Origin of the sequence: Streptomyces sp. NPDC002088 (assembly GCF_040296605.1) — a bacterium.
Lineage (GTDB): Bacteria > Actinomycetota > Actinomycetes > Streptomycetales > Streptomycetaceae > Streptomyces.
This window is the reverse complement of record NZ_JBEOXO010000001.1, coordinates 1-114,805: the sequence shown is the minus strand read 5'-3', so window position 1 is coordinate 114,805 and position 114,805 is coordinate 1. Positions and strand designations below refer to the sequence as shown.

Below are 114,805 nucleotides of genomic sequence, written 5' to 3'. Positions count from 1 at the left end.
GGGTGGAAGCCGCCGGACTCTGCCACTCCGATCTGCATGTCGTGGACGCGGCCGCGGGTGAACTCCCCTACCGGCCGCCGTTCACCCTCGGCCACGAGGTCGCCGGGCACGTCGCGGCCCTCGGCCCCGACGCGGACGGACCGGCGGTGGGTGAGCGCGTCGCGCTCTACGGCCCCTGGGGGTGCGGGGGTTGCTCCCGCTGCGCCGCCGGCCGGGACAACTACTGCGACCGACGCGGCGACCTCGAATGGCACGGGGTCGGACTCGGCCGGGACGGCGGGATGGCCGAGTACGTGCTGGTTCCGTCCGCCCGCCAGCTGGTGCCGATCGGCGACCTGTCGGCCGCCCAGGCGGCACCGCTCTGCGACGCGGGTCTGACCTCGTACCACACCGTCGCCGGAATGCGGCACGCACTGGGCGAGGGCAGCACCGCCGTGGTCATCGGCGTCGGAGGGCTCGGACATCTGGCGGTCCAGATCCTGCGCGCCACCACCCCGAGCCGCGTTTTCGCGGTGGACGTCCGCGAGGAGGCCCTGGCACTCGCACAACAGTCCGGCGCGCATGTCGGCACCCTGATGCGGTCGGACACCGCCCGTGTGCTGAGCGCACGGACCGGCGGCGTGGGAGTGGACGCGGTACTCGACTTCGTCGGCACCACGGCGACCCTCGAACTCGCCACCGGCGTCCTGCGCTCCGGTGGCGAACTCGCGGTGGTCGGCAGCGGCGGCGGTCAGCTGACGGTACGCAAGCCTGGCTTCCTCCCCCCGGGCTTGCGACTCTCGCTGCCGTTCTGGGGCACCCGGCCCGAGCTCGCCGAGGTCATCGCCCTGGCACGCACAGGGGCGCTCCACGTCGAGACGGAGCAGTTCCCGCTGTCCGCGGCATCGGAGGCCTTCGGTCGACTACGGCGGGGCCAGGTGCGGGGGCGGCCTGTGCTGGTACCTGCCTGAGGGGTGTCGGCCTCGACCGTGCACGAGCCCGGGTGCGTTGCCGCCCGCAGTGCGGTCGGTGAGCGGCCGAAGCCGGCCGTCCCCTTGCCGGAAAATCGTTCGGTCGGCGGCAAGGTGGACCTTGCTGGTCTGTCCGCCTCTTGAGCGTCCGAGCGGGGCGGCCTTCAGGCGGAGCTTGCGCCGGCGCCGGATGCCTCGCCGCTCTTCCCGTCCCGGGCCGTCCGAGACTTCCTGCCCGACTTGTTCTGCCGGGCCGCCCCTCTCTGCCGGGCCTTCTCCTCCTCAGCAGCCTTCTCCAAGGCGGTCAAAGTATCGGGGTCGAGATGCATCCCGGCGGCGTCCTCGCGGCTTTTCGTGGGTCGGCCGCCGTATGGAGCCCAGCGTGAAGTGTCACGGGGCTGCCGCCTGCGGGTGCGGATCCAGAAGGCGAGGAGAGCGATGAGGGTGAGGGCGCCGGTCCACGTGAGGCTTGCGGTGACGGGTCGGAGCGGGGTCGTGGGGGCGAGGCCGGCCGCGAGGCAGGTCTGCATGGAGCCGTACATCGGGAGCAAGGGGCCCAGGAACCCGTGCGGATCGGGGTTGACCAGGGGGCTTTGTGGCAGCAGGTCGAGGTTGCTGCTGACGAAGATGACGACCATGCCCTCGAGTTCACCGGGCAGGAAGAGGGCGAGGACGAGGCCTAGCGCTCCGTAGACCAGGCACGCGGTGAAAAGCCCGAGCCACAGGAACTCCAGGTGGCGGGGCGACCATACGGCCAGCGTCCATACGGTGGTGTACAGGGCGACGAGTGCGGCGGCCGCGAGCAGCGAGGTGGCCTTGGCCAGCAGGAGCGGAGTGCGCGGGTAGCCGGCCGCGGTGAGCCGGCGGTCGAAGGGGCCGGCTTGGCGGGCGGCGCTGAAGGTGAGGAAGGCCATCAGGAGCATGACCACGCCGAGGCAACCGTGGATCATGCCCACGTGGTCCGTTGAGGCGGTGAGTGTCCGGCCGGTCGCGCGTAGCCGGAAGGTCAGCGAGGCGGGTGCGAAGATCTGTGGCGCGGCGAGGATCCACAAGGGGATGAGGACGGCCAGCAGGACAGCGGCGAGTGTGTTCTTCGCGAGTTCGGCCAGGTTGTAGCGGGCCGCGATGCGATAGGCCCTCACCGACTGGCTCCCTCGGTCACGACGGCCACTTTGCGGGTGAGTTGGATGACGGTGTCCAGACGGTCGATGTCGTAGGCGAGGTGGGAGATGACGACGGTGGTGCGCCCCGCCGCGCGGCGGGCGGCGGCGAGGTCCCAGAAGGCCAGGTAGGTCTGCCAGTCGAAGCCTTGGTAGGGCTCGTCGAGCAGCACCACGTCGGGATCGTGCATGAGGGCGAGGACGAGGTTGAGCTTTTGCCGTGTGCCGCCGCTGAGGACTTTGACGGGAACGTGCAGGTGGTCGGCGAAGGCGAGCCGGTCGATCAGTTCGTGGGCATGGTCCAGGTTGTGCAGGCGGAAGGCCTCCTGGAACAGACACAGGTGCTGGAACGGCGTAAGGGCGTTGTTGAGAACGGGGTGTTGGGGGCAGTGGCTGAGGGTGCCGTCGATCGTGACGGTGCCCTTGTCCGGGCGCAGGTCCCCGCACAGGATGCGCAGGAGGGTGGTTTTGCCGGCGCCGTTCTCTCCGACGATGCCGACGATGTCGCCGGACGGGATGGTGAGGTCGACGCCGGCCAGGACGACGTGTTTGCCGAATGCCTTGTGAACGTTCCGCGCGCTGAGGGCGATGCCGGTGGCCGTGGGGGGAGAGGCGGTCATGAGTTCCCCTCTTCGCTGTACGTCCGTGTGCCCTCGCCGCCGGGCGAGTGGGTCTGTGCGGGCCTGTTCACCCGCTTGCCGCCGTCATGCGGGAGGTGCGCGGCTGCGGCGTCATCACCAGGGGCGGAGCCTCCAGCAGCGCGTTGACGCGGGGAACCACGGGGCGCGAGGAGGCGGCTTGCCCGTGCAGGGTCCAGCCCTGGAGAACCCGGGCGAGGACGACGACGATCTCGGTGAGCGCGAAAGCTTCTCCGAGGCACTTGCGGGAGCCGTTGCCGAACGGGATGTACGCCTCGCGGGGGCCGGGGGCTTCGGTTGCCCACCGGTCGGGGTCGAACCGCTCGGGGTCGGGGAAGAGACGCGGTTGGCGGTGCAGCTGGTACGGGCTGACGAGCAGGCTGGTACCGGGTGGCAGGATCTGCCCGGCCAGTTCGACGGGTGTGGCGACGCTGCGGAGGATGAGCCAGCCGTGCGGATACAGCCGCAGTGTCTCCAGGACGACGTGCCGGGTGAGTTCCAGGCGTCGGAGCGCCGCATCGTCCGGTGGATCGCCCCCCAGGACGGAGTCGATCTCGTGCTGGACACGACGGGCGATGGCCGGGTGGCGGTCGAGCAGGTGCAGGGCCCACACCATGGCGCTGGCACGGCCCGCTGCTGTCGCCGCGGTGAACATGTTGATGACGTTGTCGCGCACCTCGCGGTCGCTCATCGGCTCCCCGGCGTCGTCACGTGCCGCCATGAGCATGGAGAGGATGTCCGCGTGCTCCCCGCCGGAGCGGCGGTAGGCGAGGATCACTTCGTCGATGACCTGCTCGTACCTGGTCAGCGCCCGATGGAAGCGGCGCGTGCGGTGGGGGAACAGCCACCGCACTCCGAGCGCGGAGGTGAGCACCTCGTGGTGGATCCCGCCGATGATCTCCTCAATGCAGGCATGGGTCTCGTCGCGATAGTGCTCCGTGATCTCCGCGGCGAACATCGTGCGTACGCCGATCATCGCGGCCACGGCCGTCATCTCGCGCATCACGTCGCACGGAACGCCGGATCGCCAGGCCCCGGTCACCGCGTCGGCCGTCTCGACCATGGTGGGGATGTAATCGGCGACGCGTGTGCGCTGGAACGGTGGCTGGAGCAGCCGCCGTGTCCGCTTGTGCTTGGCGTTCGGGCACGTGACGATGCCGTCGCCGAGGAGCGTGCGCATCTGTGCGTAGCCCGGGCCCCCTTTGGGGTACGTGTGGGAGTCCCGCAGTACCTGGTCGGCCAGCTCCGGATGGCAGACCACATAGAGGGGCTGCCGTCCGAGTCGGAGGCGGACGAGATCCCCCTGGGACGGCAGGGAGCAGAGGAAGGACAGCGGCGTTCTCCAGATGCGCAGTGCGTGCCCCAGTCCCGGCAACGCGCCCGGAGCGTGCGCGAATTGGAAGTCGGATCGTGTCCTGCTCATGGGGAATGGGCTCCTTGCGCACAGGCTCGAGGCGGCAGCGGCCGCTGTCCGGGCACGTGTCTAACCAATGCGGTGCCCCGACCGGCTCTGTTTGATGGGATGCCTCACCGTTCGGGTGGGCCCTTTGAGTCGTTCGACTGAAGCGTGCCCGGCACCGTTGACGTGCGAAGACCTCGACGGAGTGAACCGGGGCGGCCGGCGTTGTGGTGACCGCCGACAGTGCCCGACCATCATGGCGCGGGCACCGACCATGTCGGCCTCGGCGGTGACCGAGGCGCCGGCCCGCGGCCTCTACAGGGAGATCATCTTGCCCGACGCCACCGTGGTGGAGGAACGTCCGCTCGCGGCCAGCGAGGTGGCCTTCGCCTCGTTCGGTACGCCGATCTATTTCAGCCAGCGGCTGCAGGGCCGGCTCGACCTCGACGCTCTGGCGGCCGCCGTCGGGGACCTGCTCGTCCTGCACCCCGTGCTGTCCGCGCGGATCGTGGCCGTGGATCAGGGCCATGTCCTGCGGCTGGACCCGTCGGTGCCCGGCCCGCGTCTCGGTGTGGCCGACGGCATCGAACAGGTCGGGGCGCCCTACGCGCCGGACACGCCGCTGCTCAGGGCCGTCGTGACCGAGGAGGCGGAGGACCGCTACCGGTTGGCCCTGTCGGTTCACCACGCCATCAGCGACGGCGTCAGTGCGCTGACGCTGCTGCACACCCTGTGGCGCAGCTACAGCGCACGTGTCACCGGCCGTACGCCTGTGCTACCGCCCCGTACCGCCGGGTTGCCCCGCCCCGTCGAGGAACACTTCCGCGCCCGCTTCTCCGCCGAGGAGCTGAACGACTTCCTCAGGGACCGCTCGGCGAAGATGCGGGACATCGTCCCCGCGTGCGTCCCCGCCCTCGCGGCCGGCCACGGCACGGCCGCGCAAGCCGGCGTCCACAGGCGGCAGGTGCGGCTGTCCGCCGAGTTGGTCGATCAACTGACGCGCCAGGCCAAGGCGGCACGCATGAGTCTGCACGCGCTGGTCTGCGGCATCGCACTGCGCGCGGTTCACTCGCAGTCGCCTCACCCGGACGAAACCGTCCCCATGACGTGCTTGTCCACTCTGGATCTCCGGCGGCGGCTCAGGCCGCCCATGTCCCCGCACGAGATGGTGCTGGCTGCCACCGCCTCGCAGGCCGTGGTCGAGGTGGGGCCTGACTTCCATCCGGTCGACCTCGGACGCCGCGTACTGGAGCAACTGCGCGAAGCGGTCCTGAACAACACGGTGCAGAAGGCCATCGCCGCGACCGCCGAGCTGATGGACGAAGTGGCGCACGCTCCGATCAGCGTCCTGGTCAGCAACCTGATGACGAAAACCCCGCCGCTGCTGCTTCCCCCGGACCTGAGGTCCGACCCCATCGACGGGTGCGCCCTTCCCCCTGGTCCCCTGCCCTCGGTCTTTCTCACCGGCGGCCAGGACGACACGGTGGGCCTCGACATCACTTTGGTCATGGCGGCGGACTGGTTCACCGTGCGGCAGACCGACGACCTGGCCGACGCCATCGAGCGGGCTGTCCACCGCGCGCTGCCCGAGTAGGCGCGGCGGACAGCGGCGCAGTCCCCGCTAGGACACCTGGCGGCGGTGCAGGCGCAGGTCGAGGTTGCGGGGTTCGATGATGCTGCGCCCGATGAGGGTGACCGGGCGGGACGTGGCGGGGGTGAGCTTCCAGTCGGCCAGGATGGACGCCAGGGACAGCATGACGTTCATGACGGTGAAGTCGTGTCCGATGCACTTACGGATCCCGGTCCCGAAGGGCACCATCGCCATCGCCCGCTCGGCCTTGGCCCAGCTGCGTCCGTCGCCGCTCCAGCGCCCCGGGTCGAACCGGTCGGGCTCGGGGAAGAGATCGGGCCGGTGGTGAATGATGTACGGACTGATCAGGATGTCGGCACCGTCGGGCACGCGGTAGTTACCCAAGGACGTGTCCGTGACGGTGGTCCTGCTGAACAGCCACGCGGAGGGCCTGATCCGGAAGGCCTCGGTCACCACGGCCATCAGGGTCGGTAGCTGCGGAAGGTGCTCGTGCCGGGCGAGGCCCCCACCGCAGACCTTCTGTGCCTCGGCCGCGACGGCCGCGTCGAGGTCGTCGTCCAACGAGAGGTAGTACAAGGTCCAGGCAAGCATGGCGGCGGTCGTACTGATACCGGCGATGAACATGGTCATCACCTGCTCGCGTACTTCCGTGTCCGACAGCGCGTTTCCGTCGCCGTCCTCGGCGAGGAACATGGACAGCAGGTCGCCCTGGTCGGTACCGGCCCGGCGGTAGGCGGCGACAGTCGCGTCGATATGCGCGTACAAGGACTCCCGGGCCTGTACGTAGCGCCGGTTGGTCGGCAGCGGGAGGCGGGCGATGCCGGGCGCGACCATGCGCAGGAACGCGCCGCTGACCAGGACGTCCACGTCACCCAGCGTGCGGCGGATCGTGTCGGCGTCCGTACCTGTGTCGGCGAACCATGACGCCAGCATCGTCGAGACGGTGATCCGCATCGCGAGTTCCTGCATCAGCCGGCGCACGTCCAGGACCTGTCCCTCGCGCCATTGCTGAGTGACAGCCGTGATCTCGCGCCCGGCCAGCTCCGCGTACCCGGGCAGTTTGCTGGGGTGGAAGGCCGGCTGGGTCAGGCGGCGCAGCCGGGTGTGCTTGGCATTGGGGCAGGTCGCCAGGCCGTCTCCGAAGAACTCGGAGATGTTGTCGAAGAAGGGACCGCCCTTGTCGAAGTCGCGGTGGCGGCTCACCAGGAGCTCGGAGACCAGCTCGGGACTGCAGACCACATAGGTGGGGCGGGGACCGAGCCGGATCTCCACCAAGTCGCCGTAGGACGGCAGCCGGGCCAGAAACCGGGTGGGATCGACGAGCAACTGCCGCAGATGGCCCACGCCGGGCAGAGCACCGGGTGCGCGCGGGACGGGAACGAGGGACGCCGGGAGGCTTGTGGTCGCCATCGCTCAGCTCCCCGCGCTCACGAGCAGACCGGACGCCCAGTCAGGCATGACGCGGTGCTCGTCATGCCGTGTGGTGATCCGCTCCCATTCGTAGTCGCCGCAGATCCAGTCATGAATGATGTCCGAGTAACCCCGCAGCGCCACGCGCTGACTCTCGTCGACGGCCCGTAGCAGTCGTGACAAGGCCCTCTCCTCCAACTCCACGAGTTCGTCGACCTTTTCCTGAGCGTGGCAGGACGCCTCGACCAGCGCTTCCTGCCGCGTGCAGCCGCGGCTGCGCTGAATGAGGTGGATCGCGTTGTGCCCGCCGGTGACGTCCTCGTGCCTGAGCGACATGGAGTCGTTTCTCAACGCGACCACATCGGCGCCCAGTTGCCGCATGCGCTGCAGCACCGGGTGGTGCCACAGCTCCGGCGGCACCTCGGTGCCGCCCCACTTCTCGCCCAGGTCGTTCTGACCGAAGGCGCACGTCGTGGCCGCCCGCAGCGAGAAGTAGTCCGCCAGGTCGCGGTAGGCGAATCCCGTCGTGCGGTCGATCGCCTCCGTCACCTGGGAGGAGAAGTACGACGTCCAGTTGGACGCCAAGCGCGTGCGCAGCGGCAGGGACATCCCCCGCACCATCCGGCTCCACAGATCGGCGAAGGCCCGCACCGTCGGCGTATCGTGCGGCTGTGGGCCGGTCGCGCCGTGCACGATGCCGATCAGGGCGTTGCAGACAGCCGCCACCGTGCTGGGATTCCGGCCGATCTCACCGTCCAACTGGTCGTCGAACGGCAGGAAGTACCAGCCCATCATCTGTGCCGCCGTACAGCAGTCCTCGGCACTGGCGTTGGGGTAGAAGAAGGCGGCCACTTCGGCCAGTCGCCAGTCGACGAAGTCCTCCGCGGCCTGCTCGCCGTCCAGCAGGCCGAATCTCCGCATCCAGGCGAGCGCGCTTTCGCGTGCCTGATCCAGATGCGGGTTGACCCGCAGGGGCCACGGGATGGTGAACACCGCTTCGGTTCGCGTCACGCTCGCCTGCTCCTTCGCTCGACTCCCCAGGATGGTGCGTTAGCAAGATTGCGTACAGCAATGCCTCATCGGAGGGTCCACTCCAACGGGCGAGCGTGTGCGGAAGGCGCCGTGCGCCCCACGGTGATCTTGTGTCCGAATACGCCTAAGATCCTTTATTGAACAGGTAGTTCGTGACCTGGCAGGACGTCCGGCGTTGCGTGGGGCGTGACTTCGCAACCGGACCGGACAACCCGGGCGCGCGATGTCACAGTCATTGCTACTGCGAAGATCACGTGATTCGACGGAATGGGAGATCACGGCATGACACAGACAGCGGAACCGGATAGGGAGCGGGCATTGCCCGAGCGGCTCGTCGCCCTGCTGACCGGTCATCTCGATGTCGAGGTGGCGCCGGAGCAGTTGACCGCCACGACGACGTTCGAGAGCCTCGGGATGGACTCGCTGTCGTTGATGGAACTGGTCGTGGCGGCGGAGCAGGAGTTCGGGATCGTCCTGGCCGAGGGCGAGTTGGACCTGTTCCCGGCCTCCACGCTCGGTGAGGCGGCGCGGGCGTTCGAGCATGCGGCCTGAGATCGCGGTCACCGGGCTGGGCCTGGTGACTCCGGCGGGGCATACGGCGGACGCGAACTGGGCGGCCCTGTGCCAGGGCCGCTCACTGGCCGCCCCGGACCCCGAACTCGCCGGGCTGCCCGTCGACTTCTCCTGCCAGGTGACCGGATTCGACGCTGCGGCCGAACTCGGCCGGTCGCTCGCCCGGCGCGTGGACCCGTTCATCCAGTTCGCCTTGGCCGCCGCCCGACGGGCCGTCGCCGACGCCGCGCTGGACACCGGCACATGGCCGGCGGAGCGGGTCGGGATCGTGCTGGGCGTCGGGGCCAACAGCCTTGGTACGTACGTCACCGAGTTCTGCCGTCTCGGCGAGGACCGGCCCGAGCGGGTCTCGCCACTCGCGCTGCCGCGCAGTGTGCCGAGCATGGCCGCGGGAGAGGTCGCGATCGACCTGGGCGCCCAAGGGCCGAACTTCACCACGTCCAGCGCCTGTGCCTCGGGCGCGACCGCGATCGGTGTCGCGCGGGACCTGCTGCGGTCCGGAACGTGTGACATCGTGCTGGCCGGTGGAAGCGAGTCCGCGCGCTCCCGTATGACGGCCACCTGCTTCACCCGGATGCGAGCGCTGTCCCGGCGGCGCGAACACCCGCAGCTGGCCAGTCGGCCGTTCGACGCGGCACGGGACGGCTTCGTGCTCGGGGAGGGCGCCGCCGTCCTCGTACTGGAACGCCTCTCCCACGCCCGCGCCCGCGGGGCACCGGTCCAGGCCGTGCTGCGCGGCTACGGCGCCGGCGCGGACGCACACCATCCGGTGGCCCCGCACCCGCACGGGCACGGAGCGGTCCGGGCCATCCGCGTCGCACTGGAGGACGCGGCGTGCGATCCGGGAGACGTGGGCCTCGTCAACGCGCACGGCACCTCCACGCCGCTCAACGACGCGGCCGAGGCTGCGGCTCTCACCCGGGTCTTCGGAAAGGACATGCCGCCCGTGACGGCCGCCAAGGGCGTGATCGGCCATGCTCTCGGGGCGGCGGGTGCGATCCAGGCGGCGTACACGGTCCTCGCCCTGCGCCGTCGGACAGTGCCGCCCGTGGCGAACTTCGAGAGCCAGGACGGCGATCACAAGCTGGACATCGTCGCCGGCCGACCGCGCCCAACAGCCGGGAAAGCGGGCCTCAGTTGCTCGTTCGGCTTCGGCGGCCAGAACGCCGTCCTGTTGTTCACAACCGACTGCCGAGAACCGGGTGCGGGGGAAACCACATGAGAGCCCAACAGTGAGAGGTAATCTCCGGGCCTGGAGATCGTCGCACCGGGGGGTGCCCTTGTCTCTGTGGCGCCCCGAGCAGTCCGTGGCACAGCCGCTGACCGTCACACAGCGGCTGACGGCCGGGGGCATCGGCCACAAGCCGTGACCCCGGCGCACTCGGCAACACAGTCGCTCCGAAGAGGAGGTGCCGCTGGTGGGCGGCGAGGAAACGGTGTACGGAGGACGCAGGATCGAGCGGGGTCCGACCGAGAGCGGCTGTCCGCTGCGGCGAGGGCCCGACGGGGTCTGGCAGGTGCGCGGATACGAGGAAGCCCGCGCCGTGCTGCGCAGCACCGAGACCGTGCAGGCCGGTCTCGGTATCGAGACCGTCGAGAAACTCCCGTCGAAAATCCGGCGGCCGGTCCTCTACCGGGACGGCCCGGAGCACCGTGAACACCGGCGGCAGACCGCCCGGTTCTTCACTCCTCGCCGCGTCGACGAGCGGTACCGCGAGGTCATGGTCCGGGTCGCGGAGGCCCAGATCGGGAAGGTCCGGGAGGCGGGCCATGCCCAGCTCTCCGATCTGAGCTTCCATCTCGCGATCGAGGTGGCCTCGGCCGTGATTGGCCTGACGGAGAGCCGGCCCGGCATCCGAGAGCGGCTGGAGCGCTTCTTTCCCGAGAAGTTCGGAAAGCCAGGGCTGACCAGCTTCCATGGGATCTACTGGTTGGTGCGGCAGAACGCGAACTGGGTGCGGGTCTATCTGGGCGACGTACGCCCGGCCGTGCGGGTCCGCCGCCGACAGCGTCGTGACGACCTCATCTCACACCTGCTCGACGAGGGGTGCTCGGCCGGCGAGATACTCGGCGAGTGCCTCACCTTCGCCGCGGCGGGGATGATCACCACGCGGGAGTTCGTCAACGCCGCGGCCTGGCACCTGTTCACCGATCAGGCGCTGCTCACGCGCTATCAGACGGCGGACGAGGCCGACAGGATCGCGATCCTGCACGAAATCCTCCGGCTCGAACCGGTCGTCGGCCGCCTCCGGCGTCGTACCACCGCTCCGCTCACTCTGCCAGGCGGCGACGACGAGACCGTGACGGTGCCGGCCGGGGAACTGGTCGACATACTGCTCGACAGCACCAATCTCGACGCACGTGCGGTGGGCGCACGGCCGGAGCAGATCTGTCCCGGCCGTGCCATGACCGAGGGCGCAGGCCCCCCGGGGCTGTCCTTCGGCGACGGGCCGCACAAGTGCCCCGGCGCCCATGTCGCGATCCTGGAGACGGATGTCTTCCTCAGCCGGTTGTTCGCCCTGCCCGGACTTCGGATGGCGACCCCGCCCAGGGTCGGTTTCAACGACGAGATCGGCAGCTACGAGCTCCGCGACCTCACTGTCACGCTCACCGGCCGGGAGTGAGCGTCGAGCCCGAACTCCCGTGCTGGTGACCGCCACGCCGGCGATGCCACACGTGTGCCCCGCCGAGACACGCTTGAGTTCTCGTGACCGGCGGGGCACACATGTCGGTGCACGACCTGAACGAGCGGCCTGGAGCGGTTGGTTACCGCGAACCCTGCGCCAATACGACGGTGACGACCGAGCGGGCGGGCACCTTCGCCGTCAGGTGCCCGTCCGAGACGTGCGCGAGGCCGTCCACCGCGGCCACGTCGTGGTCGCCGTTGGTCAGGTAGGCGGTGGCCTGGTGCCCCTTGGCGGCCTTCAGGGCCAGATCCGCGGTGGTGGGCTCCGTACTGGTGTTGATCAGGACGGCGACGTCGCTTCCGTCCTTGTTGCGGTAGGCCGAGGCGAGCACCGCGTCGTCGCCGGAGGCGGCGTCCACCCGTACCGCGCCGGGCCGGATGAACCTGCTGTACGCGGCCATCGCCCGCAGCCGCGTGGAGGCCGCGTAGCTGTCGCCGTCCATGCGGATGAGGGCGCCGGTGTTGCCGATGGACGCGCCGAGCCAGAACAGGAAGGCGGAGGCGTCGGCGTCGGCGAGCGTGGTGTGGATGTTCTCGGCCCAGGCGAGCCCGGCGGAGTTCGTGCCGTCGTCCCACTGGCTCGGCCACACCCCGCTGCCCGCCCACTCCGACATCCACACCGGCTTCGGGCTGTCGATCAGCGGGCTGGTGGGCGCGGACGCGTAGCCGTGGGCGCTGTACGCGCTGACCTCCTTCTCGGCGGCCGGGTCGGCGGCGATGGCCTGCGCGTAGGCCTTGCCCTGGTCCCAGCCGAAGCTGTCGCAGCAGTACAGCTTGGTACCGGGAGCCTCGGCGCGCAGCACCGGGCCGATCACCTTCACCGCGTCTACAGCCTGCTCGGGGGTGGAGAGCATGGAGGCGTAAGTCGCCTTCCAGTCGGGCTCGTTGGTGAAGTTCAGGTCGGTGATGCGGATGCCTTCCTGCTGGTAGAACTTCACGTACTGGGCCAGGTACTTGCCGTACGCGGTGCGCCAGTCGCCGCTGGCGCAGTCGGTGCCGACGACGCCGCACAGCGAGCCGCCGTTCGCGTCGGAGCCGGTGGTCTTCATGTAGCCGGGGGCGCTCCACGCGTCCGCGATGAAGCGCTTCACCCCGTATTTCTGGGCCTGTTGGGCGAGCCAGACCTGGCCGCCGTCGTTGCCGTCCCATTCGTACGTCAGCGGATCGTCGGGGCTCGCGGGGGCGGTGGGGGCGATGGTCTTCATGTGGTCGTACACCTCGTCCGTGGACGAGCCGATGCCGAGCCGCAGCATGCTCAGGCCCGCGCCGTCCTTGGTCGAGAAGAGCAGCTTGACGATCTCGTCGCCCTTCTCGGCGGACAGACCATTGAGGCCGTGGATGACGGCGGCGCGCTGGAACGCCTCCGAGACGCCGAACCCGTCGATGCGCTGGTGGCGCGCGGAGAAGTCGATACTCCCCCCAGCGGTGTCGGCACTGGCCGATGCGCCCGGCAGGGCGAGCGCGGCAGAGGTCAGGGCCATGACAGAGGCGAGCAGGCCAAGACGGCGTTGTCCGAGCTTTGACGGCATCCGTGTACTCCCGTGATTCCAGGCGTGGGTGAAGACACCACCCCCAAAGGGGCGTTGGGGCAGGGGAACGACCCTCGAGGTGGTCGTGCCTCAAGTACGGTCGTCATCGCCGACTAATGTGTCAAGGCACTTAACAAATTCAGGGATTGCTGAACAGGGCGGCCTGACCGAGGACTTCGAAGTCCCGGGTGGGGCATTGCGTGCCCGTGGCGAGGCACTACGCGACGCGACCCTGACCAGCGAGGTGTCGTACGACGCGGGTGATACGAGACCGCCGGACGAGCTCAGCCGCCGCGGCGCACCTGAGCCGCTCTGCGGGCCTCGGCGAGTTTGCGGGCCTCACCGGACTTACGGGACTTGCCGCCGGTGCCGCGGGAGGCGTCCTTACTGGTGCCGAGGCCGCGGAAGGGGGCGTTGGTGTTCTTGGGGCGGGGGGTGGCGGGGCCGCCGTCGAGCGGGTTGCCGGAGGGGGCCTTGGCCCCGGTGATCCGACTCAGCTCCGCCTCGCCCGAGCGCACCTTCGTGGTGTTCGCCTCGACGCCGGCCTCGGCCAGCACCCGGCTCGTCTCGCGGCGCTGGCCCGACAGCACCAGCGTGACGACGCTGCCGGACTCACCGGCCCGTGCGGTGCGGCCCGCACGGTGCAGATAGTCCTTGGGGTCGGTGGGCGGGTCGACGTTCACCACGAGATCGAGGTCGTCGACGTGCAGGCCACGGGCCGCCACATTGGTCGCCACCAGGACGGTGACCTGGCCGTTCTTGAACTGCGCGAGAGTCCGTGTCCGCTGCGGCTGGGACTTGCCGCTGTGCAGGGCCTCGGCGTGTACTCCGCTGGCCCGCAGATGCCGGGTGAGCTGGTCGACGGCGTGCTTGGTGTCCAGGAACAGCAGTACGCGGCCGTCGCGGGCGGCGATCTCCGTGGTGACGGCGTACCGGTCGGGGCCGTGGACGACCAGCACATGGTGGTCCATCGTCGTGACCGCGCCCGCGGAAGGGTCGACCGAGTGGACGACGGGGTCGTGGAGGTAGCGGCTGACCAGGTCGTCGACGTCACGGTCCAGGGTGGCGGAGAACAGCATCCGCTGGCCGTCCGAGTGCACCTGGTCGAGCGCCTCGGTGACCTGGGGCAGGAAGCCCATGTCGCACATCTGGTCGGCCTCGTCGAGCACGGTGACGCGTACCCGGCCCAGGCGGCAGGCCTTGCGGTCGATGAGGTCGTGCAGGCGACCGGGAGTGGCGACGACGACCTCGGCCCCTTCGCGCAGCGCAGCGGCCTGCCGGCCGATCGACACGCCTCCGACGACCGTGGCCATCCGCAGCCGAAGAGCGTCGGCGTACGGCCCGAGCGCCTCGGTGACCTGTTGGGCCAGCTCCCGGGTAGGCACCAGGATCAGAGCCAGCGGCTGCTTCGGCTCCGCGCGCCGCCCTGCCGTCCGTGCGAGCAGTGGCAGACCGAAGGCGAGCGTCTTGCCCGATCCGGTGCGCCCGCGGCCCAGGACATCCCGACCCGCCAGAGCACTGGGCAGCGTGGCGGCCTGGATCGGGAAGGGCTCGCGCACACCGCGCTCGGCGAGCGTGCGCAGCACCTCGGCCGGCAGCTCCAGGTCGGCGAAGGAGGCGACCGGGGGCAGCACCGGGGTGGGGTCGCCATGCAGGCCGTGGGCGTGGTCCGGGTGGTTCATCAAGAGCCTTCCGCAGGCGGAACGTACCGAGGAAGGCCCGGCAGGAACGGACGGCCGACGAACAACGGGAGCCGAACCAGCGGAACCCGGCCGTCCCGGCCGTGCAAACGAGTGAGACTAACACAGGCCTGCGTCCCCGCCGCGTTCGGCCCCCTTGGGAGATGCCGTTCAGACTGCAGTGACGTCCGTCATTGTTGGGGATGTCCGTGCTGTGCGGGGTCAGTTGCCTCAGCGTCCAGCGTCTCCAGCAGGACGTCGACGACTTCGTCCACCTCCGCCTCGGCCAGGTCCTCGAACGCCCCGGAATGACGGGCGAGCAGCACTCCGGCGACTGCCGCCACCAGGATGTCGGCCCGCAGTCCGGGCCGGTCCCGGCCCTCGCGTGCGAAGCGAGTGCGCAGCGGCTCCACCAGGCGGGCCTGCAGGGCCGCGCGGGTGGCGTCCTGCGCTGCTTCATCGCTCAGCGGCTGGACGGCGACCCTCAGCAGCGGAACCGGCCCTCGCCGCTCCGCGCGCTCGGCGACCTCGCGCAGGCGGGGTTCGGTCAGCAGGTCGTCCGGTGCGCTGTCACCGTGTTCGGCGCGCAGCACCGCCACGTACAGCAGCGGCTTGCTTCCGAAGTAGCGGGCGATCAGCGCGGGGTCGACACCGGCCCGCTCGCCGATCTCGCGGATGGTGGTGCGGTCGTAGCCACGCTCGGAGAACAGTTCGGTCGCCGCCCGCAGCAGCGCCTCGCGGCTGCGGGCGGAGCTCCGGCGCGGGCCCGGGCCTGCCCCGGTCACCGGCGGCTCGGCTCGGGGCGCACCTGGTCGCTCGCCGCGGCGGGCGTGCCCTGCCCCGCGGCGACGACGGACGATCGCGCGCCCGCCCGGGTGAGCGCCACGGCGAGAATGCCGGTGATGACGAAGGCGGCACAGCCGGCGAGGCCCGCGTCGCGGTATCCGCCGTTGGTCGGCAGCGCCGCGCCGGGGGCGGTAGAGGCCTGCAGGATCACCGCGCTCAGCGCACTGCCGGTCGAGTATCCGATGTACTTCACGACCTGATTGAAACTCATCGCGCTGCCCGTCTCCTCCGCGGGTACGCCGCCGACGATCAGGCCGGGCGTGACGGCGAAGGTCACTCCCACGCCGAGTCCGGCGAGCGCCATCATCGCGCCGATGCCCCACAGGCTGGAGCGGGCCAGCAGGAAGCAGACCAGAGCGCCGAGCGAGAGTACGCAGCCCAGCGGCAGCATGCGGGCGGGCGTCGCCGCTCGGCCCATCATCCGCACCAGCCGGCCGGTGACCAGGCTGGCCGCGGAGAACGGTACGAGCAACAGGCCGGTGACGACGATGGACGCGCCAAAGCCGTAACCCGCGGACTCGGGCGTCTGAACGTAGCGGGTGACCAGGGAGATCAGCAGGTACGTGCCGACTCCGCCGACCATCGTGGTCAGGTTGGCGACGAGGACGCCACGGTCCTTGACGAGCCGAATCCGCACCAGCGGGTGCGTGGCGCGCAGCGAGTGCAGCACCCATCCGGCGAGCAGGACCACCGCCGCGGCGGCGACCGCCAGCAGCCGCGCCGAACCCCAGCCCCACCGCTCCCCCTCGGCCAGTGCCACCAGGAGGGCCGCCATGCCGCCGGCCAGCAGCAGCGCGCCGGGGACATCCATCGCGGTGGTGGGGCGGCTCGGCGGTGCGGGCACGACGATCACGGTGGCGGTGAGCGCGGCGGCGGCCGTGGCGGCCGCGAACCAGAATCCCGCGTACATGCCGAGGTACTGGGCGAACAGGCCGGTGATCGGATACCCCAGACCGATGCCGGCCGCGGTGGTCAGGGAGAGGGTGGCTACCGCCGACCGTGCCTTCTGCGAGGGCAGCGCGTCGCGCGCGGTGGCGATGGCGAGCGGCACGAGCCCCATGCCGACGCCCTGCAGCGCCCGCCCCACCAGGAGGCAGACGAACCCGAGCGGAAGGGCCGCCAGAAGACTGCCCGCCAGGACGACCGTAAGTCCGGCGAGGATCACTCGCTTGCGGTGCGGACCGTCGCCGAGGCGCCCCATGACAGGTGTGGCGATGGCCCCGACCAGCATCGTCACCGTCAGCGCCCACTGCGCGGTGGAGAGGGAGACATGGTCCTCGGCGGCGATGGTCGGGATGAGCGGTGCGCCAAGGCTACTGACGACGGCGACGAGCATGCCGAGCGATACGAGAACGGGCACGAGGGCCCGTGGGTGGCGGAGCGTGGGCGCCGATGCGGCGGAGTCGTTGGGCACGTGCGTCGGTATGGAAGGCGGCAAGAGAGTTCCCGTTCACGTCATCAAGCGATGTCATTCAATGATGACATGCGACGAGCTGCTCCAGACGCATGCCGGGCGCCCCTGCTTTCCGCCCGGGCTACGGCGTCGGCCGCCACAGATCGCTCGGACGCAGGCCGCGTACTCGCGCGGGCGTGTACGTCTTCTGAGTACGTCTTCTGAGTACGTCTTCTGATTCGGCGGCCGAGCCGACCCGACCCGGCGATCCACACAACCCGCCGGACGCCCCGGAATCGCGCATACCTACACCACTTGGATCATGCTCGAAGCCCCAACAACTCCCAGAAAAAAACACGCGCCCCGCGTCAGAGCTCCCGCCGTATAATTTGATTCCAAATGACCAGGCGGCCGACTCGGGCCGTCCGGACTCGGCGAGGAGACCCAGGGAGCGCCCGTGACCGGCCAACCATCCATCACCGAGGCGGAGAGGCTTGCCGAGGCGAAGCTCGGCGGCATTCCCATTCGCCGGGAGCAGATGGCGGCGGTGGCCAACATCTACCGGGCGGCGTCGGCCGTCAGGCAGCACCTGGAGAACTCGGTGCTGCGCGGCTCCGACCTGACCTGGACCGCCTTCGTCGTCCTGTGGGTGGTGTGGGTGTGGGGCGAGTCGGAGACCCGGCACGTCGCCGAGGAGGCGGGCATCTCCAAGGGAACATTGACCGGTGTGTCCCGCACGCTGGAGTCACGCGGACTGCTGCGGCGCACCGGTCATCCCACCGACGGCAGGCTGGTCCTTCTCAGCCTCACCGACAAGGGCGAGGACTTCATGCAGCGGGTGTTTCCCGCATTCAACGAAGAAGAGGCCTTCGTGACCGCGCAGTTGAGCAGCGCGGAGTGCCGCACCCTCGCCGAAGGGCTGCGAGCCGTGGTACTCCAGGTCGAAGAGCACGGTGAGGAGCGTCGTCAGGCCCTGCTGGACGGCGCGGAGCCGGCGCCGAGGCGCAGCGGGCGCCGCCCCAAGGCCTGACCCGTTCTCGTAGTGGGGCCGCAACGAGCCGCGGCCCCACGCCTTCGTCGGGTCCGGGTGGTGCAGGCCACGCCGATCGGTCCCCTCAACAGGTTCTGCGCGCGGCTTGCACCAGCGCGTCGAACAGGCGCTGCTGGGCGGGATCCTCGTGGGCGGTGTCCTCCGGGTGCCACTGCACGGCGACGAACCAGCCGGCCGTATCCGTCCGTTCGACGGCTTCGATCGTTGCGTCGGCGGCGCGGGCGGTGACGGTCAGCCCGCTGCCCAACCGGTCGACGTGCTGGTGGTGGTAGCAGGACGCCTCGACCTTGTCGGCACGCGTGATCCGGGCGAGGGCCGAGCCGCTCGTGAGGGTGACGGGGTGCCCGATGTGCCGGTGCTCGCGCTCGGGGCCGCCCATGTCCTGGTGCAGCGTTCCGCCCAGAGCGGTGTTGACCACCTGCAGGCCGCGGCAGATCGCCAGCAGCGGAAGCCCCGCCGCCATGGCCTGGCGCGCGACTTCGAGGTCGAAGGCGTCTTGTTCGTCGTCCACGTCGTAGACGGTCTCGTGCGCGTCCGCGGCTCCGTAACGGCGCGGCGCGATGTCCCCGCCGCCCGGGAGCAGGACGCCGTCGAACCGGTCGAGGCGGGCGGCGACCTCGGCCGGATCGCTCGTGCCGCCAGGAGCGTGCGGGTGGATGGTGGCAGGCTCGCCGCCCGCCCGCCAGACCGCCTCGATCAGGGCGCGGGCATTGACCTCGGCGGCGTAGCGCAGGGCTGAGGTGGTGGCGGAGAAGCGGGCCGGGACGGCGATCAGGGGCCGGGGGGCGGGCTTCACAGCTGGATCCAGGTGGTCTTCAGTTCGGTGTACTTCTCCAGGGCGTGGGCGGACTTGTCCCGTCCGTTGCCCGACTGCTTCATGCCGCCGAACGGCACGGTGAGATCGCCCTCCTCGTAGCAGTTGACCCACACCGTGCCGGCCTTCAGTGCGCGGGAGACGCGGTGGGCGGTGGACAGATCGGAGGTCCACAGTCCTGCGGCGAGCCCGTACTCGGTGGCGTTGGCGAGTGCCACGGCCTCGTCGAGGTCGTCGAAGGTGAGGACGGACAGGACGGGACCGAAGATCTCCTCGCGGGCCAGGCGGCTGCCGGGGTCGACTCGGTCGAAGACGGTGGGTTCCAGGTAGACACCGCCGGTCTCGGTGTGAGTGCGGCCGCCTCCGGTGCGCAGGCGGGCGCCGTCGTCGGCTCCGTGCCGGATGTGGTCGAGTACGCGGGTCAGGTGGCTCTCACCGACCAGGGCGCCCATCTCGGTGGCCGGATCGAGGGGGTCGCCGACACGCAGGGCGCGGGCCCGCTCGACGACGGCCTCGGTGACACGTTCCGCGACGGAGGTGTGCACCAGCAGCCGCGAGGGCGCGGTGCACATCTCGCCCTGGTTGAAGAAGATCCCCCAGGCTGCGGTGGCGGCGGCCTTCTCCAGGTCCGGGGCGTCGGGGAGGACGATGTTCGGTGACTTGCCGCCCAGTTCCAGCCAGACGCGCTTGAGGTTGGAGTCGGCGGCGTAGCGCAGGAAGTGGCGGCCGACGGCGGTGGAGCCGGTGAACGCCAGGACGTCGACGTCCGGGTGGAGTCCGATGGCCCGCCCGGTGGTGGGGCCGAGACCGTTGACCACGTTGAGCACACCCGGCGGCAGGCCGGCCTCGCTCGCGACGGCGGCAAGGAGCAGTGCGGACAGCGGTGAGTTCTCCGACGGCTTGAGCACGACTGTGCATCCGGCCGCGAGGGCGGGGGCGACCTTCCAGCCCGCGAGCGTCAGCGGGAAGTTCCAGGGCACCACCGCGCCGACCACGCCGGCCGGCTCCCGGGTCACCAGGGCGAGGGCGTCCGGTGCGGTGTGCGGCGACTCGTCGGTGAGCTTGTCGGCCAGCTGTCCGTACCAGCGGAAGGTGTTGATGACGGCACGCAGTTCGATGTCGTGGGCGTCCGTGATCGGCTTGCCCATCTCCAGGCTCACCGTCAGGGCGAGTTCCTCGCGCCGCTCCTCCAGCCGTTCGGCGATGCGCACGAGGACGCGGCCGCGGTCGGCGGGTGTCAGACGCGGCCACGGCCCGGTGTCGAAGGCACGGCGCGCCGCGGCCACGGCCGCGTCGACCTCGGCGGAGCCGCCGTCGGCGACCTCGGCGAGCACCTGGCCGTCCCGTGGCGAGACCACGGTGAAGCTGTTGCCGCCACCGGCTTCCTCGACGCCGTCGATGTGATGCGCACCGGACAGCTTGAGTGCCTTGGCTCGGCGGAGCCATTCGTCGCGGGTGACAGCGGGCATGCAGTCCTCCAGACCACGTTGATTATTTGATATCAAACGATTTGGATACGGCTACGGCTTTGGCCGCCTCCGGCGCGCATACCGGATCCCGAGCGCGCGCCTGACAGCGGGCGCGCGCCGGAGGCGGGAGAGGATCAGCCGCCCTGCGCCGCCCGGCCCCGGGCATGCCTGATGCGTTCGTTCACCACACCGAGCGCCATCACCACCGGTACCGACAGCACGAGCCACACGGCCGTACTCGCCTCACCGCCGATGAGGGTGGTGAAGTTGGCCAGGATCAGCCAGATGGCGCCCGCGAGGCCGAGCGCGCCCAGCGTCGGCGCGATCCGGGTGTTCCACAGGCGGGCGTCAAGGCGCCGGCGCCGGAAGAAGACGACCACCGACACCGAGGTCAGCAGGTACAGCAGCATCATCGCCAGGACGGCGAGTCCGCTGAACCAGGAGAAGAGGGTCAGTACCGGATCCTTGCCGGCCAGCGCGAAGGGCAGGACGAGGACCAGGGCGACGACGGTCTGCACGCAGCCGGCGATCCAGGGCGATTGGCGGGCGTTGAGCGTACCCAGACGGTGCGGCAGCAGCCCCTCCCGGCCGAGCGAGAACAGGTAGCGGTTGGCCGAGTTGTGGAAGGCGAGGATGCCCGCGAACAGGGACGTGGCCAGCAGGAACGGCAGCACGTCGTTCACCCAGCCGCCGAACTGCGCGGCGATCGGGGCGAAGACGAAACCGGAGGAGTCGCCGCTCTCCAGCGCCTTGCCCGCCGCCCCCGCGGCCTTGGAGGGGCCATAGGCGGAGATCAGCATCCAGGACGTCAGGGCGAAGAAGCCGGTGACCACGACCACCGACAGATAGGTGGCCCGCGGAACGGTTTTCTTCGGTTCCCGGGCCTCCTCGCCGTAGATGGCGGTCGCCTCGAAGCCGAACATGGAGGCGAGGGCGAACGTCACGGCAACGCCCGGGGCCCCCTGCAGGGCGGACGAAGGGGAGAAGCTGTCGGCCACACCCAGGCCCTCGGGACCACCGCCCTTGAACAGGGTGACCAGCCCGAACAGCAGCAGGATGCTGAACTCCGCCAGGACGAACACGGCCAGGACCTTGGCGCCCATCTCGATGCCCGCGGCTCCCAGAACCTGCACCACGACCATGGTGACGAGCACCCACGCCCACCACGGCACGTCGAGACCGGTGTGGTCGGCGACCAGGCCGCTCATGGTCGCTCCGTACAGGCCGTACATGGCGGCCTGGATGGTGCAGTACGCGAACAAGGCGATACCGGCACTGCCGGCGCCGACGGTCCCGCCGAGACCCTTGCCGATGTACGTGTAGAAGGCGCCCGCGTCGACGACGTGTCGGCCCATCGCGACGTAGCCGACCGAGAACAGCAGGATCACCGCTCCCGCCAGCACGTAGGCGGCGGGCGTACCGGACCCGTTGCCGATGGCGACGGATATCGGGGCCGCCCCGGCGATACCGGTCAGTGGGGCCTGAGCGGACAGGACGAAGAAGACGATGCCCAGGACACCCAGGGCATTGGGTTTGAGCGTGGCTGCGGTGGATGCGTCCCGCACGGTCCGCTCTGCGGAGACCGTCTGACTGTCCACTCGGATCACCTGCCAAAACAAAGATAGGGGGGATCGTTTCAGGCCAAACGAGTTGCCCCATCGTGTGGCGTAACTATCCGTTTGGCAAGGGGTTCGGGGCCAGGAATCCGTCGGCGCCGCGGATTCTTACTGCGCCGTGACCTGCTGCCGGCCCGGTGTACGTTCGATCCCCCGTACGCGTCAGGCGTCGTCCGACCCCTCGGCCAGCCCCTGCAGCAGGGTCCGCAGCTCCGCGAGGGCCTCTTCGGTGACCTCCCGCTCGCCGAACACGAGCTGGTGCAGCACGAGGCCCTCCAGCGCGGCGAAGACCAGCCGGGACAGACCCCGGTCGACCGGCCGGGGCAGCATCCGGGTCAGCTGCCGCCGCGTGGCCTCGAAGTACTCCTCGTACAGGGCACGCAGGTGCGGCAGCAGCTCCGGCCTGCGACGGGCCTCGAGGAGCAGCTCGTACTGGAAGGCCTGGAGGTCGGGACCGGACTCGACCATGTCCGCCAGCCCCGTGGAGAAGTCCGAGACCTTGCCCGTTCCGGTGTCGAGCGTGCTGCTGATGAGGGAGGACCGGATGGCGTGCGTGACGGCCTCCTCGATCAGTGCGTCCCGCGAGCCGAAGTGATGCACCACGAGGCCGTGGGTGACCCCGGCCTCCTCCGCCACGGCCCGGTAGGTGAGCTTGCGCAGCCCGCCCTGGGCCACCACGCGCACGGCGGCGTCGAGCAGGGCCACGCGCCCGGCCCCGTAGTTCTTCACGCGCTTGCGGGGGCGGCTCTCACCGGCGGGCTCGACGGGCTCAGTCATGCCGCCGACCCTACCGACGCCGCTGAGCTCAGCGCTTCGGCGGCCTGATACCACGGAACTCCCAATCGCCGCCGAGGGCGGTGGACAGCACCTCCTCGGACTCGGTCGGCTGGGCGCCGACGTCGGTGCGGATCGCGGTCGGTCCGGTGACGATGTGGTTGGTGAGCCGTCCGAGGCCCTCGACCTCCACCTCCACGACGTCGCCCGGCTGTACGGGCCGGGAGTTCGCCGGGGTGCCGGACAGGAGCACGTCACCGGGGTAAAGGGTGATGGTGCGGGCGATGTCGGCGACGAGGTAGTGCATGTCCCACTTCATCTCGTCCGTCGAACCGTCCTGGACGACCTCGCCGTTGACGTACGTCCGCAGGCGCTTGCCGTGGAAGTCCCAGTCGGTGACCAGGCCGGGGCCGAGCGGGCAGAGGGTGTCGGAGCCCTTGACGCGGAGCATGGACCCGGAGTCGGTGTCGCGGAAGTCGTGCAGGCCGTAGTCGTTGGCGACCGTGTAACCCGCGATGTACTCCCCCGCCTCCGCGGGCGAGATGTTGCGGGCGGTCCTGCCGATGACGATGGCGACCTCTCCCTCGTAGTTGAGCCACTTGCAGCCCTCGGGGCGGACGATCGCGCCCTGGTGGGAGTTGAGGGACGAGGTCGGCTTGTGGAAGTAGGTGGGGGTGTCCGGAAGTCCGATCTGGAACTCGTCGACCCGGCTGCGGTGGTTGAGGTGGACCGCGATCACCTTCGAGGGGACGACCGGGGGCAGGTGCCGGGCTTCCTCGATCTTGACGCGGCGGCCGTCTCCGGCGACGAGTTCGTCGCCGTCCCGGACGGTTTCGACGACGGCGCCGTCGAGGAGGATGCGGCGGTACTCGGGCATGGCGGGCTGCCTTTCTGTGGGCGTTCCTAGACGCGGCGGTGCGGATGGCGAGGGGCGGGGGGCGTGGGCAGGCCGGTGCCGGTCCAGCCGTCGGCCGGGCGGTCGAACCAGAGGTGGACCTGTCCGGTGCCGATGGAGTTCTCGTACTCGCCGTACTGGCGGGCCTTCGCGGTGCAGGCCTGCTCGCCGAGTGCGCCGGCCATCATCAGGTAGTGGAAGAACTTCGCCTCGGGCTTGTACTTCCAGAACTCGTCCATGGTGTCGAGGACCTTGTCGTGGCGGCCCTCCTTGAACCAGGCGATGCGCTCGTGGTCCGCTTCGCGGGCCTCGGGCGTGAAGATGTGCACCGGGTCGCCGGCCTCGTGGTCGCGCAGTTCGCGCAGCGGCCAGAAGGTGTGCGAGAGGGCCCCGGAGGCGATCACCAGGACACGGCGGCCTGGAGTCGCGGCGATGCCGTCGGCCAGGGCACGGCCGAGCCGGAGGTGGTCCTCCATGTCGCCGGTCTGGCAGACACCGATGGTCACCCACCGCTTGTCGGGCAGTCCCTCGCCGAGGAACTTCCACAGGTTGATGGTGGCGTAGTAGATCGGCAGGTACTCGTCGTCGATCGGCGTGATCCAGGTGCCGTGCTTGTCGGCGAACTTCGCGATGTTGTCGGCGAGTTCCGGGTCACCGGGGAAGTCGTACGGCATGCGGCACATGCCCCGCGGCAGCTCCTCGGAGGTGAACAGCCCCGCGCGCCGCGCCTGTGCGGTGACGACGAACTCGACGGTGGTCGCCCAGTGCGAGTCCAGGACGACGACCGTGTCGTAGTCGTCGCGCTCGAAGACGTCCTTGCGCAGCTGCTGGAGGCCGGTGACGAGGGTGATCTCCTTGCCCTCGTTGAGCTCCAGCCGGTCGGCCTCGGGCAGCACGATGGTGGGGACGTGGGCGAGCAGGCCCGCCCCGACGATCTCACCCATGGTTCTTCCAGCCCTTCGGGGCGGTCACGGTGTTCTTGAGGTCGCAGTAGAAGTCAAAGCTCCAGGTGCCACCCTCCCGGCCGACGCCGGACTGACGGGAGCCGCCGAAGGGGGCCTGCAGGTCGCGGACGAAGAAGCAGTTGACCCAGACGGTGCCCGCGACGAGCTGGGAGGTCACGCGTTCGGCGCGCTCCGGGTCGCCGGTGGCGACGGTGGCGGCGAGGCCGAAGCGGGTGTCGTTGGCGAGGCGGACGGCCTCGTCCTCGGTGGCGAAGGTCTGCAGGGTCAGGACAGGTCCGAAGACCTCCTCCTGGACGATTTCGGAGTCCTGGGCGACGTCGGTGAGCAGGGTCGGGGCGTAGTACTGGCCGTCCTTGCGGTGGCCGCCGATGACCGCGCGGGCGCCGGCAGCGATCGCCCGCTGCACGAAGCCGTCGATCTTCTCCAGCTGGCGGGGGTGGATGTTGGGGCCGATGTCGGTGGCCTCGTCGCGCGGGTCGCCCTGCTTGAGCTGCTCGGCCTTCTCGACGAAGCGGCGCGTGAACTCGTCGACGATCGATTCCTCGACGAGGAAGCGGGTCGCCGCCAGGCAGACCTGCCCGGCGTTGTCGTACTGCTCCACCGCCAGGTCGACGGCCAGGTCGAGGTCGGCGTCGGCGAATACCAGCAGCGGGGACTTGCCGCCGAGTTCGAGGCTGAGCGGGGTGAGGTGGGCGGCGGCCGACTCCGCGATCCTCTTCGCGGTCGGTACGGAGCCGGTGAAGCTGATCCGGCGCACGTCCGGGTGCGAGGTGAGGGCGTCGCCGATCTCCGAGCCGTACCCCTGGACGACGTTGAGGACGCCGGCCGGGAGTCCGGCCTCGGCGGCGATGTCGGCGAGCAGCGAGGCGGTCAGCGGGGACCACTCGGCGGGCTTGAGGATCACGGTGTCGCCGGCGGCCAGCGCCGGCGCCACCTTCCAGGTGGCCAGCATCAGGGGCGCGTTCCACGGAGTGATCAGCACGCACGGGCCGGCCGGGTCCCACGAGACGTGGTTGGTGTGGCCGCGCGTCTCGAAGTCCTCGTGCTCCAGCTGCAGCAGCCAGTCCGCGAAGAAGCGGAAGTTGTGGGCCACGCGCGGCATGACGCCACGGCGGTGCGAGCGCAGCAGGGCGCCGTTGTCGTTGGTCTCGACGATGGCCAGGTCTTCGAGGTGCTTTTCGACGCCGTCGGCGATGGCGTGCAGGATGCGGGCCCGCTCGGCGCGCGGCGTTGCGGCCCAGCCCGGGAAGGCGGCCTTGGCGGCGGCCACGGCGGCCGCGGCCTCCGTCGCCGTACCGCGGGAGATCTCGCCGAGGGTGCTGCCGTCGACAGGCGAGGGGTCGGTAAAGGTCTCGCTGGAGGCGACGCGCTCGCCGCCGATCCAGTGCCGGGTGTCGACGGCGACCCCGGCCACGGTGGTGATGTGTTCGCTCATGATCCGAACTCCAGGTGGTCGATGCGGTGACGGGGCGGTGACGGGGGGCTTACTCGGCGCCGGAGGTGCCGGACTCCAGCAGGCGGCCGCCGTCCCAGACCACGCCGACCTGCCGGTAGTAGGCGGCGATCGGTTCGCGGATCTCCAGGCGGGCCAGCTCCTCGGTGGGCGCCTCGAACAGCTCCAGCTCGGCGTCGCCGACCCACGGCTGCCCGCCCTCGAAGGAGGCCGCTCCGGACTCGATCAGCTCGTCGAGAGCGAGGCCCTTGCCCTTCTCGATCGACGGCAGCCAGCGGTGGTGGGCCATCGGGTGGCCGTTGACGAAGCCATTGGTCTCGGAGGGCTCGCGCAGGGTGACCACGGCCTGGGCCAGACGCCGGTCGGCGGCGGCGAGGGTGGCGCCGAAGCGCGCTCCGGCCTCGATACGCGGAGCGGGGCCGTAGGGATGCGGGCGGGTCTGGTGGATGGAGCCCAGCTTCTTCGGGTAGCCCTGGTGCAGTCCGCGGGCGATCGCGAAGTCCTTGTCGACCCAGATGTAGACGCACCGCGTGTACGTCTGCCCCTTGTACTTGCAGCGGACGACCGCGAAGGCCTCCTTGTACTGGGAGAGCACCGGGTCCAGCAGCTCATCCCCCGAGGCGGAGCAGGACTGCCAGTCGGCCCAGATCAGCGCGACCGCACCGGGGTCCTCGTCGGCCAGCTCCAGCGGCTCGGGCAGCAGTTCGCGCACGCGGGCGGGGTCGGTGCGGTACTCGACGGTGAGCAGGTCGCCGGAGTAGCGCCACGGCGGCGAGGGGATCAGCGACGAGGCGCCCGTCGGCGTCTTGGGGTGGAAGTATCCACGCAGTCCACGGTCGGTGGTCATGGTCAGGGGTTCCTTAGGCGGTGAAGGCGGGCTGCTTGAGCAGTTCGGCGCGGTGGCGGGCGGCGGCGGCAGCGGCGGCCTGTCCGCCGAGGGCGACGACGCCGACCAGGCGGCCGCCCTGGTGGTAGCCGGCCAGGACGTCACCGTCGAGGTCGCCGTCGAGGACGCGCACGTCGTCCTTGCCGAGGGCGGGGGCGCCGAAGGACTGGAGGCGGAAGTCGTGCTGGTCGCTCCAGAAGGTGGGGAGCGGGGCGAACGGCGCCGAGTCGACGTCCTCACCGGCGAGATGCGATACCAGCACCTTGGCGGCGTGCTTGGCGGTGTCGGTGGGAATGGACCAGTGCTCGACGCGGCGCGGCACGCCGTCGTAGCGGGCGTTGGGGAAACGGGCGACATCGCCGACGGCCACCACGTCGGGGTGGCCGCCGACCCGCAGATGCTCGTCCGTCAGTACGCCGTCGCTGAGGTCGAGGCCGTTTTCCTGGAGCCACTCGGTGTTGGCGAGGGAGCCGACGGATTCCACCACGACGTCGGCGGGCAGCACCGTGCCGTCCCCGAGGACCACGCCGGTGACGCGGTCATCGCCTTCGAAGGCGGTCACGCCCGTACCGAGGGCGAAGCGGACACCCCGCTCCTCGTGCCGCTTCAGCAGCGCCTTGGCGAGCGTCTCGCCCAGCGGCCCCACCATGGGCAGGGGCAGGGGGTCGACGACGGTGACCTCGGCGGCACCGAGGGCGACGGCGGTGGCGGCGACCTCGCAGCCGATGAAGCCGGCTCCGACCACGACCACGCGGGCGCCCGGACGGGTCAGGGCCTCGCGCAGTCCCTGGGCGTCGGCCAGCGTACGGACGGTGTGCCGCCCGGCGACGGGGCCGGGGCAGCCAAGTCGTCGGGGTCGCATACCCGTGGCGACGACCAGCCCGGCGTACGGCAGGGTCTCGCCGTCGTCCAGCCGGACGATCCGCCGCGAGAGGTCAGCCGCGACGACCTTCGTCCCGAGTCGCCATTCCACGTCCGAGACGCTCGCGCGGGGCCGGAAGGCCAGCGACTCGAAGGGCGCCTTGCCGGCGAGGACCTCCTTGGACAGCGGAGGCCGGTTGTAGGGCATGTGGGGTTCGTCCCCGACGAGCGTGATCGCCCCCTCCCAGCCGGCCGCGCGCAGCTGCTCGGCGGCGCGCAGACCGGCCATGGAGGCGCCGACCACGACGATGCGTGCGCTCACGGCTCAGGCCTCGATCCGGATGGCCTGCAGCGGACAGACGTCGGCGGCCTCCTCGACCTCGTCCCGCAGCGCGTCGTCGGGATCGCTGACGTAAGCCAGGCGTCCGGCTTCGTCGAAGCTGAAGACGTCGGGTGCGGCGAAGACGCACTGGCCGTGGTCCTGGCACTTGTTCATGTCGACGACGACCTTCATGGCCGGTCCTCCTGTGAGGCGTCGGGGCAGGGAGAAGCAAAGAAGCAAGAGGGGCCCGGCCCGGATGAGACCGGGCCCCGGCCAAAGGGGTGCGGCGGACGCCGGATGCGGCGGACACCGAACCCCCTACTCGTTTGGCTTCAAACAACATAGGAAGCGGCCAGGCCCTGGTCAAGAGCTATCCGCATGGATAAATTTTTCGGGCCGACCTCTTGCAAGGAGGTGGCGGGATCCATACCGTTTGGCATCAAACAACGAGTGCGGCTCCTGCTCCTCTCCCCGCAGAACGCAGTACGACGCCGCCCCTCTGCCCCTTCCCCCAGTGCCCCAGAGGCCTGGGAGGCGCCCCAAATTCCCCTAGAGGAGACACCGGTGAGCGCATCCGACCCCCAACCCGTCCGCCGGCACATGGACCGGCTCGCCGCCGAGGGCATCGACGTGGTGCGGGTGACCTATCCCGATCTCATCGGCACCGACCGCGCCCGAGACGTACTGCTGGATCACCTGCCCTCGGCCTGCGACCACGGTCTGGCCTTCTGCCGCGCCGTCTACCACACCACGCCGCAGGGGGACGTGGTCCCGGTCCCCGGCGGCCTCGACGCAGGCCTGCCCGACATCTGCGTACGCCCCGACCTCGACACGCTGGTCCCGCTTCCCTGGGAGCCCGGCGTCGCCGCCTGCCTGGGCGACGTCACCGACCCGGCCACCGGCCTGCCCGCCCCCGAGTCACCGCGGGACCTGCTGCGCTCCGTCCTGGACCGATGTACCGAACACGGACTGCGCCCGGTGGTCGGCCCGGAGCTGGAGTACTTCCTGTGCGACGCCGCCCCCGACTCGCCGCAGGGCTGGCGCCGCTACAGCGACGCCCTCGGCGTCGTCTACACCGCGGGCCTGCGCGCGGACGGCGACAACCACCTGCTCCGCACACTGCGTCTGCTGCGTGACCTGAACATCGGCGTGACCAACGGCAACCACGAGTTCGACGGCGGGCAGTTCGAGATCAACCTGACCCACTCCGAAGCGATGAACGCCGCCGACCGCGCCTTCCGCTTCAAGTCGGCGATCAAGGAACTGGCCCGCAAGGAGGGCCGGCTGGCCACCTTCATGGCCAAACCGTTCAATGACGCCGGGGGCTCCGGCTTCCACCTGCACCTGTCGTGCGAGACCGCCGATGAGGAAGACGCCCGGAACTCGTTCGACGACCCGTCGGCGCCCTACGGCCTGTCCGACACCGCACGCCACGCCGTCGCCGGCATCCTCGCCCACGCCCCGGCCCTGGCCGCCTTGGCCAACCCGACGGTCAACTCCTACAAGCGCTTCGGGCCCGACACGCTCGCCCCCTGGCTGATCGACTGGGGCCTGGACAACCGCAGCGCCATGGTCCGCATCCCGCCCGAGCGCGGCTCCGGCGCCCGATTCGAGCTGCGTCTGGGCGACGCCGGCGCCAACCCCTACCTGCTGATCGCCGGCACCATCGCCGCCGCGCTGCTGGGCGTCCAGGCCGGCGAGGAACCGCCCGCCCCGCTCGAGGGATACGGCTACGACCCCGCCACATCCGCGATCCTGCCCACCAGCCTGTCCGCCGCCCTCGACGCCCTGGAGGCGGACAGCGCCCTCACCGACGTCCTGGGCAAGGACTTCACCACCTCCTACCTCGCTTACAAGCGCGACGAGGTCGCGCGCTTCCAACGGCACGTCACCGACTGGGAGTTCACCGAGTACGCCTACCACCTGTGACGCCAAGGAGGCCACACAGCATGACCACCCCGACCGTGACCGACGCCGTGCGCGAGCCGCTGCCCCTGGCCGACGTCGACCTCGCCAACCTCGACAACTTCACCGACGGCACCACGCCCTGGCGGATGTTCCACACCCTGCGCCACGAGGACCCGGTCCACTGGCAGCCCGAGGAGGCGCCCAACTCCGGCTTCTGGGCGCTGACCCGGCACGCGGACATCGCCCGCGTCGACCGCGACGCGGAGACCTTCACGTCCACGAAGTTCGTCAACCTCGAGGAGCTCGACGACGACCAGATCAAGAAGCGCGCCTCCATCCTGGAGCTCGACGGCGTCCGCCACCGCGCGATGCGCAGCCTGCTGCAGCGCCAGTTCGGCGCGAGCGTCATCAACAGCTACGCCGACTTCCTGCGCGGCCTGACCGCGACCACGCTGGACGCGGCCCTGGCCAAGGGCACGTTCGACTTCGTCAAGGAGATCTCCGCCGACTTCCCCATCAACGTCCTGGCCCGCCTCCTCGACGTGCCGCCGGAGGACAACCAGCAACTCATCGACTGGGGCAACCGGATCATCGGCAACACCGACCCCGACTACGCGGATGTGCTGCTGCACAGCGCGGAGAGCGAGAAGTACCGCGACCTGCCCTTCCGCTCCCCCGCCTCGCTGGAGGTCTTCGCCTACGGCAGGGAGCTGGCCCGACAGCGGCGCGGCGGCAACGGCACCGACCTGATCTCCAGGCTCGTCAACGAGATGCCGCGCGACGGCGTACCGCTCTCGGAGCAGGACTTCGACAACTACTTCCTGCTCCTGGTCGTCGCCGGCAACGAGACCACCCGGCACACCATCACGCATTCGATGCTCGCCCTGCTGCAGCACCCCGAGCAGCTGGCCCGCCTCCGGGAGGACCCCTCGCTCATCCCGACCGCGGTGGAGGAATTCCTGCGCTGGGCGTCCCCCGTCTACCACTTCCGCCGGACCGCCACGCGTGATGTGGAACTCGGCGGCAAGCAGATCAAGCAGGGCGACAAGGTCGTCATGTGGTACGCCTCCGGCAACCGCGACGAGGACGTCTTCGGCAACCCGTACGACTTCGACGTCGCACGGCAGGACAACGACCACGTCACCTTCGGCAAGGGCAGCCCGCACCTGTGCCTGGGCAATCTGCTCGCCCGCACCGAGATCCGCATCATGTTCGAGGAGCTCATTCCGCGCCTGGCGGACATCCGCCTCGCCGGCGACGTCCCCCGCGTCCGCTCCAACTTCGTCAACGGCATCAAGAAGCTCCCGGTCGAGGTGACCCTCGCCTGACCCGTCCATCCGGCGGTCAGCCGCGCCCCGCGGTCTCGGGGCGCGGCTGACCGCCGTTGCCGTGCCGGTGCCCGGCCGTACAGCCGTCCGCGCCTGCCGGCGCAGGGCGCGCTCACCGCATCGTCCCCCACCACCCCGCCCGACCGGCACCGGGCTTCGTCTGCTCGGCCGCCACGTCGCCGCCGAGCGTCGCCACGCCGTCGGGCCCGGCGAGCCGGGCAAGTTCCTCCTCCGCCACGTCGACGGCAGCGGCGCGGTGTCCGCGTTCGGCGTACAGACGGGCGCCGCCTCCCCGATGTCGGAGGCGGCGCCCGTGATCACCACCACTGTGCCGTCACGTAGGCAATTGCACTGAGAGCGTCCAGGACGCAAGATCACGGCCGCTGGCGCAGCGCTCTCCGCACACCTCCGCGTGCTGAGTGCGCCACGCTCCCTGCCGAGCCCGATCGTCGTCACCCGCTGACGCCGGTCAAGGACGCCGGTCCCCAGCTGGTTCCCAAGAATGACCAAGGGCCGGTTTCGGATTACTCTGAAACCGGCCCTGATCTGCGACTCTCACGAGTCGGGACGACAGGATTTGAACCTGCGACCCCTTGACCCCCAGTCAAGTGCGCTACCAAGCTGCGCCACGTCCCGCTACCTTCTGACCTGGGGTTTCCCCTGGCCGAACGCGCATGGAAACAATACCGCACTCGGGTCGGTGGTCGCGCACTCGTTTACCCGGGGCCCTTGACCTCAAGTTTGGTTGAGGTTGAATGATCGTTCGCATGACGATCACCAGGGAAGACAGCCGGACGTACGGATACGCGGACCTGCCCCGGCTGATGGGGCTGATGACGGGCGACGAGAAGCACGGGCCGGCGGCGACGTCCACGCTGGACGTGCTGTGGGTGCTCTACGACCGGGTGCTGCGGGTCGACCCGGAGGGGATGGACGACCCGGTGCGGGACCGGTTCCTGCTCTCCAAGGGGCACGGGCCGATGGCGTACTACGCGGTCCTGGCCGCCAAGGGCTTCCTGCCGGTGGACTGGCTGGCCGGCTTCGGCTCCTACGACTCGCCACTCGGGCACCATCCCGACCGGGTGCTGGTGCCGGGAGCCGAGATCGGTAGTGGGTCGCTGGGGCACGGGCTGCCGATCGCCGTCGGGACTGCGCTGGGGCTGCGGGCGCAGGGGCTCGATGAGCCCCGGGTGTGGGTGCTGGTCGGGGATGCCGAGCTGGACGAGGGCAGCAACCACGAGGCGATCGCCTTCGCCGGGCCCGCCGGGCTCGAGCGGCTGCACACGGTCGTCGTCGACAACTCCTCCGCCAGCCACTCGCGGCCCGGCGGGATCGCCGCGCGGTTCGAGGCCGCGGGCTGGTCCGCGGTGACTGTCGACGGCCGTGACCACGAGGCGCTGTACGACGCGTTCACCGCACCGCATCCGGGACGCCCGCATGTCGTGGTGGCCCGGGTCGAGCCGAAGCACTCCTGAAGCGCCCGCCCTCCCCTCTGCCGCGATCCGCGACGCTCCGCAGAGACCTGCAGCGACCTGCAGCGACCTGCTACGAAAGGAACCGAAGTATCCATGGACACCATGCGCGACCGCTTCGCCCCCGTCCTCTCCCGGCTGCTCGACGAGGATCCGCGGGTCGCGGTCGTCCTCGCCGAGATCGGCAGGGACGGCTTCGCGGAGGCGGCACACAAGCACCCGGACCGGGTGATCAACGTCGGCATCCGGGAGCAGCTGCTGGTCGGCGCGGGCGCCGGCCTGGCGCTGACGGGCCTGCGGCCCGTGCTGCACACCTTCGCGAGCTTCCTCGTCGAGCGGCCCTTCGAGCAGGTCAAGCTGGACCTCGGACACCAAGGCGTGGGCGCGGTGCTGGTCAGTGCGGCCGCGTCCTTCGACTGGCCCGCGGGCGGGTACACGCACATGGCTCCGGGTGACGTGGCGCTGCTCGACACCCTGGACGGCTGGACCGTGCATGTGCCGGGACATCCCGACGAGGCCGAGACCCTGCTGCGCCACGCGGTGGCAGCGGGCGACGACAAGGTGTACGTGCGGCTGTCCGTCCAGGCCAACGCCCAGGGGCTGCCGGTCGACGGGGAGCGGTTCCGGACCGTGCGCGAGGGTCGCTCCGGTGTGGTCGTCGCCGTCGGGCCCATGCTCGACGCCGTGCTGGCCGCCACGGAGGGTCTCGATGTCACCGTGCTGTACGCCACGACCGTACGGCCCTTCGACTCGGCCGCCCTGCGGCGCGCCACCGAGGGCGCCGGGGCGGATGTCGTCCTGGTCGAGCCGTACCTGGCGGGCACGTCGTCGGCCGCCGCGAACGACGCCCTCGCCGATGTGCCCCATCGTGTCCTGGGCCTGGGCGTGGGCCGGCGCGAGCTGCGGCGTTACGGGACCGTCGAGGAGCACGTGGCCGCGCACGGACTCGACGCGCGGTCGCTCAGGGAGCGGATCGAGGGCTTCATGGCGGACGGGCGGGTGGCGGTGCGCGGGTGAGCGCCGGAGCGCCGGAGCGCCGGCCGACGGCACAGGAACGGCGCCTGCGGCGGCCACCGCCACCGTGCCGGGGCCGGTCAGCCGCGTTCGGAGCGAGACGGTTGCCGCGCCCGGAGCGAGACGGTTGCCGCGTTCACGCCACGCGGCCGCGCGGCAACTGGCAACGCCCGCGGATTTTCAGTCCGCTGCCGGCCGCCCCAGTTCGGGGTACGCCTCCAGCAGCCGGGGCGGGGCCGCCTGGCGCCAGGAGTCGGCGAGGATGTCACGCAGTTCGTCCTCGTCCTCGAGCGCCGCGAGCCGGGTCCGCACCCAGGCGAACTGTGCCTCGTGGTCGGCGATCCAGAACTTCTCGGGCTCGGCCAGGACCAGTTCGTCGCGCTCCTCCTTGGGGCAGCGCACGGCGATGGACGTCTCGTCCTCGGGCAGCGTGGCGAACATCTTCCCCGCGACCCGGAACGTGGGCATGTTCCAGGCGGTCTTCTCCGTGGTGTCCGGCAGGGACAGGGCGATACGGCGTACGTCTTCGGCATCCGGCATGAGTGGCACCGTAGCCGCCGGCACCGACAGTCACCCCGCGGGAGCCGCCTCGCCCAGGTGCTTGTAGTAGAGCGTGGTCGGCTGCAGCACCCCGTCCGGGCTCGCCGCGTAGTCGGGGATCACCCCGGCCCTGGTCCAGCCGGTGGAGCGGTAGAGGTGCTCGGCGGGGCTGTCGGTCTCCGTGTCGAGGTGCAGCAGGGTGATGCCGGCCCCGGTGGCCGCCTCCTCGGCGGTGGTCAGGAGCGCGCGGGCGAGGCCCTGGCCGCGGGCCTTCCGGTGGACCATCAGCTTGACGAGTTCGGCGCGGTGGCGGCTGTTGGGCTTGTCGGGGAAGGCCAGGGTGACGGTGCCGACCACGCGTCCCGCGTCGCGCGCCACCCACACCGCGAGCTGCCCGGCGGCCACACCTGCGGCCCGCTCCCGCCACCAGGCCACTGCCTCCGCGTGGTCGAGCGGCGCGAGGAAGCCGATCGAGGCACCACCGTGCACGGTGTCGACCAGTAGCTCGGCCAACTCACCTGCGCAGGAGCCCAGTTGGGGCGCGTCGAGTCGCATCACGGCGACGGTCACGGCAGCACCACCGCCAGCGCGTAGCGCACCTCGTCGGAACCCGCGCACCGGAACCGTGTGGGCCCCCACACGCGCAGCCGCAGACAGTCCCCGGCGTCGAGGTGATGCTCATCGTCCTGTGCCGTGACGTCGAGGGCACCCTCCAGCACCCAGATGTGCTGTTCCAGGCCGGGCACGGGCGGCCGGTCGTAGGCGATGTCGGCGCCCACGGCGAGCCGCCCCTCGACGAGTTCGGCGCGCAGCCCGGAGTGCGGCGGGGACACGGACCGCCGTACGAACCCGGAGGCCCGGTCCTCCCACACCGGCTGTTCGGCGGCCCGCACCAGCAGCTCGGGTTCGGCCTCGATCTCGCTGAGCAGCTGGGACATGGTCCGCCCGTACACCCCGCACAGCCGGTTCAGGAGCGAGGCCGTGGGGCTGGTCTCGGCCCGCTCGGCGCGGGACAGGGTGGACTTGCTGACTCCGCTGCGCTCCGCCAACTCACCCAGGGACCAGCCGCGCTCGGCCCGCAGCTCGGCCAGGCGGGCGCCGAGACGGGTGTCGACGGGATCGCAGGCGCCTTCGACGTCGAGAAGTTGTTTCACATTCGGAACGATATCTCAGATACGGGAACACGAGAATAGTTCGATCGCGTATGGCGACCCCATCACGCCATTACGATCACCAGCCTGACGTTCGGATGATCTTTGGGAGGGCGCATGGGCACGACGGACAGCTCGGGCGACAGAACCAGGCGCCGCATGCTGCTGACGGGAGCCGCCGGACTGGCCGGGACCGCGGTCGCCGTGGGCACAGCGACCCCCGCGGCCGCGGCCGGCGCCTCGGACTGGTACGACGTCAAGGAGTACGGCGCGGTCGGCGACGCCTCCACGGACGACACGGCGGCCGTCCAGTCCGCACTCGACGCCGCGGCGGCGGGCGGCGGCACCGTCTACTTCCCCGACGGCCGCTACCTGGTCAAGCCCTCGGGCAGCACGCCCGCCCTGACCGTCCCCGGAAACAACATCCGGCTCGTCGGCGCCAACAGTCGGGCCGCCATGCTCCTCAAGGGCGGCGACGGCATCCTGCTCCGTATGTCCGGCGCGGGCGCCGACAACTCCGGCGCGACGCACCGGCGTTACTGCTCCGTCGACAACCTCGGCTTCAACGGCAACGGCAAGACCGGTCTGCTGCTGGAGCTGTACTACGCGGACAACTGCTACTTCCGCGACGTCTTCATGACGAGCAACGTCGACATCTGCATCGACGCGGTGGAGTTCTGGGACTCACGCTTCTACAACCTCGTCGTCGAGGCCTCCACGGGCCCGGCCGGCAGCACCGCCCACCCCAACATCTGGCTGCGCAACTCCTCGACCGCCACCGCCGGATCCTGGGGATACAGCACCGACAACATCAACCAGATCCACTTCACCGGCTGCCGTCTGGAGGCCTTCGGGACCGGCGCGCTGTGGATCACCCAGGGCACGGCCCGCCTCAACAACCCCAACGGGATCCACCTCACGGACTGCAAGTTCGAGACCTCGCAGATGCAGGGCGGTCCGCATCTCAAGGTCGACGCCTCCTGCAAACACGTCCACGCCGGCCGGATCTATGCCTACGCGGGCGGCTTCGCCGACGGCTACTCCACCGCCCAGAACATCATCAGCTGGGCCGGCACAGCGAGTTCGCTGGAGAACGTCCTCATCGCCAACGGCGCCTCGGCCGCGACGGTCAACTCCGGTGTGGTCGTGTACGCCGGCACCGGCGCGACCGCCGTCCTGCGGGACGTCGTCGGCCTCTACGGGACCGCGCCGACCGGCACGCACCTCTACTACGAGGCGAGCAGCACCGGCGACTTCCGCGTGGAGAACTGCTACGGCAACATCGGCGGGCAGCAGAGCGGCACCATCCCCACCCGCCACTACCCCAACCCTCCGCTGCGCCTCGTGAGCGGCCCCGTCAGCGACGCCTCCTTCACCAGGACGCCCCCGGACGGCACGATGGCCGTCGACACCGCCGACCAGCGGCTCTACGTCCGCGTCGGCGGCACCTGGACGTGGACCCAGCTCAGCCAGTAGCGGCCGGCGTGGCCTCGCCCAGCGCGTCCAGCACCGGACGGATCAGGGGGTGTCCCTCGGCTCCCCGGCGTACGGCCGCGAAGACGCGGCGGGTGGGAGCCACTCCGTCGACGGGGCGGACCAGCACTCCGGTCAGGTCCATGCCGCTGAGCGCCGAGCGCGGGACCAGGGCCACGCCGACGTCGGCCGAGGCCAGGGCCACCACCGCGCGGAAGTCGTCCGAGGAGTGTTCCAGGCGGGGCTGGAAGCCGGCGTTCTCGCAGGCCAGGACGACCACGTCGTGGCAGGGGTTGCCGGGGTAGGGGCCGATCCAGGGGTCCTTGGCCAGCTCGGCGAGCGGGATCTCGGTGGCGTCGGCGAGGCGGTGGGTGACCGGAACGACCGCGTCGAAGGGCTCGGCGTACAGCGGGACATGGGTCAGCCGGGGGTCGTCGGCGGGCGGGGCCCCGCGGTACTCGACGGCGACAGCGACGTCGACCTGCCGGTCCAGGACCATCGGCAGGCTGGCGTCGCCCTCGGCGTCCTGGACGCGAATGCGGATGCCGGGCGCCGACCTGGCGAGGCGGGCCACCGCGGGCGCGACGACATGGGCGATGCCGGTGGCGAAGGCGGCGACGGTGACCGTCCCGGCCTCACCCGAGCTGTAGGCGGCCAGTTCCGCCTCCGCCCGCTCCAGCTGGGCGAGGACCGCGTTGGTGTGGCTGAGCAGGATCTCGCCGGCCGGGGTCAGCCGTACGCCCTTCGCGCTCCGTTCGACCAGGCGGTGGCCCGTCTCCTGTTCCAGCGCCGCGAGCTGCTGGGAGACCGCCGAGGGGGTGAGGTACAGCGCGGCGGCAGCCGCCGTCACCGTACGGTGGTCGGCCACCGCACGGAGGATGTGGAGCCGCCGCGCTTCGATCATGGGACCGATTCTCTCAAATGACCCCTATGCCCCTCTGCTCAGGTACTGCCCCCTATGCCTGCTCAGGCCTCCAGCTCGGCCCGCGCCGCCACGAAGGCGTCGACCGCGCGGTTCACGTCGTCCGTGGAGTGCGCGGCGGACAGCTGGACCCGGATGCGCGCCTGGCCCTGCGGGACGACCGGGTACGAGAAGCCGATCACGTACACGCCGCGCTCCAGCAGCAGCTCCGCCAGTCGGGCCGCCCTCGCCGCGTCGCCGATCATCACCGGCGCGATGGCGTGGTCGCCGGGGAGGATGTCGAAGCCTTCCTCGGTCATCCGGCGGCGGAACAGGGCGGTGTTCTCCGCGAGCCGGATGCGCAGGTCGTCCGCCGACTCCAGCAGGTCGAGGACCTTCAGGGAGGCCGCCGCGATGACCGGGGCGAGGGTGTTGGAGAAGAGGTACGGGCGGGAGCGCTGGCGCAGCAGGGCGACGATCTCCGCGCGGGCGGCGACATAGCCGCCGGAGGCGCCGCCGAGGGCCTTGCCGAGGGTGCCGGTGATGATGTCGACGCGGTCCATGACGCCGTGCAGTTCGGGGGTGCCGCGACCGCCGGGGCCGACGAAGCCGACCGCGTGGGAGTCGTCGACCATGACCATGGCGTCGTGGCGGTCGGCGAGGTCGCAGATCTCGCGCAGCGGTGCCACGTAGCCGTCCATGGAGAAGACGCCGTCGGTGACGATGAGCTTGCGGCGCGCGCCGCCCTCGGTGGCCTCCTTCAACTGCCGCTCCAGGTCCGCCAGATCACGGTTGGCGTAGCGGAAGCGGCGGGCCTTGGACAGGCGGATGCCGTCGATGATCGAGGCGTGGTTGAGAGCGTCGGAGATCACCGCGTCCTCGGGGCCGAGCAGCGTCTCGAAGACACCGCCGTTGGCGTCGAAGCAGGAGGAGTACAGGATCGTGTCCTCCTGGCCGAGGAACGCGGACAGCCGCGCCTCCAGCTCCTTGTGCACCTCCTGCGTGCCGCAGATGAAGCGCACGGACGCCATGCCGTAGCCCCAGCGGTCGAGCGCCTCGTGGGCGGCGGCGACGACCTCCGGGTGGTCGGCGAGGCCGAGGTAGTTGTTCGCGCAGAAGTTGAGGACCTCGCCGGGGCGGCCGCCCGCGGTGACGCTCACGGTCGCGGACTGCGGGGTGCCGATCACGCGTTCGGGCTTGTGCAGACCGGCGGCGCGGATCTCGTCGAGGGTGGCGCGCAGGTCGTCGCGCACGGAGTCGAACATGGGGAAGCTCCTAGAAATGCAGCTGGCTTCGGGTGACTTACGCGGTCCAGTCGAGGATGACCTTGCCGCCGCGGCCGCTCGCCGCGTCGGCGAACGCCGCCTCGAAGTCGCGGTAGCCGTACCGGCCGGTGATCACGGGGGCGAGGTCGAGGCCGCCTTCCAGCAGCACCGACATGGCGTACCAGGTCTCGAACATCTCGCGGCCGTAGATGCCCTTGATGGTGATCATCGAGGTGACGATCCGGGCCCAGTCGACCGGGAACTCCTGGGAGGGAAGTCCGAGCATGGCGATCCGGCCGCCGTGCGTCATGTTGGCGACCATGTCGCGCATGGCCTCGGGGCGGCCGGACATCTCCAGGCCGATGTCGAAGCCCTCGCGCAGGCCGAGGGTGCGCTGTCCGTCGGCGATGGTGGCGTCCGTGACGTTCAGCGCGAGGCTCACGCCGATCTTGCGGGCGAGTTCCAGGCGTTCCTCGCTGACATCCGTGACGACGACGTTGCGGGCGCCCGCGTGCCGGGCCACCGCCGCCGCCATCAGGCCGATCGGACCGGCACCGGTGATCAGTACGTCCTCGCCGACCAGCGGGAAGGACAGCGCGGTGTGCACGGCGTTGCCGAACGGGTCGAAGATCGCGGCGACGTCGAGGTCGACGGGGACGCGGTGCACCCAGACGTTGGCGGCGGGGAGGGCCACGTACTCGGCGAACGCTCCGTCGCGGCCGACGCCCAGGCCGACCGTGGCCCGGCACAGATGGCGACGGCCGGCCAGACAGTTGCGGCACTTGCCGCACACCAGGTGTCCCTCGCCGCTGACCCGGTCGCCGGCCTTGATGTCGGTGACGTCACGGCCGGTCCCGACGACCTCGCCGACGAACTCGTGCCCGACCACGAGCGGGGTGCGGACGGCCTGCTGCGCCCAGCCGTCCCAGGCCCGGATGTGCAGGTCGGTGCCGCAGATGCCGGTCCGCAGGACCTTGATCAGTACGTCGCCGGGCCCGACGGCGGGCTCCGGGACGTCCGTGAGCCACAGCCCGGGCTCTGCCTTCTCCTTGACCAGCGCCTTCAACGCTACGGCTCCTGTGGGTGAGGTCCCGGCCGCGGGCATGCCGAAGCGGCCCGCATCCGGGGAGAGGAGTGGAATCGCGTAGCAATCTGCCGTATCGCGGCGCCCGGGTCCATCGAGGTTTTCTTAAGCGGCGCCACAGCTTTCCTTCACGCCGGTCCGCGCAGCTCCCCGTGTTCGCCGTGTCCGCCCTGTCCGCCCTGTCCGCTCAGAGCGGGAGCCCGTCCTCCTCGCACCGTTCGAGCCGTGCCGCGAGCTCGGCGGCCGTCGACTTGACGGTCTCCAGCCCGGCCCTCCCCCAGGGCCGGGGTGCCGCGTCAGCCACGCACACCGTGCCCAGCACCATCCCGGTGGTGTCGATGAGCGGGGCGCCCAGATAGGAGTGAATGCCGTACTCGTAGACGATCGGGTTGCCGGCGAATCGCGGGTAGTCGCGGACGTCTTCGAGGACCAGCGCCTTGTGCCGGACGACGACATGGGGGCAGTAGCCGTGGTCGCGCGGCAGCCAGCGGCCCACCTCGGGCTTGCCGCCCGGCACGGCCGGACGGGCCCCCGGGACGTGCAGGCCGGCGAAGAACTGCCGCTCCTCGTCTATGAAGTTGACCATGGCGTACGGCGCTCCGGTGAGCTCGGCGAGGCGGTCCGCGAAGGCGTCGAGCACGGGTTCGGGCTGCTCCCCCAGCCCCAGTCGGCGCAGCCGGCGGGCGCGGGCGGGGGCCTCCTTGTCCTCGGGGGTGAGCAGCAGTCGACCGGCGGGGCGCGGTGGGTCGTAGCTCATGGCCGGACTCCGGTCGGCTGGACGTAGGTCATATATGGGCTCCGTGAACGGTGTGCGAGGGTCACATGTGGGCGCCGCGGCTGGGCTCAGGGGCGGCCGGGGCGTGGGCGATGAGGTGGCGTACGAGGGTCAGCAGGGTCTGGACCCCGGAGACGGAGATGCGGGCGTCGCAGCGGACGACGGGGATCCCGGGGTCGAGGTCGAGGGCGGCGCGGACCTCTCCGGCGTCGTAGCGATGGGCTCCGTCGAACTCGTTGATCGCCACGATGAAGCCGAGGCCGCGTTCTTCGAAGAAGTCGACGGCCGCGAAGCACTCCTCCAGGCGGCGGGTGTCGGCGAGAATGACCGCGCCGAGCGCGCCCTCGGAGAGCTCGTCCCACATGAACCAGAACCGCTCCTGGCCGGGCGTGCCGAACAGGTAGAGGACGTGTTCCGGGTCGAGGGTGATGCGGCCGAAGTCCATCGCCACGGTCGTCTCGACCTTGTTCTCGATGCCGTCGAGGTTGTCGGTCGCGGCACTGACGGTGGTGAGCAGCTCCTCCGTGCTGAGCGGCGCGATCTCACTCACCGCGCCGACAAAGGTCGTCTTGCCGACCCCGAACCCGCCCGCCACCAGGATCTTCAGCGCGGTGGGGAAGGGGTCGGAGCCGTCCTCGTACTCAGAGCTGTCGTCGTAGTCCATCGAGCACTGCCTCCAGAAGGGCCCGGTCGGTGGGGTTGTGGTGGAACTCGGGTGGCTTGGTGGTGAGCACCCCGCAGTCGACCAGGTCGGACAGGAGCACCTTGGTGACCGCCGCCGGCAGCTTCAGGTGGGCGGCGACCTCGGCGACCGAGACGGGCAGGCGGGAGAGGGCGAGGGCCTGCGCGTGCTCGGGGCCGAGGTAGCCGAGGGGGGTGACTCCGGTGGCCCTCACCTGCGACATGAGGTCGAGCGCGATGGTGGGCTTGGTGCGGCCGTTGCTGACCGTGAAAGGGCGCACCAGGCGTCCGGCCGCGTCGTCGAGCCAGGGCCCGTCGCCGGCCGCCGCCACGTTCAACGCCTCATCACCGGGGGTTCGCCGGTGTGCTGCCGGGGTGCGGTCACCAGGTACGGGCGGACGCTCTTGACCAGCATCGCCATCTCGTAGCCGAGGACCGCCGCGTCGGCCTCGCGGCCGGCGAGGACCGCGAGACAGGTGCCGGAGCCGGCGGTGGTCACGAACAGCAGCGTCGAGTCGAGTTCGACGACCACCTGCCGTACGTCACCGCCGTCGCCGAAGCGCACGCCGGCGCTGCGCCCCAGGGAGTACAGGCCGGAGGCCAGGGCGGCCATGTGGTCGGCGCTGTCGTGGTCGAGGCCGTGGACGGACTTCACGAGGCCGTCGCAGGAGAGGAGGACCGCGCTGGTGGTGTGCGGTACGCGCTGCACGAGGCCGCTCATCAGCCAGTCGAGATCGGATACATGACTGGTCGGCGCATCGCTCGCCATGGTGGATCGACTCCTTGGGGTACGAAGGTCTGCGGGAGCGGTGGGGGTGGGGGTGTGTGCGGGGGTGGTCATCCGGCTGATGCGCTCCCGTCGTGCCGGGCGGTGTGGTGGTCGGGTCCGGGCGCGGGCCGGCTTTCACGCTCGCCGTGCGCCTCGGGATGCGCGGGCGCGTGTGCGGGGCGCGCCTCGGTTATGGGGGACGTGTCCAGGAAGGGCGGTGGTACGGGTACGTCGGTGGGCGGCAGCATCGGCACGAGGGGAAGGCCGGTGAGTGACGCGTCCGCCGGCGGCCCCGACTCCAGGCTCTGCTGGGCCTCGGCCAGGCCGACGCCCCGCTGGAAGGCGGCCATCAGGCCTGGGTCGTGTCCTACGACGTCCTCGGCGGCGGGGCGTGGCGCGGGGCCGCCGCGCAGCTGGGGTGCGATGTGCTCCTGGGCGCGGCGGCGGGGCAGTTGGGGCTTGCCCATGGTGCCGCGTACGGCGCCGTTGCACGGGACGGGGAGCCCGACCGTGTTCTCCGCGACGGTCCGCCGCTCGTCGGGCCGGATACCGGGCACGGCTGAGGCGGGGTTGGGCCGTTCACCCCGGGGGCCGCGCACGGGGAGGGGGGCCGGGGTGACTCCGTTCGGCTGCGGGGCGGGGGCGAGGGCGGTGTTCGGGGTCGGCAGGGCGGGGGAAGTGCCTTCGTCCGACAGCGAGTCGAGACCTCCGGCGTTCGGCAGCCGGCCGGGTCCTCCGGCGCGGGACTGTGCACCGGGGCCGGCGTTCGGGGTCGACATCGACCTGGTGCCGTCGGCGTTCGGGGCCGACAGCGAGCCTGGGCCTCCGTCGCTCGGCCGGCCGAGCGACGCCGACCCGGCGGTGTTCTGAAGCAAAGCCGGTCCGGAGCTGATGGGAAGCGAGGGCGGCCCGGCGCCGTTGGGAAGCGAAGCCGGTTCCGTGCTGTTCGGGAGCGAGGGCGGCCCAGCACTGTTCGGAAGCGAAGCCGGTTCCGTGCTGCTCGGGAGCGAGGGCGGCCCAGCACTGTTCGGAAGCGAAGCCGCTTCAGTGCTGTTCGGGAGCGAAGCCGCACCAGCACCGTTCGCCGTCGGCGCCGTCGAGGCCATGCCGTCGCCCCTCGGCATCGGGACCGCACCGCCGCCGTTCGGTGTCAAGGCCGGTCCACTGCCGCTCGGCATGAAGCCAGGTCCGTGTCCGCTGCCGCTCGACGTGACGGGCGGTCCGGCGCTGTTCGCCATGAACGCCGAACCGGCGCTGCCCGGCATCGGGATCGGGCCGTCGACGCCCACCGCCCCAGCGGAACCTACGCCGCCGGACACCGGAACCGGACCGCCGGTACCCGACACCGGAACCGAACCACGGCCATCCGGCATCGGAACCGGACCGCCGACGCCCGCCGACGAAGCCGACCCGCCGCCACCCGACACCGGGACTGAGCCACCGATGCCAGACGCCGTAACCCAGCCGCTGATATCCGACACCGGAACCGACCCATGACCACCCGACACCGGAACCGGACCGCCGACGCCCGCCGACGAAGCCGACCCGCCGCTGTTCGTCATGGGTGCCGGACCGCCGCCGCCACCCGGCATCGCAACTGGCCCCCCGCTGTGGGCGGGAAAGGCCGGGTCCCGGTCGTCGTCCCGCTGGCGTCGGTGGCGTACGCCGGACGGGGCCGGGGGTGGGAGGTGCCGTCCGGCCTCCGGGGCGGCGGCGCCGGGCTGCGGTGCGGCCGGTCCGCGTGCGCCGCCCGCCGGGTCCTGCAGCTGCGGTACGGCTCCGGAGACGCCCGGCATCGTGCCCAGCAACCCCTGCGGCACGACCAGAACGGCCTGCACCCCGCCGTAGATGTTGGTCTGGAGGCGGACCCTGATGCCGTGCCGGCGGGCGAGCTGGGAGACCACGAACAGCCCGATGCGGCCGTCGGCCAGCAGCCGGGCCACGTTGACCTGGTCGGGGTCGGTCAGCAGGGCGTTCATCCGGCTCTGTTCCTCGACGGGCATGCCGAGCCCGCGGTCCTCGACCTCGACGGCGAGCCCGGAGGTCACAAGGTTGGCGCGCAACAGCACCTGGGTGTGCGGGGCGGAGAACACCGTGGCGTTCTCGACGAGTTCGGCCAGCAGATGGATGACGTCGGCGACGGCGTGGCCGCGCAGCTCGCCGTCGATCGGCGGCACGAGCTTGACCCTCGAGTACTGCTCGACCTCGGCGATCGCGGAGCGCAGCACCTCCGTCATGGAGACCGGGTTGCTCCACTGCCGGCGTGAGACCGCCCCGCCGAGCACGGCGAGGTTCTCGGCGTGGCGGCGGATACGGGTGGCGAGGTGGTCGACGTGGAAGAGGCCCTTGAGCAGATCCGGGTCCTCGATCTCGTTCTCCAGCTCGTCGAGGATCGAGATCTCTCGGTGCACCAGCGACTGGAGCCGCCGGGCGAGGTTGACGAAGACCTCGAGCTTCTGTTCGCTGCCCGTCTGGCTGGACAGTTGGGCGGCCTGCACGACGGCGGTGACGGCGCCGTCGTGCGCGCGGGCCAGGTCCGCTGCGAGCAGTTCGAAGTCGTCGGCGTCCTCGGGTGGGCCGCCACGCGGCTTGCGCTGGGGCGCGCTCTCGCCACGGCGCAGCGCCTCGACCACGGCACGCAGATCCGCCTCGCCGCGTGCGCTGCTGCGGCGCAGTGCGCCGATGCGGTCGTTCACCGACCGGGCGGCGCGGTCGGCGGCCACCGAGGCGATCAGGATGCCGACCAGGGTGACCGTGAGCGCTCCGGCGAGTACGGCCCACAGGGTGAGGCTCTGCCGTGCTCCGGTGGAGCGGATGGTGAACAGGACTGCCGCGCACGCGCTGAGGGCGACCGCGACCGGCGGCAGCACGGCGAGGCGCAGGAGTTGCGGACGTAGGTGGGTCTCGGGCAGCGGAGGGGCGGTGCGGGCGACCGGCCGCCCGTGCCGCCCGCCGCCACCCTCACGGCGGTCTGCGCGTGCGGCCGGTGCGCGGAGGTGAGACATCGGTGTCCTCGTGCTGGTCCGTCGGGCCTGGTTGCTCGCGCGTGGTGCGCAACTCGGGCATGCGCCATCGCGGTGTCGGCCGAGAGAACCGAACAATTCGGCCCTACGTCGCCCGACGGACACTCACAGTAGTCGCCGACGCATCATGTGCGGTGGGCAGTTGACAAAGTCTCACGCGTAGCGTCCCGCTCTGGTATGAGGCCTCGTACGACAGACCGATAGCCCCCTTGGACTCCCGCTCCTGAAGGGCACTCGAATGGGAAATGAACGGTCGCGCTCGATCAGAAGCGGTCACTGTCGGTGATGTGCCCGGGTGCCATCTTCCGCTTGACGGGAGGCAGATGCTTGACGAGGGCGAGCGGCCCGTAGATCTCGATCAGCCGCCGACGCGCCTCGTCGGTGACCCGAACCACCGCCTTGCGACGGTCGACCGGATCCGGGGCACGGCGAGGCCACCGCGGCCTGCAGGGCCCTGACCTACTCGGCGAGCTCTCCCCTGAGCGTCTTCACACTTTCGCTTGACATTGAGCCACGCCGCACCGGCCGGACCGCACCACCCCGCTACTCCCCCGCGAGCGCCGGCTCCGGCCCGGACGACGCCACCGGCGGCCACGTCGGCCAGCCCTCGACCGGAGGCTTGGCCACGGCGCGCCACCACGGCGTCGCGGGCGGCGCGTCGGTCGGCTCGAAGGGCTCGCCGGCCCGCGGTGCCGCCAGGGTCACGCCGGCCTTGTGCGTGGCGCGCATCGTGCCCTCGCCGGGCTCCGCCCACGGATGCGGCGCCAGGTTGAAGGTCGCCCAGTGGATCGGCAGCATGGCGCCCACGGCCGGGTCCCCGGCCTGAAGGTCGAGGTGGGCCTGGACTCCCTCCTCCGGCGTCATGTGGATGTCGGGCCAGAACTCCGAGTAGGCGCCGATCTGGATCATCGTGGCGTCGAACGGGCCATGTTCCGCGCCGATGTCCTTGAAGCCCTCGAAGTAGCCCGTGTCGCCGCTGTGGTAGATCCGGTGCTCCTCGCCGGCCACGACCCAGGAGGCCCAGAGCGTGTGCTGGGTGTTGCGCAGGCCGCGGCCGCAGAAGTGTCGGGCCGGGGTGGCGGTCAGGGTGAGACCGCCGATCCGGGTCGACTCGTTCCAGTCCAGCTCGCGCAGCCGGCCCGCGGACACGCCCCAGTGTTCGAGGTGGGCGCCGACGCCGAGCGGCACGGCGAACAGGGTGTCCGTGCCGGCCAGCGCCTTGATCGTGGGCATGTCGAGGTGGTCGTAGTGGTCGTGCGAGATGACGACGACGTCGACCGGGCCGAGCGCGGCCAGCGGCAGGGGCACCGGGTGCAGCCGCTTGGGCCCGGCGAACGCGAACGGGGAACAGCGCTCGCCCCAGACCGGGTCGAACAGCACCCGGTGGCCGTCGATCTCGGCGAGCACGCTGGAGTGTCCCATCCAGGTGAGCCGCAGTCCGGTGGCGGGCGGCCGGGCGAGGTCGGCCAGGGTGGTGGCGTGCACCGGGATCGTGCCGTGCGGGGCGCGGTGGGACTTGGCCTCCCGGTCGAAGTAGATCTTCGCGAAGGCCGACGCCGAGCCCGCGGGCCGGATCCGGGAGGTACCGCCGGGGTTCTGGAAGACCCCGTCCTTGAAGTGGGGTGATCGGCGGATGCGCGCCAGGCGCTCACCGCTCGGGTCCGCGCCGAAGGCCGCGGGCTGCAGCGCGCGGAGCCCGAGGCTCGGGGAACGGAAACCGGTCACGGCACCTCCAGGTGGAGTCGGGGCGTTCCATTATGGTCGGCCCCTCCGACAACACCGGACCCCGGCCTTCCCTTCCCCCGAGGCCGCACCGTCCTCCCTCCCGTCCACCGCTCCGCGGAGAGCCGCGTTGACAGGCCGCGACAGCCCTTCCGATACTGACCCACGATTCAGTAACTTCGGTAACCCGCTCCCCAGGAGTCCGCATGACCTCCCCTCTGCTGTCGCTCACCTGGACCGACGACGTCACCGGTCGCCAGGGCTTCCTGGTCGTCGACCGGCTGGTGCGCGGTGTGTCCAGCGGCGGGCTGCGGATGCGGGCGGGCTGCACGCTGGACGAGATCGCCGGACTCGCCCGCGGCATGACCATGAAGGAAGCGCTGCACTACAACCCCGAGGGCCGCTACATCCCCCTGGGCGGCGCCAAGGGCGGCATCGACTGCGATCCCCGGGACCCGGAGGCGTACGGGCTGCTGGTGCGCTATCTGCGGGCCGTACGGCCGTACATCGAGAGCTTCTGGACCACCGGCGAGGACCTCGGCCTCACCCAGGACCTGGTGGACAAGGCCGCGGCCGAGGCGGGTCTGGTCTCCTCGATCCAGGCCGTGTATCCGCTGCTCGACGACGAGACCGCGGCCCGGCAGCGGCTCGCGGACGCGTTCGCGGTCGAGGTGGACGGCATCGGCCTCGACGAGCTCGTCGGCGGCTGCGGGGTCGCCGAGTCGCTCCTCGCGACCCTGGACCGGGCCGGTATGTCCTACCAGGGGACGCGGGTCGCCGTGCAGGGCCTGGGCACCATGGGCGGCGCCACGGCCCGCTTCCTCTCCCGCGCGGGACTGACGGTGGTGGCCGTCGCCGACATCAAGGGCACGATCGCCAACCCGGCGGGGCTCGACGTCGAGGCACTGCTCGCGGGGCGGGACGCGTACGGCACCGTGGACCGCGCCGTACTGCGCCCCGGTGACAGTGAACTGCCGGGCGACGCCTGGCTGTCCGCGGACGCCGAGGTGCTCGTGCCGGCGGCCGTCTCGTACGCGGTCGACACCGCCAACCAGGAGCGGATCACGGCCCGCTGGATCGTCGAGGCGGCCAACATGCCCGTCCTCCCCGAGGCGGAGGAGCTGCTGGCCGCGCGTGGGGTGACCGTACTGCCGGACGTGGTGGTCAACTCCGGGACGAACGCCTGGTGGTGGTGGACCCTCTTCGGTGACATCGGGCCGGCCGCGGACGAGGCGTTCGCGTACACGCGCCGCTCGATGCGCGCCCTGGTCGACCTGATGCTGGCCCGCGCGCAGGCCGACGGCACGACCCCGCGGGGCGCCGCGCACGCCATCGTCGCGGACCGGCTGCCGGTGATCGCCGAGCGGTTCGGCCGGTACCGGTGAGCGGGGTCACCAGTGGCCGCCGAACGGTTCGGCCGACACCGGCGAGCGGGGTCACCAGTGGTGACCCACTAGGGTGACCGCGTGGCGAGAGTGCGGTTGAGCGTGGCGCAGCGGCGCGAGGAGTTGCTGCGGGCCGCCGTCGAGCAGATCGAGGCGCGGGGCGTGGCGGCGGTCAGGATCGCCGACGTGGCCTCGGCGCTCGGTGTGAGCAACGCGCTGGTGCTCTATCACTTCTCGACGAAGGAGAAGCTGGTCGCCGCCGCCTTCACGCACGCGGCCAAGGAGGACCTGGCTCAGCTGCGCAAGCTGCTCGGCCGCCGGACCACCGCGGTACGGCGGCTGCGGTCGGCCGTGCGCTGGTACGCCCCCACGGGGCAGGCCAAGGGCTGGCGGCTGTGGATCGAGGGCTGGGCGGTGGCCCTGCGCGAGCCCGTTCTCCAGGACGTCACGCGCGCCCTCGACCGGCAGTGGAAGGCGGCGATCGCCGAGGTCATCGCGGACGGCGTGGCCGCCGGCGAGTTCGCCTGCCCTGACCCCACCGGCACGGCCCTGCGCCTGACGGCGCTGCTCGACGGGCTCGCCGTACAGCTGACGTCGTACGCCGGTGCCGTGTCCCGGGCACGCGCACAGGAGTGGGTGGACGAGGCGCTGGCCCGGGAACTGGGGCTCGAGCGGGAGGCGTTGACGGCCTGAGGGCCTGTCCGGCCGATCATGCCGCAGTCGCGGGGCCCGGCACGCATTCCTGCGCCTTGCAGCTGCACGCTCCCCCACCGCCCCCGCTCACCGGTCCTGCCGAGGCGCCGTCGCTTGCCCGCGACTTGATCGGCCGGGCAGGCCCCGGGCGTGGGGCCGGCAGGCACACCGACCCCACGCCCGCACGCCCATGCGTCGCCGCCCGTCAGGCCACGGCCGCGATCCGCTCCTTGATGTCGTCCGGGGACAGTTTGCCCTTGGCGGTCACGTGGTCGCCCGAGGACTCCCCGCGCAGTCGGCGGCCGATCCACGGGACCAGGTACTCGCGCGCCCAGTGGACGTCGTCGCGCCGCACCTCGAGGGTGCCGCGCGGCGGGAGCGTCGGCCAGGGCTGCTCCGGGTCGGCCGGCACGTCCAGGCCGAGGGCCTGTCCCGCGCGCAGCGCCACGCGCGTGTGCCCCTCGGGCGAGAGATGGAGCCGGTCGCCGTCCCAGGCCCGGCGGTCCTGGATGGACTTCAGGGACCACAGGTCGAGCACCGGACAGCCGTACCGGTCCGCGATGGCCCGGACATGCCCGTTGTAGGTCGCGATCTTGCCGCGCAGGTGCTTGAGCAGGGGAACGCCACGGGTGTCGAAGCCGGTCGTCACCATGACCGTGCCCGACACGGCGGCCAGCGCGGCGATCGCGCGCTCGAACCGCTCGGCCACCTCGTCGGGATCCGTCCCGGGCCGCAGGATGTCGTTGCCGCCCGCGCAGAAGGAGACCATCTCCGGGGCGAGTTCGACGGCCTGCGGAAGCTGGTCGGCCACGATCTGGTCGAGCAGCTTGCCGCGTACCGCGAGGTTCGCGTACTTGAAGTCACCCTCGGGCCGTCGGTCCGCGAGCAGTACCGCGAACCGGTCGGCCCAGCCGACGAACGCCCCGTCGGGACCGGGGTCGCCGACACCCTCGGTGAAGCTGTCCCCCACCGCCACGTACGACCCGATCACTGATCTGCTGTCACTCTTCGAATCGTCTGCCACGTCGACCCATGATTCACCTTCGAATGTGACCTACGCGACCGTAGGAAGGGGTTGACGGGCGGTGAGATAAGCCACTCTTAAAGACTTTCCCAATCAGGGAATAAGGGCGTGGTCAGCGGCGTCGAGGCAATGCCCACACCCGGAAGTCGCGGATGCGGAAGTGGCTCCACGTGGTCCGGAAGGCGAAGTGACCGCTCGTGTACGGCTCCGGGTCGGTGTAGTCGAAGACGAGCTGCCCGTTGTTCCACCACCGGACCGTCGAGCCGTCGGAGACGATGCGGACGTGGTTCGGCTCGTTCGCGGTGAGCAGCGGCTCGGTGTAGTCGTAGATCAGCGGACGCACCCCCGCCTCACCGACGTAGCGGCGCAGGCGGGTCGTGGTGTTGGTGTTGGCGCCGTAGCCGGCGTAGTACGTCGTGAGGTAGTCGTACTCGGCCAGCGCCCCGCCGCGCTGCGTGGCGAAGAGGTCGTCCGGGGAGCGGACGTCGGTGGCGTTCCAGAAGTTGTTGAGGTCCGAGACGCGGTCGTTGACGCCGCCCTCCGACACCGGTGTGGCGGTGTACTCGATGGCGTACGGGCCTTCGAGGCGTTGCTTGAACCAGACCGACGCGCCGCTGGGCACGTCGATCTCCAGGACGCCGCGGGAGGCGGTGACGGTGCCGCCGTCCTGGAGTTCGGTGACCCACTGGCCGAGGCCGTGGCGGAAGTCGTCGTGGGCGATGAGGCGGCGGTGCCTGGGTGCGGCACTCGCGGTCCCCGCGGGGGCGAGGGCCGCCAGGGCGGCGCCGGCGGCCAGGGCGCCGAAGGCTCTACGCGTGGTCGTCACGGGAAAGGGCTCCTTCTTCAGTGGTGATGGCCGGCCTCGGGATCCTGCGGGTCTCGGTGCCGAGGTAGTAGTCCGTGTACGTCGACTGCAGATAGCCGCGCACGGTCCAGCCGAGGCGGTACTCGGGGTTCTGGGCGAGCGTGTAGATGCGGGTTTTCGTCGGCTCGGTGGTGGTGTAGATGCGCAGGGCGGTGTGGTCGGCCGTCTCGGCGAGGATCTCCTCACGCCAGTCGCCGAGGAGGTCGCCGTAGAACGGGGTGGCGTTGCGCGCGCCGGAGACGACTCCGGCCGGATCGAAGAGCTTCGTGCTGGTCTCGGTGGCCGGGTCCCACTTCTCGACATGCGTGTAGTCGAGGAGTTCGGAGGCTTTGTCGCCGTCCCACCAGATGCGGAAGTTGACGCTGGGCGTGGTCGTGGAAACCTTGCCGTCCTGGACGTTGAAGACGCCCGCGCCGGGCCGGGTGACGTCGGCGGTGGAGGTCCAGTACTCGTAGCCCGGGTGGTTCGGGTCGATGTCGGCGGCGCTGCCGCGGCCGACGTCGAGGTCGGCGTCGCTGGTCGGGTTCGCCGGGTGCACGCCGGTGACCAGGCGCTCGCCGGTGTCGGCGTCGTAGTAGTACCAGGGGAACTTCGATACGACGCCCAGCTCCGACTGCTGGATGGCGAAGCCCTCCAGTCCGGGCCGGTCGGGGTCGAGGTCGGCGATGTCGAAGCGGTCGCCGTGTCCGGCGCCGTCGACGACGTAGCGCAGGGTGCCGTCGCTGTTGACGACGTAGTTGCCGTCGGCGATCTCGTCCTTGCCGTCCTGGTCGACGTCGACGGTACGGATCTGGTGGAAGCTGGTGGCGCCGCTGGTCGCGGGGACGACGTACTTCCAACGGAGGTTCAGGTCGGTGCCGTCGAAGTCCCAGGTCTGGAAGAGGATGCGGAAGGCGCCGCGCTTGGCGCCGACGCGGGTGACCAGCTTGGTCACCAGGCTGGGGTGGACGCCGTCGAGGTAGGCGATGCCGAAGTGGCCGCCCGCGGGGCCGTCGGCGACGAAGTCGTCGGGCACGGGCTGCCGGGTGCGCTCGGTGCCGGTCGCGCCGTCGATCACGGAGACGAACTGGTTCGCGGGCGAGGCCGCGGTGACCTGCGCGCCGTCCGCGAACGTGGTGCCGTCGGCGGTGTGCACCAGCACCTCGGCCCGCCCGTCGCCGTCGAGGTCGTACACGGTGACGTTGTCGTCGTTGCGGTAGCCGCCGATGGCCGTGGACCCGGAAATCGCGGCCGGCGCCGGGTCGTTGGCGCCGTTGCCTGCGGCCTGGGCGAGTGAGTTCGGCCCCAGGTCGACGCGCCACAGCCGCTCGCCGGTGAGGGTGTAGGCCTCCAGAAGGTCGGTCCCGGAGCGGTCCGTGGACAGCCGGCTGACGACCAGCTCGTACCGCCCGTCGCCGTCGAGGTCGCCCGGCCAGGCGTGCTGCACGGTGTAACCGTCGGCCGCCGCGAGGGGAATCTCGGCGTAGCCGTCCGCGAAGTCGAGGGCGGCGCGACTCGCCTTCTGTTCATGCCCGTTGACGACGGCGCGCACGGTGTATGCGCCCGCCCCGGGACTGTCGTCCTGGTACGTCGTCGACTTGGTGACCGGCGCACGATTCAGCCGCCGCCCGTTCTTGTACACGTTGAAGGCGATGTCGTTGCCGTACCGCGCGTACTCGGTGCCGAGGAGCCGCCAGCTGAGGAACGTCCCCTCGCCGGACGGTACGGCGACCAGGCCGCGGTCGAGGTTCTCCACGATCCGGCGCGGCGGCTCGGCGGCATGTCCGGCGGGCGCGGAGAACAGCCCGGCCAGCAGGGCCGCGGCGGTGACGGCGCCGATTCTTCGACGTCGGTCGGGGTGCACTAGTGCTGCTCCTTTGCGAGAAGGGCGATCAGCCGGTCGGCCACCTTGCGGTGGCCCTGGGCGCTCGGATGGACGGTCCCGTTGAAGTCCCCGTCCGCCGCCGAGAGCCAGTCGGTCGTGTCGACGAACTCGATGCCGGTGTCGGTGCCGGCGAGTTCACCGACCACGGCCGCGATGTCGTCGGCGTGCGCGCCGTTGAAGGGGCGCAGCGCGAGGATGCGGGCGTGCGGTGCGGCGGCGCGGAGTTGTTCGAGGTAGGCGCGGTAGGCGGGGCGGAAGGCGTCCGCGCCGAACGCGGTGTCGTTGGTGCCCTGGTTGACGACGATCACATCGGCGTTCCGGTCCGGATCCGCCGGGGAGCCGGCGTAGTTCCAGCCGTAGGCGTCCCCGGCCGCCGGCACTCCCCCGTTGCCGGTCTGGAGAACCCCCTGCCGGCCGAAGCCGACCTGGGTGAGCGAGGCGTGCAGGGCGTCGGCGACGAGGGTCGGGTAGGCGACGGTGCCGTCGGCGCAGTCGGAGGTGTTGGCCTCACACAGCGCCATCACGCCCTGGGTGATGGAGTCGCCGTAGAAGGCCACCGTACTTTTCGGCGCACGGAGTTGGGGCAGCAGGTGCCCGCCTCGCTCCAGCCGCAGCCCGGTCAGTGCGACGCCCGTCTCCAACGGCGGAGTCCATCGGTTGACGCGGGAGAAGACGTCCTTCACGGAGATCTCGACGATGTGGACCCCGCGGCCGTCGGCCGTGATCTCCACGTCGCTCTGGTCCACGGCCCGCAACTGCTTCGGGCCGCCATCGACCGACACGTAGATCTGAGCCGGCACGGTGATCGACGCGATGTCGAACAGGGCGTGCGCGCTCCCGCCGGTGAAGCGGAACCGGAGCCGCGAGCCGGAGTTGACAGTGACGGCCGCCCCGGCGGACCGGCTCCAGTGGCCCTCGTAGGCGAGCCGCCGGTCGTCGGGGCGTACGACATTCGGAGCTACGGACGCGAAGACGGGCGCAGTGGCCCCCAGGAGGATCCCCGCGGCCAGCGCCACGCTCAGGCAGGTGCGTCGGCCGACGCTGGGCACGGGGACCTCCGAAGGAAATAGAAAGCGCTTGCATCGCTACGGAGATCACTTTGGTCCCACCCTGCCGCCACTGTCGAGACCCTGGACACCCCTGCCACAAGATCGCAACACAGTGATCATGAACGCGCAAAATCGAACATACTGAAGGCCGGACCCCGGGGATCGGGGTCCGGCCTTCAGCGGAGCGGGGAGCAGGCGTCAGACGGCGACGCCGTGCGAACGGAGGTAGGCGACCGGGTCGACGTCCGAGCCGTAGTCCGGCGTGGTCCGGATCTCGAAGTGCAGATGCGGGCCGGTCACGTTGCCGGTCGCACCCGAGAGGCCGACCTGCTGCCCCGCGGTCACGGTCTGGCCGGCCGAGACGGAGAGCTGGGACAGGTGGCCGTACTGCGCGTAGTAGCCGTCGGCGAGCTTGATGACGACCTGGTTGCCGTACGCGCCGCCCCAGCCCGCCGAGACCACGGTGCCCGCGCCCACGGCCTTGAGCGAGGTGCCGGTCGGGACGACGAAGTCGACGCCGGTGTGGTACCCGCTGGACCACATGCTGCCCGCCACGTGGTAGGCGGTGCCGATCGTGGCACCGGCGACCGGGAGGGCGTAGCCGCCACTGATGGAGGTGCTGGTGGCGCTCGTGGCGTCGACGGCCTGCGCGCTGGTCGACTTCACCGCGGAGGCGTCCGAGACGGCGGACTTCGGCGAGGCGGACTTCGACGCGGAGGTCTCGGCGCCGGACTCGGTGCCGGTGCTCGCGGCGGCCTTCTTGCCGAGGCTGAGCTTCAGCCCGGGGTGGATCAGCGACGGGTTGCCGCCGACGGCCACACGGTTGTCCTCGTAGAGCTTGTGCCAGCCACCGCTGACGTTCTGCTCATCGGCGATCTTCGACAGGCAGTCGCCGGTCCGCACCGTGTAGGTCCGGGCACCCGCGCTCTTCGTGACGGCCTTCTTCCCGGTCACCGGAACGGACTGCACGGCCTTTTCGGAAACCGACTGCGCCGCGTGCGCACCGGTGGCCCCCATGAGCGGGAGGGCGAGCGCCGCGCCGCCGGTTCCGGCGACGGCGATCGAGCGAGTGAAGCGCCGGTTCTTGGGACGGCGGTGCTTACCCTTCGCGGGCATGGCGAATTCCTCTCCGGCGCCTGCGAGGTGAGCTGTCGGGTGCGGGCTGGAGATGCCCGGCCACGCTCGCGGCGTGGCTGTACCCCAAGCCGTTCCGGAGACCGGAACAGGCGGTCGTGCCTGTGGGTCCCCCGCTCCTGCCGTGCACGGGTGAGTGTGCGGGCACCGGGCGGCGGCAGGATTAGGCGTCCGCCCGGATCGGTGTGGAACGTAAGCGAGCAAGACGCAACCGGACAAGCGGCCTGTTCCGGATCTGCCCGTTTTACTTGATCCGTTACGGGATTTCCCGGTCACCCTCCGTGAATTCCCTCTACTCCCCTTCTTCAATTCACTGAAAAGGCACATGAATTACGTGAGCATGATGAGCGACATACGGTCACCGATATGACGCTCCTCACGCACCCTTTCTTCAGCTTCCTTTATTCCAGAGCGAGTTGGAATGAAGGCTGCAATTCGGACAGATCACTCAGATGCGGCGCAGGCGGATAACCGTCGCATCGAGGTCGCCGTGCAGCCCTGTGCGCAACCCGTGGTGCAGCAGCACCGCACCCCGGTGAACTTCGCCCGTTTCGCGGCATTCGTACGACGCCGTCGGGTCGAGGCCCCGCAGCCGCAGCGCCGGCACGGGCTCGCCGTACCGCTGCGCCTGGAGGCAGGCGAGGACGACGGCCTCGTCCCCGCGGACGTACTGCACGGCGCTCAGTCCGCCCTGCGGGGGCCGCAGCCGGTAGAGGTCGCCGTGCTGCACCAGCGGCCGGATCTCCTTGTAGAGGCCGACCCAGTCCCGCGCCTCGGCGAGCTCCTCCTCGGTCCATCGGGTGAGGTCTCCGCCGACGCCGAGCACCCCGGCCATGGCGCTCACGAACCGGAACCGCAGCGAGCTCACCCGGCCGTTGAGCTGGACGTTGGGGCTGTCGGTGACCCAGGCGGCCATGACCCGCGCGGGGTGGACCTGACTGAAACCGTGCTGGATGGAAAGCCGGTCGAGCGGATCGGTGTTGTCGGAGGTCCACACCTGGTCCGTACGGCTCATGATCCCGAGGTCGATCCGGCCGCCGCCGCCCGAGCAGGACTCGAAGGCGACGCCGGGGTGGGCCGCCCGGAGCCGGTCCAACAGGGCGTACAAGGCGTGCACATGGTCGACCCACAGCCGCTGCGGATACGCCTCGCCGGGCCAGCCGGCGTCGGTGAAGGAGCGGTTGAAGTCCCACTTCACGTAGTCGATCGGGGCGCTGGTCAGCAGCGTGTCGAGCCGCTCCCAGAGGTACTCCTGGACGTCCTCGCGCGCGAGGTTCAGCACGAGCTGATGACGGAGTTCCGTCCGCTTTCGTCCCGTCTGGTACTGCACCCAGTCGGGGTGCGCCCGGTACAGGTCACTGTCCGGATTGACCATCTCGGGCTCGACCCAGATGCCGAACTGCATGCCGAGCGCGTGCACGTCGTCGGCGAGAGGCTTGAGGCCGGCCGGGAAGCGGTCGGGGTTGGGCGTCCAGTCGCCGAGCCCGGCCCGCTCGCCGGTGCGTGCGCCGAACCAGCCGTCGTCGACCACGAACAGCTCGACGCCGATCGCTGCGGCCCGCCGGGCGAGGGCTCGCTGTTGCTCCTCGGAGATGTCGAACTGCGTGGCCTCCCAGGAGTTGAAGAGCACGGGCCGGTCCCGGTCCGCCTCCGGGATGACGTACGTCCGCTGGTAGGCGTGCCAGGCGCGGCTCGCGCCACCGAAACCGCCGTCGCTCCACAGTCCGGCGAACACGGGGGTGGTGAAGGACTCCCCCGCCGCCAGCCGCAGCAGGCCCGAGTCGTCGTGCCCGGCGCCGCCGGTGATCTGCACGCGCGCGTCGGGGAGTTGCGCCACGGCGATCCGCCAGGATCCCGACCAGCCGAGCGCGCAGCCGTAGACCTCGCCGCGCTCCTCGGTGGCGTCGGTGTCGAGCGCGACCCAGGGCAGGTGCTGGTGTCCGGTGTGGCCGCGACGGCTGCCGATGACCTTCTCACCGTAGGTGAGGTACGACTGCGTCAGCCGGGACTCGGCGGCCCAGCGGCCGTGCAGCTGGGACAGGCGCCAGCCGTCGCGGTCGGGCAGGGTCCAGGTGGCGGAGTCGGCGCGCAGCAGCTCCAGGGGCGCGGGCCCCTGGTTGTCCAGGGTCACCCAGCGCTCGACCACGTCGTCACGCATCCGGTAGTGCAGCGTGACGGCCGCCCCGGCGTCACGGAACCGCAGGCGCAGCTCGTCCCCCTCGGCCTCGTACGCCTCGAAGCCCCACTCGGTGCCCCTCCGCTCGTCGGTACGCACGGACAGGGCGGGCCGGACGAAACGGGGGCCGCCCTCGACCGGGTACTCCTCACGTCCGTCGAGCGGGGACTCGAAGGACGAGCGGTCCGGCAACGGGCGGGCCGCGAGGGCTTCCGCGTCGGCGAGTGCGATTCTGGGGCCCCAGTGCAGGTGCAGGAGCTCGTCGTCCCCGGTGAGGTGGACGGCGTAGCTGCTCAGCGGTCCCGACAGCAGCCACGTACGGCCGTTTTCCGCGATCTCCAGCATGAGGCCTCACAGTTTCGAACAGGTACGAACAGGTGTGAACAGGAGCGGTCAAGCCCCAACATCATCAACGGCCCGGGGCCTTCCGGGCAACGTCTGTGGACAACTCGTTGCCCCAGGAATCCATGTCGTATCGTCAACAGCGGATCCCCGTCGGCCACCCGCCGAGCCGCGTCGGCGGGGCAAGTGGGAGGAGCCCCCTTGACGCAGCAGGTCCCGTCGACCGAACCCGAGCTGGCCGGAGTACGCAACTTCCGTGACGTGGGCGGACTGCCGACCGTCGACGGGCGGCGGGTGCGGCACGGCGTGCTGTTCCGCAGCGGCCACCTCGCGCACGCGACCGACGAGGACGCGGCGTTCCTGTCCTCCCTGGGGCTGCACACGATCTTCGACTTCCGCAACGCGGCGGACCAGAAGCTGGAGGGCCCGGACGTCGAGCTGCCCGGCGTGCGCAATGTGAACCTGCCGCTGTCGGACCCGGCGGACGGCTCCGAGTTCTGGAAGATGGTCCGCGACGGCGAGATCGACCAGCTGCGCGCGATCCTCGGCGAGGGCAAGGCCGCGCACCGGATGATCACGTCCTACCGCACGATCGTCAAGGAGCGCACGGACGAGCACTCCCGGGTGCTGCACTCGCTGGCCGAGGACAGCGTTCCCGCCCTGATGCACTGCGCGGCGGGCAAGGACCGGGCCGGCCTGTCCATAGCCGTGACGCTGCTCGCCGTGGGCGTGGAACGCGAGGCGATCCTCGCCGACTATCTGGAGTCCAACGCCAAGCACCGCCGCTACAAGGTGCGTCGCAGCGGCTCGTCCTCGGCGGGCTACTCCCCCGAGGTCATGGAGCTGCTCGGCCCCCTGTTCGACGCGCGGGCGGAGTACCTGACGGCGGCCGTCGAGACCATCGAGGAGACCTGGGGCGGCGTCGACGCCTACCTGGAGCAGGGGCTCCGGCTGGCACCGCAGACCCGGGAACGGCTGCGCGACCGGCTGCTCGACTGAGGCCTGCCGCGTCACCGCACGACGCACCGCTGCCCGAGGCCTGCCGCTGGGCTGCCTACTGGTTGGCCCCGACCTCGAAGAGCAGCCAGATGAAGGCGGCGAGGACGTGCCCCACGGCGAGGTAGATGATCAGCCGGATCCAGAGAGTCCGGGGGAACTTCTCCTCCATGTTGCTCATGGCGTCTCTCCAGTGGTGGGGCCGAGGCACAGCGTGGCCGTCGGGCTCTGCAGCAGGGTGTGGACGAACAGCAGCTCGACCCCGTCGGGGTCCTGTGCGGCGATGCGGTGCGGGGTCAGCGAGTCGAAGTGCGCGCTGTCGCCCGGCCCCAGCAGGTGCGTGGCGTCGCCCAGACGCAGCCGCAACCGCCCGGTGAGGACGTAGAGCCACTCCTCGCCGGGATGCACGCGCACGATGTCGCCCTGGGAGCCGTACGGGACGTGCACGCGCAGGGCCTGCATCCCGCGCCCGGGCGAACCTGCCTGCCAGTACGTCCAGCCGCCCGCCGCGGTCGGCTCCATGTCACCGGCGCGTACGACGGCGTCCCGGTCGGCGACGGTCTCACCGAGCAGTTCCGAGACGGTCGTACCGTAGATACGGGCGAGCGCGAGCAGCATCGGCAGCGAGGGCTGGCGCCGCCCGGTCTCCAGACGGGAGAGGTGGGCGGGCGACAGCCCGGCGGCGCGGGCCGCGGCCTCCAGGGTCAGGGCGGCCCGGCGGCGCAGGGCGCGCAGCTGCGGCGCGACGGCGGGCAGGGTCTCGGCCGGCCCGGCCGTCGGCTCTGCGGTCGGCCCGGTCACCGGACCGGGCCCGGCTTCAGGGGAGCTCATGCACTCCATTGAGCCCCAGCCTTGCCTCCTCGGCAAATCTCTTGCCTCAGAGGCAAGGCGCGATTCGGAACTCTAACGGTTGGCGACCGCCTGCTTGATCAGCGTCTTGCTGAAGTCCCACATCAGACCGCCCCCGCTGTGGGCGTCGTCCATCACCTCGGTGAAGGCGTCGACGAACCGGTCCACCTCCCGCTCGCCGATGACCAGCGGCGGGATCAGCTTGATCACCTCGAGGTGGTCCCCGGAGACCTGGGTGAGGATCCGGTGCCGCTGGAGCAGCGGGACGACCACCATCTGTGCGAACAGCCCCTTGCGCGCGGCCTGGAGCATGGTCCAGCGGCTGCGCAGCTTCAGCGACTTCGGCTTGCCGAACTCGATGCCGATCATCAGGCCCCGGCCGCGGACGTCGGCGAGCAGCTCGTACTTGTCGGTCAGCGCGGCGAGCCGGGACCTCAGCTGCTCCCCGGTGGCGCGGGCGTTGGCGACGATCCGCTCGTTCTCCATGACCGACAGCACGGCGAGTCCGGCGGCCATCGCCTGGGCGTTGGATCCGAAGCTCGCCGAGTGGACCAGCACCCGGTCCATCGACGAGTAGACCTTCTTGAAGATCCAGTCCTTGCCGAGCGTGGCGCCCACCGGCACATAGCCGCCGGAGAGCGCCTTGGCCACGCACACCAGGTCCGGCTCGACGCCGTCCTCGTGCTGGTAGGCGTAGAAGTCGCCGGTCCGGCCCAGACCCGTCTGCACCTCGTCCGCGATGAGCAGCGCCTTGTGCCGGTGCAGCAGCTCCTGGGCGGCGCGCAGATAGCCGGGCGGCGCCTCGTGCACACCCTTGCCCTGGATCGGCTCGACGACGAGGGCCGCCACGTCCCCCTTCTTCAGCTCCCGGGCCAGGGCCTCGAGATCGCCGAGCGGAACGGCCGTGTCGGGCAGCAGGGGCGCGAAGCCGTCCCGGAAGCCGGACTCGCCGTTCACGGACAGCGAGCCGGTGGTCAGCCCGTGGAAGGCGTGGTCGCAGTACAGGATCCGCGGCCTGCCGGTGGCGTACCGGGCGAACTTCAGCGCGGTCTCGACCGCCTCCGTACCGCTGTTGCCGAAGAACACCCGGTCCAGGTGCGGGCTGTGCGCGAGCAGCTTCTCGGCCAGCAGCCCGGGCAGCGGCTGACAGTCGAAGCGGGTGAGGTCGGCGAGGCCGGCGTCGAGGACGTCGTGCAGCGCCTTGCGGACGACGGGGTGGTGGCGCCCCAGGCCCATCACCCCGAACCCGGCGAGCATGTCCAGGTAGTCGTCGCCGTCCGCGTCCCAGAAGTACGCGCCCTCGGCCCGCACGTAGACCTTGTCGAAGCCGATGGTGTGCAGCATGCGCGGGAGCTGGTGGTTGAGGTGCTTGGTGTGCAGCTCGTAGCGCTCGGCTCCGCGCTCGGCCAGCAGCGCGGCGAGGTCGAACTCCTCGGTCATTCGGGTTTCTCCTTGACTGCCAGGCTTGCGCTGATCCGTCCGGCGATCTCGACCGGCGTGAGGCCGATGTCGGCGAGCACCTCGCCGCGCTTGGCGTGCGCGAGGAACTGCTCCGGGATGCCGAACCGCCGTACCGGTACGTCCACCTCGGCGTCGCCCAGTGCCAGCGCGACCGCGGCACCGACCCCGGCCGCACGGCTGTTGTCCTCGACGACGGCCACCAGACGGTGCTCGGCGGCGAGGCCCGGGAGCGCCGGGTCGACGGGCTTGACCCAACGGGGGTCGACCACGGTGCAGCCGATGCCGCGGGCTTCGAGCAGCTCGGCGGCCTGGAGGCAGACCGGCGCCATGACACCGACGGCCACCAGCAGCACCTCGGGCGTGTCCGGGCCGCGGTGCAGGACGTCGATGCCGCCCACATGACCGATCGCCGGGATCTCCGGGCCCACCGACTCCTTCGGGAAGCGGACCAGTGTCGGCGCGTCGTCCACGGCGACGGCCTCGCGCAGCTGGGCGCGCAACTGGTCGGCGTCGCGCGGCGCGGCGATCCTGAGGCCCGGGACGACCTGGAGGACGGACATGTCCCACATGCCGTTGTGCGAGGCGCCGTCGACGCCGGTGACACCGGCCCGGTCCAGCACGAAGGTCACGCCGCACTTGTGCAGGGCCACGTCCATGAGCACCTGGTCGAAGGCACGGTTGAGGAAGGTGGCGTAGACGGCGACGACCGGGTGCAGCCCGCCGGTCGCCAGGCCGGCCGCCGAGACGGCCGCGTGCTGCTCGGCGATGCCGACGTCCCACACCCGGTCCGGGAAGCGGGCGGCGAACTTACCGAGGCCCACCGGGTGCAGCATGGCCGCGGTGATCGCCACGACGTCGTCCCGCTCCTCGCCGATCCTGACGATCTCGTCGCCGAACACCGAGGTCCAGGACGGCCCGCCGGACGGCGTGAGCGGCTCGCAGGTGAGCGGGTCCATCACGCCGACGGTGTGGAAGTGGTCCTCCTCGTGAGCAAGGGCGGGTTCGTAGCCGCGCCCCTTCTCGGTGAGGCAGTGGACGAGGACCGGCCCGTGGAAGCGCTTGGCGCGGCGCAGCGCGGACTCGACGGCCCTGAGGTCGTGCCCGTCGATCGGTCCGACGTACTTCAGCCCCAGGTCCTCGAACATGCCCTGCGGCGCGAACGCGTCCTTGAAGCCCTTCTTCGCGCCGTGCAGCGACTCGTAGAGCGTGTGCCCGACCACCGGGGTCCGCAGCAGTACGTCCTTCCCCCAGGCCAGGGCCTTCTCGTAGCCGTCGGTCGTGCGCAGGGTCGCCAGGTGGTTGGCGAGGCCGCCTATGGTCGGGGCGTAGGAGCGTTCGTTGTCGTTGACGACGATGATCAGCGGTCGGTCCCTGGCGGCCGCGATGTTGTTCAGCGCCTCCCAGGCCATACCGCCGGTGAGCGCCCCGTCGCCGATGACCGCGACGACGTGGCCCTGCTCCCCCTGCACCTGGCGGGCCTTGGCAAGGCCGTCCGCCCAGCCGAGCGCGGTGGAGGCGTGGCTGTTCTCGACGATGTCGTGCTCGGACTCCTCACGCGACGGATAGCCGGAGAGGCCGCCCTTGCTGCGCAGCTTGGAGAAGTCCTGACGTCCTGTCAGCAGCTTGTGTACGTAGCTCTGATGGCCGGTGTCCCAGACGATGCGGTCCACCGGTGACTCGAAGACCCGGTGGAGCGCGACGGACAGTTCCACCACTCCCAGGTTGGGCCCGAGGTGTCCACCGGTCCTGGCGACCGCGTGCACCAGGAATTCCCTTATCTCTTCGGAAAGTTCGCCGAGTTCCGCCTCGGACAGCGCCTTCAGGTCGCGTGGTCCCCGGATGCTCTCCAGAATCGTCACGCTCGAGCCCCCTTCGGTTGGTGCTGTTCAGCTCACGGTGACGGCCGGCTCCCCTGCCGCGACGCCGTCCTGTTCCATCTGCTCGGCGATCTTCATCGCCTCCTCGATGAGGGTCTCCACGATCTTCGACTCGGGGACGGTCTTGATGACCTCGCCCTTGACGAAGATCTGCCCCTTGCCGTTGCCGGAGGCGACCCCCAGATCCGCTTCCCGCGCCTCGCCGGGGCCGTTCACCACGCACCCCATGACCGCGACGCGCAACGGAACCTGCATGCCCTCCAGACCCGCGGTGACCTCGTCGGCCAGCTTGTAGACGTCGACCTGGGCACGGCCGCAGGACGGACAGGAGACGATCTCCAGCCGCCGCTGCCGCAGGCCCAGGGACTCCAGGATCTGGATGCCGACCTTGACCTCCTCGGCGGGCGGCGCGCTCAGCGACACCCGGATCGTGTCGCCCACGCCCTGCGACAACAGCGCGCCGAAGGCCACCGCGGACTTGATCGTGCCCTGGAAGGCCGGGCCCGCCTCCGTCACGCCCAGGTGCAGCGGATAGTCGCACTGCGCCGCCAGCTGCCGGTACGCCTCGACCATCACGACCGGGTCGTTGTGCTTGACGGAGATCTTGATGTCCCGGAAGTCGTGCTCCTCGAACAGCGACGCCTCCCACAGTGCCGACTCGACCAGGGCCTCGGGAGTCGCCCTGCCGTACTTCTGGAGCAGGCGCCGGTCCAGCGAACCGGCGTTGACGCCGATCCGGATCGGCGTGCCGTGCTCCTTGGCGGCCCGCGCGATCTCCTTCACCTTGTCGTCGAACTGCTTGATGTTGCCGGGGTTCACACGCACCGCCGCGCACCCGGCCTCGATCGCCGCGAAGACGTACTTCGGCTGGAAGTGGATGTCCGCGATCACCGGGATCTGCGACTTACGGGCGATGGTCGCGAGCGCGTCCGCGTCGTCCTGCGTGGGGCAGGCGACCCGGACGATCTGACAGCCGGACGCGGTGAGCTCCGCGATCTGCTGCAAGGTGGCGCCGATGTCCGACGTACGCGTCGTCGTCATCGACTGCACCGACACAGGGGCCCCGCCCCCGACGGCCACCGGCCCGACCTGGATCTGCCGCGACAGACGCCGCTCGGCGATCGGCCGGGCCGGTACCTCGGGAACGCCCAAGGAGACGGCCGTCATGACGTCACTCGCGGTTTCCGGAGACCGTCTCGCGCATGGCGCGCAGCGACTCCTTCAGGGATCCCATGGTGGCGAGGACGGCGGTGGGCTCGTAGCCGCAGTGCGCCATGCAGTTGGCGCAGCGCGGGTCCTTGCCGCGGCCGTACTTGTCCCAGTCGGTGTCCTCGATCAGCTCGCGGTACGTCGGCACGTACCCGTCGCTCATCAGGTAGCAGGGGCGCTGCCAGCCGAACAGCGAGTAGTTCGGGATCGCCCACGCGGTGCACGGGAAGTCGACCTTGCCCTCGAGGAAGTCGAGGAACAGCGGTGAGTGGTTGAGTCGCCACTTCTTGCGGTTGCCGCCCGCGAAGGCCTTCTTGAACAGCTCACGGGTCTGCTCCACGCCCAGGAAGTGCTCCTGGTCGGGCGCCTTCTCGTAGGCGTAGGCGGGCGAGATCATCATCTCGTCGACCTTCAGGTCGTCGTTGAGGAAGTTGAGCACCTCGATGATGGTCTGCGGGGTGTCGGTGTTGAAGAAGGTCGAGTTGGTGGTCACCCGGAAGCCGCGCCGCTTGGCCTCCTTGATGGCCTCCACGGCCTCGTCGAACACGCCCTCCTTCGCAACGGACTCGTCGTGCCGCTCACGCAGCCCGTCGATGTGCACGGCGAAGGCGAAGTAGGGAGAGGGCTTGAACTTGTCCATCTTCTTGCGCAGCAACATGGCATTGGTGCAGAGGAAGACGTATTTCTTCCTGGCCACCAGCTGGCGTGCGATCTCGTCGATCTGGGGGTGCATCAAGGGTTCGCCGCCGGCGATGGACACCATGGGCGCACCTGATTCGAGCACCGCCCCGACGGCCTGAGCGACCGGCATGCGCTGCTTGAGCACGCCTGCCGGGTGCTGGATCTTGCCGCAGCCCTCGCACTTCAGGTTGCATGCGAAGAGCGGTTCCAGTTCCACAATGAGGGGAAACTTGTCCCGCTTGCGGAGCTTTTGTTCAGCCAAGTATGTAGCAACCTTGATGGACTGACGCAGCGGCATGGCCATCTGGCTCACCTCCAGGGGAGCAGCGAAGAACGGTGCCATTCGAAAAAAGCGGGAAGTACGGAACGAAGGACGCGGAAAGCTGATATTCCACCGCGCACCGTGCCGATCCGGACGAGTTCATGTTCAGGAGCGTCCACGACCACCCTTACGGCCGCAACCGGGCGCTCGCCCACCCGCACGGCGCTCAGGAGCGTGGCGGCCGACTCCATGTCGACCGCGATCGCGCCGGTCGCGAGCAGTTCGGACCTCTCCGGTCCACGCACGACGTGGTCGGAGCCGAGGAGTGGCCCGGTGTGGACGGTGCGCCCGGGCAGGGTACGTACGAGTTCCTTGACGAGCAGGTCGGTCCTGATGCACGGGACGTTTCCGCGCGGGTCCCGGGTCTCCTCGGCGACCACCAGGTCACCGGGGTGCATCCCCGGGGCGAGCCCCGCGCAGAAGCCGGTGGCCAGCACGGCGGCCTCGGCGAGCGACGGGTCGGCCAGGACCCGGGCGACCGCGCGTTCGGCCGCCCTGGGCCCCATGCCCGTACGCAGGACGGTGACCGTCCCGCCCGCGCCCCACTTGTTCGGTTCGGCTCCGGGGCGCCGAAAGCCGGGGTCGAGAGCCCGACCGTGCTCAGCCCCTCCTTCGTCGGGGCCTGCGCGCTCCCCCACTCTCGACCCCGGCGCGCCCCTCCGCCTCACGCTGCGGTCACTCATGCGCAGGGCGAGGTGCTCGATGCCGAGCGCGCAGGCGATCAGCAGCGGGGCCGGGGCGGGCTTGGCGCTCATCAGCCCCCCTCGGCCCCGGAGAAGGGCTCCCCGTGCACGTACCGGCCGAGCGCGGTGAGCGGGAAGACCTGCCGGTAGAGGTGGTAGTTGATGGAGAAGTCCCAGGGGAAGCCGGTGCCGGTGAAGTACGGCTCGTCCCAGGAACCGTCCGCCCGCTGGGTGGTCGCGAGCCACTCGACGGCGCGCTCCACGGCCTTGGAGTTGCGCTCCCCCGCCGCGAGCAGCGCGAGCAGCGCCCACGCGGTCTGCGAGGCGGTGGAGGCGCCCTTGCCGCTCCACTTCTTGCTGTCCTGGTAGGAGCGCAGGTCCTCGCCCCAGCCGCCGTCGTCGTTCTGGACCGACTCCAGCCAGACCACGGCCCGGCGGATCGCCGGATGCGAGGCGGGGAGTCCGGCGGCGGTCAGGGCGGGCACCACCGAACCGGTGCCGTACACGTAGTTGACGCCCCAGCGCCCGAACCACGAGCCGTCCGGCTCCTGTTCGGCGAGCAGCCACTCGATGCCGCGCCGGGTGCGCGGGTCGTGGGACATGCCCTCGACCGCGAGCATCTCGACGACGTGCGCGGTGACGTCGGCGGACGGCGGATCGATGACCTCACCGAAGTCGCAGAACGGCAGCCGGTTGGGGAACGGGCTGGTGTTGTCGACGTCGAAGGCCCCCCACGCGCCGTTCTTCGACTGCATGCCGAGGTTCCAGCGCACCCCGCGTCCGATCGCCTTCTCGACGCGCTCGGGGTCGTGGTGCCTGATGCGGCGCAGCGCGAGGACGACCTCGGCGGTGTCGTCGATGTCGGGGTAGTTGTCGTTGTGGAACTCGAACGCCCAGCCGCCCGGCGGGAGTCCGGGCCGTTTGACCGACCAGTCGCCGGGCCGCACGATCTGCTCGCCGAGCATCCAGTCGGCGGCCTTGACGAGTTGCGGGTGGTCGGCGGGGAGTCCCGCGTCGGCGAGCGCGATGGCCGCCAGGCAGGTGTCCCACACCGGCGACTGGCAGGCCTCGATCATCCGGGCGCCGTCCTCGCGCCATACGGCGAAACGGTCCAGCGACTGAAGGCCCGCGCGCATCACAGGGTGTTCGAGATCGTAGCCGAGCAGGTACAGCGCGATGACCGAGTACACGGCCGGCGGCTGGATGCCGCCCCAGCAGCCGTCGTTCTCCTGACGCTCGATGATCCAGCGGGCCGCCGAGTTCACGGCCGCCCTGCGCAGCCTGCGCGGTGCGACCTTGCGCAGCGCGTGCATGGCCTTGTCGATCCGCTGAAAGGCTCCGTCCCAACTCGCCACCGGCGCCAGGGGCTTGGGCGGGTTGGGGTGGGCCGGGTCGGTGTGCAGCTCGTCGAGCGGGAAGGGCGCGGGGCGCACCGGGCGCTTCGCGGAGACGATCGTCAGCGGGACGATGGTCTGCCGGGCCCAGCACCCGAAGTCATAGATGTTGAGCGGCATCCACTTGGGGAAGTAGATGAGTTCCGGCGGGAGTTCGGGCAGGTCCTCCCACTTCCACCAGCCGAACAGGGCCAGCCAGATCCGGGTGAAGACGCGGGCGGCGGCGATGCCGCCCTGCTCACGGATCCAGGCCGACGCCCTCGCCATGTGCGGTTCGTCCGGGGCGTCGCCGGCCAGCCGGAGGGCGACATACGCCTCGATGGTGGTGGAGAGTTCGCCCGGGCCGCCGTAGAAGGTGGCCCAGGTGCCGTCCTCGCGCTGCTCGCCGCGGATGAAGAGTCCGGCCCCCCGGGTCGTCACCTCGTCGCCGATGCCCAGGAACTGACGCAGCAGCAGGTCCTCGGCGTCCATCGTGACGTTCGTCTCGAGGTCGCCCTTCCACCAGCCTTCCGCGTCCTGTCGGGAGAGCAGGAAGTCGGTGGAGCGCTGCACCGCGCGTGCGGCGGCTTCTTGTACCCCGGCCGCCGCGGGGGTGGTGATGTCGGTTTCGGTGGCCGCGGCAGCGCGGGGCGGGAGGGCCCCGGTGCTTCCGTCGGTCGTCGCTGTCATGGCTTCCCCTTCGTGCAGTCGTTCGAGTCGTGCTGCTGTGGGTCCGCCGTCGACCGGTGCGCGAATACTCGCGCCACCGGCCGGCGACTACGCGAGGGCTGTTCGACCGATAGTGATCATCTCTTTCGTACGACGACGAAGTCGGCGAGCGCCGTGAACCGGGCCCGTACCTGCTCGGGCATGTCGATGGCGTTCAGGGCTTCGATGGCGATGGTGTGCTGCCGGCGCGCCTCCTGGGCGGTCCACTCGCGGCCGCCCGCCTCCTCGATGAGGGCGGCACGGGCCGCGAACTCCTCCTCGGAGAAGGTCGCGAAGTCGCTGCTCTTGGCGTCGGCGGCGAGGATCTCGCCGAGCCGCTCGGAGGCGGTACCGCCCGCCGCGAGCGCTGCCACGACCGGCAGGGACTTCTTGCGCTGGCGCAGGTCGCTCCAGGTCTGCTTGCCGGTGGCCTCCGGGTCGCCCCAGATGCCGAGGAGGTCGTCGACGGCCTGAAAGGCCAGGCCGAGGTGGTAGCCGTACTTCTCCAGGGTGTCGGCGGTGCGGTCGTCCGCGCCGCCGAGCACGGCGCCGATGGAGCTGGCGCAGGCCAGCAGGGCGCCGGTCTTGTTGCCCTCCATCTCCAGGCACTCCTCGACGCTGACGCGGTCGCGGTGCTCGTAGGAGATGTCCTGCGCCTGACCGTCGATCAGGGCGCGGGTGGCGGTGGTGAGACGGCGGGTGGCCCGGCCGGCCTCGACGGTGCCGAGCTCCAGCAGGACCTCGTTGGCGAGGGCGAACAGAGCGTCGCCGACGAGGATCGCCTGGGCGGGGCCGTGCACCTTCCAGACGGTGTCGCGGTGGCGGCGCTGTTCGTCGCCGTCCATCAGGTCGTCGTGCAGGAGCGAGAAGTTGTGGACCAGTTCGACGGCGACCGCACCGGGGATGCCTACCTCGGGCGCGGCCCCGGTGACCTCGGCGGAGAGCACGGCGAGCGCGGGGCGTACGGCCTTGCCGCCGTCGCCGGACGTGGGGTTGCCCTCGGCGTCGATCCAGCCGAAGTGGTAGGCGGAAACGGTGTCCATGGGAGGTGCCAGGCGGTCGACGGCCGCTCGCAGCACCGGTGTGGCCAGGGTCCGGCCGCGCTCCAGGAGCGCGGTCACGTCCACCGCGTCGGCAGCCGTCGAGGCCGGGGGCACAGTGGGCACAGTTTCTCCTCTTGTTGCGGTGCCAGGGGTGCGGGGGCCTGCCGGGCCGTGCTGATCGAGCATCAGGCTGCCTCCTCGAAAGCGAAGAGGTGGTGGGGGCGGGGCCGGCCCAGGGCACTGAGGGCGGCGTCCGCCGCGCTCACACCGCTGCGGACCGCACTCTCCATGGTCGCGGGCCACCCTGTGGCGGTCCACGCGCCGGCCAAGTAGAGGCCGGGGGCTTTGGTGCGGGCGCCGGGACGCAGCCGCCCGACGCCGGGGGTGGGGGCGAACGTCGCTGTGCGCTCCCGGGTCACGAAGAAGTCCCGCACTTGCGCTCCCCGGGTGCCGGGCAGCAGCCGCTGAAGTTCGGGCAGATAGCGCTCGCGCAGGGCGGCGACGGGCTCGTCGATCTCGTCCTGCGCGGCCGACTGAGAGAGGGCGAGGTACTGGCCCTCTCGCAGTCCGGAGGCCGCCGTGCGGTCGAAGACCCACTGCACCGGGGTGCCGAGGGCCGCGAAGAAGGGCTTGTCGAGCACCTTGCGGTCGTACAGGACATGGATGTTGAGGATCGGCGCGGTGCCGATCTCCAGCAGTTGTCCGGGGGCCTCGAGGGCGCCGTCCGGCAGCAGGTCGTACGTCTCGCGCTGCGGTACGGCGAGCACGACCGCGTCGGCTTCCAGCGTTTCGCCGGGAACCTGAACGCTCCACCGCCCGTTTTCGTTTTCAGAGACGGAGGTGACGCGTGTACGGACTTCGGTACGCACGCCCGCGGAGTCGAGCGCCTTGCGGGCCAGGCGGTCATGCAGTTCGCCCAGCGGGACATGCGCCCAGCCGATGTCGGCCGCGCCCGGGTCGGACAGCAGACCGGTCTTGAACACCATCGCGGCGAGTCCGAGGGAGGCGTCCCCGGCCACCGCGTTGAGGGTGGCGACCCCCACCAGGTCCCACAGTGCCTCGACGGCACGCGCCGACTGACCGTGCGCGGCCAGCCAGCTGCCGAAGTCCTGGGTGTCCAGGGCCGGGTCGGCGAGGTCGAGCCCCTTGAGCGCGAGCGCGGCACGTCCGACTCTGGCGCGCTCGGCGAGCGAGAGATGCGGATATGTCGCCAGGCTGCGCCCCAGATGCAGGGGCACCGGCAGCGCGTCGCGTCGCAACCTGCCCAGGCGCCGGCCCGCGGGCCGGTCCACGTCGAGTACGGGCACGTCGAGACGATCCTGCAGCGGCGCCAGCTCGGCCCCCTCGATGCGGTCGAGGAACCAGCGGTACGCGGTGCAGCAGCGCAGGTACACGTGCTGTCCGTTGTCGACGGTCAGTTCGCCGCGCTGGAAGGAGAAGGCCAGGCCACCGAGTCTGGGCCGGCCCTCGACCAGGGTGACGCGCACGCCGGCGTCGGCGAGCGCGAGCGCGGTGGTGATGCCGGCCAGCCCGCCGCCGACCACGACGGCGTCCCGCCTGGCCGTTCCCGTGCTGTCCGCGGGCAGGCCGGGCTGCTGTGCGTCGCTCATCGTGCACCCTCCCCTGCGGACCCGCCGTGCTGCTCCAGCAGTGCACCGCAGGCCGTCGCAGTCAGGGACGCCGCCCCCGACCGGAGGGTTGCGTGCCGCATTTCTCCGGTGGAATCACCTTGGCCCACATTGTCCATCAGGTACGCCTCCTGACGGTCCGCCGGGACACATGCCGGGCGTCGAGTCCGGACAGTCCGCGCACGGCGACGTAGGCCTTCTCCCGTCCGGGCAGCGAGACCCGGCCACGCAGCACGGCCTCCGGGTCGCGCTCGATGCGGTCGAGCAGGCGCCGGTAGATGCCGGCCATGGCGGCGACACAGGCGCCGCTGCGCCGGTCGAGCATGGGGAGCAGCCGGTAGCCCTCGGCGAAAAGGGCGCGGGCCCGTCGCACTTCGAAGTGCACGAGGCCCGCGAAGTCGGAGCCCTCCGGTGGTGTCGGCCCGTCGAACCCGGCCGAGCAGCCGAATTTCGCGAGGTCGTCGGCGGGCAGATAGGTGCGGCCGCCCTCGGCGTCCTCGCGGACGTCTCTGAGGATGTTGGTGAGCTGGAGCGCGAGACCGAGCGTGTCGGCATACTCCGGCGCGCGCTCGGCACCGCGCGTCCCCTGTTCGGTACCGAACACCCCGAGCGAGAGCCGCCCGATGGCGCCGGCCACACACCGGCAGTAGACCTTCAGATCGTCCCAGGTCTCGTAGGTCTCACCGCGAACGTCCATCTGCACGCCGTCGATCAGCTCGTCCAGGCCGCTCAGCGGGATCGGGAAGACCTCGGCGGCGTGCGTGAGGGCGACGGCGACCGGGTCGGTGTCGTCCTCGTCGACCCCGCCCTCACGGATCCGGGTCAGCAGCGCCCGGGTGTCCTCGAGCCTGGCGACCTTGACGTCGTCGGCCAGCGCACCGTCGCCGATGTCGTCGACACGGCGCGAGAACGCGTACAGCGCCGACATCGCACGCCGCTTGGGCGTGGGCAGCAGCCTGATGCCGTACGCGAAGTTACGGGCCTGCTGTCCGGTCACGGCCTCGCAGTAGCTGTAGGCGGCGAGTACCGGTGCGGACACGTGTTGTTCCGACTCCACGGTCCGGATCACCCCTTTCCTCGCAGAGTCACGCCCACCTCGCGCAGCAACTGGAGCTTGCCGGGCTTGGGCGGGCCGGGAAGTACGTCGTATTCGGCGGCGGCGATCGCGTGGATCGCCGCCCTTCCCCCCGCCACGAACCCCGCGAGCAGCAACTTCAATCTGCCGTGGACGCTACCCACGAGAGGGGCGCCTTCATTCAGGAGTTCACGGGCGCGTTGTGCTTCGTACGCGATCAGTGCGCGCACCGATGCGCCCGCGGTGGCCGTGGCGAGATCCGCTTCCTGGACGTGAAAGCGCTTCATGTCCGCGGCAGGCAGGTAGATGCGGTCGCGGCCGAGGTCCTCGGCCACGTCCTGGAGGTGTTCGACGATCTGGAGCGCCGTGCAGATCGCGTCGGAGAGGCGGATCCGCTCGGGGGTCGAGGTGCCGGTGACGGCGAGGACGAGGCGGCCGACGGGGTTGGCGGACAGCTCGCAGTACGCCAGGAGGTCGTCGTAGGTCTCGTACCGCTGGACGAGCTGGTCCTGGCGGTTGGCGGCGATCAGACCGAGAAACGGCTCGGGGGTCATCGAGCAGCGGCGGACGGTCGGCTGGAGGCGGCGCAACAGGGGGTGGCGCGGGGTCCCGTCGAAGACCCGGTGGAGGTCGGCCTCGAAGGCGTCCAGCAGGACGAGCCGGTCCTCGGCCGCCGCCGGCGACACGCCGAGCAGGCGGGCGTCCGCGCCGCCGGGGGCCAGGTCGCCGTCGCCGATGTCGTCGACGAGGCGGGCGAAGCCGTAGACGGCCATGAGGTCGGTGCGCCAGGCCCTGGGGAGGAAGAAGGGGGCCACGGGGAAGTTCTCACCCGCGGACTTGTCGAGCGTGCCGCGCTCCGGATCACCGGCGTGGGCCGTGCCGGTTCCCGTCACCGCGGACTGCCCTGGGCGGGGACGGCACATGCTGCGCTGAGCTGGGGAGTTTCCGTAGCCATTGCCGTCACATCTCCCGTTCTACACCGCTGACCCAATGCACACTATTTCGGACACGCCGCCCGGCCGTCCGCGCGGCTGCCCTGAGAGAGGGTGTCGCGCATTATCGCCCCACTTGCCGTGTTTCGGGACCTGTACAGCTTACGTTGTACAACGCGGGGAGGTTCCGGGGGGTCTCCTGCAGATCACAACAACACACCGATTGGCGTCAAGATTCCTAAGCCGAGCCGGAGTTGACGTTTCCTTTGCAGACGCGGGGCCCCGCCGGAACAGTTCCGGCGGGGCCCCGGGCGTTTCGGGCTACTTGCCCGTGAACTTCTCGTACTCCTTGAGGACCTCGTCGGTCGGTCCGTCCATGCGGAGCTCGCCGCGCTCCAGCCACAGCACGCGGTTGCAGGTGTCGCGGATGGACTTGTTGCTGTGACTGACCAGAAACACCGTGCCGGCCTCCTTGCGCAGCTCCCGGATGCGCTCCTCGGAGCGGATCTGGAACTTGCGGTCTCCGGTGGCCAGCGCCTCGTCGATCATCAGGACGTCGTGGTCCTTGGCGGCGGCGATGGAGAAGCGCAGACGGGCCGCCATACCGGAGGAGTAGGTGCGCATCGGCAGGGTGATGAAGTCGCCCTTCTCGTTGATGCCGGAGAAGTCGACGATCCCCTGGTAGCGCTCCTTGATCTCCTCGCGGGACATGCCCATGGCGAGCCCACCCAATATGACGTTCCGCTCACCCGTGAGGTCGTTCATCAGGGCCGCGTTGACGCCGAGCAGGGAGGGCTGGCCGTCGGTGTAGACCCTGCCCTTCTCGGGCGGCAGCAGGCCTGCGATGGCCCGCAGCAGGGTGGACTTGCCGGAGCCGTTGGAGCCGATCAGGCCGATGGCCTCGCCCCGGTAGGCGACGAAGGAGACGCCCCGCACGGCGTGCACCTTGCGTACGCCCCGCTCCTCGCCGCGCTTGACGATGCGGCTGAGGGCGGCGGTGGCGCTGCCCTTGCCGGTCTTGGCGCCGTTGACGCGGTAGACGATGTGGACGTCGTCCGCGATGACCGTCGGGACCTGGTCGCCGTCGTACTGCTCAGCCACGGCCATACCTCTCCTCCGCCTGCCAGAAGTAGATGAAACCGCCGACGGCGAACAGCGCCGCCCAGCCGCCCGCGGCCGCCCAGACATGGTCGGGGAGGTTCTCGGAACCGTAGTCCTCGATCAGGGCGAAGCGCATCAGATCCATGAAGATCGCCGCCGGGTTCCACTGCAGGACGGTGGCGACCCACTGCGGCTTGTCGGCGAGCATGACCGGGATGGAGAACATCACGCCGGACGCATACATCCACGTCCTCATCACGAACGGCATGAGCTGCGCCAGGTCCGGGGTCTTGGCACCGGCCCGGGCCATGATCAGGGCGAGGCCGGTGTTGAAAAGGAACTGCAGCGCGAGGACCGGCACGATCAGCAGCCAGGACAGGCTCGGGTAACTGCCGAAGCCGATGGCCACGATGAACAGCACGAGCATCGAGTACAGCAGCTGCTGGAGCTGCTGGAGGGCGAAGGAGATCGGCAGCGAGGCGCGCGGGAAGTGCAGAGCGCGGACCAGGCCGAGGTTGCCGGAGATCGCGCGCACGCCCGCCATCACCGAGCTCTGCGTGAACGTGAAGACGAACACGCCCGTGACCAGGAACGGGATGTACACGTCCATCGGCAGGCCCCGGCTGGCCTTGAGGATCAGACCGAAGATGAAGTAGTACACGGCCGCGTTCAGCAGCGGTGTGGCCACCTGCCAGAGCTGGCCGAGCTTGGCCTGGCTGTACTGGGCGGTCAGCTTCGCCTGCGAGAAGGCGAGGATGAAGTGCCGGCGTCCCCACAGCTGGCGGACGTACTCCCCGAGCGAAGGCCGGGCGCCGCTCACGGCCAGCCCGTACTTCGCGGCGAGCCCCGCCGCCGTGAGGCCCTCGTCGGGCGACGGAGCCGCGCTCACCGCGACTCCGCCGTCATGGCTTGTCTCACTCACAAGTGGAAACTTTCGTCTTCGAGATGCTCAGCCTGTGCGGGCCTGGCACGAGCCCGGGCCGTGCACGGCCCGCATGCTCTCAGGAACGAGCTTGTCAGATGACCGGGGGCCGGCCCAGTCGGGTCAGCCGCCACACCGTACGCCACTTCATGGGCCGACGGGGGCCGCAGGATGTGGTCCAGCCCTCCCTGAATCCACCGAACCAGGCCTTCAGGGCCGACCGCGAGGGGCGGCGCAGCAGCGTCAGCAGCAGCCAGACGCCGAGGTAGACCGGGACCAGGGGCGCGGGCAGGTTGCGGCGGGCCAGCCAGACGCGGTTGCGGGCGACCATGCGGTGGTAGACCGCGTGCCGCGAGGGCGCGGTCGTCGGGTGGTACAGCACCATGTCGGACCGGTAGTCGATCATCCAGCCCGCGTCGAGGGCCCGCCATGCCAGGTCGGTTTCCTCGTGGGCGTAGAAGAACTCGTCCGGGAGCCCGCCGGCTTCAGCGAAGACCTTCGTACGGACGGCGTTGGCGCCGCCGAGGAAGGTGGTGACCCGGGAGGAGCGCATCGGGTCGGCGGCGCGCAGTCGCGGCACGTGCCGGCGCTGGGTGACTCCGGTCTCCGGGTCGGCGATGCGGAAGCTGATGATGCCGAGCTTGGGGTCGGCCTCGAAGGCCTGCCGGCACAGCTCGGCGGTGTCGTGCTGGGCGAGGAGTCCGTCGTCGTCGAGGAAGAGCAATACGTCGACGTCGCGGCCGCTGGGGCCGAAGGCCTCGATGCCGACGTTGCGACCGCCGGGAATACCGAGGTTCTCGGGCAGCTCCACCGTGCGCACGCCTTCAGGGACGTCCGGTACGGGTGAGCCGTTGCCGACGACGACCACCTCGACGCGGTCGCCCTCCTGCTTGGCGACCGAGTCGATCAGGGCCCTGAGCTCGTCGGGACGGTTGCCCATGGTGATGATGACCGCGCCGACCTTCATGCCGCTCACCGGAGCCTGCTCGAGGCGAGGATGGACACCAGGTGCAGCACGGTCTGCAGGAGCGCGATGCCGGCCAGCACCGCGACGCCCAGCCGGGAGAAGAACAGGTCGCCGCGGACCTGGTCCACGACCGCCAGGACCAGGATCAGCAGGGACGCCTCGATGCCCAGCACCAGCCGGTGGAACTTCAGCGCCCCTGCGGCCCGGCGGGCCAGTGCCATGCCGGACGAGCGCGGCTCGGACGCCGCCTCCTTGACGGGTGGCAGCCCGCCCTGGTGGCGGGCGACGCCCACGAGGTCGGTCTCGGCCTTGATCAGGATCGCGCCGAGGGCGGCCAGGGTGCCGAGGAACGCCCAGAGCCAGTCGATCCGCCCGGAGCCCCACAGATCGGCGGCGCGCAGGCCGAAGCCGACGAGCACCGCGGCGTCGGTCAGGTAGGCACCGACCCGGTCCAGGTAGACCCCGCCGAGCGAGAACTGCTTCTTCCAGCGCGCGATCTCGCCGTCGACGCAGTCCAGCAGCAGGTACAGCTGGACACACACCACGCCGAGCACGGCGCCCGCGATCCCCGGCACCAGCAGGGCCGGGGCCGCGAGCACGCCGAAGACAGTCATCAGGTACGTGAGCTGGTTGGGCGTGACCCTGGTGTTCACCAGGTAGCGGTCGACCCGCAGGGACACCTCACGCATGTAGAGGCGTCCCATCCAGTGCTCACCGCTGCGCCGGTCCTTCACCCCTTCGGGATGGACGACCGGGCGGAGTTCAGCTACCGATGGCCTTGACATAGTCGGCGTAGATGTCCTTGATCTGTTCGGTCTTGAGGTCGAGGTGTTCGAGGATCGTGTAGCGGCCGGGCCGGGTCTCCGGGGCGAACTCGACGACCCGGACGAACTCGTCCGTGGTGAAGCCGATCTCCTCCGGGAGCACCGGCAGCCCGTGCCGACGCAGCACCTCGGCCATGTGGGCCGACGCCTCGTGGGCGCCGCGCAGGTACATCGCGAAGGCCGCGCCCAGTCCGCACTGCTCGCCGTGGGCGGCCGCCCGCTTGGGGAACAGCAGGTCGAAGGCGTGGTTGATCTCGTGGCACGCGCCGGAGGACGGGCGGGAGTCGCCCGACACCGACATCGCGATGCCGCTGAGGACCAGCGCCTCGGCCAGCACCTGGAGAAAGTCGTTGTCGCCGATGCCGCCCGGGTGCCGGAGCACCGCCTCGCCCGCCTGGCGGGCCATGGCGGCGGCGAGGCCGTCGATCTTCTCGCCCTTGACGCGGTTGGCGAGCTCCCAGTCCGCGATCGCCGAGATGTTGGACACGGCGTCGCCGATGCCGGCCCGTACGAAGCGGGCCGGGGCCTCGCGGATGACGTCGAGGTCGATGACGACCGCGATCGGGTTCGGCACACCGTAGGAACCGCGGCCCGCGTCGTTGTCGAGGGTGGCGACCGGCGAGCACAGGCCGTCGTGCGCAAGGTTCGTGGGCACGGCGACCAGCGGCAGACCGACACGCGCCGCGGCGAACTTGGCACAGTCGATGATCTTGCCGCCGCCGAGGCCGACGACCGCGTCGTAGTGACCGGCCTTCATGTCGCCGGCCAGCCGGATCGCGTCGTCGAGGGTGCCGCCGCCGACCTCGTACCAGGTGGCGCCGGGCAGCGAGGGCGCGATGCGCTCGCGCAGCCTCGATCCCGACCCGTTGCTGACCGCGACGGCGAGCTTGCCGGAGTGCGAGACGCGCTCGTCGGCGAGCACGGAGCCCAGGTCGTCGAGGGCACCCGGGCGGATGTCCACGACGACCGGCGAGGGGATGAGCCTCGTCAGTACAGGCACGCGATCTCCCGCCCCTTGGCCAGATCGTCGTGGTTGTCGATCTCGACCCACTTGATGTCGCCGATCGGCGCCACGTCGATCCGGAAGCCGCGGTTCACGAGTTCCTGGTAGCCGTGCTCGTAGAACTGCTGCGGGTCGGTCTCCCAGACGGCCTTCAGCGCGTCGGCGAGCTCGGGAGCGGCGTCGCCCTCGATCAGGGTGACGCCGATGTACTCGCCGGTCGCTTCGGCGGGGTCCATCAGCTTGGTGATCTTCGTCATGCCCTTGTCGGCGTCGACGACGACCTTCATCTCCTCGTCGGCCAGCGACTTCACGGTGTCCAGGGCGAGGATGATCTTCTTGCCGTCGCCGCGGGCGGCGAGCAGCGTCTTCTCCACGGAGACCGGGTGGACGGTGTCGCCGTTGGCGAGGATCACGCCGTCCTTGAGGGCGTCACGGCCGCACCACAGGGAGTAGGCGTTGTTCCACTCCTCGGCCTTGTCGTTGTCGATGAGGGTGAGCTTCAGGCCGTACTTCTGCTCCAGGGCCGCCTTGCGCTCGTACACGGCCTCCTTGCGGTAGCCGACGATGATCGCGACCTCGGTCAGACCGATCTCGGCGAAGTTGCCGAGCGTCAGGTCCAGCACCGTGGGTTCGCCCTCTATGCCCGCGGGCCCCACCGGCACCAGCGCCTTCGGCAGGCTGTCGGTGTAGGGGCGCAGACGCCGTCCGGCGCCGGCCGCCAGCACGAGGCCGATCATGCGGGTTCTCCTTCATCGTGTACGGCGGGGGCCCCGGAGGACACCCAGAAGCGGATGCTCTCGACGAGCACCACGAGGGCGACGACCACGGCGAGCACCGTGAGCGCGACCTTGAACTGCGTGGCGGTGAGCAACGTGGCCAGTACGGCGACGAGCAGCGTCCGCCCCTCCTGCCCCCCTATGGCGCGCACCAGCCAGGCTGACGGCGCTCCGGCGTTGCCGCGGATGCGGTACACCGTGTCGTAGTGATGGTAGGCGACGGCGGCTACCAGCCCGAAAGCCGCCGGTAGCGCCCCGTTCACGTCCGCCTGCGCGGCGAGGATCAGGACGGTGCCGTACTCGGCGGCGCGGAAGAACGGGGGGACCAGCCAGTCGAGGGCGCCCTTGAGGGGGCGGGCGACGGCGTCGGCGGACAGCAGGACGTACACGACGGCGGCCCCGACGAGCGAGAGGCCCGGCCCGTCGAGCCAGGCCGCGAGCACCAGCAGGACGCCGCCGACGACGGCGGTGAGGGGGGCCGGAATACGTACACCGGCCGGCAGGACGCGCACGAGCAACTCGGCCAGGGGCCCGCTGTCGGCGAGGTCGGTCAGCGCCTGCGCCGCCCGGTCGGTGCGCCGCGCCTTGCGCGTGACCGACCGCAGCAGACGGCCCGCCGTGGTGTACGTGGCGGCGAAGGCGCAGCCGACGAGCAGTGCGTAGAAGGTGATGCGCGGAGTGGTGGCCGCGGTCAGGACGGCGATCATCGCCCATCGTTCACCGATGGGCAGGACTATCATCCGCCGCACCCAGACCGTCCAGCCGACGCTGTCCAGCTTGTCGGAGAGAGCGGCGGTGGGACTGGTGTTGGCGTCGGCGTCGTGGTTCGCCTCGTTGAAGGAGAAGTCGACGACGTGCCGGCAGGCCTGCAGGACCATCGCGCCCAGGGCGAGGGCCCAGACGTCGTCGCCACCACGGGCCGCGCCCAGGGCGAGGCCGGCGTAGTAGGCGTACTCCTTGGCCCGGTCGAAGGTCGCGTCCAGCCAGGCGCCGAGCGTCGAGTACTGCAGCGAGTAGCGGGCGAGCTGGCCGTCGGTGCAGTCCAGCACGAAGGAGGCGATCAGCAGGACGCCGGCCGCGACGAAGCCGCCCCGGGTGCCGGTGGCCGCGCAGCCCGCCGCGATCAGCGCGGTGATCAGCGAGGCGGTGGTGACCTGGTTCGGGGTGAGGCCGCGGCGGGCGCACCAGCGGGCGATGTAGCGCGAGTACGGGCTGATGAAGAACGTGGTGAAGAAGCCGTCGCGGGCCTTCACGGCCGACTTCAGGCGTACGGCCTCCTCGTCGACGGCGGCGACGGCCTGCCGTGCCTCGTTGCGGGCCTGCGGGTCGGCGGGGACCGCGGCGACGAGGCTGCCGAGCTCGGGGCGGCGGACGTCGGCGCCGTCGGCGTCCAGGGCGGTGACGATGCGGTCGGCGAGGCTGTCGACGTCCCCCACGCTCGACTGCGCTCGCGCGGGGGCACCCCCACGCGCCGTACCGCCGCTCGCGGAGTTCTCCCGGGCCACGGCGCGGGTCAGGGCCTGGCGGCCCGCGGGCTGGGCGGTCACGGCGCCCGGCACCGCGGCGAGCGGGAAGCGGGGGTCGGTGAGGCCCAGACGCAGCGCGTGGACATGGCCCACGAAGCGGGCGTCGACGACGGCGACCCGCTGCTCACCCGGAACCTGGGCGAGGAGGGTCTCCGCGTCGGCGGCGTCGGAGGCGACCCGGACATCGAAGCCCAGTGACCGCAGATCGGTCTCGATCGACGATCCGGGGACCGGCTGGCCGGTGAGGATGGCGGTCGACAACCGAAACTCACTCCCTGGGTGCCGACGCGTCCGCGTCGGTCGTGTGCGCGATGGGGGCGCCCCTTGGCTGCACCAGGCGGGCGGCATGTCGGCAGAGGCTATCGGATGCCGGGAAGGCCGTGTTCACCGCCCGTTCACGGTCCGATCGACGCGGTCTGCCCTGGTCTTTGCCTGCCTTTGCCGAGATCATCATGGGTGATGGGCAGCCCGGCCCACAAACCCGCGCCCGCAGACCGGGCATCGGGGACATCGCGAAGCGCCGCGCCGTCCGGCATAGGGTGGACGACCATGACATGGCTGATCACCGGCGGAGCCGGATACATCGGGGCGCATGTGGCACGGGCCATGGCCGAGGCCGGAGAGCACGTCGTGGCGCTGGACGACCTCTCCGCGGGGGTGCCCACGCGGCTTCCGGCGGGCATCCCGCTCGTCGAGGGCTCGGCGCGCGACGGCGACCTGCTGAAGCGGGTCTTCGCCGAGCACGCGGTGACGGGTGTGGTGCACCTCGCGGCCCGCAAGCAGGTGGCCGAGTCCGTCGCCCAGCCGACCCGCTACTACCAGGAGAACGTGGGCGGTCTCGCCACGCTGCTGGGGGCGGTCGCCGGGGCCGGAATCGAACGGTTCCTGTTCTCGTCGTCCGCGGCCGTCTACGGAAACCCGGATGTGGACCTCATCACGGAGGACACTCCGTGCGCTCCGGTGAACCCCTACGGCGAGACCAAGCTGGCCGGGGAGTGGCTGGTGCGGGCGGCGGGCCGGGCGCACGGCATCGCGACGGCGTGCCTGCGCTACTTCAACGTGGCGGGCGCGGCGGCGCCGGAGCTGGCCGACACCGGCGTCTTCAACATCGTCCCCATGGTGTTCGACCGGCTCACCCGGGACGAGGCCCCGCGGATCTTCGGCGACGACTATCCGACACCCGACGGCACCTGCGTCCGTGACTACATCCACGTCGCCGATCTGGCGGAGGCACACCTCGCGGCCGCCCGCCGGCTGTCCGCGCCCGGAGCGGCGGGCGATCTGACGGTGAACATCGGCCGGGGCGAGGGCGTCTCCGTGCGCGAGCTGGTCACGCTCATCGGCGAGGTCAGCGGCGACTCCCGTCCGGCCCTCGTCGAGGCGCGGCGCCCCGGGGACGCCCCGCGCGCGGTCGCCTCGGCCGCCCGGGCCGCCCAGGAGCTGGGCTGGACGGCCCGGCGTGGGGCGCGCGAGATGGTCGAGTCGGCATGGCAGGGGTGGCTGCTGCACCACGGCCGCTGAGGCCTCACAGGCCCTGACCTGCGCTTCGTTTACGCAGGTCAGGGCACATGACAACGGTGTTCAGTGCCGCGTTGCCCGATACCTCCCACCCGTAGTTCACTGTGATCCCGGGCGGATCACAGGAGGCGTTTTCCATGGGGGCTGGGCACGATCACGGGCATGCGCACGGACACGGCGCACCGGTCACCGGCACGGCGGCCGCCGCATACCGGGGACGGCTGCTCGTCGCCCTGTCGATCACGCTCGGCGTCATGGTCGTCGAGATCGTCGGCGGGGTGCTCGCGGACTCCCTGGCGCTGATCGCGGACGCGGCGCACATGGCGACGGACGCGCTGGGCCTGGGCATGGCTCTGGTGGCCATCCACGTGGCGAACCGGCCGCCGAGCGCCCGCCGCACCTTCGGGTACGCCCGCGCCGAGATCCTCGCCGCGCTCGCCAACTGCCTGCTGCTGCTCGGCGTCGGCGGCTACGTCCTGTACGAGGCGATCCAGCGGTTCTTCACCCCCGCCGACACCGAGGGCGGGCTGATGATCGTGTTCGGTCTGATCGGTCTGGTCGCCAACACGATCTCGCTGACGCTGCTGATGCGCGGCCAGAAGGAAAGCCTGAACGTGCGCGGCGCCTTCCTGGAGGTGGCGGCGGACGCGCTGGGTTCCGTGGCGGTGATCATCTCGGCGGTGGTGATCCTCACCACCGGCTGGCAGGCGGCCGACCCGATCGCCTCGCTCGTGATCGGCCTGATGATCGTGCCGCGGACGGTGAAGCTGCTGCGCGAAACCCTCGACGTGCTGCTGGAGGCGGCGCCGAAGGACGTCGACATGGCGGAGGTGCGCGCTCACATCCTCGCGCTGGACGGTGTCGAGGACGTCCACGACCTGCACGCCTGGACGATCACGTCCGGTATGCCGGTGCTGTCCGCGCACGTCGTGGTGCGTTCCGACGTGCTGAGCGCGATCGGCCACGAGAAGATGCTCCACGAGCTCCAGGGCTGCCTGGGCGACCACTTCGACGTGGCGCACTGCACCTTCCAGCTGGAGCCGGGCGGGCACGCGGAGCACGAGGCGCGGCTGTGCCGCTGAGACCGGCCGCCGCGGAACGCAGCGGTCCGGCGCACACCGGCGTCCTTGAGTCCACGACCCGAGGTTTCCCTGAGGGTCCCACCCGACGTTTCCCTGAGTCGCCGACCCGAGTTTCCGCGGGTCCCCAGCCCGAAGATTCCCCGCGTCTCCAGCCGACGTTCGCACGGCTCCGGCCCGGACGGTTCTCCGTCCGCCCCGCCGGGCACGATCACCTATCGGGCCCCGCCTCCCGGTGTCCGACCGGTGCCGGCCGCACCCCCGCGCCCCACGCGGGACATGCGGTCGTGCCGCGAAGTGCCGGGAGTGCCGGATTCGTACGGCAGACTTGGGGCGCGAGGACCGATGCTAAGGATGGGTATGCCGATCACACCTGCCACCGCGACGCACAGCTCGTCGAACGGAACCGCGGACGCGATTTTGCTGGAACTGGTCGACGAGAACGGTGTGACGATCGGCACCGCGGAGAAGCTCGCCGCCCATCAGCCGCCGGGACAGCTGCACCGCGCCTTCTCCGTGTTCCTCTTCGACGAGCACGGCCGGCTGCTGCTCCAGCAGCGGGCGCTGGGCAAGTACCACTCCCCCGGTGTGTGGTCCAACACCTGCTGCGGCCACCCCTACCCCGGTGAGGCGCCGTTCGCGGCGGCGGCGCGACGGACCTACGAGGAGCTCGGTGTCTCGCCGACACTGCTCGCGGAGGCGGGCACCGTCCGCTACAACCACCCGGACCCGGCGTCGGGCCTGGTCGAGCAGGAGTACAACCACCTGTTCGTCGGCCTGGTGCAGTCCTCGCTGCGGCCGGACCCGGAGGAGGTCGGCGACACGGTCTTCGTGACCCCGGCCGAGCTGGCGGAACGGCATGCGAAGGACCCGTTCTCCGCCTGGTTCATGACCGTGCTGGACGCGGCCAGGCCCGCGGTCAGGGAACTGACGGGACCGTCGGCCGGCTGGTGAGCCCCGCGGTCAGATCAGCCGGACGGGTTTGAGCGGCAGGGCGGCCCAGATCACCTTGCCGCCGCTCGACGTGTGCTCGACGTCACACACCCCGCCCGCCTCCCGGGTGATCTCGCGGACCAGGAGCAGACCGCGGCCGCCGACCTGAGCGTGGTCGGCCTCCAGGGCCGTCGGGCGGTAGGGGTGGTTGTCCTCCACCGACACCCGCACCCACTCGGCTCCGACGGCCACCTCCACGGCGAGCATCGGCGACAGCAGCGCCGCGTGCTTGACGGCGTTGGTCACCAGCTCCGAGACGATCAGCAGCAGGCCCTGGACCAGGTCGTCGGAGACCGGTACGCCCTGGCGGTACAGCAGGTCCCGCACGGCGTGCCGCGCCTGCGGGACCGAGGCGTCGACGGCGGGGGCGGTGAACCGCCAGACGCCTTCGTACGGCAGCGGATCCGGCACTCTCGGTTCGAGGCGTTCGTCTGCCGCGCCTTCCGGTGCGCCTCCTGGGCGTGGGCCGGTCCCGCGCCCGTGGTTCTCCATCGTCCGGTCGCCACCCTTACGCTCGATTGTCACCACACGTCGAGTGTTGGTAACGCACCGCTCCGCACCGGAGAACTGGCCATAAGTCAGCGATTATCGAGCACTTCTGACCGCTGGAGCACGACATGGTCGGTTGCGAGACCGATGCTGTCCTGATCGCGCCGACTTCGCGAACTATTCGGGTTGTACGGGTTCGGTGGCCGGCACCGGCCCCCTGATTGATCACGCGTTCCACGTCTGCGGCTAGCATCCGCCGCATGGAGCCCCAGTTGCTGCACAGCGTCACCGAGTCGGTCGCCACCGTCGTCATCCACCATCCGGCCAAGCGCAACGCCATGACGGCCGCGATGTGGCGGGCGCTGCCCCCGCTGCTGGACGCCCTGGCCGCCGATCCCGGCGTACGGACCCTGGTGCTGACCGGGGAGGGGGGCACGTTCTGCGCGGGGGCCGACATCTCCACGCTCCAGGGTTCGCCCGAGGAGGCGCAGCGGCTGGCCGTGCTCGCCGAGGAGGCGCTGGCCGCTTTCCCGAAGCCGACGCTGGCAGCGGTGCGGGGGCACTGTGTGGGCGGGGGCTCGCAGCTCGCGGCGGCCTGCGATCTGCGGTTCGCGGAGGAGGGCGCGCTGTTCGGGGTGACGCCGGCGAAGCTGGGGATCGTGTATCCCGCCTCCTCCACCAGGAGATTGGCGTCGCTGGTCGGTCCGGCCGCCACCAAGTACCTGCTGTTCTCCGGCGAGTTGATCGACACGGTGCGGGCGCTGCGCACGGGTCTGGTCGACGAGGTGCTGCCCGCGGGTGAACTCGACAAGCGGGTCGCGGAGTTCACCCGGATCCTGGCGTCGCGCTCGCAGCTGACGCAGGCCGCGGCGAAGGAGTTCGCGAACGGACACACCGACCGCGACACCTACTGGGCGGAGCGGGCGCGCGACAGCGGCGACACCGCGGAGGGCGTCGCCGCGTTCCTGGAGCGCAGGCAGCCGCGCTTCACCTGGACTACGTCAGGATGAACCGGCTCCGCGCGCGCAGCTCGGCGACGATGTGCGCGGGTGCCTTCTCGGGGGAGCCCGCGTCGTAGGGCGGCTGCGGGTCGTACTCGGTCGCCAGTTGGACGGCCTGGGCGTATTCGTCGCCCGCGATCCTGCCCAGCAGGGTGAGCCCCATGTCGATGCCGGAGGAGACACCGGCGGCGGTGACGTACTTGCCGTCGAACACGACCCGCTCCCCCGTGGGCTCGGCGCCGAAGCGCTTCAGGAGGAGCGTGTGCGGGGCACAGACGTCCGTGAGGGCCCCGTCGGGTACGAGGGTCAGGCCGCTGGAGGTGCGCACGGGGGCACCGTCCAGCGATGCGGTACGGATGCGGTAGGTGCCCGGGATGTGCTTCTCGGCGCCCGCGAAGACCTCCACGGGGCCGGTGACATCGAGGCTCTGCACGCCGTCGAAGAGGACGACGAGAACGGTTCGCTGCGCCATGCGATCGATTCTCGGCGGGCCCGAGGATGGCCGCAATGACGGGTTCCCCACCTTTCCTGCCATCGACGTGCCGGCGTCCTGCCAGGGAGGATTCGACGCAGCGCCGCTCCGTCACCCCGCCCTGATCCCCCGTTGTCGGTGCCACCTGCCACAATTGCCGCGCAACCTCAGTGGAGAAGGCGGTACGGGATCGTGACGACACCCCTCGTAGGGTCCATCGAAGGCAGGATCGCCGAGGAGCTCGGCGTACGGGAGCGGCAGGTCAAGGCTGCCGTGGAGCTGCTCGACGGCGGTTCGACGGTGCCCTTCGTCGCCCGCTACCGCAAGGAAGCGACCGAGATGCTCGACGACGCGCAGTTGCGCACGATCGAGGAGCGGCTGCGCTATCTGCGGGAGCTGGAGGAGCGGCGGACGGCGATCCTGGAGTCGGTGCGCGAGCAGGGCAAGCTCACCGAGGAACTTCAGGCGCAGATCCGGGGTGCCGAGACCAAGGCACGCCTGGAGGACATCTACCTGCCGTACAAGCCCAAGCGGCGCACCAAGGCGCAGATCGCGCGCGAGGCGGGCCTCGAGCCGCTCGCGGAAGGTCTGCTCGGCGACCCGACCGTGGAACCGCTCGCCGCGGCCGCCGCGTTCGTCGACGCCGACAAGGGCGTGGCCGATCCGCAGGCCGCGCTGGACGGCGCCCGAGCGATCCTCACCGAGCGGTTCTCGGAGGACGCCGACCTCATCGGCGAGCTGCGCGAGCGCATGTGGGTGCGTGGCCGCCTCGCCGCCAAGGTGCGGGACGGCAAGGAGGAGGCGGGCGCCAAGTTCGCCGACTACTTCGACTTCGCCGAGCCGTTCACCGAGCTGCCCTCGCACCGCATCCTGGCGATGCTGCGCGGCGAGAAGGAGGAGGTCCTCGACCTCGTCCTGGAGCCCGAGGAGCCGACGGAGGGTCCTTCGTCGTACGAGGGCATCGTCGCGCACCGCTTCGGGATCGGCGACCGCGGGCGCCCCGGCGACAAGTGGCTCACGGACACGGTCCGCTGGGCCTGGCGCACCCGCCTCCTGGTCCACCTCGGCATCGACCTGAGGCTGCGGCTGCGTACGGCCGCCGAGGACGAGGCGGTCAACGTCTTCGCGGCGAACCTGCGGGACCTGCTGCTGGCCGCTCCGGCGGGCACGCGCGCGACGCTGGGCCTGGACCCCGGTTTCCGTACGGGCGTGAAGGTGGCCGTGGTCGACGCGACCGGCAAGGTGGTGGCGACCGATGTCATCTACCCTCACGTCCCGGCCAACAAGTGGGACGAGGCCGTCGCCAAGCTCGCCCGGCTCGCCAAGGAGCACACGGTCGAGCTGATCGCCATCGGCAACGGCACGGCGTCCCGCGAGACCGACAAACTCGCCGGGGAACTCATCACCAAGCACCCGGAGTTGAAGCTCACCAAGGTGATGGTGTCCGAGGCGGGCGCGTCCGTGTACTCGGCCTCCGCCTTCGCCTCGCAGGAGCTGCCCGACATGGACGTGTCGCTGCGCGGCGCGGTCTCCATCGCGCGCCGGCTCCAGGACCCGCTGGCCGAGCTGGTGAAGATCGACCCGAAGTCGATCGGTGTCGGCCAGTACCAGCACGACCTGTCCGAGGTGAAGCTGTCGCGTTCGCTGGACGCGGTGGTCGAGGACTGTGTGAACGGCGTCGGCGTGGACGTGAACACGGCATCCGCCCCGCTGCTCTCGCGCGTGTCCGGGATCTCCTCCGGGCTGGCCGAGAACATCGTGGCCCACCGGGATGCGAACGGCCCGTTCAAGTCCCGTTCCCAGCTGAAGGGCGTGGCCCGGCTCGGCCCCAAGGCGTACGAGCAGTGCGCGGGCTTCCTGCGGATCCGGGGCGGCGACGACCCGCTGGACGCGTCCAGCGTGCACCCGGAGGCGTATCCGGTGGTGCGGCGCATGGTGAAGACCTCGGGCCAGGAAGTGGCCTCGCTCGTCGGCAACACGTCCGTGCTGCGGTCGATGAAGCCGAGCGACTTCGTGGACGAGACGTTCGGTCTGCCGACGGTGACCGACATCCTCAAGGAGCTGGAGAAGCCGGGGCGCGACCCACGGCCCGCCTTCAAGACGGCCACCTTCAAGGAGGGCGTGGAGAAGATCTCCGACCTGGTGTCGGGGATGATCCTGGAGGGCGTCGTGACGAACGTGGCGGCCTTCGGGGCGTTCATCGACGTCGGCGTCCATCAGGACGGTCTGGCGCACGTCTCCGCGCTGTCGAAGACGTTCGTCAAGGACCCGCGGGACGTCGTGAAGCCCGGCGACATCGTCAAGGTGAAGGTCCTCGACGTGGACATTCCGCGGAAGCGGATCTCACTGACGCTGCGGCTGGACGACGAGGCGGCGGCGCAGGACAGCGAGCGGCCCTCCGGTGGAGGCCGTCAGCAGCGGGGCGGGCGTCCGCCTCAGCAGCGGCAGCAGCAACAGCGGCAGGGGCAGGGCCAGGGGCAGGGCCAGCAGCGGCAGGGGCGTGGCGGGGGCGGCGGTGCCCGTCAGGCACCCGCCCCGGCCAACAGCGCGATGGCCGACGCACTGCGCCGGGCGGGGCTGCTGGACCAGAAGAAGGGCAAGAGCTGAACCGACGGGCTCGGCCCCCGACGTCGTACGGGGGCCGGGCCCGTCGTCGTGCCGGACAGCGACAAGGGCGTCAGCGTTCCGTCACCTTGCCGTCCGCCACCTCCAGGCGGCGTGTCACGTGTACCGCGTCCAGCATGCGGCGGTCGTGGGTGACCAGCAGGAGTGTGCCCTCGTAGGCGTCGAGGGCCGTCTCGAGTTGCTCGATGGCCGGCAGGTCGAGGTGGTTGGTCGGCTCGTCGAGGACGAGGAGGTTGACGCCTCTGCCCTGGAGCAGGGCCAGCGCCGAGCGGGTGCGTTCGCCGGGTGACAGGGTCGACGCCTGACGCAGCACGTGGTCCGATTTCAGGCCGAACTTGGCCAGCAGCGTGCGAACCTCGACCGGTTCGGTGTCGGGGACCGCCGCGCAGAACGCGTCCAGCAGGGACTCGGAGCCGTAGAACAACTGGCGGGCCTGGTCGACCTCGCCGACCAGGACGCCGGAGCCGAGGGCGGCGTGGCCCGCGTCCAGCGGGACGCGGCCGAGGAGCGCGCCGAGCAGGGTCGACTTGCCGGCTCCGTTCGCGCCCGTGACCGCGACCCGGTCCGCCCAGTCGATCTGCAGGGACACCGGGCCGAACGTGAAGTCGCCGCGCCGTACCTCGGCGTCCCGCAGGGTCGCCACGACCGCGCCCGAGCGCGGTGCCGCGGCGATCTCCATGCGCAGGTCCCACTCCTTGCGCGGTTCCTCGACGGTGTCGAGCCGTTCGATCATGCGCTGGGTCTGCCGGGCCTTCGCGGCCTGCTTCTCGCTGGCCTCGCTGCGGAACTTGCGGCCGATCTTGTCGTTGTCGTTGTTCGCCTTGCGCCGGGCGTTCTTGACGCCCTTGTCCATCCAGGAGCGCTGCATCTGCGCGCGGTCCTGGAGGGCGGCCCGCTTGTCGGCGTACTCCTCGTAATCCTCGCGGGCGTGCCTGCGGGCCACGTCCCGCTCCTCCAGGTAGGCCGTGTAGCCGCCGCCGTAGAGGTTGATCTGCTGCTGGGCGAGGTCGAGTTCGAGGACCTTGGTGACGGTACGGGTGAGGAACTCGCGGTCGTGGCTGACCACGACGGTGCCGGCGCGCAGGCCGGTCACGAAGCGTTCGAGGCGCTCCAGGCCGTCGAGGTCGAGGTCGTTGGTGGGCTCGTCGAGCAGGAAGACGTCGTAGCGGGAGAGGAGGAGGGAGGCGAGGCCCGCGCGGGCGGCCTGGCCACCGGACAGGGACGTCATCGGCTGGTCCAGGCCGACGCCGAGGCCGAGCGAGTCGGCGACCTCCGCGGCCCGCTCGTCGAGGTCGGCTCCGCCGAGGTCGAGCCAGCGTTCCAGGCTCGTCGCGTAGGCGTCGTCGGCGCCCGGGGCGCCGTCGACCAGCCCCTGTGTGGCCTCGTCCATCGCCAGCTGGGCCGCGGCGACCCCGGTGCGGCGGGCGAGGAACTCCCGCACGCTCTCGCCGGGCCGCCGCTCCGGCTCCTGCGGGAGATGGCCGACGGTCGCCGTCGGCGGGGAGAGCCTGAGCTCGCCCTGCTCCGGTGCGCTCAGCCCGGCGAGCAGGCGCAGCAGCGTGGACTTGCCGGCGCCGTTGGCACCGACGAGACCGATCACGTCACCGGGCGCGACGACGAGGTCGAGCCCGGTGAAGAGGGAGCGGTCGCCGTGTCCGGCGGCGAGGTTCTTGGCGACGAGGGTGGCAGTCATCAGGTCGTCGATCCTACGACAGGGCCTGGCGGCCGGATGGCGGACCGGTCAGCGGGGCATCGCCTCCACCAGCACGCTTCCCGACGTCCTGGCCACCACGAAGGACGCGCCCTTGACCGCCTTCGCGTCGAGGGCAATGCGGTGCCGGCCGGGTTCCAGGACACCGTCGAAGACCTCGTGCGTATGGGTGCGGGAGAGAAGGTCGAGGCGGTACGTGGTGAGGCGGACACGGCAGGGCGAGGTGACCTCGACGCCCGCCTCTCCGTCGGCGGCGACCAGCCGGGTGAGGCGGCGCTGACCGGCGGGGCTGCGGTCCAGGGCGTGTTCGATCTGGGCGACGAGCAGCGGGACGATCGGGGCGAGGCCCTCGACGTAGGCGACGTCGAGTCCGGCTCGCTCGAAGGAGTCGCGTACGGCGGCGCGTTCCGCCTCGCCGACCGTGGCGCCGAAGACGACGGCGCCGTAGGCGCGCAGCTCGTCGGCGGGCACGTCGTGTGCGTCGCGGGTGATGTCGGCGCCGATGCCGATGGTGCGCAGGGCGGCGGCGAGCTTGGCCAGGAGGGCGACGCGGGCGCCGATCAGCAGCACCCGGCGGCGGCTCGCATGATCGTGGTCGTTCAGCAGGGAGTGCAGGGCCGCACGGTACTCGTGGCCGTGGAAGCGGAAGGGGCCGATGCCGTGGTAGCCGTTGAGCTCCAGGTCGACGTCCTCCTCCGTCTGCCAGGCGAAGTCCCGCCAGACGAAGTCGTCGCCGTGTCTGTCGATGACGGCGGTGACCGCGCCGCACGCGAGGTCGGCGCACTCGGGACAGCCGTAGATCACGTACCGTCCGCCGGGCAGTGGCGCCTGCGCCTCCAGGAGGAGGTTGCGGACCTGCTCGGTGAAGATCGCGGGCGGGATGTCGGAGGCGAGCGGGGAGACGGCATCGAGGTCGGAGAGCTGGTACAGCAACGGGCGCCCGTCGACGACGAAGTCCAGGAAGTCCCGGTGGATCTGGTAGCCACCGTCGGCGAGCACCGCACCGGCGCGCATCGCCGGGGCCAGGCCGAAGGTCACGTACGCGGCAGACATGCTGTGAGTATTCCCAGAGTGGCGGCGTTCTGAGCACGGCATGACATATTCCGCTAACGTCCCTGCGTGGCACGTGAATCGAGTGACGATGTGATCGTGGTCGGCGGCGGGGTGATCGGGCTGACGACGGCCGTCGTGCTGGCCGAACGCGGCCGGCGGGTGCGGGTGTGGACGCGGGATCCGGTCGAGCGGACCACCTCGGCGGTCGCCGGCGCACTGTGGTGGCCGTACCACATCGAGCCGGTGGCGTCGGCGCGGACGTGGGCGCTGCGGTCACTGGACGTGTACGAGGAGCTGGCCGAGCGGCCCGAGGTGACCGGCGTACGCCTGGCCGAAGGGGTGCTGGGCGAGACGGACCTCGACGAGGTGGCCGGCTGGGCGTCCACCCGGCTGCCCGGGCTGCGTGCGGCGACGGCTGACGAATACGCCGGGACGGGCGTGTGGGCGCGGCTGCCGCTGATCGACATGGCGGCGCATCTTCCGTGGCTGCGGAAGCGGTTGGTGAAGGCGGGCGGTTCGGTCGAGGAGCGTACGGTGTCCGACCTGGCGGAAGCCGAAGCCCCGGTCGTCGTCAACTGCACGGGGCTGGGCGCCCATGACCTGGTGCCGGACCCCTCGGTACGGCCTGTGCGGGGGCAGTTGGTCGTCGTGGAGAACCCCGGGATCCGCACCTGGCTCGTCGCCACTAACGCCGCCGGCGAGATGGCGTACATCTTCCCGCAGCCGGGCCGGCTGCTCCTGGGCGGCACAGCGGAGGACGACGTCTGGTCGACGGAGCCCGACCCCGCGGTGGCGGAGGCGATCGTACGGCGGTGCGCGGCGCTGCGGCCGGAGATCGCCGGGGCGCGGATCCTGGGACACCGGGTGGGGCTGCGGCCCGCGCGCGAGACCGTGCGGCTGGAGCGTGAACCGCTGCCGGACGGGCGGGTGTTGGTGCACCACTACGGTCACGGCGGCGCGGGCGTGACGGTGGCCTGGGGATGCGCTCAGGAGGCGGCCGCACTGGCCACCGCCGCCTCCTGAGCGCTCATGGGATCTGAGCGTTTACGGGATCCGGTGGGCGTTCAGCGGTGCCCGTACGCCGTCCAGGGTCCCGGCGTCGACCGCTTCGGCCGCTTCGACCGCCGATCCGGCTGTGGCGCGCGCGAAGGCGGCCGCGCCGCCGACGAGCGGGACCCGGGCCGAGGTGCGGGACAGGTCCACGGTGAGGGTAGGGGTGGTGGAGGGCGGGTCGATGAGGTCCTTGTCCGTGCCCGCCACGATCAGCGCCAGACGATGTCCCTTGGGCACGATGTGGTCGGTGGCGGCCAGGTCCAGGGTGATCGTGTACGCCTTGCCCGGGGTGAGGGGGACGCCCTTCAGATCGGAGGCGTAGTTGCCGAGGTCGGCCCAGCCGCGGCTGAGGACCGTGTAGTCGACGTCGGCGGTCTTCGCCTGGGTCTCCTTGAAGCAGGCGCTGTCGCCGGTGCTGCTCACGCCCCAGCAGGTGCGGTCGGTGAGGGTGGTGATGCCCTCGCCGCTCGCCGCGTAGTCGCGGATGGTGTCCGGGCCGAGGTCGACCAGGACGGCGGAGAGGTGGGCCGTCGCGGTCGTCGGGGTCGCGGTGACGGTGACCTCGGAGGAGCCGGACAGGCGCAGGTCGTCGGTGAGGGGCCCCGTCACGAAGCCTGCCTTGTCGGGCGTGGCGGTGTCGATCTGCGCGGCCCAGTCGGTTTCGCTGAGCTGCGGGTTGTCGGTGAAGGTCTCGGTGCCGGTGCTCTTGCGCAGGCCGAGGGTGCCGACGCCCGCCCGGGATCCGGTCGCGGGGCGCAGGGTCGTCGCCTGCGTGCCGCGCGGGGGCCAGACCGTGGAGGTGGCCCACTGGTCGGGGTGGCGTTCGATGTCGGCCATGGGCTCGCGGTCGATGCCGTTGTCGTAGCCGAGGAGTTCGTGGTCGAACCAGCGGTGCAGGGTGTCGACCCAGGCGGTGCGGCGGAAGTCGAAGGGGTCGACGTGGCCGGTCTGGGAGAGCCAGATCTTGCGCTCGACGCCCTGCTTGGCGAGGGCGTCCCACCACTGGCCGAAGTTCTTGGTGCGGACGTTGAGGTCCTGGAGGCCGTGGACGAGGAAGACGCTCGCCTTCACCTTGCTCGCGTCCTTGACGTAGTCGCGCTCGCTCCACAGATCGGTCCAGTCGCCGGTGCGCGGCGCCTCGTCGACGAGTTTCTGCTGCACGGCGGCGCATTTGGTGCGGGCGTCGGGGCTGTCGACGTAGTCGGAGAGCCAGTCGGGGCCGGAGTCGTAGAGCGGGGCGCCCTTGGCGAAGTAGTAGTCGTACCAGGAGGAGATGGCGCTGATCGGGACGATGGTCTTCAGGCCCTTCACACCGGTGGCGGCGACGCCGTTGGCGATGGTGCCGTCCCAGCTCTTGCCGATCATGCCCGTGCTGCCGTTGGTCCAGCTCGCCTGCACCTTGGTCGTGCCGGTGCGGGTGGTGTACGCCCTCGCCCGGCCGTTCAGCCAGTCGATCACGGCCTTCGCGGACTGGATGTCGGAGCGGCCACCGACGTCCACGCAGCCGTCGGAGCGGTTGGTGCCGGCGAGGTCTACGCCGACGAAGGCGTAGCCGCGGGGCACGAAGTAGTTGTCGTAGAACAGCGGCATCTGGACGACGTTGCCGGCGGCGTCGTACGTCTTCTTCTGGCTCTCGTTGCCGCGGCCGCAGCAGGAGTAGTAGGGGCTGGCGTCCATGATGACGGGCACCTTGCGGCCCTGCTCGGCCGCTTCGCGGGGCCGGACGATGTCGGCGGCGACGCGGTCGGTCTTCCCGTCGCCGTCGCCGTCGAGTCCGGTGTCCACCCAGACGGCCTCGCGGACGGCGTCGGCGTAGGAGTAGACGGGCCTGCTCTCCCGCGGGGCGCCGTGGGCCGCCGCCGGGGTGAGGAAAGCGGCCATCAGGGCGGCGACGGCCGCTGTCGCGAGCGTTCTCCAGATCGTGAAGCGCATGCGTGTTGGCATGCGCGGACGCTACATCGGTCAACTCCCGTGCAGAAGAGGCCAACCGGACGCCCATGGGTGCGGGGGAGCGTCGTGGGGCCGTTCGGCTCGTGACGGCCGAATGGCGATCGTGTGACAGCGGGGAGCGTCGACACGCGTGGGGGTACAGGGACTCAATAGGGTTCGAACAGACTTCGTGTCCCTACCATTTGGAGCTTTCGTGCACCGCAGAATCATCGCGCCGGGCGCACTCGCTGCGGCTTCCGTGTTGCTGGCGATCCCGGCATCCGCCGCGAGCTACTCCCCCGGCGCACCGGGCATCGGCGACCCCTACTACCCGGCCTACGGCAACGGCGGATACGACGTCTCCCACTACGACGTCCGGCTGACGTACCAGCCGGCCACGGACGAGCTGGAGGGTACGGCGACGATCCTGGCGAAGGCCACGCAGGACCTGTCGCGCTTCGACCTGGACTTCCTGCTCGACGTGAGCGAGGTGCGCGTCAACGGCGCCAAGGCGACGTTCGCGACCTCCGGGCAGCACGAGCTGGAGGTCACCCCGAAGTCCCCGCTGGCCAAGGGAACGCCGGTCACGGTCGTCGTCCGCTACAGCGGAGTGCCGTCCACGAAGAGCGCGTACGGCTTCTCCACCTGGCACCGCACCCCGGACGGCGCCGTCGCGGCCGACGAGCCCGAGTCGGCCTGGTGGTGGTTCCCGAGCAACGACCACCCGCTCGACAAGGCGACCTACGACGTGTCCGTGGCCGTGCCGGACGGCACCCAGGCCATCTCCAACGGCACGCTGCAGTCGACGAGTTCGAAGCTCGGCTGGACCCGCTACAACTGGCGTGAGAACAAGCCGCAGGCGACCTATCTCGCCACGCTGGCGCTCGGCAGGTTCGACATCACGACCAGCACCTCCGAGGGCGGCGTGCCGGTCGTCAACGCCTACAGCAAGGACCTCGGCGACAACGACGGGGCGGCGCGGGCGAGCGTGGAGCGCACCGGCGAGCTCGTCGACTGGCTGAGCGGCTACTTCGGGCCGTATCCCTTCAGCTCGGCGGGCGGCTACGTGCCCAACACCACCACCGGATTCGCGCTGGAGACCCAGACCCGCGTCTACTACAGCCCGCGGCAGTTCGCGAACGGCTCCAACACCTCGGTGGTCGTGCACGAGCTGGCGCACCAGTGGTACGGCGACTCCGTGTCCCTCAAGGGCTGGAAGGACATCTGGCTCAACGAGGGCTTCGCACGCTACGCGCAGTGGCTGTGGTCCGAGCACGAGGGCGAGGGCACGACGCAGGAACTCGCGGACTACGTGTACGCCTCGCACCCGGCCGACGACGCCTTCTGGACGGTCAAGCCCGGCGACCCGGGCCCGGACAACCAGTTCGACATCGCCGTATACGACCGGGGCGCACTCGCCGTCCAGGCGCTGCGCAACGAGATCGGCGACGACGCGTTCTTCGCCGTCCTGAAGGGCTGGCCGCAGGAGCACGCGTACGGCAATGCGTCGGTCGCCGACTTCCAGGCCTACGCCGAGCGGGTGTCCGGGAAGTCCCTCACCGCGCTGTTCGACACCTGGCTGTTCCAGCCGTCGAAGCCTGTCGCGCCGACGGCCTCCGTGGCGAAGGTCTCTTCTGTTCCGCCGCAGCCGAAGTCGTGGAAGAAGATCGCGGCTACGAACGACGTGCACGAGGACTGATCGCGAGCGATGGGTGCGGCTCGGGGCGGGTGCCCCGGGCCGCCTGAGCAGCCTTGACGAAGTCCGGTGCGGTATCGCGCCCCGTAAGGGGCGCGGGGCTGTGTCGACATGCGGCTGCGCCGCGTGGGCGCGACCAGCCCGCACCGGCCCGCGGGTTCGTCAGCGCGCTTCCCGCGGAGCGCTCAGCGCGTGGTGGTCCCCGGCTCCGGCTCGGCGACCCGGGCGAGGAGTTCGTCCCGGCCGATCGCGTCGGCCTGGGTGGCCGGCACGGTGCAGGCGTGGGCGCCGGCCACCGCTCCGTACCGGGCGCAGCGCTGCGGCGCCTCGCGGTTCAGCCAGCCGAAGAGGAACGCGGACGCGAAGGCGTCGCCCGCGCCGTTGGAGTCCACCACCGGCGACGCGGGCGCGACCGCCGGTATGCGGGTCAGCTCGTCGTCGGCCAGCAGATAGGCGCCCTCGGCTCCGGCCGTGGCGACGACCACCTCGGCCCGGCCCCGGTCGGCGATGCGGCGCATGGTCCGCTCGGGGTCGGACAGCGCGGTCGTGGACAGGAAGACGACGTCCGCGGTGTACGCGAACGGCTCCTGGTAGGGGTTCTCGCCGTCCCAGTTGTGCAGGTCGGTCGAGATGCTCACGCCGGCCTCGCGCAGCACGGGCAGGGCGTGGGCGCAGGGCTGGGTGATGGACACGTGCGCGTGGCGGCTCGCCTCGGCCAGGACCCGGACCGTGTCCTCGGGGAGGCGGTCGTCGGCGTGGCCGCGGCTCGTGTCGTACAGCGACAGGCGGCGACCGTCCGGGCTCACGAGGTTGACGGCGCGCTTGGTGCCGGCGGGCTGCGGGATCTCGGTGAGGGCGATGCCCTTCTCCCGGTGCAGGGCGCGCACCAGGTCGCCCTCGGGGTCGTCGCCGAGCAGGTCGAGATGGTGGGTGCGCAGGCCGAGGGCGCTCAGACCGAGGGCGACGAAGTCGCCGGTCTGCCCGGCGCGGGCCCGGATCCCGCTGTCGATCATGTAGCTGTCGGCGTACGGGAGCGGCAGCTCCGGCACGTACACGATCGTGTCCACGCCCGCGCCGCCCAGCACGAGGACGTCGGTGTCACGGCTCAACTCGGCCCCTCCCCATGGTCGTACACCGTCACTTCGATGCCCCGCTTCACCAGGCGCTCGGCGATGAGCGGCCCGATGCGGGACCACCTGCCACCGGCCAGGCCGCAGCCTATCCGGGGCATGTGGACGGACGCGCCGAGTTCGATCACCTGGTCGGCCAGGCGGCCCAGCGCCGCGTCGATCGCCTCGTAGCGCACGGGGACGCTTGCTGCCGATGGGGGTCCCCCCGCGCGAGCGAAGCCGAGCGTGGGGGAGTGTGCCCCGCTGGCCCACCATGTTGGCCACCCACACATACGGCTCGACCTGGACGAGCTGGACCGCGCCCAGGCCGAGGTCGTTCGACGCGCGGGCACGGTGCCAGGCGCGGTACGCCGCCTCCGGCTCGGGCCAGCGGCGGGACACGGCCAGGACGAAGCCCTTGCCCCATCCCCCGGTGTCGTTGCAGACATGGGCGATCACCTTGACGCCCTTGACCGACGGCACGGTGGCGTCATGTCGGACATACGTGATCTCCGACATGACGCCATTGTGGGCGACGCCACTGACAGTGGCTGTGACCAGCTAGTTCGTGTGCTTCGAGAGCTCGGTCAGCTCCTGGTCCGCGGACTGGGCGACCCGGCGGCGCAGCGCGAACCAGCCGCCGACCAGCAGGACCGCGATCACCGGGATCAGCAGGAGCGTCTTGCGGCCGACCTCGGGGTCGTTCCACATCAGGCCGAGCACGGCGAGCAGGAAGGCGATCGTGACGATCTCCGTGGCCGGGCTGCCGGGCAGCCGGAAGGAGGGACGGGTGACCAGGCCGGCCTTGGCGCGGCGGACGAAGACCAGGTGGCAGACCATGATGATCACCCAGGTGCTGATGATGCCGAGGGAGGCGACGTTCAGCACGATCTCGAAGGCCTGGCTCGGCATGAGGAAGTTCAGGCCGACGCCGAGGACGCACACCGCGCAGGTCAGCAGGATGCCGCCGTACGGAACCTGGCTGCGGTTCATACGGGCGGTGAACTTCGGCGCGGAGCCCGCCATCGCCATGGAGCGCAGGATGCGGCCGGTGGAGTACAGGCCGGAGTTCAGCGACGACATGGCGGCGGTCAGGACCACGAGGTTCATGACGTCGCCGGCCGCCGGGATGCCGATCTTCGACAGGACCGTCACGAACGGGCTCTGGTCGGCCGAGTACACCGAGCCCGGCAGCAGCAGGGCGAGCAGGACGACCGAGCCGACGTAGAACAGGCCGACCCGCCACATGATCGAGTTCACCGCGCGCGGGACGACCTTCTCCGGCTCGGCGGTCTCGCCGGCGGCGACGCCGACCAGTTCCAGGGCGGCGTACGCGAAGATCACGCCCTGCATGACGAGGACGACCGGCATCGCACCGTGCGGGAGGACTCCGCCGTGGTCGGTGATCACGTGCAGGCCGGGCGTGCTGCCGCCCACGTCGTGCTGCGTGGCCAGCAGGAAGATGCCGATCAGCATGAAGCCGACGAGCGTGGCGACCTTGACGATCGCGAACCAGAACTCCATCTCGCCGAAGATCTTCACCGAGATGAGGTTGACGGCCAGGACCACCGCCAGCGCGATCAGGGCGAGCAGCCACTGGGGGACACTCGTGAACATGCTCCAGTAGTGCGTGTAGAGCGCGATCGCGGTGATGTCGGCGATGCCGGTCGTCGACCAGTTCAGGAAGTACATCCAGCCGGCGACGTAGGCGCCCTTCTCGCCGAGGAACTCGCGCGCGTACGACACGAAGGAACCGGAGGACGGGCGGTACAGGACCAGCTCGCCGAGGGCGCGGACGACGAAGAAGGCGAAGACGCCGCAGACGAGGTAGGCGAGCGCGAGCGCGGGGCCCGCGTTGTGGAGGCGGCCGCCTGCGCCCAGGAAGAGTCCGGTGCCGATCGCGCCGCCGATCGCGATCATGTTGACGTGGCGGTGCTTGAGGTCCTTGCTGTAGCCGGCGTCGCCCGCGTCCGCTGGCGTGCCGGTCGCCTGGGGACGGGCGGCGGCTTGTGGCGTGTGCACGGCATCCTTGCTCACGGGTGGTACCACTCTCTGGTGCGCCCGGGCGTCGTGGGCCCGGGTTTCCGTATGGGCATCGGCCGTGCCTGCCGTTGGTGTCTCGGGCACAGACCGAGCCAGCACCTTCCCAGACAAATCGGACCCCATGCGATGGTTCACGTCACATGGCGTCACTTCTCACACGGTCGTCACATGGTGCGATGCACTGTCCTCGATCATGCGATGCACGGTCGCCAATGGTGCGATCCAGGTGTCACAGCACTGGTGAGACAGCGATACTGCTGCGCATGACGACCGACGCCGAGGAGCCGACCCTCACCATCGACGAGCTGGCCGCCCGGGCCGGAGTCACGGTCCGCACGGTGCGTTTCTACGGCACCAAGGGTCTGCTGCCGCCGCCGGTGATCGGTCCGCGCCGGGTGGGGCACTACGGCGGGGAGCACCTCGCGCGTCTGGCGTTGATCGAGGAGCTGCAGCACCAGGGCATGACACTGGCGGCGATCGAACGCTATCTGCGACGGCTGCCCGCGGATCTGAGCGCGCACGACCTCGCCCTGCACCGGGCGGTGGTCGCCTCCTGGGCGCCGGACGCGGTGGAGACGGTGTCCCGTGAGGAGCTGCGGCGCCGGGCGGGGCGACCGCTGGCCGAGGAGGACGTGGACCGGCTGGTGGCGATGGACGTCGTCGAGCGGGCCGGGGACGGCTACCGCGTCGATCTCGGGCTGCTGCGGCTCGGTGTGGAACTGCTGGACGTGCCGCTCGCCCAGGAGTCGATCCTCGCGGCCAGGAACGTGCTGCTGGAGCACTCGCGCGCGGCGGCGCACGAGCTGTCCCAGCTGCTGCGCGGCGAGGTCTCGGAGCGCGACGCCCGGGCGGTGAAGTCACTGTCCGCGCACATGCAGCCGCTGATCGTGCAGGCGCTGCTGACCACCTTCCAGCGGTCGCTCAGGCAGGAGCTGCGGGAGTGGCTCCCGGGCACGCCCCCGGCCTAGGCGCGCCGGTCCGGTCTCCCCGTCCGGGCTGTGGTGCCCGGACGGGGATGCCGTGTCGCTCGGCGGCAGGTCAGCGCCCGTCCGTGAAGGTCTCTCCCTTGTCCGCCTTCTCCACCAGCAGGGCGGGCGGGGTGAACCGGTCTCCGTAGCGCTCGGCGAGTTCACGCGCGCGTGCCACGAATCCGGGCAGGCCACCTTCGTAGCCGTTGATGTACTGCAGGACGCCGCCGGTCCACCCTGGGAAGCCGATGCCGAAGATGGAGCCGATGTTGGCGTCGGCGACGGACGTCAGCACGCCCTCTTCGAGGAGCTTGACGGTGTCGAGCGCCTCGGAGAAGAGCATGCGTTCCTGCATGTCCTCGAACGGGATCTCGTGGCCGGGCTTGGTGAAGTGCTCGCGCAGCCCGGGCCACAGGCCCGCGCGCCTGCCGTCCTCCCCGTACTCGTAGAAGCCGGCGCCGCCGCTGCGGCCGGTGCGGCCGAACTCGTCGACCATGCGGTCGATGACCGCCTCGGCGGGGTGCGCGGGCCAGGTGCCGCCGGCCTCCTCGACAGCCCGCTTCGACTCGTTGCGGATCTTGCGCGGCAGGGTGAGCGTGAGCTCGTCCATCAGGGACAGCACCTTGGCCGGGTAGCCCGCCTGGGCGGCCGCCTGCTCGATGGACGCGGGCTCGACGCCCTCGCCGACCATCGCCACGCCCTCGTTGATGAAGTGCCCGATCACCCGCGAGGTGAAGAAGCCGCGCGAGTCGTTGACGACGATCGGCGTCTTCTTGATCTGCCGGACGAGGTCGAAGGCGCGGGCGAGGGCCTCCTCGCCGGTCCGCTCGCCCTTGATGATTTCGACGAGCGGCATCTTGTCGACGGGCGAGAAGAAGTGCAGACCGATGAAGTCGGTCTGGCGTTCGACGCCTTCGGCGAGTGCGGTGATGGGGAGGGTGGAGGTGTTGGAGCACAGCAGGGCGTCGGGTTCGACGATGTGCTCGATCTCCTGGAACACCTTGTGCTTGAGCGCGGTGTCCTCGAAGACGGCCTCGATCACCGCGTCACAGCCCGCCAGGTCCCGCGGGTCGGCGGTGGGGGTGATGCGGGCGAGCAGCTCGTCCGCCTTGTCCTGGGTCGTACGGCCCCGGGAGACCGCCTTGGCACACAGCTTCTCGGAGTAGCCCTTGCCCTTGACGGCCGCCTCCAGCGAGACGTCCTTGAGAACGACGTCGATGCCCGCGCGGGCGCACGAGTAGGCGATGCCCGCGCCCATCATCCCGGCGCCGAGCACGGCGACCCTGCGGACCTGGCGGGGTTCGACGCCCCCCGGCCGGTTGGCGCCGGAGTTGACGGCCTGGAGGTCGAAGAAGAAGGCCTGGATCATGTTCTTCGAGGTCTGGCCCGCCGCCAGTTCCACGAAGTAGCGGGCCTCGATGACCTGGGCGGTCTCGAAGTCGACCTGGGCGCCCTCGACGGCGGCCGCGAGGATGTTGCGCGGGGCCGGGTAGGGGGCGCCGTTGGTCTGCTTGCGCAGGCTGGCCGGGAAGGCGGGCAGGTTCACCGCGAACTTCGGGTTGGCCGGGGTGCCGCCGGGGATGCGGTAGCCGGGCTTGTCCCAGGGCTGCTGCGACTCGGGGTTGGCGTCGATGAAGGCGCGGGCCTTGGCGAGCATGTCCTCGGGCGTGGCCGCCACTTCGTGGACGAGCCCGTTGTCCAGGGCGCGCTGCGGGCTGTACTGGGTGCCCTGGAGCAGCACCTTCAGCAGGGCGTCGGTGATGCCGAGCAGGCGTACGGTGCGGACGACGCCGCCGCCTCCGGGGAGCAGGCCGAGGGTGACCTCGGGGCAGCCGATCTTGGAGCCGGGGGCGTCGAGGGCGATGCGGTGGTGGCAGGCGAGAGCGAGTTCGTAGCCGCCGCCCAGGGCCGCGCCGTTGATCGCCGCGACGACCGGCTTGCCGAGGGTTTCGATGCGGCGCAGGTTCCGCTTGATCTCGAGGCCGCCGTCGAGGAGCTCCTGGGCGGTGTCGGGCGTGACCCGGATCAGGTCACGCAGGTCGCCGCCCGCGAAGAAGGTCTTCTTGGCCGAGGTGATGATGACGCCCCGGATGGAGTCCTTCTCGGCCTCCAGGCGATCCGTGGTCACGGCGAGCGACTCGCGGAACGCCTGGTTCATGGTGTTCGCGGACTGGTCGGGGTCGTCGATCACGAGGGTGACGACGCCGGTGCGGTCCTGTTCCCAGCGGATGGTGGTGCTCTTGGTCATGACAGGTGTCTCCGTAGAAGTCTGAGGTCCGCCGGGGAGTTACAGGCGCTCGACGATGGTGGCGATGCCCATGCCGCCGCCCACGCAGAGCGTGGCGAGGCCGTACCGCTTGTCCTGGCGCTCCAGTTCGTCGACGAGGGTGCCGAGGATCATCGCGCCGGTGGCGCCGAGCGGGTGGCCGAGCGCGATCGCGCCGCCGTTGACGTTGACCTTGTCCAGGGACAGGCCCATGTCCTTCACGAAGCGCAGGACGACGGCCGCGAAGGCCTCGTTGATCTCGACGAGGTCGATGTCGTCGATGGTCAGGCCGGCCTTGGCGAGGGCCTTGCGGGTGGCGGGCGCGGGCCCGGTGAGCATGATGGTCGGCTCGGAGCCGGAGACGGCCGCCGAGACGATCCGCGCGCGCGGGGTGAGCCCGTACCGCTCGCCGACCTCCTTCGAGCCGATGGCGACGAGCGATGCGCCGTCCACGATGCCGGAGGAGTTGCCCGCGTGGTGGACGTGGTCGATCTTCTCCACCCAGTGGTACTTCTGCAGGGCCACGGCGTCGAAGCCGCCCAGTTCGCCGATGTCGGCGAACGACGGCTTCAGCTTGGCGAGCGAGTCGGCGGTGGTGCCCGGGCGCGGGTGCTCGTCGTGGTCGAGGACGACGAGGCCGCTGCGGTCCTTCACGGGGACGACGGAGCGCTCGAAGCGGCCCTCCTTCCAGGCCGTGACCGCGCGTTCCTGGGAGAGCGCCGCGTACTCGTCGACGTCCCGCCGCGAGAAGCCCTCGATGGTGGCGATCAGGTCGGCGCCGATGCCCTGCGGCACGAAGTTGACGGCGAGGTTGGTCATCGGGTCGTTGAACCAGGCGCCGCCGTCCGAGGCCATCGGCACCCGGGACATCGACTCGACGCCACCGGCGAGGACGAGGTCCTCCCAGCCCGACCGCACCTTGGCGGCGGCCATGTTGACGGCCTCCAGGCCCGAGGCACAGAAGCGGTTCTCCTGGACGCCCGCCACCGTGTCCGGCAGTCCGGCGGCGACGGCGGCGATCCGCGCGATGTCGGAGCCCTGGTCGCCGACCGGGCCGACGACACCGAGCACGATGTCGTCGATCGCGGCCGGGTCGAGGCCCGGGAAGCGGTCGCGGATCTCGTGGATGAGTCCGACGACCAGGTCGATGGGCTTCGTGCCGTGCAGGGCCCCATTGGCCTTGCCGCGCCCGCGCGGGGTGCGGATCGCGTCGTACACGTACGCTTCGGTGCTCACTGACAAGCCTTTCAACGAGGGTTTCTGCCGAGCGGTATCAGGGGCGGGCGTCGGAGCCGTGGGTCCATCAGGCGCCGTCCGCCAGAAGTCCGGGTATCTCCCAGTCGCGGGCCACGTCCGCCGTGTCGGCGCCTGGTTGTGCGGGGCCGGTGCGGACACTCGTGGGCGTCGCGGAGAAGCGCGGTGCGGGGGCCGGCTGGGTGATGCCGCCGTGGTCGGTGAAGGTGCCGCGGGCGGCCAGGTGCGGGTGGTGCGGGGCCTCGCCCAGCGACAGGACCGGTGCCACGCACGCGTCGGAGCCCTCGAAGACGGCCGTCCACTCGTCCCTCGTACGGGTCCGGAAGCGGGCCGCGACCGCCTCGCGCAGCTCGCCCCAGCGGGTCCAGTCCTTGCGTGCCGGACCGAAGTCCTTCAGGCCGATGAGGTCCAGGAACTCCTCGTAGAACTGCCGCTCCAGGGCACCGACCGCCATGTACTTCCCGTCGGCGGTCTCGTACGTGCCGTAGTACGGACAACCACCGTCGAGGAGGTTGGCCCCGCGCCGGTCCTGCCAGCCGCCCGCGGCGAGCATGCCGTGGATCATCGCGGCGAGGTGGGAGGCGCCGTCGACGATGGCGGCGTCGACGACCTGCCCGGTGCCGCACGCGCGCGCGTGGTGGAGGGCGGCGAGGACGCCGACGACCAGGTAGAGGGAGCCGCCCGCGTAGTCGCCGACCAGGTTGGCGGGCACAGCCGGCGGCTCGTCCGGGTCGCCGATCATCCCCAGGGTGCCGGTGAGCGCGATGTACGCGATGTCGTGCCCGGCGCGGTGGGCGAGGGGGCCCTGCTGGCCCCAGCCGGTCATCCGGCCGTAGACGAGCCGCGGGTTGCGGGCGTGGCAGGCCTCGGGGCCGACACCGAGGCGCTCGGCGACGCCCGGGCGGTAGCCCTCGATGAGGATGTCGGCGCGGGAGGCCAGGTCGAGGACGCGGGCGGGTCCGTCCGTCGCCTTCAGGTCGACGACCACGGAGCGCTTGTTGCGGTTGGTGATGTCGTACGCCGGGTCGATCGCGAGTGCGGCGCCGCCCGGTCGGTCCACCCGGACGACGTCGGCGCCCAGGTCGGCGAGGAGCATGGCGGCGAACGGGCCGGGCCCGATCCCCGCGAGCTCGACCACGCGCACCCCCGAGAGCGGGCCGCTCCCCGGCGTCGTTGCCGCTGTCATCCAGCCCCCTGAAACCGTGAGCGTGACACAAGTGATGTAACACCAGCGATGTTAAGAACACGTTCTACGCAGCACAAGACCTGGGCGAGCAAGCGCTTAGCCAAGTATGTACGGCGCGTCGCGGGTCCGCCGCCCGACAGCGCGCTCGGCCGCGCCGTCATCGCCCGTCCAGCTCCGCCGTCAGCCCGGCCCGACCTGCCGAGGCGGGCGACTCGCGCGTTTCCTCCCACTTCTTCAGGGCGTTCCTGGGCTCGGCCACCTGGCACCTCCGGGCTCGTCGTCGGGCTCCGCACTCCTCACGCTAGCCTCAGCCACCGACAGCGGCGCGGCTGCACGAGGCAAGGGGTGTCATGAGCAGGCTGACCAGGACGGACCGTCCGTACGACATCGTGCTCTTCGGAGCCACCGGCTTCGTCGGGACGCTCACCGCGGAGTACCTCGCCGCCCACGCGCCCGAGGGCCTGCGCTGGGCGATCGCAGGCCGCAGCGAGCGCAAGCTGGAGGAGCTGCGCAACCGGCTGCCCGGCGGCGCGGAGATCGGGCTGCTGCGGGCGGACGTGTCCGACCCGGCCTCGCTGCGCGCACTCGCCGAGCACGCGCGCGTGGTGGCCACGACCGTCGGCCCGTACATCAGCTACGGCGAGGAGCTCGTCGCCGCCTGTGCGGAGAGCGGCGCGGACTATCTCGACCTCACGGGTGAGCCGGAGTTCGTGGACCTCATGTACGTCCGCCATGACGCACGCGCGCGTGAGACCGGCGCGCGGCTGGTGCACGCGTGCGGTTTCGACTCGGTCCCGCACGACCTGGGCGCGCTCTTCACGGTGCGGCAGCTTCCGGAGGGCGTGCCGCTGGCGGTGGACGGCTTCGTGACGGCGGACGCGACCTTCTCCGGTGGCACGTTCGCCTCGGCGCTGAACCAGTTCGCGCGCGGGCGGCAGATGGTGGCCGCCGCACGGGACCGCGGACGGCACGAGCCGCGGCTCGTGGGCCGCCGGGTCTCGGCACCGACGGGTGCGCCCCGGTTCGCCGGGGAGCTCGGCGCCTGGGCGCTGCCCCTGCCGACCATCGACCCGCAGATCGTGCGGCGCTCGGCGAAGGCCCTCGAGCGCTACGGCCCCGACTTCCGCTACCGGCACTACGCGGCCGTACGGCACCTGCCCGTCGCGGTGGGCGGGGTCGCCGCCGTGAGTGCGCTGGCCGCGGCCGCCCAACTCCCGCCCGCACGGCGTTGGCTGTCCGGCAGGCTCAAGCCCGGGGACGGGCCGAGCGCGGAGAAGCGGGCGAGGAGCTGGTTCTCCGTGCGCTTCGTCGGCGAGGGCGGCGGCCGGCGGGTGTTCACCGAGGTCGCGGGCGGCGATCCCGGGTACGACGAGACGGCGAAGATTTTCGCGGAGTCGGCGCTCTCCCTGGCCTTCGACGACCTCCCGCCGACGGCCGGGCAGGTCACGACGGCGGTGGCGATGGGCGACGCGCTGACGGAGCGGCTGCGCCGAGCGGGGATCACCTTCCGGGTGGCGGCCGCCTTTTGACGAACCGGACGGCACCGTCTGACGAACCGGACGGCACCGTCTACGAACCGGAGGGTGCCTTCTGACGAACCGGACGCTCTTACAGCGGCCACTCCGCCACGGTGTAGATCATCCCGCCGATCCAGGCCAGCCCCGCCAGCACGGCGAGGATCAGCGCGGCCGTCACGGCGCGCTCGACGGGCCGGTTCGGGTCGGCGAGGGGCTTCGGGGAACAGTGCGTCGTCATGCGGCCCAGCCTGCCGGTCACGCGGGCCGGGCCACATCCGTACGGATACTCAGAACAACTACTCAGAGCGGGTACTCGGCAGCCAGGCCGGCACCACTACGCCCTGGAACCCGGCGAAGGATCCGTCGCCGGCGACTCCGTCCACGACTCGGAGTACCGCGAGGTGGGCGCCTGGCGCGTCGTCGCCTCCTGAAGCGCCCGCCGGCACAGCGCGTCCGCTCTGCGGGTGGTCTCGGGGAGCCGGTAGGCGGGGGTGAGCGCGAGGGTGTGGGCGCAGGCGTTGTCCAGGCTCACCCGGTGGCCGACGGAGACGAAGACCGGCTTGACGGCGTCCCGGGTGCGCAGGGCGCGGCCGACCTCCTCGGCGCCCGCCATGAGCGGCGCCGAGGTTCCGCGCCGGGTGCCGGGATCGTCGTACGTGAAGGTGAACGGGTTCTTCGCGACGCCGATCGTGGGCAGGCCGGTGAGGACGCCGAGGTGGCTGGCGAGGCCGAAGCGGCGGGGGTGGGCGAGGCCGTAGCCGTCGCAGACGACCAGGCCGGGCGGGCAGGGCAGGGCGTCGAGGGCGGCGAGGACCGTGGGGATCTCGCGGAAGGCGAGCAGGCCGGGCACGTACGGGAAGGAGATCCGTCCGACGGCCGTGGCCTCGGCGACGACGTCGAGGCTCGCCGCGTCCAGGACGACGGCCGCGGCCGCGACGACGTCCCGCTCGTCGTCGTAGGCGACGTCGACGCCGGTCACGTGCCCCGTCCCGGGCGGCGGTCCCGGCTCGTCGAGCACCACGCGCCCGCGCAACTCGTCCTGGACGGCGCGGGCCTGCTCGTCGGTCGCGGGCCAGCCCGCGGGAATGCGTACGGTCGTCATGGTGATGACGAGCGTACGGCCCGCTGAGCCGCGACCGGCCGTCAGTCCTCGCGGCCGAGGGCGCGCTGCAGTTCGGTCTTGTTCATGTCCGAACGGCCATGAATGTTGCGCCGCTTGGCCTCCTCGTAGAGCTGGTCGTAGGTGGGGCCCTGGGAGCCCTTGCCGGACCGCAGGCCGCCCCTCCTGCCGGACGACATGTCCTGCGTCGAGATGCGGCTGGCGGTCTTCGACTCGCCGGACCGGGCGCGTTCCTTGTTGACCGTGCGTGCCGCGATCTCCTTGGCGCGCTCGGTGCTCTCGCCCCGCTCCTGCGCGCTCTCCTTGATGTGCTCGTACTGGCGTTCCCGCTTGGGGCTCGAACCGCGTGGCATGTCGGGTCACTCCCTTCACGACTGCGGGACGAGTACCCAGTTCGCACCCCATGCGGCAACTCGGGACGGGATCAGTTCTCCAGGCGGGCCACGCGTCCCGTCTCGCCCGCGGCCCAGCAGCCCAGGTCGGGAGCGCAGTCCACGGTGTCGTACGAGCCCCTGTCGACCGTCCGCCAGGTGCGGCCGCCGTCCGTCGTCAGGTCCGTGCCGGTGGGGCCGACCGCGAGGGCGGCCGTGCGGCTGTGCGGGAGCCAGGTGACGCCGGAGCGGTACGCGGGCGGGGACGCGGTGGTGGACTGCCAGGTGCGGCCGCCGTCGGAGGTGCGTGCCGCCGCCTGTGGGGACGGCTGGTCCGCGCGGTAGTCGCCGCCCACGGCGAGGCCGTGCGTACGGTCGCGGAAGGCGAGCGCGAAGACGCCGCGGGCCGGGTCGTCGGCCGGGATGGGGGTGTCGGCGGCCGTCCAGGTCAGGCCGCGGTCCGCCGAGTGCAGTACACGCGCGCGTGCACCCCCGCCGGTGGCGAGCCAGACGTCCCGCGGCCCGGACGCGACCAGGCACTGGCCGCTCGCGGCGAAGCCCGCCTCGCCGTCCAGCGCGGCCGGCATGCCGTCGCTGGGCAGGACCTTCCAGGTGCGGCCGCCGTCGCCGGTGGACAGGATGCGGAACTTGCCGTCCACCGGGTCGCTCATCGCCAGGCCGTGGCGGTGGTCGAAGAAGGTGAGGCAGTCGTAGAAGGCCTTCGCGTCGGTGTTGCGGAAGGACTCCGTCCAGGTCGTTCCGCCGTCGTCGGTGCGGTACACGCGCGACGCCTCGCCCTCGCCGATGGCCAGCACCACGGCGCGTCGCGCGTCGAACGCCTCGATGTCCCGGAACTGCAGGTCGGCCGCGCCCGGCGGCGAGACGTTCCGCCAGCTCGCCCCACCGTCGGTGGTACGCAGGACCGTGCCCCCGGTGCCGGACACCCAGGCGGTGTCGCGACCGACGGCGGACAGCCCGCGCAAGCGCGCCTCGGGAACGCCGGTGTCCTTCGGCGCCCAGTGCCAGGACCGGTGCGCCGGCGCGTGCGCCTGGGCCGGTACGGCGGCGAGCGCGGCCAGCGCGACTCCACACACCCCCGCGGCCAGCAGCCGCTGCGTCCGTCTCGTGCGTCTCGTCTTCCCCAAGTGACCCGAGCGTCTCATGGCGGGCGAAGCTAGCCGACTCACCCAGCCGCGTCCAGAGTGCCTCCGGTCGCCCCAAGTGCCTTTCGGGGCACGGGAGAAGCTCCCCGTCACTCCCGTGGTTGAAGGCGGTGACCGAGGTCACTCGGAATCCGGGTGCACGGATCGGCCGGTTCCGACGTCTCCTTAAGTGCCCGGTCCCGTCCGCCCGGAAGTCCGTCCGCCCGGAAGTCCGTCCGCCCGGAAGTCCGTCCGCCCGGAAGTCCGTCCAGTCGTCACTAGGGAGCAAGGCGTTGTCCACCGTCATCGAGCAGCCCGTAGAGGCCCGTCTCGTCGCCGCCGCGCCGCGGATGCCGAGCATTCCCGCCACCCTGCGCTACGACCGGCGTGACCCGTTCGCCGTCCGCATGTCCTTCCCGGCCCCGGCCACCCTGGAGGGCGTCGACGTCTGCTGGACGTTCGCGCGAGACCTGCTGACGGCCGGCCTCGCCGGCCCCGAGGGCCACGGCGACGTGCGGGTGCGGCCGTACGGGTACGACCGCACCGTCCTGGAGTTCCACGCGCCCGAGGGCACCGCCGTCGTGCACGTCCACTCGGCCGAGATCCGCCGGTTCCTCCAGGCCACGAGCGAGCTGGCGGCCGTCGGCCTGGAGCACCTCCACCTCGGCCTGGACCACGACCTGGCGGAGCTGATGCGGGACGCCTGCTAAGCGCTCCGCTGGAAGCGCGGTGACGATCCCGCGGGCCGGTGGGGGCTGGTCGCGCCCGCGCGGCGGAGCCGCAGATCAAAACAGCCCCGCGCCCCTTGCGGGGCGCGATACCGCACCGGACTTCGTCAAGGCTGCTTAGCGCGCGCCTCCCAGCAGGGCGTTGAGCTCACCGTAGTCGATGCCCCCGGCCAGCGCGTCGTACGTCCCCGTGCCGAGCAGCTCCCGTGCGGCGCGGCGGACCACGGCGTGCGCGGCCTGGGCGATGCCCGCGCCGGCGCTCACGCGGGCGACCCCGAGCCCGGCGAGTTCGGCGACCGGGAGGGCGCCGGGGCCGACCATGACGTTCAGCGGGCCGTCCACGCCCTCGGCGAGGAGCTTGACGGTCTCCGGGTCGACGGCCCCGGGGACGAAGATCCCGTCGGCGCCCGCGGCGAGGAACGCGGCGGCCCGTTCCAGGGTGAGATCCACTCCCCCGGCGCCCCGCAGGAAGGTGTCGATACGGGCGTTGACGAACAGCGGCACACCCTCCGCGTCCGCGGCGGCACGGGCGGCCGCAATACGCTCGGCCTGCTCCGCGACCGGCCGCAGCGGCTCCGCGCCGCCGTACAGCGCGTCCTCGATGTTCACACCCACGGCGCCCGCCGCGAGCACCGCGCGGACGGTCCCGGCGACGCCCTCCGGGTCCTGCGCGTAGCCGCTCTCGATGTCCGCGCTCACCGGTACGCGGACCGCGGACGCGACGGCCGCCACGGCGGCGACGGCCCGGTCGCGCTCCAGCCGGTCGCCGTCGGCCGCGCCCAGGGCCCAGGCGAGCCCGGCGCTGGTGGTCGCCACCGCGGCGGCTCCGGCATCCTCGACGATGCGGGCACTCGCGGTGTCCCAGGCGTTCGGCAGCACGAGCGGGCGTCCGGGGACATGCAGGGCGCGGAAGGCGAGGGCGCGGTCACGAAGGGTGCTCTGGTTGGTCATGGCGACCACTCAAGCAGCGGCACCGCGGGGTCGGCTGGCGGGAATCCGACATCAACGTGAGTACTCCCCCGCGCTCCCCCGCGCGCGTTAATTCGATTGACGCTCCCTGAGGGGTCCTCGTACGGTGCAGAGCGTTCCTGTTGCCGTCGATCGGAGAAGGACGTTGCTCGTCTGAGGTCCTGAGACACCGCTGCACACACCTGAGGTGTGTGCCTGCCGTGCGACCTCGGCGTCCGAGCCGTCCTCCGGAATTCCGGCACAAGGCTTCTGTTGGTTGCCCCGTGGTGTCTCGACATGCGTTTGCCCTGACCACATCAAGCAACCGCGAGGCCTGTATGTCCGCTTCCGTCACCTGTACGTCCCTCTTCTTCGCCTGGCCCGACGGCACCCCCGTCTTCGACGGCCTCGACACCGCCTTCGGCCCCGGCAGAACCGGACTCGTCGGCGTCAACGGATCCGGGAAGTCCACCCTGTTGAAGCTGATCGCCGGAGAGCTCACCCCCGCCGACGGAACCGTCCGCGTCGCGGGCGAGGTCGGCTACCTCCCGCAGAACGTCACGCTCGACACCGCCCTGCGCGTCGACGAGGCGCTCGGCATCGCCGCCCGGCGAACCGCGCTGCACGCCATCGAGGCGGGCGACGCGTCCGCGGAGCACTTCGACGTCGTCGGCGACGACTGGGACGTCGAGGAGCGCGCCCTCGCCGCCCTCGGCGAACTCGGCCTCGGCCACATCGGCCTGGACCGCACGATCGGCGAGGTCTCCGGCGGCGAGTCGGTGCTCCTGCGCCTGGCCGCACTCCTGCTGAGCCGGCCGGACGTCCTCCTCCTCGACGAGCCCACCAACAACCTCGACCTGTACGCGCGCCAAAGGCTGTACGCGGCCGTCTCCGCCTGGCCGGGAGTGATGGTCGTGGTCAGCCACGACCGCGAACTCCTGGACCGGGTGGACCAGATCGCGGATCTGCGCTCCGGCCAGATCGTCTGGTACGGCGGCACTTTCTCGGCGTACGAGGAGGCGCTCGCCACCGAGCAGGAGGCCGCCGAGCGCATGGTGCGGGTCGCGGACGCCGACCTGCGCAAGCAGAAACGCGAACTGGCCGACGCGCAGGTCAAGCTGGCCCGGCGCAAGCGGTACGGCCAGAAGATGTTCGAGCAGAAGCGCGAGCCGAAGATCGTCATGGGGGCGCGCAAACGTGCGGCGCAGGAGTCCGCGGGCAAGCACCGCATCATGCACGAGGAGAAGCTCGCCGAGGCGCGCGAACGGCTCGACGAGGCGGTGGAGGCCGTACGGGACGACGACGAGATCCGTGTCGACCTGCCGTACACCGCCGTACCGCCGGGCCGGACCGTGCTCACCCTCCAGGACCTGGAGCTCGCGTACGGCGCGCGGGTGGCCGGCGGCCTCGACCTGCGCGGCCCGGAGCGGGTCGCACTGATCGGGCGCAACGGCGCGGGAAAGACGACGTTGCTGCGCACGATCGCCGGGGAGTTGGCGCCGGTCGCGGGTGAGGCGAAGCCGCATGTCCCGCTGCGGTTCCTGCCGCAGCGGCTCGACGTGCTCGACGGTGAGCTGACGGTCGCCGAGAACGTGGCCCGGTTCGCGCCGGGCGCCACGAACAACCGGGTCCGGGCCCGACTGGCCCGCTTCCTGTTCCGCGGCGCCCGCGCCGACCAGAAGGCGGCGACGCTCTCCGGCGGCGAACGCTTCCGGGCCGCCCTGGCCGCGCTGATGCTGGCGGAGCCCGCGCCACAGCTGCTGCTGCTCGACGAGCCGACGAACAACCTCGACATGGCGAGCGTGCGGCAGCTGACGACCGCTCTGGAGTCCTACGAGGGCGCGCTGATCGTGGCCAGTCACGACCTGCCCTTCCTGGAGTCCCTGGGCATCACCCGCTGGCTGCTGCTGGACGGAGAGCTGCGGGAGACCATGCCGGAGGAGGTCGGGTAGCCACTGCGGGCCCGGCCGCCGTGTCTCAGGAGGGCTACAGCCTGACAATGGGGGTGTTGTCCGCGCGGATCCGCCCTGCATGATGGCGGACCGGCGCCGCATCATGGGTGCCGAGTACACACAGCCGATACGGAGACCCCTCGTGCCCAGCAAGAAGGCCCTCGTCCGCCGCCCCAGCCCGCGCCTGGCCGAAGGCCTGGTGACCCACATCGAGCGGGAGAAGGTCGACGTCGAGCTCGCGGTCGAGCAGTGGGAGGCGTACGTGGCGGCGCTGCGTACGCACGGCTGGGAGACGATCGAGGTGGACCCGGCCGACGACTGCCCCGACTCCGTGTTCGTCGAGGACACGGTGGTCATGTACAAGAACGTGGCCGTGATCACCCGGCCCGGCGCCGAGGCCCGGCGCGAGGAGACCATCGGGGTCGAGGAGGCCGTGGCCCGGCTGGGCTGCTCGGTGAACTGGATCTGGGAGCCGGGCACGCTGGACGGCGGCGACGTACTGAAGATCGGCGACACGATCTACGTCGGCCGGGGCGGGCGCACCAACGCGGCCGGCGTGCAGCAACTGCGGGCCGCCTTCGAGCCGCTGGGGGCGCGGGTCGTGGCGGTGCCCGTGAGCAAGGTGCTGCATCTGAAGTCGGCGGTCACCGCGCTGCCCGACGGAACGGTCGTCGCGCACATCCCGAAGGTGGACCGGCCGTCGCTGTTCCCGCGTTTCCTGTCGGTGCCCGAGGAGTCCGGCTCCCACGTGGTGCTGCTCGGCGGCAGCAAGCTGCTGATGGCCGCGAGCGCCCCGAGGACGGCGGAGCTGCTCACCGATCTCGGCCACGAGGTGGTCGCGGTGGACATCAGCGAGTTCGAGAAACTCGAGGGCTGTGTGACCTGCCTCTCGGTACGACTGCGGGACCTGTACGCCTGACCGGGTGAACCGGGCTCCTCGTTCAGCCCCGGGACCTGCGGGTCCCGGAGCTGCCGCGACGCCCGGGACGATGGCCCGGAATGCCCGGGCAGGTGGGCTGATCAGCAGTCTTTACGCAGTACTTAACCTACGGCAACGTAACCTACGGCTTCGTAGCCTACGATTCCGTAAGTTCCGGCACCGCTCGCCGACTCGTTCCACCTTGCATCGCGTCCCCCTGGAGTTTTCCTGTGACGATCACCTCCCCGCACCTCGGCAGCCCTGCTGTGTGGACCGACGCCAAGCTCTTGTACGCGCTTGAGGAAGTCGTCGAGACGGAGCTGAACCGTCACCTGAAGGTCGCCAAGGACTGGATGCCGCACGAGTACGTGCCCTTCAGCGACGGCCGCAACTTCCCCGGCATCTTCGAGGACGGCGAGGCCTGGGGCAAGGAGCAGTCCAAGGTCACGGAGATCGGCCGCATCGCCCTGGTGGTGAACCTCCTCACCGAGGACAACCTGCCCAGCTACCACCACGAGATCGCTTCCCTGTTCGGCCGGGACGGCGCCTGGGGCACCTGGGTGCACCGGTGGACGGCGGAGGAGGGCCGGCACGGCATCGTGATGCGGGACTACCTGCTCACGTCGCGCGCGGTCGACCCGGACAAGCTCGAGCAGTTCCGCATGGCACACATGAGTGAGGGCTTCGAGTCGGACAACCGCCACTCGATGCTGCACTCGGTGGCCTACGTCGCCTTCCAGGAGCTGGCGACCCGCATCTCGCACCGCAACACCGGGCACCAGTCCGGCGACCCGGTCTGCGACCGCATGCTGGCCCGCATCGCGACCGACGAGAACCTCCACATGGTCTTCTACCGGAACCTGCTGAAGGCGGCCTTCGAGCTGGCCCCCGACCTGACCATGCAGGCGGTGCGGGACGTCGTCGTGGACTTCCGCATGCCCGGTCACGGCATGCCCGGCTTCGAGCGGGCCGCCGCGCAGATGGCGATCGGCGAGGTCTACAACCTGCGCATCCATCACGACGACGTCATCCAGCCCGTCCTGCGCTACCTGAAGGTCCTGGACATGGACGGCTTCGGCCCCGAGGGCCGCCAGGCCCAGGAGGAGCTCGGCATGTTCATGGGCGGCCTCGACGCGGAGGCCTCGAAGTTCGACGAGAAGCTCGCGGCCCGCAAGGCGCGGATGGTGGCGCGGGCCGCGGGCTGACCGCGTTCGCGCGCGGCGGGCCGGGATTCTCTCAGAAGTGCCTCGCACAACATGCGGGTTTCGAGAGGACTTTTGCGAGTGGCGACCTGCGGAAATGTGATCACCCTGGGGGCTGTCGCAGAACTCTCACAGATGAACATTTATGAGAGTTACCGTGTGTGACGTCTGTTGCCGGTGGTCGCCCAGCTGTGACTTAGCACGCGAGCTGGCGCCTTCGCGCTTGAATTGGCGCCAGTTGGCACTTGGGTTGCTGATTGCGCTGTCGGTAGTCAGGGGCCGCCGACGGCGCGCGCCGTCGGGCCCGGTGGCTCCCTGATGCCACAGGACCCGACAACATGCAGAAACCTGGGCTCTCGCGCCCAGGTTTCTGCTGGCTGCTTCCGATCAGACGGGTGCAGGGGTCGAAGGTAACCGCGCCCCCTTCCGACACTCAGGTGCTCCGAGCGTGCGGGAGGCACCGCGGGCCGGCGTCCAGGAGAGGAAGACGCAGAGGGTTCTCAGCCGAGGCGGTACCCGCCGACGGCGCTGACCGTCTGCGGGTCGCGGTGGTCGAAGACGAGGCTGGCGCCGGTGTCCAGCGCGGCGATGCGGTCCATCTCGTCGCCGGTCAGCTCGAAGTCGAAGACCGCGAGGTTCTCGGCCATGCGCTCAGGTCGCGTGGACTTGGGGATCACCACGACACCGCGCTGGGTCAGCCAGCGCAGTACTACCTGGGCCACGGACTTGCCGTGCGCCTCGCCGATGGCGCTGAGCGTCGGGTCGCTGAAGATGTTGTTTCGGCCTTCGGCCAGCGGGCCCCACGATTCGATCTGCACGCCGCGCTCGGCCATGAGGGCCTGGTCGTCGGCGCGCTGGAAGTACGGGTGGGTCTC

General features: G+C 70.9%; 102 protein-coding genes, 1 tRNA gene, 1 pseudogene and 1 riboswitch (1 of these 105 cut by a window edge). Of the genes and pseudogenes, 27 read left to right on the top strand and 77 right to left on the bottom strand.

Annotation, left to right across the window (positions count from 1 at the left end):
* On the top strand, positions 1-950 hold the 3' portion of the coding sequence (locus ABT114_RS00520; RefSeq protein WP_502987244.1) for an NAD(P)-dependent alcohol dehydrogenase. 91 nt of this gene lie to the left of the window's left edge; only the last 950 of its 1,041 coding nucleotides appear in the window; the start codon falls outside the window, past its left edge; its stop codon occupies positions 948-950.
* Positions 951-1,114: 164 nt separating this feature from the next.
* On the opposite strand, the gene ABT114_RS50520 is transcribed toward ABT114_RS00520, so the two are convergent.
* From ABT114_RS50520 to ABT114_RS00505, 3 genes are all read right to left on the bottom strand, one after another.
* Complete coding sequence (locus tag ABT114_RS50520; protein ID WP_502986422.1) at positions 1,115-2,092, bottom strand: hypothetical protein; 978 nt, start codon at positions 2,090-2,092, stop codon at positions 1,115-1,117.
* Complete coding sequence (locus tag ABT114_RS00510) at positions 2,089-2,730, bottom strand: ATP-binding cassette domain-containing protein (RefSeq protein ID WP_351136972.1); 642 nt, start codon at positions 2,728-2,730, stop codon at positions 2,089-2,091. The genes ABT114_RS50520 and ABT114_RS00510 overlap by 4 nt, the downstream gene beginning before the upstream one ends.
* Before the next feature lie 67 nt (positions 2,731-2,797).
* Positions 2,798-4,171, bottom strand: coding sequence for a cytochrome P450 (locus ABT114_RS00505; RefSeq protein WP_351136970.1), 1,374 nt, complete (start codon positions 4,169-4,171; stop codon positions 2,798-2,800).
* A gap of 307 nt (positions 4,172-4,478) precedes the next feature.
* Here ABT114_RS00505 and ABT114_RS00500 point away from each other — a divergent pair, with 307 nt between their 5' ends.
* Complete coding sequence (locus tag ABT114_RS00500) at positions 4,479-5,741, top strand: phthiocerol/phthiodiolone dimycocerosyl transferase family protein (protein ID WP_351136968.1); 1,263 nt, start codon at positions 4,479-4,481, stop codon at positions 5,739-5,741.
* A gap of 27 nt (positions 5,742-5,768) precedes the next feature.
* Here ABT114_RS00500 and ABT114_RS00495 read toward each other — a convergent pair whose 3' ends face one another.
* Complete coding sequence (locus tag ABT114_RS00495) at positions 5,769-7,148, bottom strand: cytochrome P450 (protein WP_351136966.1); 1,380 nt, start codon at positions 7,146-7,148, stop codon at positions 5,769-5,771.
* 3 nt (positions 7,149-7,151) lie between these two features.
* Positions 7,152-8,159, bottom strand: coding sequence for a terpene synthase family protein (locus ABT114_RS00490; protein ID WP_351136964.1), 1,008 nt, complete (start codon positions 8,157-8,159; stop codon positions 7,152-7,154).
* 303 nt (positions 8,160-8,462) lie between these two features.
* Between ABT114_RS00490 and ABT114_RS00485 the strand changes: the two genes are divergently transcribed.
* From ABT114_RS00485 to ABT114_RS00475, 3 genes are all read left to right on the top strand, one after another.
* On the top strand, positions 8,463-8,732 hold the full coding sequence (locus ABT114_RS00485; RefSeq protein ID WP_351136962.1) for an acyl carrier protein: 270 nt from the start codon (positions 8,463-8,465) through the stop codon (positions 8,730-8,732).
* Complete coding sequence (locus ABT114_RS00480; RefSeq protein WP_351136960.1) at positions 8,722-9,975, top strand: beta-ketoacyl-[acyl-carrier-protein] synthase family protein; 1,254 nt, start codon at positions 8,722-8,724, stop codon at positions 9,973-9,975. The genes ABT114_RS00485 and ABT114_RS00480 overlap by 11 nt, the downstream gene beginning before the upstream one ends.
* A gap of 196 nt (positions 9,976-10,171) precedes the next feature.
* Positions 10,172-11,377 carry a cytochrome P450 gene (locus ABT114_RS00475; protein WP_502986411.1) on the top strand — a complete coding sequence of 402 codons (1,206 nt, stop codon included), beginning with the start codon at positions 10,172-10,174 and terminating at the stop codon, positions 11,375-11,377.
* A gap of 142 nt (positions 11,378-11,519) precedes the next feature.
* Here the strand turns inward: ABT114_RS00475 and ABT114_RS00470 are convergent, their stop codons facing one another.
* The 4 genes from ABT114_RS00470 to ABT114_RS00455 form a co-directional block, all read right to left on the bottom strand.
* Positions 11,520-12,968, bottom strand: a complete 1,449-nt coding sequence (locus tag ABT114_RS00470; protein WP_351136958.1) for a glycoside hydrolase family 30 protein — start codon at positions 12,966-12,968, stop codon at positions 11,520-11,522.
* A gap of 284 nt (positions 12,969-13,252) precedes the next feature.
* The gene (locus ABT114_RS00465; RefSeq protein ID WP_351136956.1) at positions 13,253-14,650 is read right to left on the bottom strand and encodes a DEAD/DEAH box helicase; all 1,398 of its coding nucleotides are present in this window, start codon (positions 14,648-14,650) and stop codon (positions 13,253-13,255) included.
* Between the two features lie 188 nt (positions 14,651-14,838).
* Complete coding sequence (locus ABT114_RS00460; protein WP_351136954.1) at positions 14,839-15,432, bottom strand: TetR/AcrR family transcriptional regulator; 594 nt, start codon at positions 15,430-15,432, stop codon at positions 14,839-14,841.
* Positions 15,429-16,907, bottom strand: coding sequence for an MFS transporter (locus tag ABT114_RS00455; protein ID WP_351136952.1), 1,479 nt, complete (start codon positions 16,905-16,907; stop codon positions 15,429-15,431). The genes ABT114_RS00460 and ABT114_RS00455 overlap by 4 nt, the downstream gene beginning before the upstream one ends.
* Before the next feature lie 436 nt (positions 16,908-17,343).
* On the opposite strand from ABT114_RS00455, the gene ABT114_RS00450 reads away from it, so the two are divergent.
* A complete protein-coding gene (locus ABT114_RS00450; protein WP_351136950.1) occupies positions 17,344-17,916 on the top strand; it encodes a MarR family winged helix-turn-helix transcriptional regulator in 573 nt (190 codons plus the stop codon).
* Between the two features lie 85 nt (positions 17,917-18,001).
* Here the strand turns inward: ABT114_RS00450 and ABT114_RS00445 are convergent, their stop codons facing one another.
* The 10 genes from ABT114_RS00445 to ABT114_RS00400 form a co-directional block, all read right to left on the bottom strand.
* The gene (locus tag ABT114_RS00445; protein ID WP_351136949.1) at positions 18,002-18,733 is read right to left on the bottom strand and encodes a gamma-glutamyl-gamma-aminobutyrate hydrolase family protein; all 732 of its coding nucleotides are present in this window, start codon (positions 18,731-18,733) and stop codon (positions 18,002-18,004) included.
* The gene (locus ABT114_RS00440; RefSeq protein ID WP_351136947.1) at positions 18,730-20,220 is read right to left on the bottom strand and encodes an aldehyde dehydrogenase; all 1,491 of its coding nucleotides are present in this window, start codon (positions 20,218-20,220) and stop codon (positions 18,730-18,732) included. Before ABT114_RS00440 ends, ABT114_RS00445 begins: the two co-directional genes overlap by 4 nt.
* 134 nt (positions 20,221-20,354) lie before the next feature.
* Positions 20,355-21,818 carry an APC family permease gene (locus ABT114_RS00435; RefSeq protein ID WP_351136945.1) on the bottom strand — a complete coding sequence of 488 codons (1,464 nt, stop codon included), beginning with the start codon at positions 21,816-21,818 and terminating at the stop codon, positions 20,355-20,357.
* A gap of 180 nt (positions 21,819-21,998) precedes the next feature.
* Positions 21,999-22,613, bottom strand: a complete 615-nt coding sequence (locus tag ABT114_RS00430; protein ID WP_351136943.1) for a TetR/AcrR family transcriptional regulator — start codon at positions 22,611-22,613, stop codon at positions 21,999-22,001.
* 28 nt (positions 22,614-22,641) lie between these two features.
* Positions 22,642-23,487, bottom strand: a complete 846-nt coding sequence (locus tag ABT114_RS00425; protein WP_351136941.1) for a fumarylacetoacetate hydrolase family protein — start codon at positions 23,485-23,487, stop codon at positions 22,642-22,644.
* A gap of 26 nt (positions 23,488-23,513) precedes the next feature.
* Positions 23,514-24,449 (bottom strand): 3,4-dihydroxyphenylacetate 2,3-dioxygenase, encoded by a 936-nt coding sequence (locus ABT114_RS00420; protein WP_351136939.1) that lies wholly within the window; start codon positions 24,447-24,449, stop codon positions 23,514-23,516.
* Entirely contained in the window at positions 24,442-25,905 is a 1,464-nt protein-coding gene (locus tag ABT114_RS00415) for an aldehyde dehydrogenase (protein ID WP_351136937.1), read from the bottom strand. The genes ABT114_RS00420 and ABT114_RS00415 overlap by 8 nt, the downstream gene beginning before the upstream one ends.
* Positions 25,906-25,954: 49 nt before the next feature.
* Positions 25,955-26,770, bottom strand: coding sequence for an acetoacetate decarboxylase family protein (locus ABT114_RS00410; RefSeq protein ID WP_351136935.1), 816 nt, complete (start codon positions 26,768-26,770; stop codon positions 25,955-25,957).
* 13 nt (positions 26,771-26,783) lie between these two features.
* Positions 26,784-27,992: an NAD(P)/FAD-dependent oxidoreductase gene (locus tag ABT114_RS00405; protein WP_351136933.1), complete on the bottom strand. Its 1,209-nt coding sequence runs from the start codon at positions 27,990-27,992 to the stop codon at positions 26,784-26,786.
* Positions 27,993-27,995: 3 nt separating this feature from the next.
* Positions 27,996-28,184, bottom strand: a complete 189-nt coding sequence (locus tag ABT114_RS00400; protein WP_351136930.1) for a ferredoxin — start codon at positions 28,182-28,184, stop codon at positions 27,996-27,998.
* A gap of 372 nt (positions 28,185-28,556) precedes the next feature.
* Between ABT114_RS00400 and ABT114_RS00395 the strand changes: the two genes are divergently transcribed.
* Together ABT114_RS00395 and ABT114_RS00390 are read left to right on the top strand one after the other, a co-directional pair.
* Positions 28,557-29,921 carry a glutamine synthetase family protein gene (locus ABT114_RS00395; RefSeq protein WP_351136928.1) on the top strand — a complete coding sequence of 455 codons (1,365 nt, stop codon included), beginning with the start codon at positions 28,557-28,559 and terminating at the stop codon, positions 29,919-29,921.
* Between the two features lie 20 nt (positions 29,922-29,941).
* A complete protein-coding gene (locus ABT114_RS00390) occupies positions 29,942-31,228 on the top strand; it encodes a cytochrome P450 (protein ID WP_351136926.1) in 1,287 nt (428 codons plus the stop codon).
* A gap of 112 nt (positions 31,229-31,340) precedes the next feature.
* Here the strand turns inward: ABT114_RS00390 and ABT114_RS00385 are convergent, their stop codons facing one another.
* Together ABT114_RS00385 and ABT114_RS00380 are read right to left on the bottom strand one after the other, a co-directional pair.
* A complete protein-coding gene (locus ABT114_RS00385) occupies positions 31,341-31,466 on the bottom strand; it encodes a hypothetical protein (protein ID WP_351136924.1) in 126 nt (41 codons plus the stop codon).
* A 324-nt stretch (positions 31,467-31,790) separates the two neighbouring features.
* Positions 31,791-31,864 (bottom strand) — tRNA-Pro (locus tag ABT114_RS00380).
* Positions 31,865-31,995: 131 nt separating this feature from the next.
* Here ABT114_RS00380 and ABT114_RS00375 point away from each other — a divergent pair.
* Both ABT114_RS00375 and ABT114_RS00370 read left to right on the top strand, forming a co-directional pair.
* The gene (locus ABT114_RS00375) at positions 31,996-32,703 is read left to right on the top strand and encodes a thiamine pyrophosphate-binding protein (protein WP_351136922.1); all 708 of its coding nucleotides are present in this window, start codon (positions 31,996-31,998) and stop codon (positions 32,701-32,703) included.
* 93 nt (positions 32,704-32,796) lie between these two features.
* Complete coding sequence (locus ABT114_RS00370) at positions 32,797-33,717, top strand: transketolase family protein (protein ID WP_351136920.1); 921 nt, start codon at positions 32,797-32,799, stop codon at positions 33,715-33,717.
* Positions 33,718-33,894: 177 nt separating this feature from the next.
* On the opposite strand, the gene ABT114_RS00365 is transcribed toward ABT114_RS00370, so the two are convergent.
* Genes ABT114_RS00365 through ABT114_RS00355 form a run of 3 tightly spaced genes read right to left on the bottom strand, consistent with a single transcriptional unit; the run spans position 33,895 to position 35,408 of the window.
* Entirely contained in the window at positions 33,895-34,254 is a 360-nt protein-coding gene (locus ABT114_RS00365; RefSeq protein ID WP_351136918.1) for an MmcQ/YjbR family DNA-binding protein, read from the bottom strand.
* Between the two features lie 30 nt (positions 34,255-34,284).
* A complete protein-coding gene (locus ABT114_RS00360) occupies positions 34,285-34,809 on the bottom strand; it encodes a GNAT family N-acetyltransferase (RefSeq protein ID WP_351138152.1) in 525 nt (174 codons plus the stop codon).
* A gap of 11 nt (positions 34,810-34,820) precedes the next feature.
* A complete protein-coding gene (locus tag ABT114_RS00355; protein WP_351136916.1) occupies positions 34,821-35,408 on the bottom strand; it encodes a helix-turn-helix domain-containing protein in 588 nt (195 codons plus the stop codon).
* Between the two features lie 114 nt (positions 35,409-35,522).
* On the opposite strand from ABT114_RS00355, the gene ABT114_RS00350 reads away from it, so the two are divergent.
* Entirely contained in the window at positions 35,523-36,881 is a 1,359-nt protein-coding gene (locus ABT114_RS00350) for a glycosyl hydrolase family 28-related protein (protein ID WP_351136914.1), read from the top strand.
* Here ABT114_RS00350 and ABT114_RS00345 read toward each other — a convergent pair.
* From ABT114_RS00345 to ABT114_RS00300, 10 genes are all read right to left on the bottom strand, one after another.
* The gene (locus tag ABT114_RS00345; RefSeq protein ID WP_351136912.1) at positions 36,871-37,782 is read right to left on the bottom strand and encodes a LysR family transcriptional regulator; all 912 of its coding nucleotides are present in this window, start codon (positions 37,780-37,782) and stop codon (positions 36,871-36,873) included. The two genes, ABT114_RS00350 and ABT114_RS00345, sit on opposite strands and share 11 nt — an antisense overlap.
* Positions 37,783-37,844: 62 nt before the next feature.
* A complete protein-coding gene (locus ABT114_RS00340; protein ID WP_351136910.1) occupies positions 37,845-39,044 on the bottom strand; it encodes a glycine C-acetyltransferase in 1,200 nt (399 codons plus the stop codon).
* Between the two features lie 37 nt (positions 39,045-39,081).
* Positions 39,082-40,110 carry an L-threonine 3-dehydrogenase gene (gene tdh / locus ABT114_RS00335; protein ID WP_351136908.1) on the bottom strand — a complete coding sequence of 343 codons (1,029 nt, stop codon included), beginning with the start codon at positions 40,108-40,110 and terminating at the stop codon, positions 39,082-39,084.
* Positions 40,111-40,315: 205 nt separating this feature from the next.
* A complete protein-coding gene (locus tag ABT114_RS00330) occupies positions 40,316-40,885 on the bottom strand; it encodes a GAF domain-containing protein (RefSeq protein ID WP_351136906.1) in 570 nt (189 codons plus the stop codon).
* 61 nt (positions 40,886-40,946) lie between these two features.
* The gene (locus tag ABT114_RS00325) at positions 40,947-41,567 is read right to left on the bottom strand and encodes a GTP-binding protein (RefSeq protein ID WP_351136904.1); all 621 of its coding nucleotides are present in this window, start codon (positions 41,565-41,567) and stop codon (positions 40,947-40,949) included.
* On the bottom strand, positions 41,545-41,916 hold the full coding sequence (locus ABT114_RS00320) for a DUF742 domain-containing protein (protein ID WP_351136902.1): 372 nt from the start codon (positions 41,914-41,916) through the stop codon (positions 41,545-41,547). Before ABT114_RS00320 ends, ABT114_RS00325 begins: the two co-directional genes overlap by 23 nt.
* Before the next feature lie 2 nt (positions 41,917-41,918).
* A complete protein-coding gene (locus ABT114_RS00315) occupies positions 41,919-42,353 on the bottom strand; it encodes a roadblock/LC7 domain-containing protein (protein WP_351136900.1) in 435 nt (144 codons plus the stop codon).
* Positions 42,354-42,421: 68 nt separating this feature from the next.
* Positions 42,422-45,358 carry an ATP-binding protein gene (locus ABT114_RS00310; protein ID WP_351136898.1) on the bottom strand — a complete coding sequence of 979 codons (2,937 nt, stop codon included), beginning with the start codon at positions 45,356-45,358 and terminating at the stop codon, positions 42,422-42,424.
* Between the two features lie 281 nt (positions 45,359-45,639).
* The gene (locus tag ABT114_RS00305) at positions 45,640-45,771 is read right to left on the bottom strand and encodes a hypothetical protein (protein WP_351136896.1); all 132 of its coding nucleotides are present in this window, start codon (positions 45,769-45,771) and stop codon (positions 45,640-45,642) included.
* A gap of 148 nt (positions 45,772-45,919) precedes the next feature.
* On the bottom strand, positions 45,920-47,101 hold the full coding sequence (locus ABT114_RS00300; protein ID WP_351136894.1) for an MBL fold metallo-hydrolase: 1,182 nt from the start codon (positions 47,099-47,101) through the stop codon (positions 45,920-45,922).
* 203 nt (positions 47,102-47,304) lie between these two features.
* Between ABT114_RS00300 and ABT114_RS00295 the strand changes: the two genes are divergently transcribed.
* Together ABT114_RS00295 and ABT114_RS00290 are read left to right on the top strand one after the other, a co-directional pair.
* A complete protein-coding gene (locus tag ABT114_RS00295) occupies positions 47,305-48,483 on the top strand; it encodes a glutamate dehydrogenase (RefSeq protein WP_351136892.1) in 1,179 nt (392 codons plus the stop codon).
* An 81-nt stretch (positions 48,484-48,564) separates the two neighbouring features.
* A complete protein-coding gene (locus ABT114_RS00290) occupies positions 48,565-49,176 on the top strand; it encodes a TetR/AcrR family transcriptional regulator (RefSeq protein ID WP_351136890.1) in 612 nt (203 codons plus the stop codon).
* A gap of 205 nt (positions 49,177-49,381) precedes the next feature.
* On the opposite strand, the gene ABT114_RS00285 is transcribed toward ABT114_RS00290, so the two are convergent.
* From ABT114_RS00285 to ABT114_RS00260, 6 genes are all read right to left on the bottom strand, one after another.
* A complete protein-coding gene (locus ABT114_RS00285) occupies positions 49,382-50,167 on the bottom strand; it encodes an SGNH/GDSL hydrolase family protein (RefSeq protein ID WP_351138150.1) in 786 nt (261 codons plus the stop codon).
* A gap of 145 nt (positions 50,168-50,312) precedes the next feature.
* Positions 50,313-51,026, bottom strand: coding sequence for a DUF6250 domain-containing protein (locus tag ABT114_RS00280; protein ID WP_351136888.1), 714 nt, complete (start codon positions 51,024-51,026; stop codon positions 50,313-50,315).
* Complete coding sequence (locus ABT114_RS00275) at positions 51,010-52,908, bottom strand: rhamnogalacturonan lyase family protein (RefSeq protein WP_351136886.1); 1,899 nt, start codon at positions 52,906-52,908, stop codon at positions 51,010-51,012. Before ABT114_RS00275 ends, ABT114_RS00280 begins: the two co-directional genes overlap by 17 nt.
* Positions 52,908-53,978: a GDSL-type esterase/lipase family protein gene (locus tag ABT114_RS00270; protein WP_351136884.1), complete on the bottom strand. Its 1,071-nt coding sequence runs from the start codon at positions 53,976-53,978 to the stop codon at positions 52,908-52,910. The genes ABT114_RS00275 and ABT114_RS00270 overlap by 1 nt, the downstream gene beginning before the upstream one ends.
* 198 nt (positions 53,979-54,176) lie before the next feature.
* Positions 54,177-55,094 carry a M23 family metallopeptidase gene (locus tag ABT114_RS00265; RefSeq protein WP_351136882.1) on the bottom strand — a complete coding sequence of 306 codons (918 nt, stop codon included), beginning with the start codon at positions 55,092-55,094 and terminating at the stop codon, positions 54,177-54,179.
* A 4-nt stretch (positions 55,095-55,098) separates the two neighbouring features.
* Positions 55,099-55,257: riboswitch (cyclic di-AMP (ydaO/yuaA leader) on the bottom strand.
* A gap of 303 nt (positions 55,258-55,560) precedes the next feature.
* Positions 55,561-57,633 (bottom strand): alpha-galactosidase, encoded by a 2,073-nt coding sequence (locus ABT114_RS00260; protein ID WP_351136880.1) that lies wholly within the window; start codon positions 57,631-57,633, stop codon positions 55,561-55,563.
* Positions 57,634-57,831: 198 nt separating this feature from the next.
* Between ABT114_RS00260 and ABT114_RS00255 the strand changes: the two genes are divergently transcribed.
* Positions 57,832-58,629, top strand: a complete 798-nt coding sequence (locus ABT114_RS00255) for a tyrosine-protein phosphatase (RefSeq protein WP_351136878.1) — start codon at positions 57,832-57,834, stop codon at positions 58,627-58,629.
* Between the two features lie 55 nt (positions 58,630-58,684).
* Here the strand turns inward: ABT114_RS00255 and ABT114_RS00250 are convergent, their stop codons facing one another.
* The 20 genes from ABT114_RS00250 to ABT114_RS00155 form a co-directional block, all read right to left on the bottom strand.
* Entirely contained in the window at positions 58,685-58,807 is a 123-nt protein-coding gene (locus tag ABT114_RS00250; protein ID WP_351136874.1) for a DUF6126 family protein, read from the bottom strand.
* Positions 58,804-59,457, bottom strand: coding sequence for a helix-turn-helix domain-containing protein (locus ABT114_RS00245; RefSeq protein WP_351136872.1), 654 nt, complete (start codon positions 59,455-59,457; stop codon positions 58,804-58,806). Before ABT114_RS00245 ends, ABT114_RS00250 begins: the two co-directional genes overlap by 4 nt.
* A 72-nt stretch (positions 59,458-59,529) precedes the next feature.
* Positions 59,530-60,915 carry an aspartate aminotransferase family protein gene (locus ABT114_RS00240; RefSeq protein ID WP_351136870.1) on the bottom strand — a complete coding sequence of 462 codons (1,386 nt, stop codon included), beginning with the start codon at positions 60,913-60,915 and terminating at the stop codon, positions 59,530-59,532.
* Positions 60,912-62,795, bottom strand: a complete 1,884-nt coding sequence (dxs, locus tag ABT114_RS00235) for a 1-deoxy-D-xylulose-5-phosphate synthase (protein ID WP_351136868.1) — start codon at positions 62,793-62,795, stop codon at positions 60,912-60,914. Before dxs ends, ABT114_RS00240 begins: the two co-directional genes overlap by 4 nt.
* A gap of 27 nt (positions 62,796-62,822) precedes the next feature.
* Complete coding sequence (gene ispG, locus ABT114_RS00230) at positions 62,823-63,980, bottom strand: flavodoxin-dependent (E)-4-hydroxy-3-methylbut-2-enyl-diphosphate synthase (protein ID WP_351136866.1); 1,158 nt, start codon at positions 63,978-63,980, stop codon at positions 62,823-62,825.
* A 4-nt stretch (positions 63,981-63,984) separates the two neighbouring features.
* Positions 63,985-65,007: an adenosyl-hopene transferase HpnH gene (hpnH, locus tag ABT114_RS00225; protein ID WP_351136864.1), complete on the bottom strand. Its 1,023-nt coding sequence runs from the start codon at positions 65,005-65,007 to the stop codon at positions 63,985-63,987.
* Positions 65,008-65,012: 5 nt separating this feature from the next.
* A complete protein-coding gene (locus ABT114_RS00220) occupies positions 65,013-65,780 on the bottom strand; it encodes a phosphorylase family protein (RefSeq protein ID WP_351136862.1) in 768 nt (255 codons plus the stop codon).
* Entirely contained in the window at positions 65,780-67,771 is a 1,992-nt protein-coding gene (gene shc, locus ABT114_RS00215; RefSeq protein ID WP_351136860.1) for a squalene--hopene cyclase, read from the bottom strand. Before shc ends, ABT114_RS00220 begins: the two co-directional genes overlap by 1 nt.
* Positions 67,772-67,887: 116 nt before the next feature.
* Positions 67,888-69,018, bottom strand: a complete 1,131-nt coding sequence (locus ABT114_RS00210) for a polyprenyl synthetase family protein (RefSeq protein WP_351136858.1) — start codon at positions 69,016-69,018, stop codon at positions 67,888-67,890.
* Entirely contained in the window at positions 69,018-70,442 is a 1,425-nt protein-coding gene (gene hpnE / locus ABT114_RS00205; protein WP_351136856.1) for a hydroxysqualene dehydroxylase HpnE, read from the bottom strand. Before hpnE ends, ABT114_RS00210 begins: the two co-directional genes overlap by 1 nt.
* A complete protein-coding gene (locus ABT114_RS00200) occupies positions 70,439-70,543 on the bottom strand; it encodes a DUF6380 family protein (protein WP_351136854.1) in 105 nt (34 codons plus the stop codon). The genes hpnE and ABT114_RS00200 overlap by 4 nt, the downstream gene beginning before the upstream one ends.
* 35 nt (positions 70,544-70,578) lie before the next feature.
* Positions 70,579-71,529 (bottom strand): presqualene diphosphate synthase HpnD, encoded by a 951-nt coding sequence (gene hpnD, locus ABT114_RS00195; RefSeq protein ID WP_351136852.1) that lies wholly within the window; start codon positions 71,527-71,529, stop codon positions 70,579-70,581.
* On the bottom strand, positions 71,526-72,428 hold the full coding sequence (gene hpnC, locus ABT114_RS00190) for a squalene synthase HpnC (protein ID WP_351136850.1): 903 nt from the start codon (positions 72,426-72,428) through the stop codon (positions 71,526-71,528). The genes hpnD and hpnC overlap by 4 nt, the downstream gene beginning before the upstream one ends.
* A 360-nt stretch (positions 72,429-72,788) precedes the next feature.
* Positions 72,789-73,574, bottom strand: coding sequence for an ABC transporter ATP-binding protein (locus tag ABT114_RS00185; protein WP_502986341.1), 786 nt, complete (start codon positions 73,572-73,574; stop codon positions 72,789-72,791).
* Positions 73,561-74,490, bottom strand: coding sequence for an ABC transporter permease (locus tag ABT114_RS00180; protein ID WP_351136846.1), 930 nt, complete (start codon positions 74,488-74,490; stop codon positions 73,561-73,563). The genes ABT114_RS00185 and ABT114_RS00180 overlap by 14 nt, the downstream gene beginning before the upstream one ends.
* A gap of 94 nt (positions 74,491-74,584) precedes the next feature.
* Positions 74,585-75,457 (bottom strand): glycosyltransferase family 2 protein, encoded by an 873-nt coding sequence (locus ABT114_RS00175; RefSeq protein WP_351138148.1) that lies wholly within the window; start codon positions 75,455-75,457, stop codon positions 74,585-74,587.
* 5 nt (positions 75,458-75,462) lie between these two features.
* Positions 75,463-76,242 carry a CDP-alcohol phosphatidyltransferase family protein gene (locus tag ABT114_RS00170; protein ID WP_351136844.1) on the bottom strand — a complete coding sequence of 260 codons (780 nt, stop codon included), beginning with the start codon at positions 76,240-76,242 and terminating at the stop codon, positions 75,463-75,465.
* Positions 76,220-77,281, bottom strand: a complete 1,062-nt coding sequence (locus ABT114_RS00165) for an iron-containing alcohol dehydrogenase family protein (protein ID WP_351136842.1) — start codon at positions 77,279-77,281, stop codon at positions 76,220-76,222. Before ABT114_RS00165 ends, ABT114_RS00170 begins: the two co-directional genes overlap by 23 nt.
* Entirely contained in the window at positions 77,269-78,021 is a 753-nt protein-coding gene (locus tag ABT114_RS00160) for a phosphocholine cytidylyltransferase family protein (protein WP_351136840.1), read from the bottom strand. Before ABT114_RS00160 ends, ABT114_RS00165 begins: the two co-directional genes overlap by 13 nt.
* The gene (locus ABT114_RS00155) at positions 78,018-79,847 is read right to left on the bottom strand and encodes a DUF5941 domain-containing protein (protein WP_351136838.1); all 1,830 of its coding nucleotides are present in this window, start codon (positions 79,845-79,847) and stop codon (positions 78,018-78,020) included. The genes ABT114_RS00160 and ABT114_RS00155 overlap by 4 nt, the downstream gene beginning before the upstream one ends.
* 288 nt (positions 79,848-80,135) lie before the next feature.
* Between ABT114_RS00155 and galE the strand changes: the two genes are divergently transcribed.
* The 3 genes from galE to idi all read left to right on the top strand — a co-directional run bounded on the left by galE (position 80,136) and on the right by idi (position 83,137).
* Complete coding sequence (gene galE / locus ABT114_RS00150; protein ID WP_351136836.1) at positions 80,136-81,107, top strand: UDP-glucose 4-epimerase GalE; 972 nt, start codon at positions 80,136-80,138, stop codon at positions 81,105-81,107.
* Positions 81,108-81,241: 134 nt separating this feature from the next.
* Entirely contained in the window at positions 81,242-82,186 is a 945-nt protein-coding gene (locus ABT114_RS00145; protein ID WP_351136834.1) for a cation diffusion facilitator family transporter, read from the top strand.
* A 357-nt stretch (positions 82,187-82,543) separates the two neighbouring features.
* The gene (gene idi / locus ABT114_RS00140) at positions 82,544-83,137 is read left to right on the top strand and encodes an isopentenyl-diphosphate Delta-isomerase (RefSeq protein ID WP_351136832.1); all 594 of its coding nucleotides are present in this window, start codon (positions 82,544-82,546) and stop codon (positions 83,135-83,137) included.
* Positions 83,138-83,146: 9 nt separating this feature from the next.
* Here idi and ABT114_RS00135 read toward each other — a convergent pair whose 3' ends face one another.
* A complete protein-coding gene (locus ABT114_RS00135; RefSeq protein ID WP_351138146.1) occupies positions 83,147-83,668 on the bottom strand; it encodes an ATP-binding protein in 522 nt (173 codons plus the stop codon).
* A 257-nt stretch (positions 83,669-83,925) separates the two neighbouring features.
* On the opposite strand from ABT114_RS00135, the gene ABT114_RS00130 reads away from it, so the two are divergent.
* Positions 83,926-84,675 carry an enoyl-CoA hydratase/isomerase family protein gene (locus ABT114_RS00130; RefSeq protein ID WP_351136830.1) on the top strand — a complete coding sequence of 250 codons (750 nt, stop codon included), beginning with the start codon at positions 83,926-83,928 and terminating at the stop codon, positions 84,673-84,675.
* On the opposite strand, the gene ABT114_RS00125 is transcribed toward ABT114_RS00130, so the two are convergent.
* The gene (locus ABT114_RS00125) at positions 84,662-85,138 is read right to left on the bottom strand and encodes a DJ-1/PfpI family protein (RefSeq protein ID WP_351136828.1); all 477 of its coding nucleotides are present in this window, start codon (positions 85,136-85,138) and stop codon (positions 84,662-84,664) included. The genes ABT114_RS00130 and ABT114_RS00125 overlap by 14 nt on opposite strands.
* Positions 85,139-85,330: 192 nt before the next feature.
* Here ABT114_RS00125 and ABT114_RS00120 point away from each other — a divergent pair, with 192 nt between their 5' ends.
* Positions 85,331-87,745 (top strand): Tex family protein, encoded by a 2,415-nt coding sequence (locus ABT114_RS00120; RefSeq protein ID WP_351136826.1) that lies wholly within the window; start codon positions 85,331-85,333, stop codon positions 87,743-87,745.
* 70 nt (positions 87,746-87,815) lie between these two features.
* Here the strand turns inward: ABT114_RS00120 and ABT114_RS00115 are convergent, their stop codons facing one another.
* Positions 87,816-89,456: an ABC-F family ATP-binding cassette domain-containing protein gene (locus ABT114_RS00115; protein ID WP_351136824.1), complete on the bottom strand. Its 1,641-nt coding sequence runs from the start codon at positions 89,454-89,456 to the stop codon at positions 87,816-87,818.
* Positions 89,457-89,504: 48 nt separating this feature from the next.
* Positions 89,505-90,527 (bottom strand): oxidoreductase, encoded by a 1,023-nt coding sequence (locus ABT114_RS00110; RefSeq protein ID WP_351136822.1) that lies wholly within the window; start codon positions 90,525-90,527, stop codon positions 89,505-89,507.
* Positions 90,528-90,593: 66 nt separating this feature from the next.
* On the opposite strand from ABT114_RS00110, the gene ABT114_RS00105 reads away from it, so the two are divergent.
* The gene (locus tag ABT114_RS00105; RefSeq protein ID WP_351136820.1) at positions 90,594-91,550 is read left to right on the top strand and encodes an FAD-dependent oxidoreductase; all 957 of its coding nucleotides are present in this window, start codon (positions 90,594-90,596) and stop codon (positions 91,548-91,550) included.
* Positions 91,551-91,571: 21 nt separating this feature from the next.
* Here ABT114_RS00105 and ABT114_RS00100 read toward each other — a convergent pair whose 3' ends face one another.
* Positions 91,572-93,524: a Xaa-Pro dipeptidyl-peptidase gene (locus ABT114_RS00100; protein WP_351136818.1), complete on the bottom strand. Its 1,953-nt coding sequence runs from the start codon at positions 93,522-93,524 to the stop codon at positions 91,572-91,574.
* 199 nt (positions 93,525-93,723) lie between these two features.
* Between ABT114_RS00100 and ABT114_RS00095 the strand changes: the two genes are divergently transcribed.
* Positions 93,724-95,208, top strand: a complete 1,485-nt coding sequence (locus tag ABT114_RS00095; RefSeq protein ID WP_351136816.1) for a M1 family metallopeptidase — start codon at positions 93,724-93,726, stop codon at positions 95,206-95,208.
* Between the two features lie 182 nt (positions 95,209-95,390).
* On the opposite strand, the gene ABT114_RS00090 is transcribed toward ABT114_RS00095, so the two are convergent.
* The 3 genes and pseudogenes from ABT114_RS00090 to ABT114_RS00080 form a co-directional block, all read right to left on the bottom strand.
* Positions 95,391-96,314: an adenosine kinase gene (locus ABT114_RS00090; RefSeq protein WP_351136814.1), complete on the bottom strand. Its 924-nt coding sequence runs from the start codon at positions 96,312-96,314 to the stop codon at positions 95,391-95,393.
* A pseudogene (locus tag ABT114_RS00085) lies at positions 96,311-96,833 on the bottom strand (macro domain-containing protein). Before ABT114_RS00085 ends, ABT114_RS00090 begins: the two are co-directional and overlap by 4 nt.
* 42 nt (positions 96,834-96,875) lie before the next feature.
* Entirely contained in the window at positions 96,876-98,351 is a 1,476-nt protein-coding gene (locus tag ABT114_RS00080) for an amino acid permease (protein ID WP_351136812.1), read from the bottom strand.
* Between the two features lie 269 nt (positions 98,352-98,620).
* Here ABT114_RS00080 and ABT114_RS00075 point away from each other — a divergent pair, with 269 nt between their 5' ends.
* Positions 98,621-99,325 carry a MerR family transcriptional regulator gene (locus tag ABT114_RS00075; RefSeq protein WP_351136810.1) on the top strand — a complete coding sequence of 235 codons (705 nt, stop codon included), beginning with the start codon at positions 98,621-98,623 and terminating at the stop codon, positions 99,323-99,325.
* A 70-nt stretch (positions 99,326-99,395) separates the two neighbouring features.
* Here the strand turns inward: ABT114_RS00075 and ABT114_RS00070 are convergent, their stop codons facing one another.
* From ABT114_RS00070 to ABT114_RS00060, 3 genes are all read right to left on the bottom strand, one after another.
* Positions 99,396-101,573 carry a 3-hydroxyacyl-CoA dehydrogenase NAD-binding domain-containing protein gene (locus ABT114_RS00070; protein WP_351136808.1) on the bottom strand — a complete coding sequence of 726 codons (2,178 nt, stop codon included), beginning with the start codon at positions 101,571-101,573 and terminating at the stop codon, positions 99,396-99,398.
* A 39-nt stretch (positions 101,574-101,612) separates the two neighbouring features.
* Positions 101,613-102,827 carry an acetyl-CoA C-acetyltransferase gene (locus ABT114_RS00065; RefSeq protein ID WP_351136806.1) on the bottom strand — a complete coding sequence of 405 codons (1,215 nt, stop codon included), beginning with the start codon at positions 102,825-102,827 and terminating at the stop codon, positions 101,613-101,615.
* A 67-nt stretch (positions 102,828-102,894) separates the two neighbouring features.
* The gene (locus ABT114_RS00060; RefSeq protein ID WP_351136804.1) at positions 102,895-104,031 is read right to left on the bottom strand and encodes a CaiB/BaiF CoA transferase family protein; all 1,137 of its coding nucleotides are present in this window, start codon (positions 104,029-104,031) and stop codon (positions 102,895-102,897) included.
* A gap of 350 nt (positions 104,032-104,381) precedes the next feature.
* Between ABT114_RS00060 and ABT114_RS00055 the strand changes: the two genes are divergently transcribed.
* Positions 104,382-105,560 (top strand): saccharopine dehydrogenase family protein, encoded by a 1,179-nt coding sequence (locus tag ABT114_RS00055; RefSeq protein WP_351136802.1) that lies wholly within the window; start codon positions 104,382-104,384, stop codon positions 105,558-105,560.
* Between the two features lie 79 nt (positions 105,561-105,639).
* On the opposite strand, the gene mmpA is transcribed toward ABT114_RS00055, so the two are convergent.
* From mmpA to ABT114_RS00035, 4 genes are all read right to left on the bottom strand, one after another.
* Complete coding sequence (gene mmpA / locus ABT114_RS00050; RefSeq protein ID WP_351136800.1) at positions 105,640-105,786, bottom strand: morphogenic membrane protein MmpA; 147 nt, start codon at positions 105,784-105,786, stop codon at positions 105,640-105,642.
* Between the two features lie 96 nt (positions 105,787-105,882).
* The gene (locus ABT114_RS00045; protein ID WP_351136798.1) at positions 105,883-106,650 is read right to left on the bottom strand and encodes an endonuclease V; all 768 of its coding nucleotides are present in this window, start codon (positions 106,648-106,650) and stop codon (positions 105,883-105,885) included.
* Between the two features lie 41 nt (positions 106,651-106,691).
* Positions 106,692-107,021 (bottom strand): plasmid stabilization protein, encoded by a 330-nt coding sequence (locus ABT114_RS00040; protein ID WP_351136796.1) that lies wholly within the window; start codon positions 107,019-107,021, stop codon positions 106,692-106,694.
* Between the two features lie 71 nt (positions 107,022-107,092).
* On the bottom strand, positions 107,093-108,202 hold the full coding sequence (locus tag ABT114_RS00035) for a WD40/YVTN/BNR-like repeat-containing protein (RefSeq protein WP_351136794.1): 1,110 nt from the start codon (positions 108,200-108,202) through the stop codon (positions 107,093-107,095).
* A gap of 272 nt (positions 108,203-108,474) precedes the next feature.
* On the opposite strand from ABT114_RS00035, the gene ssgD reads away from it, so the two are divergent.
* Entirely contained in the window at positions 108,475-108,891 is a 417-nt protein-coding gene (gene ssgD, locus ABT114_RS00030) for a spore wall synthesis regulator SsgD (RefSeq protein ID WP_351136792.1), read from the top strand.
* 135 nt (positions 108,892-109,026) lie between these two features.
* Here the strand turns inward: ssgD and ABT114_RS00025 are convergent, their stop codons facing one another.
* Positions 109,027-109,860: an isocitrate lyase/PEP mutase family protein gene (locus ABT114_RS00025; RefSeq protein ID WP_351136790.1), complete on the bottom strand. Its 834-nt coding sequence runs from the start codon at positions 109,858-109,860 to the stop codon at positions 109,027-109,029.
* A gap of 335 nt (positions 109,861-110,195) precedes the next feature.
* On the opposite strand from ABT114_RS00025, the gene ABT114_RS00020 reads away from it, so the two are divergent.
* From ABT114_RS00020 to ABT114_RS00010, 3 genes are all read left to right on the top strand, one after another.
* Positions 110,196-111,809, top strand: a complete 1,614-nt coding sequence (locus ABT114_RS00020; protein ID WP_351136788.1) for an ABC-F family ATP-binding cassette domain-containing protein — start codon at positions 110,196-110,198, stop codon at positions 111,807-111,809.
* 142 nt (positions 111,810-111,951) lie between these two features.
* Complete coding sequence (gene ddaH / locus ABT114_RS00015) at positions 111,952-112,728, top strand: dimethylargininase (RefSeq protein ID WP_351136786.1); 777 nt, start codon at positions 111,952-111,954, stop codon at positions 112,726-112,728.
* 230 nt (positions 112,729-112,958) lie between these two features.
* Positions 112,959-113,933, top strand: a complete 975-nt coding sequence (locus ABT114_RS00010; protein ID WP_351136784.1) for an acyl-ACP desaturase — start codon at positions 112,959-112,961, stop codon at positions 113,931-113,933.
* Positions 113,934-114,430: 497 nt separating this feature from the next.
* Here ABT114_RS00010 and ABT114_RS00005 read toward each other — a convergent pair.
* On the bottom strand, positions 114,431-114,805 hold a 375-nt coding region (locus tag ABT114_RS00005; RefSeq protein WP_351136782.1), incomplete at its 5' end, for an aldo/keto reductase.

Coding starts and splice junctions, on each gene's coding strand:
- ABT114_RS00510 (WP_351136972.1), bottom strand. CDS start 2,730: ATGACCGCCTCTCCCCCCACGGCCACCGGCATCGCCCTCAGCGCGCGG.
- ABT114_RS00505 (WP_351136970.1), bottom strand. CDS start 4,171: ATGAGCAGGACACGATCCGACTTCCAATTCGCGCACGCTCCGGGCGCG.
- ABT114_RS00495 (WP_351136966.1), bottom strand. CDS start 7,148: ATGGCGACCACAAGCCTCCCGGCGTCCCTCGTTCCCGTCCCGCGCGCA.
- ABT114_RS00485 (WP_351136962.1), top strand. CDS start 8,463: ATGACACAGACAGCGGAACCGGATAGGGAGCGGGCATTGCCCGAGCGG.
- ABT114_RS00480 (WP_351136960.1), top strand. CDS start 8,722: ATGCGGCCTGAGATCGCGGTCACCGGGCTGGGCCTGGTGACTCCGGCG.
- ABT114_RS00470 (WP_351136958.1), bottom strand. CDS start 12,968: ATGCCGTCAAAGCTCGGACAACGCCGTCTTGGCCTGCTCGCCTCTGTC.
- ABT114_RS00465 (WP_351136956.1), bottom strand. CDS start 14,650: ATGAACCACCCGGACCACGCCCACGGCCTGCATGGCGACCCCACCCCG.
- ABT114_RS00440 (WP_351136947.1), bottom strand. CDS start 20,220: ATGCCCGCTGTCACCCGCGACGAATGGCTCCGCCGAGCCAAGGCACTC.
- ABT114_RS00430 (WP_351136943.1), bottom strand. CDS start 22,613: ATGACTGAGCCCGTCGAGCCCGCCGGTGAGAGCCGCCCCCGCAAGCGC.
- ABT114_RS00425 (WP_351136941.1), bottom strand. CDS start 23,487: ATGCCCGAGTACCGCCGCATCCTCCTCGACGGCGCCGTCGTCGAAACC.
- ABT114_RS00420 (WP_351136939.1), bottom strand. CDS start 24,449: ATGGGTGAGATCGTCGGGGCGGGCCTGCTCGCCCACGTCCCCACCATC.
- ABT114_RS00415 (WP_351136937.1), bottom strand. CDS start 25,905: ATGAGCGAACACATCACCACCGTGGCCGGGGTCGCCGTCGACACCCGG.
- ABT114_RS00410 (WP_351136935.1), bottom strand. CDS start 26,770: ATGACCACCGACCGTGGACTGCGTGGATACTTCCACCCCAAGACGCCG.
- ABT114_RS00400 (WP_351136930.1), bottom strand. CDS start 28,184: ATGAAGGTCGTCGTCGACATGAACAAGTGCCAGGACCACGGCCAGTGC.
- ABT114_RS00390 (WP_351136926.1), top strand. CDS start 29,942: ATGACCACCCCGACCGTGACCGACGCCGTGCGCGAGCCGCTGCCCCTG.
- ABT114_RS00375 (WP_351136922.1), top strand. CDS start 31,996: ATGACGATCACCAGGGAAGACAGCCGGACGTACGGATACGCGGACCTG.
- ABT114_RS00370 (WP_351136920.1), top strand. CDS start 32,797: ATGGACACCATGCGCGACCGCTTCGCCCCCGTCCTCTCCCGGCTGCTC.
- ABT114_RS00365 (WP_351136918.1), bottom strand. CDS start 34,254: ATGCCGGATGCCGAAGACGTACGCCGTATCGCCCTGTCCCTGCCGGAC.
- ABT114_RS00360 (WP_351138152.1), bottom strand. CDS start 34,809: ATGCGACTCGACGCGCCCCAACTGGGCTCCTGCGCAGGTGAGTTGGCC.
- ABT114_RS00350 (WP_351136914.1), top strand. CDS start 35,523: ATGGGCACGACGGACAGCTCGGGCGACAGAACCAGGCGCCGCATGCTG.
- ABT114_RS00345 (WP_351136912.1), bottom strand. CDS start 37,782: ATGATCGAAGCGCGGCGGCTCCACATCCTCCGTGCGGTGGCCGACCAC.
- ABT114_RS00340 (WP_351136910.1), bottom strand. CDS start 39,044: ATGTTCGACTCCGTGCGCGACGACCTGCGCGCCACCCTCGACGAGATC.
- ABT114_RS00330 (WP_351136906.1), bottom strand. CDS start 40,885: ATGAGCTACGACCCACCGCGCCCCGCCGGTCGACTGCTGCTCACCCCC.
- ABT114_RS00325 (WP_351136904.1), bottom strand. CDS start 41,567: ATGGACTACGACGACAGCTCTGAGTACGAGGACGGCTCCGACCCCTTC.
- ABT114_RS00315 (WP_351136900.1), bottom strand. CDS start 42,353: ATGGCGAGCGATGCGCCGACCAGTCATGTATCCGATCTCGACTGGCTG.
- ABT114_RS00310 (WP_351136898.1), bottom strand. CDS start 45,358: ATGTCTCACCTCCGCGCACCGGCCGCACGCGCAGACCGCCGTGAGGGT.
- ABT114_RS00295 (WP_351136892.1), top strand. CDS start 47,305: ATGACCTCCCCTCTGCTGTCGCTCACCTGGACCGACGACGTCACCGGT.
- ABT114_RS00265 (WP_351136882.1), bottom strand. CDS start 55,094: ATGCCCGCGAAGGGTAAGCACCGCCGTCCCAAGAACCGGCGCTTCACT.
- ABT114_RS00260 (WP_351136880.1), bottom strand. CDS start 57,633: ATGCTGGAGATCGCGGAAAACGGCCGTACGTGGCTGCTGTCGGGACCG.
- ABT114_RS00250 (WP_351136874.1), bottom strand. CDS start 58,807: ATGAGCAACATGGAGGAGAAGTTCCCCCGGACTCTCTGGATCCGGCTG.
- ABT114_RS00245 (WP_351136872.1), bottom strand. CDS start 59,457: ATGAGCTCCCCTGAAGCCGGGCCCGGTCCGGTGACCGGGCCGACCGCA.
- ABT114_RS00240 (WP_351136870.1), bottom strand. CDS start 60,915: ATGACCGAGGAGTTCGACCTCGCCGCGCTGCTGGCCGAGCGCGGAGCC.
- ispG (WP_351136866.1), bottom strand. CDS start 63,980: ATGACGGCCGTCTCCTTGGGCGTTCCCGAGGTACCGGCCCGGCCGATC.
- hpnH (WP_351136864.1), bottom strand. CDS start 65,007: ATGGCCATGCCGCTGCGTCAGTCCATCAAGGTTGCTACATACTTGGCT.
- ABT114_RS00220 (WP_351136862.1), bottom strand. CDS start 65,780: ATGAGCGCCAAGCCCGCCCCGGCCCCGCTGCTGATCGCCTGCGCGCTC.
- shc (WP_351136860.1), bottom strand. CDS start 67,771: ATGACAGCGACGACCGACGGAAGCACCGGGGCCCTCCCGCCCCGCGCT.
- ABT114_RS00210 (WP_351136858.1), bottom strand. CDS start 69,018: ATGCTCGATCAGCACGGCCCGGCAGGCCCCCGCACCCCTGGCACCGCA.
- hpnE (WP_351136856.1), bottom strand. CDS start 70,442: ATGAGCGACGCACAGCAGCCCGGCCTGCCCGCGGACAGCACGGGAACG.
- ABT114_RS00200 (WP_351136854.1), bottom strand. CDS start 70,543: ATGCGGCACGCAACCCTCCGGTCGGGGGCGGCGTCCCTGACTGCGACG.
- ABT114_RS00185 (WP_502986341.1), bottom strand. CDS start 73,574: ATGGCCGTGGCTGAGCAGTACGACGGCGACCAGGTCCCGACGGTCATC.
- ABT114_RS00175 (WP_351138148.1), bottom strand. CDS start 75,457: ATGAAGGTCGGCGCGGTCATCATCACCATGGGCAACCGTCCCGACGAG.
- ABT114_RS00170 (WP_351136844.1), bottom strand. CDS start 76,242: ATGTCAAGGCCATCGGTAGCTGAACTCCGCCCGGTCGTCCATCCCGAA.
- ABT114_RS00160 (WP_351136840.1), bottom strand. CDS start 78,021: ATGATCGGCCTCGTGCTGGCGGCCGGCGCCGGACGGCGTCTGCGCCCC.
- galE (WP_351136836.1), top strand. CDS start 80,136: ATGACATGGCTGATCACCGGCGGAGCCGGATACATCGGGGCGCATGTG.
- ABT114_RS00145 (WP_351136834.1), top strand. CDS start 81,242: ATGGGGGCTGGGCACGATCACGGGCATGCGCACGGACACGGCGCACCG.
- idi (WP_351136832.1), top strand. CDS start 82,544: ATGCCGATCACACCTGCCACCGCGACGCACAGCTCGTCGAACGGAACC.
- ABT114_RS00135 (WP_351138146.1), bottom strand. CDS start 83,668: ATGGAGAACCACGGGCGCGGGACCGGCCCACGCCCAGGAGGCGCACCG.
- ABT114_RS00130 (WP_351136830.1), top strand. CDS start 83,926: ATGGAGCCCCAGTTGCTGCACAGCGTCACCGAGTCGGTCGCCACCGTC.
- ABT114_RS00125 (WP_351136828.1), bottom strand. CDS start 85,138: ATGGCGCAGCGAACCGTTCTCGTCGTCCTCTTCGACGGCGTGCAGAGC.
- ABT114_RS00115 (WP_351136824.1), bottom strand. CDS start 89,456: ATGACTGCCACCCTCGTCGCCAAGAACCTCGCCGCCGGACACGGCGAC.
- ABT114_RS00110 (WP_351136822.1), bottom strand. CDS start 90,527: ATGTCTGCCGCGTACGTGACCTTCGGCCTGGCCCCGGCGATGCGCGCC.
- ABT114_RS00100 (WP_351136818.1), bottom strand. CDS start 93,524: ATGCCAACACGCATGCGCTTCACGATCTGGAGAACGCTCGCGACAGCG.
- ABT114_RS00075 (WP_351136810.1), top strand. CDS start 98,621: ATGACGACCGACGCCGAGGAGCCGACCCTCACCATCGACGAGCTGGCC.
- ABT114_RS00070 (WP_351136808.1), bottom strand. CDS start 101,573: ATGACCAAGAGCACCACCATCCGCTGGGAACAGGACCGCACCGGCGTC.
- ABT114_RS00060 (WP_351136804.1), bottom strand. CDS start 104,031: ATGACAGCGGCAACGACGCCGGGGAGCGGCCCGCTCTCGGGGGTGCGC.
- ABT114_RS00055 (WP_351136802.1), top strand. CDS start 104,382: ATGAGCAGGCTGACCAGGACGGACCGTCCGTACGACATCGTGCTCTTC.
- mmpA (WP_351136800.1), bottom strand. CDS start 105,786: ATGACGACGCACTGTTCCCCGAAGCCCCTCGCCGACCCGAACCGGCCC.
- ABT114_RS00045 (WP_351136798.1), bottom strand. CDS start 106,650: ATGACGACCGTACGCATTCCCGCGGGCTGGCCCGCGACCGACGAGCAG.
- ABT114_RS00040 (WP_351136796.1), bottom strand. CDS start 107,021: ATGCCACGCGGTTCGAGCCCCAAGCGGGAACGCCAGTACGAGCACATC.
- ABT114_RS00035 (WP_351136794.1), bottom strand. CDS start 108,202: ATGAGACGCTCGGGTCACTTGGGGAAGACGAGACGCACGAGACGGACG.
- ABT114_RS00025 (WP_351136790.1), bottom strand. CDS start 109,860: ATGACCAACCAGAGCACCCTTCGTGACCGCGCCCTCGCCTTCCGCGCC.
- ABT114_RS00020 (WP_351136788.1), top strand. CDS start 110,196: ATGTCCGCTTCCGTCACCTGTACGTCCCTCTTCTTCGCCTGGCCCGAC.